The organism is Streptomyces sp. A 4/2 (genome assembly GCF_940670765.1).
Taxonomy (GTDB): Bacteria; Actinomycetota; Actinomycetes; order Streptomycetales; family Streptomycetaceae; genus Streptomyces.
Window position 1 is genome coordinate 1 of sequence record NZ_CALNVW010000035.1, and the last position, 110,565, is coordinate 110,565.

Below are 110,565 nucleotides of genomic sequence, written 5' to 3' on the forward strand. Positions count from 1 at the left end.
GGTCGTGTCCGGCCTGCCTACGGGCCTACGCGCCCACGGGCCTGCCGGGCCACGGACCTACGGGCGGAAGCGGATCACGCTCGGGTCGTGGTCGCTGTTCTGGTCCGCGAACTCCGCGTTGATGTGGACGATGTCCAGGTTGTAGTCCTTGACCGCCGGGCTCACCAGGATCTGGTCGAGTATCTGCGAGTTGCCCTGGTAGACGTACGAGTAGCGCTCGTTCTTCGGCAGTGAGTACGCCGTCGCCGACAGGACCTTGCCGTCGGTGAGGATCTTCGCGGTGTCGGAGAACTCGAAGTCGTTCAGGTCGCCGAGCACGACGACCTCCGCGTTCTTCTGGACCGAACGGATCTTCTTCACAAAGGAGTTCACGGCCTTGGCCTGCTCGTGGCGGGCCGTCTCGGAGCTGCGCGTGGGCGGCTGGTACTGGGAGTCCAGCGCCTGGTCGCCGCCCTTCGACCCGAAGTGGTTCGCGACCAGGAAGACCTGCTTGCCACGGAAGGTGAACTCCCCGGCGAGCGGCTTGCGGCTGTTGTTCCAGGCCGGGTCGGCCGGGTCGATGCGGCCGGGGGAGTACGTCAGTGCCGGCTTGCCGCTCTTCGACACGACATCGGTCGCGTTGGTCGCGGTGCCGCCCGCGCGGTCGGTGAAGCCGACCCGGTCCGGGTTGTAGAGGAAGCCCTGACGGATGTTGCCGCCGGGCTCACCGCCGTCGGCGAGGTCCACCGGGTCGATGGAGCGCCATGCGTACCGGGGGCCGCCCGCCGCGACGATCGCGTCGATGAACTTGCCGACGGTCACATCGGCGGCGACCACACCGTCGTTCTTGGCGCCGTCGTTGTCCTGGACCTCCTCGATCGCCACGATGTCGGGCGACGCCAGGTGGTCGACGATGCCGGCCGCGAGCTTGTCGAACTTGCTCTGCGGGTCCGTCGGGTCCAGGTTCTCCACGTTGTACGTGGCGACCGCCAGCTCGTCCTTCTTCTGCTTGCGCGTGACCTCGGGCTCGGTGCGGCCCGCCTTGACGGTGCCCAGTTGGCGGGCGGCGACCGTGTACGTGCCCGCGTACTGGTTGTAGTCCAGCGGACCCTCGGTCGTCCCGGTCAGCGAGTCCCCGACGTTCGCCACCGGGAAGGCCCCGGCGGCGGCCGGGGCCAGCGACTGGATCATCAGACGCCCGGTGTTCTGCGAGGTGTACGAGTTGTAGAGGGTGCCGCCGCGCGGAGTGGGGCGCTCGTTCGGCTTCACGGTGACCCACAGCTCGTGGTACGCGTCGGTGGCGCCGGTCACGCGCGAGGTGCCGATGCGGACGTTCATGCCCTCCAGCGACTCGTAGAGGTCGAGGGCGTACTTCTTCGGCCGCAGGGTCAGGCCGTTGATGCTGCCGCCGGCCGCCTTGTCACCGGCCGGGGCGAAGGCGCCGGGGACCGAGCGGGAGTCGATCACCACGGCCGCCGGTACCGCGTTGCCGTGCGAGACGACGGTCACGGTCGGCTTGCCGAGCTCGGTGACCGACTGGTTCCCGGAGGAGGCTCCGCCGGGAACGTACTCGTCGACCGTGGCGGAGACCGTCACCGCGTCGCCCACGGCGACGGTCGGCGCGGAACTGGTGAAGACGAAGACGCCCTCGCTGGTCGCGGGGTCGGCGTCGGGGTGCGGGTCCTGGAACCAGAAGCCCTTGGAGCCGGACGTACGGACACCCGTCACGATGCCGGGCACATCGGCCACCGCCTGCCCGGCCAGCGGGGAGACGCGGGTGGTGCCCTGGATGTCGTGGATCCGGACCCCGGCGGCGCCGGCCGACGCGGAGGTGGTGACGAGCAGACCGGCGGCGAGAGCGGCCGTGACCACGGCCGCCACGGCCGTCGATCTGTTGACGGAGAACGAGGGAACAGCAGGCATGACGGAACTCCGGGGGTGAGGGTCGAACGGAGGCGCAGAGCGAGGTTCTACGCGCGTCAATCTCTTGCGTGCGCAGGGGAGTTGTCAAGGGTCGGCAGGTGGACGAAACCTGACGAGTACATGAACCGGGCTGCATGGGTCGAAATGCGTCTACGCTGGGGCGCGCCCGAACCGAATGCAGTAACCGAATGCCCGAAGACCGTGCCCGCAGCGCCGGTCGGCCTCAGTCCCGAGGAGAACCACCGATGTCCGGAGACCGCCCCACCCTGCCGCCGGTGCGGCTGAACTCCGACGCGGAGCTCGCCCGTGACGCGCTGGCGTCCCCGCTCTTCGCGCGCGCCGTCCGGCTCGCCCGCTGGGCCGGACCTGCCACCCGCGTCGGCGCCGGCGGCGAGCTCGTCGACGAGCAACTGCCCGCGGCTGCCAGGGAGCTCGGCCTGGAGGCGGACGACGACGGCGCAGCCTGGGCGAGCGAGGCCTGGCGCCTGGCCGTCGACACCGGCCTCGTCGAGATCGAGGAGCCCGAGGAGGCAGAGGGGGAGGAGGACGGTGAGGGAACCGCCGCTCCCGGCGAGAACCTGGAACTGATCACTTCCGGGAGCCCCCAGGAGATCCTCGCGCTCTGGCTGGACGGTCTGGAGACCGTGCACGCCGACGCGATCGCCCCGCAGTTCGACGACTTCGCCGATCTGGTGGGCGAGGACGGCGAGATCGACTTCGACAAACTGGAGTGGGACCCGGAGGAGGAGGCCGACTTCCTCGACGGTGTCCTGGGGAATCTCTATCTGCTCACCGTGGCGGAGAGCGGCCCGGCGGACACCCCCGTGCCGCTGCCCGCGCTCGCCGCCTCGATGATCGTTCCCGATGACATGGGCGAGCCGACGGACGGTGTGCTGGAGCAGGTGTCCGAGGCGATGATGCGCCTCGACGACCAGTTCCGGCTGCTGGAGCCGATCGGGCTCGTCGAGTACCAGCCGGTCGACGAAGCGCTGATGGCGGAGGAGCCCGAGGATCCGGCGGAACCGGAGGCCGTGGACCCCGCGCTCGACGAGGAGGACGTCTCCCGGTACGGAATGGTCCGGCTCACCCCGCTCGGTCTGTACGGGATCCGTGCCCGGATGCTGGATGCCGGTGTCGACGCGCCCGCGGTCGGGGAACTGGCGGACAAGGACGCGGGCGCGCTGCTCGACGCCGTCGGGCACTTCCCGGAGACGGCGGCCCGTGCCGAGACCGTCCTGTGGCTGAACGGCCGCGAACCGGCCACCGCGGCACGGGAGTTGCTGGTCGCGGCGCGGGGCGTCGACCAGGGTGCGCCGCTGCGGCGGCTGCACTGTCAGCAGGCGCTCTCGCTGGTGGCCGACGAGGCCGCGGAGCACGAGGTGCGTGCGGTGCTCGACGACGCGGAACTGGGCGGGCTGGCCCGGGTCTGGCTCGCGGAGCGCGGCTCGGTGGACGTGCCGGCGCCGCCGGAGTCGATGATCTTCTGGCTGGCGATCGACACGCTCGCCGCACAGCTGGACGCGGACGGTGAGGTCGAGGAGCTACAGGGGCTCGTCGAGGGACTGACCGGGCAGCACAGCGGGTTCTTCGATGCCGCCTGGCGGGTGGACCACCCGGCGACGGCCGAGGTGCTGGAGGCGATGGGCAGGCTGCACCCGGACAAGAAGGCGGCGAAGGACGCCCGCAAGGCGGCCTTCAAGGCGCGGTCGCGGGCCTGAGAGCCGCGGGAGCCGTCCCGCCGGTGGCGCGGGACGGCTCCATGACGTGTCATGGCAGGGGAGGGCCGTCGGTGAGGACCGGGCGGCCGTCGTGGGGACGTCGGGAATCCCACGGGCCGAATGCCATGGGCTCCATCCCACGAGCCCGGTCCCGCGGGCCGAATCCCACGGACCCGGTCCCACGGGCCGAATCCACGGGCCCGGTCCCACGGGCCGAATCCCATGGGGCGTACGCCTTCCGCGCCGTACGCGGATATCCGGACACCCGCCGTCCCGTTCGCGATCAACGGCTCCCGGTGCCGCCGGAACCGTTGGTCCTGCCGCCGTGATCCGGTGTCCGGAGGCCGGCCGGCGGGACAGACATGGCGTGAGAGGGGCTCGCGGGCGCATACTGAGAGCAATGACTAAGTCAGCCGGATCCCGGCGCCACCTGCCCTCCAGTCCCTTCAACCGCCCGGCCCAAGCTGCCGCACCGATCGAGATCTTCGACGTGGGAGACCGGGTTTCGCATGATCAGTTCGGGCTCGGAAGAGTCATCGGAATCGAGGGCGACAACGACGCAGTGCTCATCGACTTCTCCGGGCGTCAGGGGAGGATTCTCAGCCCTTACGCCAAGCTGACCAAGCTCTGAGCCCCGCGAGGACCGGTCAGTTACGGGCCGGGCGCCTGCCCTTGATCATGAGGGCGGCGACCGGGACCGTACACACAGTGATCAATGCTCCCGCGAGGAAGGCGCTGGTCGCGCCCTCGGCGAGCACGGTGTGAGGTGACCCGGTGGCATGCCGGGTCGCCGTTCCGTACACCGTCACCAGGACGGACAGCCCGCGTGTGCCGCCGCTCAGCCACCGCAGGGTCCGGAGCAGTCCGGCGGCCGACCCTGCCTCGCGTGGCTGGATTCCGGTGAGGGTCGTCGCGTTCAGCGGCATGAGGCCCAGACCTACCCCGAGTCCCCGCAGCAACATCGGCCCCAGTAGCCCGGCGGCGTACCCTCCGGCCGGGCTCGGCCGGGACAGCCGGCACTCACTGCCCGCGGACAAGCAGGGGATTCCTCCGTTCGACGCTCGGTACGATGCGGGGGACGTCCCGGTTCGCGAGGAGCAGCTGATGCCGAAGCCGATGCGGGCCGATGCGCGCCGCAATTACGAACGCCTTCTGAAGGAGGCGGCCCGCGCTTTCGCGGAGCGGGGAGCCGATGCGTCCCTGGACGACATCGCGAAGCGTGCGGGGGTCGGATCGGGCACGCTCTACCGGCATTTCCCCACCCGGCAGGACCTGCTCGAAGGGGTCTATGTCGAGAGCATCGACGAACTTGCCGACCAGGCCGTCGAGTTCGGCGCGTCGGCGAGGGCGCCGGGTGACGCGCTGGCCGACTGGCTGCAGAAGCTGGCCGAGCAGATGATTCATCTCCGCGGTCTCAAGGCGCTGTTGGGCGCGGCGATGACCGACGGCACCTCACCGGTGATCTCGGACTGCGGTGGCCGCCTCAAGGAGACTGCGGGCGACCTCCTCGCCGCGGCGCAGCGGGCCGGCGCGGTGCGCGCGGATCTGAGGACCACGGAGATGCTGCGGCTCACGCATGCGGTGGCCACGGCGACGGAACTCGGTACGGGAGAGCCGGGTGAGGTCCGCCGCTATCTGGCGCTGATGACGGAGGGGATCAACGCGGGACCGCGTGACGTGGCATGAGCGAGGAAGAGCCGGAGCCGCTGCCCGAAACCGTGCAGGAGGGCCGCCGCCCGGTGCTCTGCCGGATGTGCGGCAGGGCGCTGACGGGCCGCGCCTCGCGGCGCACCGGACTGGGCCCGGCCTGTGACGCGAAACTGCATCCCGCGCGGCCGGAGATCCGGTCCCGCCGCCACGAGGTGGACCAGGACCCGCTGCCCGGCGTCGAGTGAGCCGGGCAGGGATCCGGGGAGCGCTCGGGGATTCCCGCCCCGCTCAGGCCGCGGGCTCGATCCCGCCCTGTATGGCGGCGGCCCACTCCACGAGCAGGATCTCGTAGTCCTCCGACGGCCACTCGCCGTCCGCCGGCTGGGCGTCGACGAGCCTGCGGATGGCGTCGTTGGCCTCGGAGGCGGAAGAAGTGGTGGGCATGCGAACAAGGCTACGGCCTGCCACTGACAGTGAACCCTCATTTGCGCGTGGTGTCGGTCACGTGTTCCGCGAAGGGGCGTGGTATCGGTCACGTGTGCCGGGTGTCACGTCGCCTGCCAGGGCTAACACCTCTCTGTGGAGACCGAGTTCGAGCCTGTGGGGTTGCCTGCGGGCGGTGCGATCCAGCTCACTCCGGGCCGGTTCCGAGCGGCGGTCGCGCGGGCTGGAGCGTGTCCAGCCGGACGCGTCCGTCGCGTACCGCGTCGGTCAGCGAGAGCCCGCCCCCGCTGATCGCGATGCAGGTGTCGGCGTCGAGGGTGAGCCGGGCGTCGGGGCGGTCGGCGGGGCCGTCGCCGTAGAGGGGTTCGCCGCCGTCGGTGCGCACATGGAACACCCCTTCGTCCAGGTGGACTTCGACCACCCCGGCGCCCAGGCCGTCCAGGTGCCGCACCAGCGGGACGGCGAACCAGTGCGCGCGCAGCGCGTCGGTCGGCCGCCGTTCGGTCAGCGCGGGGGTGCCCCAGTCGGCCAGTGCGGTGAGCACCGGCAGCAACTCGCGCCCCCGTGCGGTGAGTTCGTACACGGTCGCGGCGCCGGGCGGCGGCAGTCGGCGGCGGGTCGCCAGCTCCTCGCGCTCCATGTCCTTCAGCCGTGAGGCGAGTACGTCCGTACTGACGCCCGGCAGATCGGCGTGGAGGTCGGTGTAGCGGCGGGGGCCCGCCAGGAGTTCGCGGACGATCAGCAGGGTCCACCGGTCCCCGACGGCGTCGAGAGCACGGGCGGCGGCGCAGTACTGGTCGTAACTTCGGCGTGGCATGCGACGCAGTCTAGACAAGAAGTTGGACTTTCCAAGCTGTGACTTGGTAAAACCAAGTGAAGCAAGTGAGACCTGGGAGGGTCACGGCATGGAGTTCCGCCAGTCGAACAAATTGAGTGAGGTCTGCTACGAGATCCGGGGCCCGGTGATCGAACACGCCAACGCGCTGGAGGAGGCAGGCCACAGCGTGCTGCGCCTGAACACCGGTAACCCCGCGCTCTTCGGCTTCGAGGCGCCGGAGGGGATCGTCCAGGACATGATCAGGATGCTGCCCCAGGCCCACGGGTACACCGACTCCAGGGGGATCCTCTCCGCCCGCCGCGCCGTCGCCCAGCGCTACCAGGCGCTCGGGCTCGCCGAGGTCTCCGTCGACGACATCTTCCTCGGCAACGGGGTCTCCGAACTCATCTCGATGGCGGTCCAGGCGCTGCTGGAGGACGGGGACGAAGTCCTCATCCCCGCACCCGACTTCCCGCTCTGGACGGCCGTCACCACGCTGGCCGGCGGCAAGGCCGTGCACTACATGTGCGACGAGTCCGCGGACTGGTACCCGGACCTCGACGACATGGCGTCGAAGATCACCGACCGCACGAAGGCCCTGGTGATCATCAACCCCAACAACCCCACCGGGGCGGTCTATCCGCGGGAGATCATCGAGGGCATGCTCGATCTCGCCCGCCGCCACGGGCTGATGGTCTTCGCCGACGAGATCTACGACCAGATCGTCTACGACGACGCCGTCCACCACAGCGCGGCGGCCCTCGCGCCCGATCTGGTCGTCCTGACCTTCAGCGGTCTGTCGAAGTCCTACCGCGTCGCGGGCTTCCGCTCCGGCTGGCTGGTCGTCACCGGGCCGAAGCAGCACGCGAAGAGCTACCTGGAGGGGCTGACGATGCTCGCCTCCATGCGGCTGTGCCCCAACGCTCCCGCGCAGTACGCCATTCAGGCCGCGCTGGGCGGCCGTCAGTCCATCCGTGACCTGACGGTCCCGGGGGGCAGGCTGTACGAACAGCGCGACACGGCGTGGGAGAAGCTCAACGAGATCCCGGGCGTGTCCTGTGTGAAGCCGAAGGGCGCGCTGTACGCGTTCCCGCGCCTCGACCCGAAGGTCCACAAGATCCACGACGACGAGAAGTTCGTACTGGACCTGCTGCTCCGGGAGAAGATCCAGGTCGTCCAGGGCACCGGCTTCAACTGGCCGCGCCCCGACCACTTCCGGATCCTGACCCTCCCGTACGCCGACGACCTCGACGCGGCGATCAGCCGCATCGGCCGCTTCCTGAACGGGTACCGGCAGTGATCCCGTGCGGCGCGGAAGCGGGGGCCGGAGCGGCGCGGCCCCGGCCTCCGCGGCGCTCCGCCCGGTCCTACAGTGCCTGAGCTGCCGGTTTGACCATCCCGCGGACCGTGCGGGACTTCACGAAGTCGCCCACCGCGGTCATCTCCCACTCCCCGGAGAACTGCCTGATCAGCTTGGCCATCAGCACGCCCGTCTGCGGCTCGGTGCCGGTCAGGTCGAAGCGGACCAGTTCCTCGTCGGTCTGCGCGTCGATCAGGCGGCAGTAGGCCTTGGCCACCTCGGTGAACTTCTGGCCGGTGAAGGAGTTGACCGTGAAGAACAAGGCCGTCGCCTCTGCGGGGATCTTGCCGAGGTCGACCACGATCACCTCGTCGTCGCCCGCGCCCTCGCCCGTGAGGTTGTCGCCGGAGTGCTTGACCGCGCCGTCGAGGATCGAGAGCTTGCCGAAGTAGCAGCTGTCCAGGTGGTTGCGCTGCGGACCGAAGGCCATGACCGAGGCGTCGAGGTCGATGTCCTTGCCACGGAACGCGGGCTCCCAGCCGAGGCCCATCTTGACCTTCGACAGGAGCGGCTTGCCGGCCTTGACCAGCGACACCGTCTGGTTCTTCTGGAGACTGACCCGGCCCTTGTCGAGGTTGATCCGGCCGGTGGCCGCGGGTGCGGCCGGAGGCGGCGCGGGGGCGGCCACCGGGGCCGCGGCGATCCTCGGGTCCACCGGCGGGACCGGCGGTGCGGGCGGCATCTGTGGTGCGGGCGGAGCAGCCACCGCCGGGGCGGGGGCTGCCTCGGGCTCCTCGACCGATACGCCGAAGTCCGTGGCGATGCCCGCCAGCCCGTCGGCATACCCCTGCCCGACCGCGCGCACCTTCCACGCGCCGTTGCGCAGGTAGATCTCCACGATGACCAGAGCGGTCTCCGTGCCCAGCCGGGGCGGGGTGAAGGAGGCCAGCGTGCTGCCGTCGTCCGCCCCGCGGACGGTGGCCGTGGGCTCGATGCCCTGGAAGGTTTGGCCCGCCGCGTCGGGGCTCGCGGTGACGATGATCTTCTCGATGCTCGCGGGAACGGCGTCCGTGTCCACCACGATCGCGTCCGGCGCCGAACCACCGCCCGAGCGGTGGCTCACCCCCGGGCCGGACGGCTGGTTGTAGAAGATGAAGTCGCCGTCGGAGCGGACCTTGCCGTCGGCGGTGAGCAGCAGGCCCGACACGTCGAGCCGCACCGGAGCGGTCACGTCCACCGCGATACGGGAGGCCGTGAGCGGGATGTTCGAGCCAGGGGTCATTGCGGTCATGTCCGGAGGAACGAGCGACGGGGCTTTACAGTTCCTTGAACCTTTTTCGCTACCGGTCAGCGTCCGGGCAGTACGACGATCTTCCGGCCCAGTCCCGCCCTGAACCGGTCCAGCGCCGCCGGGTAGCTCGCCAGCGGCAGCCGGTCGCTGATGAAGACCTCCGGGTCCAGCACCCCCGCGGCGAACAGCTCGGCCGCCCGCTCGTAACTGTGCAGCACCGCCATCGAACCGGTGATGGTGATCTCCTGGTTGTAGATCCGGTACGGGTCGATGGTGGCCCGTGCCGCGTAGTCGGCGACGCCGAACTGCAGATACGTACCGGCCTTCGCCACCCGCCCCAGACCGTCCTGGATCGCCGCGGCGTTCCCCGTGGCATCGATGACGACGTCCCAGCCCTGCGGTGCCCGGTCCAGTTCGTCCGCGCCCCCGGCCGCCGCCGAGCAGCCCAGCTTCCGGGCGGTGGTGAGCCGCTCCGCGTTGATGTCGACGATGTCCACGCTCGCCGCACCCGTCCGCTTGGCCAGCTCCAGCATCATCAGCCCCATGGTCCCCGAGCCGTAGATCAGCACATGGGAGCCGAGCCTGCTGTTCAGTACGTCGTAGCCGCGCACCGCGCAGGACAGCGGTTCGACGAGCGCCGCGTCCTCGGTACGCACATGGTCGGGCAGCCTGACGCAGTTGGCTGCGGGCGCCACCGCGTACTCGGCCGCGCCGCCCGCCGTGGTCACCCCGATCGCCGCCCACTTCTCGCACATGTTGTTGTGGCCGAGACGGCAGTAGCGGCACTCGAAGCAGTACAGGGAAGGGTCGACGGCCACCCGGTCACCGGCCGCCGGCGACGTGACCTCGGCGCCGACGGCCACGACCGTGCCGGCGAACTCGTGGCCGGGCACCACCGGCAGCGTGGGCGCGAACTCGCCCTGCAGGATGTGCAGATCGGTACCGCACAGCCCGCAGGCGGCCACCTCCACCACCACGTCGCGCGGTCCCGGAGTGGGGTCCGGCACCTCCCCGTACCCGACCTTGCCGACGGATTCGATGATGGCGGCCTTCATTTCACGGCTCCCAGTGAGAGGCCCTGGACCAGCTTGTCCTGGGCGGCGAACCCCGCGGCGAGCACCGGCAGGGAGACGACGAGCGACGCGGCGCACACCTTCGCCAGGAACAGTCCCTGGCTGGTGATGAACCCGGTCAGGAACACGGGCGCGGTCTGGGCGACCACGCCGGTGAGCACCCGGGCGAAGAGCAGTTCGTTCCAGCTGAAGATGAAGCAGATCAGCGCGGTGGCCGCGATACCGGGCGCGGAGATCGGGGCGACGATCCGGGTGAGGATCACCGGCAGCCGGGCGCCGTCGACCCGTGCGGCCTCGATGACGGCGACCGGTACCTCTGCGAGGAAGGACTGCATCATCCACACCGCGATCGGCAGATTCATCGAGGTGTAGAGGATGACCAGCATCCAGATGTTGTCGAGCATCCCGGTGTTCTTCGCGAACAGGTAGATCGGCAGCAGACCGGCCACCACCGGCAGCATCTTCGTGGAGAGGAAGAAGAACAGCACGTCCGTCCACTTCTTCACCGGCCGGATGGACAGCGCGTACGCCGCGGGCATCGCGAGCAGCAGCACGCACAGCGTCGAAACCACCGATGCCACGGCCGAGTTGGTCAGTGCGGGCCAGGGGGTCGCGCCGCCGCCCGCGCCGAAGAAGTCGCGGTAGCCGTCGAGGGTGAGGGAGGCGGCGAGCGACGGTGGGTTGGTGGCCGCGTCCGCCTCGGAGTGGAAGGAGGTCAGCGCCATCCAGGCGACCGGGAGGAAGAAGAGGATCCCGGCCAGCCAGGCCAGCAGCCCCAGCGCGGCGCCTCCGGTGCGGGCGGCGCCCTTCGGCCCTGTGGAGTGCGGGGACTTCATGCTCGGGATGCCTCCTCGTTGAAGAGGGACGAGACCACGCGGAGCGCGAAGGTCGCGACGATGATCGTGCCGATGACGACCAGCACACCGGCGGCGGACGCGAGTCCGTTCTCGTGTGCCTGGTAGAAGGCCTGGTAGACGGTGTAGGGCAGGTTCGCGGTGCCCAGCCCGCCCGAGGTGATCGTGAAGACGGCGTCGAAGTTCTGCACGATGTAGATCGAGCCGAGCAGCGCGCCCAGTTCGAGGTACCGCCGCAGGTGGGGCAGTGTCAGATGACGGAAGATCTGCCAGCTGCCCGCCCCGTCGATCCGGGCCGCCTCGATCAGCTCCGGGGAGCGGCTCTGCAGTCCGGCCAGCAGGATCAGCATCATGAACGGCGTCCACTGCCAGACCAGCGCCGCCTCGACCGCGAGCAGCGGGGTGCGGGAGATCCAGTCGGGCTGGGGTGCTCCACCGCCGCCCACCCAGTGCAGCAGCCCGTTGAAGAGCCCGTACTCCGGGTTGTAGAGCACGTGCTTCCACAGCAGCGCCGCCGCCACCGGGACCAGCAGGAACGGTGTGATCAGCAGCGTACGGACCAGGCCCCGGCCCTTGAAGCTGCGGTCCAGCAGCAGCGCCAGGACGAGCCCGAGCACCAGGCTGACGAGCACCACCGCCGCCGTCAGCAGCACCGTGGTGAGGACCGACCTGCGCAGATCCGGGTCGGTGAGCACATCGGAGTAGTTGGCGAAGCCGGTGAAGTGTCTGGCCTCGGGGTAGAGGGCGTTCCAGTTGAAGAAGGAGATCACCACCGTGGCCACGAAGGGCAGTTGGGTGACCACGACCATGAAGATCAGCGCCGGGAGCAGCGGGGCGCGGGTGGCCCAGGCGCGGAGCCGGCCGCCGGACGGGGGTAACAGGCGGGGCGCGGGGGGAGCGGCTGTCGCGGTCATCGTCCCTCGTACTCCTTCGCGATCTTCTCGGCCAGCCGCTGGGACGCGGCGAGGGCCGAACCGACGGACCGGCGTCCGGCGATGGCCGCACTGATCTCCTGGGAGACCTTGGTGCCGAGATCGGTGAACTCCGGGATCCCCACGAACTGGATGCCGGGCGCGGGCCTCGGCTGCACCCCCGGGTCGTTCGGCCTGGCGCTCCGGATGGCGGCGAGGGTGACGTCCCCGAAGGCGGCGGACGCCTTGCGGTAGGCGGGGTCGGCATAGGTCGACGCGCGCTTCCCGGCCGGGGCGTCGGACCAGCCGCTCTCCTTGCCGACCAGTTCCTCGTACCCCTTGCCGGAGGCCCAGGAGATGAACTTCCAGGCGTTGTCGGGGTGGTGGGCCGTCTTCTGGATGCCCCAGGCCCAGGTGTAGAGCCAGCCGGAACTGTCCGTCTTCTCGACCGGCGCGGGCACGTATCCGATCTTGCCCTTGACCGGGGACGACGCCGACTCCAGCGAACCGGCGGCCGATGTCGCGTCGTACCACATCGCGGTCCTGGACTGGGTGAGGTCGTTGAGGCACTCCGCGAACCCGGACTGCGCCGCCCCCGACTCACCGTGCTCGCGTACCAGCCGGACATAGAACTCGACGGCCTGCTCGAACGCGGGGGAGTCGAGGCGCGCCTTCCAGTCCTTGTCGAACCAGGTGCCGCCGAAGGTGTTGACGACCGTGGTCAGCGGGGCGATCAGTTCGCCCCAGCCGGGCAGTCCGCGCAGGCAGATGCCCTTCATCCCCGGCTGCGCCCCGTCGGCCCGCGCCGCCAGATCGGCGACCTGGGTCCAGGTGGGGTGGGGCGGCATGGTCAGCCCCTTCTTCGCGAAGACGTCCTTGCGGTACATGAGGAAGGAGGACTCGCCGTAGAAGGGTTCGCCGTAGAGCTTCTTGTCGTCGCCGGTGAGGGACTGGCGCAGCGCGGGGAGGATGTCCTGCTGGTCGAACGTCCGGTCCGCGGACGCGTACGGTCCCAGGTCGTGCAGCCACCCGTTCCTCGCGTAGATCGGGATCTCGTAGTTGCTCAGGGTCGCGACGTCGTACTGGCCGGCCTGGTTGGCGAAGTCCTGGCTGATCTTGTCGCGTACGTCGTTCTCGGGCAGGACCGTGAAGTTGACCCGGATGCCGGTCTCGCGGGTGAAGTGCGTGGCGGTGAGCTTCTGCAACTCGGTCATCTGCGGGTTGTTGACCATCAGTACGTTGATGGCGCCGTTGGCGCCGTTGGCGCCGGACCCGGCTCCTCCCGCGCCGGTCCAGCAACCGGGGACCAGGCTGATGAGCAGCGTCCCCGCGGCGGCCCGCGCGAGCAGCGTGCGTGACCTCCGTCGGCTCTGGCTTCGCATGGATTGCTCCTCGGGTGGATCGTCAGACGCGGATGACCTGCGGCCCCAGCAGGGAGTAGCGATGGGCCTCCGACGTGGGCAGCAGCGTGCTCGTGACGATGGCCTCGAAGTCGGTGATCTCGGCGAACCGGCAGAAGCCGGCGGCGCCGAACTTGGTGTGGTTCCCGACGAACACCCGGCGTCTGGCGGCCCTGACCGCCTGTGCCTTGACCTCGCCGACCGCCGGGTCGGGTGTCGTCAGGCCGTGTTCGCGGGAGATTCCGTTGGCGCCGATGAAGGCCAGATCGATGACGAATCCGGCCAGCATCCGGGTCGCCCAGTGGTCGACGGTGGCCAGGGTGCCCGACCGCAGCCGTCCGCCGAGCAGCAGCACGGTCGTCTGCTCGGCGTGCGCCAGCGCACCCGCCGTGACCAGGGACGCGGTGACCACCGTCAGCGGGCGGTCGTGCGGCAGCGCCTCGGCGATCAGCTGCGGGGTGAATCCCTCGTCGATGAAGACCGTTTCGGCGTCGCCGAGCAGCTGGGCCGCCGCGGTGGCGATCCGCCGTTTCTCCGGTACGTGCATCGTCGTGCGGAAGTCGAGCGTGGTCTCGAACCCCGCGCTCTCCACGGGGTAGGCGCCGCCGTGCGTGCGCCGGACCAGGCCGTGGTTCTCCAGGGCGTGCAGATCACGGCGGATGGTCTCCTTGGCGACCCGCAGCCGCACGGACAGTTCGGTGACATCGACCGACCCCGACTGCCGGGCGGCCAGGACGATCTCCCGCTGCCGCTGCTCCGCACTCATGACCACAGGACCTCCTCGGCGCTCTCGCTGGCTGTGAGGAGAGTTGTACAGCCGCCCGGCTGACGTGAATAGGGCAGGAACGGGCTCGATGGTGCCCGTTCCTGCCCGTTTCGGCGTCCGGTGCGCGGGCCCGACCTGGGTGGTCGGGCCCGTCCGGGCATGGCAGAGGCCCGCCCGGGTGCCGGGCGGGCCCGTTTGCTGCCCGGATCCGGACGAAGGTGGTCAGTGCGGCCAGATCGGCGGGTCGGTGAGGAACGGGCCGCCGAGGTGGCAGTGCGCCGGGTTCTCCGGGTCCAGCTCGCCCTGCTCGGCGATGAGCTTCGCCGCGTACGGCTCGGAGTCGTCCCGCGGTTCGTACCCGAGGGCCCGCGCCGACGAGAGGTCCCACCAGATACGGGTGTTGGCGGAGGAGCCGTAGACCACCGAGTGTCCGACCTCCCCGGCCGTCAGCGCGGCGTGGAAGAGCCGGGCGCCGTCGTCCGGGCTCATCCAGACCGAGAGCATGCGTACCGAGGTCGGCTCCGCGAAGCAGGAGCCGATCCGTACGGAGACGGTTTCCTGGCCGAACTTGTCCCAGTACAGCTGGGCCAGGTCCTCGCCGAAGCACTTGGAGAGCCCGTAGTAGGTGTCGGGCCTGCGCGGGGTGTCGATCGGGATCAACGCGCCGGGATCGAGGGGCACTTCGCCCTCGGGGCTCGGCGTCCAGCCCACCGCGTGATTGGAGGAGGCGAAGACGATCCGTCCGACGCCCTCGGCGCGGGCCGCCTCGTAGAGGTTGTAGGTGCCCTCGATGTTGGCCCGGAGGATCTTGTCGAAGGAGGCTTCCAGGGAGATCCCGGCGAGATGGATGATCGCGTCGACGCCCCGCACGGCCTCGCGCAGCGCTTCCTTGTCGGCCAGGTCCGCGGTGATCGCCGTCGGCTCACCCTCGACCGGGACGGCATCGAAGAGGCGCAGCTCATAGCCGTACGCGGGCAGCAGGCCCCGCATCAGGGTGCCGAGGCCTCCGGCGGCTCCGGTGAGCAGGATGGTGCGGGGAGCGGGCATGAGCGGGTCTCTCCTCGATGGATCGGCTGAGTCCATGGACGGCATTCACATGCATGGACAAACTAAGGAGCCCCGCCGAGCCTCGTCAAGTGTGGCGTGGAGCGCCGGATTCCGCGCCTGTCTTGCTGTTTCCTGTCTCGACCGCCCTGTTTCCCGTCTTGACCGCCCCGGCCCCGCTGGCTTAGCGTAGCAATGTTCAGAAATATAGACACTGATCAGAACTGTGCACGACTGGATGACCCAGGGAGCGCCCGTGTCCTCAGCCCCGCTCGCCGGCCGACTTGACGGTCTGCTGTTCTTCCCCGTGACCGCCTACGGGGAAGACGGCGCCGTCGATCTCGATGCCTTCCGCGCGCATGTGCGCAGCGGTATCGACGCCGGCGCGGCCGCGGTCTTCGCCTGCTGCGGCACGGGCGAGTTCCACGCCCTCGGCCCGGAGGAGTTCGGCGCCGTCGTCGCCGCCGCTGTCGAGGCCGCGGCGGGCCGGGTGCCCGTGATCGCCGGGGCCGGATACGGGACGGCCCTCGCGGTCCGGTTCGCGAAGATCGCCGAGGAGGCCGGTGCGGACGGACTGCTCGCCATGCCGCCCTACCTGGTGCTCGCCGGCCAGGAAGGACTGCTGCGGCACTACTCGGCGCTCGCCGCGGCCACTTCGCTCGACATCATCGTCTACCAGCGCGACAACGCGGTGTTCACCCCCGAGACCGTCGTGGCCCTCGCACAGGTCGACGGAATCATCGGCCTCAAGGACGGGCACGGCGACCTCGACCTGATGCAGCGCATCATCAGCGCGGTACGCAGCGATCTCCCCGGCCGGGACTTCCTCTACTTCAACGGCCTGCCCACCGCCGAACTCACCGCCCTCGCCTACCGGGCCATCGGTGTGACGCTCTACTCGTCGGCCGTCTTCTGCTTCGCCCCCGACATCGCGCTCACCTTCTACCGCGCGCTGCGCGGCGGCGACGACGCCACCGCCAACCGGTTGCTGGACGCCTTCTACCGGCCGCTCGTCGAACTGCGCAACCAGGGCCGCGGATACGCCGTCTCCCTGATCAAGGCAGGGGTGCGGCTCGGCGGTCTGGACGTCGGCGAGGTCCGCCCGCCGCTCGGTGAACCCACCGCCGAGCACCTGGAGCAGCTGACCGCGATCGTCGCACGGGGCCGCGCCGTGGTGGCGGACGTGGCGGGCCGGGCCGCTGCCGGAACGGAGGACGCCGCGTGAAGACCTCCGTCTTCGTCTACCCCTGGGACATCGTCGGCGACCCGGACGCCGCCGACCGGATCGCCGGTCTCGGCGTCCAGCAGGTCACCCTCGCCTCCGCCTACCACTCGACGCGCGCCCTGACCCCGCGCCACCCGGACCACCGCATCGTGACGGCCGCCCACGCGTCCGTCCTCTACCCGGCCGCGGAGGAAGTCTGGGCCGGGCGGGCGCTGCGCCCGTACGCCGCCGGGGACTGGGCCCCCACCGCGGACCCGTACGGAGAGGCCGCCGCCGCGCTGGCCGGTGCCGGTCTGGAGGTGCACACCTGGGTGGTCCTCGCCCACAACTCCCGCCTGGGCACCGAGAATCCGGACATCGCGGTGGTCAACGCGTACGGCGACCGCTACTCCTGGGCCCCCTGCATCGCCCAGCCCGCCACCCGCGACTACCTCGTCACCCTGGCCGCCGAGGCCGCGGTGCGCCCCGGCGCGCGCGGCACCGAACTGGAGTCGCTCGGCTGGTACGGGCTCTCCCACCTGCACGCGCACGACAAGATCGCGGGGGTGGAACTCGGCGACGCCGGCCAGTACCTGATGTCGCTCTGCTTCTGCCCGGCCTGCGCCGACGGCTACCGCGGACTCGGCGTCGACGCCGAGGAGCTGAGGACAGCGGTCCGCCGCGCGCTGGAGCCGGTCTGGGCCACCGGCTCCTCGGCGGCCGGGCGGTCCGCGATCGAGAAGCTGCTCGGCGCCGATCTCGCCGCCGCCACTCTCGACTGGCGTACGCGCACCGCCCGCACGCTCCAGGAGCGGACCGTCGCCGCCGTACGCGCCGCCGCCGCTCCCGGCTTCCAGGTGCTGCTGCACGCCGATCCGGTCGCCCACCACTGCGGGGCGAACGTGGGCGTCGACCCCGAACACATCCTGGGCATCGCCGACGGGGTGGTGGTGCCCTGCACCGCCGGCCCCACGCTGCTCGCCCCGTTCGCCGTGCACCGTACGGAGCGGACGGTGCTGGCGGCCAACCTCACCGTGGTCTCCGGCATGGGTGGCAACCCGGCCGCGCTGGCCGAGGACGCCGCCCGCGCCGCCGGGCTCGGCGCGAACGAACTGCGGCTCTACCACGCCGGGTTGGCCTCCGAAACGGATCTCACACGCGTACGGGCCGCGCTGTCCTGACCCCCGTACGGGCCAGCGCGAGGGCCACCGCGAGACCGCTGACGGAGGCCACCGCCAGCAGTACGCGGACGTCCACCACGGCGACCAGCCCCGCGCCGAGTGCGAGGGCCACCGCGTTCGGAACGAACATCAGGCTGTTGGCGGTGGCCGCCGTACGCCCCAGTACGGCGGCCGGGGTCTCGCTCTGCACCGCGGTCAGCGCCGCGACCAGGACGCACGGCAGCCCGAAGCCAACCGCCGCACTGCTCACCAGGGCCGTCGTGTCGTACGGCAGTGCGCGCGCCCCGACCGCCGCCGCGAACACGGCGATCCCGGCGGCGGCGAAGACGCGGGGCGGGAGCCGGCGCATCAGCGGACCCGACAGAACGCCGATGGCGATGGAGCCGACCCCCTGCACCGAGTACAGCAGCCCGGCGTAGCCGGGGGAGTGGCCCAGCAGCCGGTCGACGACCGCGTAGATCATCGAGCCGTTGAGCCCGGCGACCAGCATCGTCGCCGAACCCGCGAGGACCAGCGGACGCAGCGTGGGGGAGCCGCGCAGGAAGCGGGCGCCCTCGATCGTGTCCCGCAGCCAGTGCGCGCCGGCGGGGCGCACCGGCTCGGCCTCCCGTACCCGGATCAGTGTGAAGATCACGGCCGCGAGGGCGAAGGTGACCGCGTCGAGCAGCGCCACGGCGGCTCCGCCGAACTGCACGAAGAGCCCGGCGCCCACCAGGGGCGAGACCAGTTTCATGCCCTCGGTGACGGTCATCCGCAGTCCGTTGAAGTCGCCGAGGAGATCCTTGTCGACGGCGGCGGCGACCAGCGCGGACTCGGCCGCGCCGCCCACCACGGTGTGCACGCCGTAGATCACCAGCACGGTGAAGAGGATCCAGATCCGGCCCGGCGAGTCCAGTGCGAGAAGCACCGGCATCAGCGCCGCCATCCCGAGATTCGTCACCACCAGCAGCGGCTTGCGGCGCACCCGGTCGGCGACCGTACCGATCAACGGCCCCACCAGGGACGGCGCCCACATGGCGAAGACGGCCAGCGCGGCGAGACTGTCCGACCCGGTCAGGGCCTTGACCCAGATGCCGGAGGCCAGCCACATGGCACTCGTGCCGAAGGCGTCGACGACCGCACCTGCCAGGTAGAGCCCCGCGTTACGGTCCCGCAGGACGCGTCCTATTGACCATTTCACCAGGTCAGCGTGGCAGCTGAGGGGGGTGCCCGAGATCGGGCGGCTGCCTTAGACCGACCGGCAATTGGGGGGCGGCGTCGCGTGGTCCGGCACGCACGCTCGCCGCGTTGTCGTCAATCACCATGGCTCCGCCATGCCTCAATCCTCCGCCTTGCGACCGCACGCACCGGACCCCGCTCCTTCACCCACCCCCCAATTGCCGGTCGGTCTTAGCCATGCACCCGGAAACGCCTTACGGCGAGGGGGGAGATGTACGGAGTCGTGGTCGTGAGGGCGGCGAAGCCGAGGCGCTGGAGGATCGGGCGGCTGTCGTCGGACGCGTCGACCTGGAGGAAGCGGTAGCCGCGTCCGGCCGCGAGCCGGGCGCGGTGCGCGACCAGGGCCCGGTAGATGCCCCGGCCGCGCCAGGCCGGGTCGGTGCCGCCGCCCCAGAGGCTCGCGAAGTCGGTGCCCGGATGGAATTCGACCCGGGCCGCGCAGACCGGTACGTCACCGGCCGTCGCCACCACCGCGGCGACCGACTCCGGGGCGTCCGTCACCTGGGCCAGTACCTGGTGCATGATCCGTGAGCCGTCCGTGCCGAAGGCCGCCCGGTGGGCGCGCGCCATGAGTTCCACGCCCGCGGCGTCGGTCACCGGGCGCAGGACGACGCCCTCGGGCAGCCGCACCTCGGTCGGCAGGTCCTTGACGTCGGCGACCATCAGGGTCTCCGGGGGCTCGGGCGTGAACCCGGCCGCCCGGAGCCGGTCCGCGAGATCGGCGGGGCGGTCGTGGGCGTACAGCTTCCACTCGAACTCGCGCTCCAGCGCGCCGAAGTGGCGCACCTGCCCGGCGATGGCCGCGTCCACCGTGTCCTCGTCCAGGTCCGACCAGACGACTGCGTTCCAGTCGGCGGCGTCCGCACCGGTCCGGCGCACCACACCGCCGACCCGCTCGGTCCGGCCCCCGGGGCCGTCCGGTGGCGCGTCCTGTCGCATCTGCCGGTCGAAGGCGGCCAGTACCGCACGGAGATCCATCCGCCCACTTCAGCAGGGTCACCCCGGCCCGGCAAACAGATTTCCCCGGCGACGGGACTCCCGGCAGCAGATTTCTCCGGCAACGGATGCGCAAAGAGTCTTGTGCAGCGGATGTGATGCGCGTAGACAACCAGTGACCTGCTGTTCGTCCGTCACACATCAGAACCGGAGTTACCCGCGCATGCCCTCCAGACTCACCAGGATTTCCGTGTGTACCGTCGCGCTCGCCGCCGCCGGGAGCGCCTTCTACGGCGTCGGCGCCGCCACCGCCGACAACTCGGTCCCGAGGACCGACAAGGAAATCCCGAACATCACCAAGGTCGAAGACAGCATCAACGCCTTCTACGGCGGCAAGGCCGACGCCTCGGGTGCCTACCAGGCGTCGCCCACCAGCAACTACGCCAAGCAGGTCAAGGGCATCGAGACCAAGGCGAAGCGGCAGATCGCCGATGCCGCCCGCCACACCGCGCACGGCCGCAAGCCCGCCATCGTGCTCGACGTGGACGACACGACCCTGCTGACCTACGACTACGAGAAGAAGAACGGCTTCGCCTACAACGCGAAGGCCTTCGACGACTACGTCCAGAGCGCCCAGTCGGTCGCCGTCTTCGGGATGCCGGACGTCGTCAACTACGCCGCGAAGAAGGGCGTCACGGTCTTCTTCCTGACCGGCCGCGCCGAGACCCAGCGCACCGCGTCGGCGGTGAACCTCACCAAGGCCGGGTACGGCGTACCGGTCGACAAGGCGCACTTCTACCTGCAGGACAAGACCTCCACGCCGTCCTACCTGAGCTGCGCCTCGCCGACCTGGAGCTGCACCACGGTCCAGTTCAAGTCGGGCACCAGGAAGCACATCGAATCGCTCGGCTACACCATCGTGGCCAACTTCGGGGACCAGTACTCCGACCTCAGCGGCGGGTTCGCCGACAAGACGTACAAGCTCCCGAACCCGATGTACTTCCTGCCCTGACGCAGCACACCGGTCCCGGCGTCAGCCTGTCGGCGCCGGGACCGGCCGCGCCGCGCCCGCCTTCTCGTACCGCAGCGCCAGCCCCGTCACGACCGCGCCGGTCCCTTCCCACAGGCCCACGCCCAGGAAGCCGGCCGGGGCGCGGCCGGTGACGACCGCGGTGGTGAAGACCGCGAAGGTCAGCAGCCGGAACGGGACCGTCCAGCGGAAGAACGCCTTCCAGTCGGCGAGCGCGGCCAGCACGTAGTACACGCCCATGTTGACCGCCGCCATCGACGAGGCCGTGATGAAGGTCCGGGTGTAGTCCGAGCCGGGGCGGCGGGACACCGGTACGGAGTGGAAGCCCAGCATCTTCAACAGCGCGTCGGGCGAGACCAGTCCGGCCACGCCGAGTACCGCGGCGAGCACGCCGAAGACCGCCATGGTCCAGCCGGACGGGGAACGGGGCAGTCGTATGGCCATGGCGGCACCCTATGCGTGACGCCCGCGCGGTGATCACCGAACGGAAACTTCCGCTGTGATCAACGACCGGCAGTTGCCGCGGTGATCGCCGACCGGCCACTGCCGCGCGGTGATCACGGACCGGCCACTGCCGCCGTGATCACCGAGCAGCCAGTTCTCCGGCAGTTACCGAGCAGCCACTTCTCCAGCGGTCACCGCGTGGCTACCTCTTCAGCGCCGCCGCCATCATCTTCTGTGCGACCGGCGCCGCCAGACCGTTGCCGCTGATCTCGGCGCGCGTCGCGTTCGAATCCTCTACGAGCACCGCCACCGCCACCTCCTTGCCGGTCGCCTTGTCCTTCGCGTACGACGTGAACCAGGCGTACGGGGCCTGGCTGTTGTTCTCGCCGTGCTGCGCCGTGCCCGTCTTGCCGCCCACCTCGGCGCCGCCGACCTTGGCGTTGGAGCCCGTTCCGTCCTCGACGACGGTCACCATCGCGCTGCGCAACTGCGCGGCGGTGGACTGGGAGACGATCCGACGGGACGCCGGCTTACCGTACGACTGAAGGGTGTTGCCGTCCCCGTCCGTCACCTTCGAGACCATGTGCGGGGTGGTCAGCACCCCGCCGTTGGCCAGGGTCGACGACACCATCGCCATCTGGAGCGGCGTGGCGGTCACATCGAACTGGCCGATGCCGGTGAGCGCCGTCTGCGCCTGGTCCATGCCGGACGGGTAGATGCTCGGCCACGCCCGCACCGGCACGTCCTGCTTGGTGTCGTTGAAGCCGAACTTCTCCGCCATCGCCTTCAGCTTGGCCTGACCCAGATCGTCGGCCAGCTTCCCGAAGACGTTGTTGCAGGAGTACTGGAGCGCGGTGCGGAGCGTCGCGTTCTCACAGGGGGCCGACGCGCTCTCGTTCTTCAGATCCGTGGTCGTACCCGGCAGGCGGTACGGGTTCGGGCTGTCCGTCTTCTCGTCGACCGACGAGAACAGCCCGTTCTCCAGCGCCGCCGACGCGACCACCAGTTTGAAGGTGGAGCCGGGCGGCAGCGGCTGGCGCAGCGCCCGGTTGAGCATCGGCTGGCTCTTGTCGCCGGTCAGCTGCTTCCAGGCGGCGCCGTCCGTCGTCCCGCTGATCTTCGACGGGTCGTACGAGGGCGTGGAGACCATCCCGAGGATCTCGCCCGACTTCGGATCGATGGCGACGGCCGCGCCCTTCTTGTCGCCGAGCGCCCGGTACCCCGCCTTCTGCACCGCGGGATCGATCGTGGTCAGCACGTCACCGGGGGCCGTCTGCTTGCCGGTGAGTGCCTGCACCGGGTTCTTCAGCCGGTCGTCGGTGCCGTCGAGCACGCTGCTGTAGAGGCTTTCGAGCTGCGTCGACCCGTAGGCCTGCGAGCTGTATCCGGTGACGGCCGCATAGAGGTCGCCGTCGGTGTACGTGCGTTTGTAGGCGAGGTCATCGCTGTCCGTCCGCTTCGATCCGGTGACCGCGGAACCGCCCACGACGATGTCGCCGAGCGGCTGCGCGTACTGCGCGATCGTGGTCCGCCGGTTGTGCTTGTTGTCCGCGAGCGCCTGGGTCTCGAACGCCTGCAGCCAGGTCGCCCGCGCCAGCAGCGCGAGGACGAGGAGCAGGCAGAAGACCGAGGTGCGCCTGATTGTCTTGTTCATCCCGTGTGGAGACGAACGGAGCCGGGTGTGCCGTTCCCGGGCCTCGATTTTTTCAGCCGGCTCTCATCTGCGGGGGCCGCCTCCGGTCCGCCCGGTCCGTCCCCACCGCCCGGTCCGTCCGGTCCGGGCGGCGGGGACGGGTCTCGTCCCGGCAGGTCTCATCCCGGCAGGGTGAACAGCAGCTCGTCGGTCTCCGCCCCGCGGGAGTGCGCGAAGTCCCGGTTCCGGCCGGTGACGACGAAACCGCACTTCTCCAGCACCCGGGCCGAGCCCGGGTTGTCGGCGGCGGCGCGGGCGTACAGGGGCCGCTCGGGGACCAGGGCGAGCAGCGCGCGCAGCGCGGCGGTCGCGAGGCCCCTGCCCCAGTGGGCCCGCCCGATCGTGTAGGTGACCGAGCGCTCCTCGGGCGGCCCGTACACCGCGGTGTGGCCGACGACCGCACCGTCGGCGAGCACGGTACGCAGGACGGCGTCCGAGGCGCGGATCCGCTTCCAGTGCGCGTCGAAGTACGCCCGGTCCGTGGGGTCCTCGCAGGTGAAGGCCGCCATATGGTTCGAGACGGGGTCGCTCATGTGCGCGAAGATCACCGGCAGGTCCGCGTCCTCGACCGCGCGCAGGACGATGTCCATCAGAGCCTCCGGGTGGCGAGGGTCAGCCGGTCGCGGGCGTCGAAGAGTGCGTCCTTGACCATCTGCTCGTGCGCCGGGGTGAGCCGGGCGACCGGTACCGAGCAGCTGATCGCGTCGCGCGCCGGGGTGCGGTACGGGATCGCGACGCCGAAGCAGCGCAGCCCCAGGGTGTTCTCCTCGCGGTCGACCGCGTACCCCTGCTCGCGGATGAGGTGCAGTTCCTCGATGAGCTTCTCGCGGTCGGTGATCGTGTGCTCGGTCAGCTGCGCCATGGTCTCCGGCAGCATCTTGCGGACCTGCTCGTCGCTGTGGGTGGCGAGCAGCGCCTTGCCCAGCGACGTCGAGTGGGCGGGCAGTCGGCGGCCGACGCGGGTGAACGGGCGCAGATAGTGCTGCGACTGGCGGGTGGCGAGGTAGACGACGTTCGTGCCGTCGAGGCGGGCGAGGTGGATGGTCTCCGTGGTGTCGTCGGAGAGCCGGTCCAGGGTGGCGCGGGCCGCCGCCACGACCTCGTCGCCGTCGATGTACGACGTGCCGACGAGCAGGGCGCGTACGCCGATGCCGTACCGCGTGCCGGTCGCGTCGGTCTCCACCCAGCCCAGCTCCACCAGGGTGCGCAGCAGCATGTAGAGGCTGGATTTGGGGTAGCCGACCGCCTCCTGGACGGCCGCCAGGGAGTGCATGCCGGGCCGCCCGGCGAAGTACTCCAGCAACTCGACCGTCCGCACCGCGGACTTGACCTGCGCCCCACCTGCTGTCTCGGCAGTCGACATTCGACCCTGCCCCTCTTGTCAATGCTGAACGCGCGTTATTAGAGTTCCAGGAGAGTTCATGATCTGGAACTGTGTTCAGAATACCGAACAACTTTACCGAACAAGTCATGCTGTGCGGCAGTGGATCTGGAAGGACGTTCGCGGTGGCAGCAACACCAGTCTGGAGTGTCGACCCCCGAACCGGGAAGCAGCGCGAACAGGTCGCGCTGGAGGCCACGGCGGGTGAGGTGGACCAGGCGGTCCGCGCCGCCCACGCCGTGCGTGCGACGCTCGCCGACCGTAGGGTACGGGCCGCGCTGCTGCGCACCGCCGCCGACCTGCTCGACGAAGCGGCGCCGCAGGTCATCGAGGCGGCCGACGCGGAGAGCGCGCTCGGCCCCGGCCGGCTCACGGGCGAACTCGCCCGCACCACGGCCCAGTTCAGGGCCTTCGCCGACGTCATCGACGAAGGCTTCTTCCTCGACATCCGCATCGACCACCCGGACCCCGGCGCCATACCGCCCCGGCCCGACCTGCGCCGGTACAAGCTGCCGCTGGGAGTCGTCGCGGTCTACGCGGCGAGCAACTTCCCGCTGGCCTTCTCGGTACCCGGCGGGGACACCGCGAGCGCGCTCGCGGCCGGCTGCCCGGTCGTGGTCAAGGCCCACCCGGACCACCCCGCCACCTCCGAACTGTGCGTCGCCGTGCTGCACCGGGCCGCCGAGCAGGTCGGACTGCCCGCCGCGGTGATCTCCGTGGTGCACGGCTTCGACGCCGGTGTCGCGCTGGTCAAGCACCCGCTGGTCGCCGCCGCCGGCTTCACCGGCTCGGTACGGGGCGGCCGGGCCCTCTTCGACGCGGCAGCCGCCAGGCCCGTGCCGATCCCCTTCCACGGCGAGCTCGGCTCGCTCAACCCGGTCGTGGTGACCGAGGCCGCGGCTGCCGAGCGCGCCGAGGAGATCGGCGCCGGCCTCGCGGGCTCCGTCACCCAGGGCGTCGGCCAGTTCTGCGTGAAGCCCGGCTTCGTCCTCGTCCCCGGCGGAGCGGCCGGTGACACCCTCGTGAAGGCGCTGACCGACGCGGTCAGCGACAGCGAAGCCGGAGTCCTCCTCGACCACCGGATGCGCGACAACTTCCTCGCGGGGGTACGCGAACGGGCCGCGCTCACCGGGGTCGACGCACCGGTCACCCCCGGCGCGGGCAGCGACCACACCGTGAGCGCGGGCTTCCTGACGCTGCCCGCCGCGCTGCTCGCCGCGGACGGCGAGCACGACCTGCTCCTCGAAGAGTGCTTCGGCCCGGTGACGGTCGTCGCCCGCTACGAATCGGCCGACGAGATCGCCGCGGTGCTCTCCCGGCTCCCCGGCAACCTGACGGCGACCCTCCAGGTGTCCGCCGCCGAGGCCGCCGGCGAAGGCGGCGCCGCCGCGCTGCTCGCCGAACTCACCCCGCTCGCCGGGCGTGTCCTGGTCAACGGCTGGCCGACCGGCGTCGCGGTCGCCCCCGCACAGCACCACGGCGGCCCCTACCCGGCCTCCACCTCCACCTCCACCTCGGTCGGCGGCACCGCGATCGAGCGCTGGCTGCGCCCGGTCGTGTACCAGACGACGCCGGAGGCGCTGCTCCCGCCGGAACTGCGCGAGGCCAACCCGCTGGGCCTGCCGCGGCGCATCAACGGGCTGCCGGAATGAACCGGCTCCCGGAACTGCCCTTCCCGCTGAGCCCGTACGGCCCGCAGGCCCCCTGGTCGTACGGCTCAGGGGTGCTCTCGGTCCGTGCGGGAGCGCGCCAGGACCTGTTCGTACCACCGGCGGGCGACTCCCTGGATCCCGCGTCCGACGCGCCCCGGCTGCTCGGCACGCCGCCGCCGGGCGACTTCCAGCTGATCGCCAGAGTGGCGGTCGGTTTCGTCGGCGCGGGCGACGCGGGCGCCCTCTACCTGCACGTGGGCGACCGCGAGTGGGCCAAGCTCTGCCTCGAACTCTCCCCGGACACCCCCACGATCTGCTCGGTCGTGACCCGTGGGTACTCCGACGACGTCAACTCCTCGGTGGTGGAGGGCGACAGTGTCTGGCTGCGGATCAGCCGCACGGGCAGTGCGTTCGCCTTCCACGCGTCGCCGGACGGTGAGCGCTGGACGTTCGTCCGGGTCTTCGCGCTCGGTGACGCCGCAGCCGCCCGGATCGGCTTCCTGGCGCAGTCGCCGGAGGCCGACGGCTGCGCGGTGACCTTCGACTCCGTCGCGTACCGGGCGTACGCGCCCAAGGGGCTGCGCGACGGCAGCTGACGCGCGGGCGGCCGGGCTGCAACTGTGCCCCGGCCGCCCGCGTCCTTCCCCTCATGATCCGAATTGCTGGTCCCGAAGACATCGACACGATCGCCACCTTTCACGCTGCCGCCCGCGCGACGTACTACGAGGGGCACCTCCCGGTGGCCGAGTACGCGGGCCCCGACGTGCTGTCCCAGGTCCGCGAGGGCTGGGTCCGGGCCGTGGCGCGGCAGGACGGCGGTGTGCTCTGCGCGGAGGACGGGGGTGTCGTCTCCGGGGTCGCGGCCTTCCGCGTCATCGACGGGGCCATGACCCTCACCCAGTTCCATGTCGCTCCGGCGCGCTGGGGCAAGGGCATCGGCAGCGCCCTGCACACCGCGGTGGTGACCGCCTGGCAGCAGACCGGAGTGCCCGGGGCGCGGCTCACCGTGTTCGAGCACAATCTGCGCGCCCAGCGCTTCTACACCCGGCACGGCTGGCAGCAGGACGCCACCGTGCTCCGGGGACCCGGCGACGACCACATCACGATGCTGCTGACCGTCCCGGCCGCCGGGAGCGCCGGGGAATGCGCCGGTACCCCGCCACGTTGACCAGGTGCGCGGGGCCTCCCGCGCGTCACGATCCTGGAGAGATGAAGAACATGCGCGTCGAGATCTGGAGCGACATCGCCTGCCCCTGGTGCTACGTGGGCAAGGCGCGGTTCGAGAAGGCGCTGGCCGCCTTCCCGCACCGGGACCAGGTCGAGGTGGTGCACCGTTCCTTCGAGCTCGACCCGGGCCGCGCGAAGGGCGACGCCGCCCCCGTGATCGAGATGCTCGGCAAGAAGTACGGGCTCACCGCGGAGCAGGCCCAGGAGGCCGAGAACAACATCGCCGCCAACGCCGGAGCCGAGGGGCTCGGCTACCGCACCGAGGGCCGTGACCACGGGAACACCTTCGACATGCACCGGCTGCTGCACTTCGCCAAGGAACAGGGCCGCCAGGACGAGCTGATCGGGCTGCTCTACCGGGCGAACTTCGCCGACGAGCAGTCCGTCTTCGGAAGCGACGAGCACCTGGTGGAGCTCGCCGCCGAAGCGGGCCTCGACGCCGGCGCGGCCCGCACGGTGCTGGCCGACCCCACCGCGTACGCCGACGCGGTACGGGACGACGAGCGCGAGGCGGCCGAACTGGGCGCGAACGGCGTGCCGTTCTTCGTACTCGACCGCGCCTTCGGCGTCTCCGGCGCCCAGCCCGCCGAGGTCTTCACCCAGGCGCTCGGCCAGGCCTGGGACGCCAAGCCCCGGCTGACGGCGGTCAGCGGGGACGGCGAGGTCTGCGGGCCGGACGGGTGCGACGTTCCGCAGACCGGCGGCCAGGCATAGGGGTCTTTCGTTTGGATCACCCCGCGAGCCCGGCGTGATCCAAACGAGAGGCTAAGGGCTGTCCCGTAATTCCTGGCGGGCGCACGACGACAGCTACGGCACCTCGCGGCGTTGTCGGAACGCCCGAATACATCCAGTATTCGGGCGCCCCTCCGCCTTGCGATGCACCGCATCTGACGCCGTGCACTGATCCACCAGGAATTACGGGACAGCCCTTAGGCGTCCCTTCGCGGTACCCGGCGGCTCTTCGCGATGGACGGAGAGCCGCCGGGGCCGCAGAGTGGTGCCCATGGAGACCTCGGCAGAGACCTTGGCAGGCGTGGAATTCGCGCCTCGGACGACCTATCTGAACACCGCGAGCACCGGGCTGCTCCCGGCCCGTACCGTCGCCGCGATGCACGCGGCGGTGACGGCGGCCTCCGTGGGCAGCCCGCCCGACATGTTCGCCGATGTGGAGGCCTCCCGCGCCTCCTTCGCCCGGCTCGCCGGAGTCCCGGTGTCCCGGGTGGCGGCCGGGGCTTCCGTCGCCGTCTACGCGGGACTGATCGCCGCCTCGCTCTCCGAGGGGGCCGAAGTCCTGGTCGCCGAGGGGGAGTTCAGCTCGCTGGTGAACCCCTTCGTCGTACGGGGCGACCTCAAGGTGCGCAGTGTGCCGCTGGAGTCGCTGGCGGACGCGGTACGCCCGGAAACCGCGCTCGTCGCGGTCAGCGCCGTGCAGTCGGCCGACGGGCGGCTCGCCGATCTCGCCGCGGTCCGGGCCGCCGCCCGCGCCCACGGCGCCCGTACCCTCGTGGACGCCTCGCAGTCGGCGGGCTGGCTGCCGCTCACCGCCGCCGAGGACGACTACACGGTGGCCGTCGCCTTCAAATGGCTGACCTGCCCGCGCGGAGTCACCTTCCTGGTGGTCCCCGAGGACCTGGGTGGGCTGACCCCGGTCTTCGCGGGCTGGGTCGCGGGGGAGGAGCCCTGGGACAGCTGTTACGGGCCGGTGGCCGAACTCGCCCACTCCGCACGGCGGTTCGACGAGAGCCCGGCCCTTTTCTCGTACACCGGGGCGCGGCACTCCCTCGCGTTGATCGAGGAGATCGGCCCCGCCGTGATCGGGCGTCACGACGTCGCGCTCGCCGACCGGTTCCGGGCGGGCCTCGACCGCACGGGGCAGCAGTTCGTCGCCGCCCCCGGCTCGGCGATCGTCTCGGTGCCGGGGCTCGGCCACCGCCAGGAGGAGCTCGGCCGGGCGGGCGTCGCGCTCTCCGACCGCGCGGGCAATCTGCGCGCCGCCTTCCACCTCTACAACACGGCAGCCGACGTCGACCGGCTGCTGGACGTCCTCGCCGGCTGACCGCCGGGGCGCCCGGAGCGGTACGGGATCAGTGCTGCCGCGGCTGCACGGACCATCCCGCGCTCGGCGGCTGACGCAGGAGAGGGGGACGGCACCCGGTGCCGTCCCCCTCTTCATGCACGTCGGCTCACTTCACCGGCGTGAAGTCCCGTGCCCCGATGAACTCCGGGCGCCGGACAGGAGCCGCGAACGGCTCCACCGCCGCGTTCTCCACGCTGTTGAAGACGATGAAGACGTTGCTGCGCGCGTACGGCGTGATGTTGTCGCCCGAGCCGTGCATGCAGTTGCAGTCGAACCAGGTCGCTGAACCGGCCCGGCCCGTGAAGAGCCTGATGCCGTGGGCGTCCGCCATCCGCGTCAGTGCCGCGTCCGACGGGGTGCCCGCGTCCTGCATCTGGAGCGACTTCTTGTAGTTGTCCTTCGGCGTCGCGCCCGCGCACCCCAGGAAGTGCTGGTGCGAACCCGGCATGATCATCAAGCCGCCGTTGGTGTCGAAGTTCTCGGTCAGCGCGATCGAGACCGACACGGCCCGCATGTTGGCCAGACCGTCCTCGGCGTGCCAGGTCTCGAAGTCCGAGTGCCAGTAGAAGCCACTGGCGCCGAATCCCGGCTTGACGTTGATCCGGGACTGGTGGACGTAGACGTCCGAGCCGAGGATCTGCCGGGCCCGGCCCACCAGCCGTTCGTCCCGCACCAGCCGGGCGAAGACCTCGCTCAGCTTGTGCACCTCGAAGACCGACCGGACGTCCTGCGACTGCGGCTCGATGATGGACCGCTCGTCCGCGCGGACGTCCGGATCGGCGATCAGCCGGTCCAGTTCGGCGCGGTAGAGCGGCACTTCGTCGTCCCTGAGCAGCTGGTCGACGGTGAGGAACCCGTCCCGCTCGAAGCCCTGGAGCTCGGGCCCGGTGACCGGCCCCGCGGCTCCGGGCCGCGACCAGACCACCGGGTCCTGGCGGGGTGTGGTCACTTCACTCGTACCACGGGTCGGATAGAGATCCGCCCGGATATTGGTCAGTACGTCGGTCATGGCGGTCAGGCCTCCTCGGTCAGCAGCGGGTAGACGCCGTTCTCATCGTGGTCCTCCCGTCCGGTGACGGGCGGGTTGAACACGCAGACACAGTGGAAGTCGGTCCTCGGACGCAGGGTGTGCTTCTCGTGCCCGTTGAGCAGATACATGGTGCCGGGCTCGATCCAGTGGACCTCGCCGGTGTCGTCGTTGGTGAGCTCGGCCTCGCCCTTGGTGCAGAGCACGGCCTCGATGTGGTTCGCGTACCACATCGACGTCTCGGTCCCCGCGTACAGGATGGTCTCGTGGAGCGAGAAGCCGACCTGCTCCTTGGCGAGCACGATGCGCTTGCTCTCCCAGGTCCCGGACTTGGACCTGATGTGCCGGTCGGTTCCCTCGACATCCTTGAACGATCGGACAATCACGGTGAGTTGAACCTTTCTGTGCTACGGGTGCTGTCGTGTCAGGCGGTCTCGCGGACGGAGCGGGCCAGCGTGCTCAGACCCTCGTCCAGTTCTTCGGCGGAGATGGTCAGCGGCGGCAGCAGCTTCACCACCTCGCTCTCGGGACCCGAGGTCTCCAGGAGCAGACCGAGCTCGAAGGCGCGGCGGCAGACGGCGGTCGCGCGCGCCTTCTCCTGGAACTCGATGCCCCAGACCAGCCCGCGTCCGCGGAAGCTCACCCCGGCTCTGTCGTTCTCCTCGACGAGGGCGAGCAGCGCGCGCTCGACCTGCTCGCCGCGGGCGAGGGTCTGCCGCTCCATCTGGCCGTCGGCCCAGTACGTGTCGAGTGTGGCGGTGGCGGTGACGAACGCGGGGTTGTTGCCGCGGAAGGTGCCGTTGTGCTCGCCCGGCTCCCACACGTCCAGCTCGCCCTTGAACAGGCAGAGCGACATGGGCAGCCCGTAGCCGCTGATGGACTTCGACAGCGTGACGATGTCCGGGGTGATCCCGGCCTCCTCGAAGGAGAAGAAGCTGCCGGTACGGCCGCAGCCCATCTGGATGTCGTCGACGATCAGCAGCATGTCCTGGCGGCGGCAGAGCTCCTGGAGCTCCCGCAGCCACTCGGCGCGGGCGACATTGATGCCGCCCTCGCCCTGGACGGTCTCGACGATCACCGCGGCGGGCTTGTTCAGACCGGAGCCCTGGTCGTCGAGCAGCCGCTCGAACCACAGGAAGTCCGGGACCTGGCCCTCGAAGTAGTTGTCGAACGGCATCGGCGTGCCGTGGACCAGCGGGATACCGGCGCCGGCCCGCTTGAAGGCGTTGCCGGTGACGGCGAGCGAGCCCAGCGACATGCCGTGGAAGGCGTTGGTGAACGAGACGACGGACTCGCGGCCCTTCACCTTGCGGGCCAGCTTCAGCGCCGACTCGACTGCGTTGGTGCCCGTCGGGCCGGGGAACATCACCTTGTACGGCAGGTCACGCGGGCGCAGGATCACGTTCTGGAAGGTCTCCAGGAACGCGCGTTTGGCCGTGGTGGCCATGTCCAGGCCGTGGGTGATGCCGTCGCGCTCGATGTAGTCGATCAGCGCGCGCTTCAGTACCGGGTTGTTGTGGCCGTAGTTGAGCGCTCCGGCACCGGCGAAGAAGTCGAGGTAGGTGTGGCCGTCCTCGTCGTGGAGGTAGCTGCCCTGCGCGTGGTCGAACACGGCGGGCCAGCTGCGGCAGTAACTGCGCACTTCCGACTCAAGGGTCTCGAAGACACTGAGGGCAGGCGGGGTGATGGTCACAGCAGATCTCCTGGGATGAGGGATGTCAGTCAGGCCGAGACGGGGCTGATGCGGTACAGCACTTCCGGCTGGTGCGTCCCTTCGGGAAACAGTCCGCCGTCGAAGAGCACTTCACGTTCCAGGGATGCTCCGTGCCGCTCCGCGTACGAGCGGAAGAGCCGGTCGGAGGCGGAGTTGTCCGGGGCGACGGTGGTCTCTATCTCCCGGACCCGGCCGTCGGCGGTGACCTTGGCGGTCAACGCGTCCAGCATCAGTCCGGCGAGGCCGTGGCCACGGTGGGCCCGGTCGACGGCCACCTGCCAGACCACCAGGGCCTCGGGGCGGCTGGGACGCGCGTAGCCGGTGACGAAGCCGATGGGCTCGCCCGCGGAGTCGCGCGCCACCACGGAGGTCGCTGCGAAGTCACGACACCACAGCAGGTAGCTGTACGAGGAGTTGAGGTCGAGAACCTCGGAGTCGCGGGCAATACGCCAGATCGCGGCCCCGTCCTCCACTCGTGGAGTGTCTATCTCGTGGAATTCGCTACGGGCACGTACAAGGTCTTCTTGCGCGGCGGTCATGTCTGCAAAATTTACCCAGCAAATTCAAAAAATGCATTCGGGCGCAGGGTTGGCCAAATGCCCTGACCGGTGTTATCGCGCGGGCGCGGGTCTGGGCCGCTCCGGTCGCGAATATGGGTGATTTGTGGTGGAATAATTGGTCAAAGTGACCCCATTGTGGGGTCGGTCACATGTGTGTAACTGTCGCGAGACGTGTCTGAATTACGCTAGTCGAACTTGTTGAAAATACAGTGTTTAGGGTCCCGGAAAGCGGGCAGAAGAAAACGGGAAGCTGTACTGATAAACGTTAGAATTACGTATTGTTCAATTCTCGGCCAATAGAATTCCGTTAAAGGCGCGCCCAAGCCACGCCCAAGCCGCGCCCCGGGCGTGACCCGGGGCACGGACCGGACGGGTCTCAGGCGCTCTGCCAGGCCGCGGAGACCGCGCTGCGGGCCGCCTCCAGATCGACGGTCGCCCCCGTGCCGCCCAGTGCGGCACCCAGTGCGGCGAGCGAGGAGTGCACCACTCCCTGGGTGGCGTCCGGGCCGTAGTGATTGATTCGGATCATCTCCTTCGCCAGCGCCCCGCCGCCCGCGATCAGCGGCAGCGTCGGATCGGCGGCCAGCGCCTTCGCGACCAGTTCCGAGGCGTCGACCCCGGCCGGCGTGCGCAGTGTGGTGGCGACCGGGGCCGCGTCCCGGGCCTCGTGGACGTACGGCGCGAGACCGCCGCCCAGGGCGAGCGCACCGGCCCGGGTGGCCGAGGCCGCCCGCGCGTGCCGGTCCATCACCGAGGCCGGGCCCTCCGACTCGATCCGCTCCAGGCACGCCTGCAGCGCCAGCATCTCCAGCTGCGCCGGAGCGTGCGGCAGCGCCTTGCGGCCACTGTCGATCCAGCGCTCCTTCCAGTCCAGGAGCGAGAGGTACGAGCGGCGCGGGGCCTGCGGGTTCTCCGCGAACCGCTGCCAGGCACGCCCGCTCACCGCCACCGCCGAGACCCCGGCGGGGCCGCCCATGCCCTTCTGGGCGCCGATCACGCAGAGATCCACGCCCCAGGCGTCGGGCAGCAACGGCTCCGCACCCACCGAGGCGACCGCGTCGAGCATGAAGAGCGCTCCGTGGGCCCTGACGACCTCACCGATCTCCGCGACCGGGTTGGTGTTGCCGGTCGCCGCCTCGGCGTGTACGAGCGAGACGAAGTCGATCTCCGGCCGGGCCGCGAGGGCTTCGCGCACCTGCTCCGCGGTGACCGCGCTGTGGAAGGGCACGGCCAGATCGACCACGGTCACCCCGCAGTCGCGCAGCCAGTTGCCGAAGGTCTGGCCGTACGGACCTGTGATCACGTTCAGCGCGGTCGAGCCGGGCCGGGCTCCGGAACGGATGCAGCCCTCCAGGGGGAGCAGCGCCTCGCCCTGCATGATCACGACATCCTGCCGGGTGTCGAGCAGCGCGCCGACCTGCCGCTCGATCGCCGCGAACCGGGCGGGGGTGAGCGGGGCGAGGTCCAGGAAAGGATGGGTCACGGTGGTGCTCTCTTCGCGAGTACGTTCGGGCTGCCGGTCCGATGGTACTGAGGGGGGTCCGGGCGGATACCGGGCCGGATCGGCGAGCGCGCCGGGTGGGAGGCGGGCGGCGGCGCCGACCGGCGTCGTCCTAGGCTCGGCGCATGAGCGATCACGCGGTGCTGCATGTGAAGGGGCGGGTGCTCGTCGGGCCGGAGGAGGTCCGGGACGAGTTGTGGGTGGTCGGCGGCCGGATCACGTATGTGCGCCCGGCCGCCGAAGCGGTCACCGTGGAGGGGTGGGTGCTGCCCGGTCTGGTCGACGCCCACTGCCACGTCGGGCTCGGCCCGCACGGCGCGGTCGACGAGGCGACCACCGAGAAGCAGGCGCTGACCGAGCGGGAGGCCGGGGCGCTGCTGCTGCGCGACGCGGGCTCGCCGTCCGACACCCACTGGATCGACGACCGCGACGACCTCCCGAAGATCATCCGCGCGGGCCGGCACATCGCGCGCACCCGTCGCTACATCCGGGGCTTCGCCCATGAGATCGAGCCGGGGGACCTGGTCGAGTACGTCGGCAGGGAGGCGCGCGCGGGCGACGGCTGGGTCAAACTCGTCGGGGACTGGATCGACCGGGAGACCGGTGACCTGTCGGCCTGTTGGCCGCGCGGCGAGGTGGAGGCGGCGATCGCGGAGGCGCACCGGCTCGGCGCCCGGGTCACCGCGCACTGCTTCGCCGAGGACTCGCTGCGGGATCTCGTGGAGGCCGGGATCGACTGTATCGAGCACGCCACCGGGCTGACCGAGGAGACGATCCCGCTGTTCGCCGAACGGGGCGTCGCGATCGTCCCGACACTGGTCAACATCGCCACCTTCCCGCAGCTCGCCGCGGGCGGCGACGCCAAGTACCCGCGCTGGTCGGCGCACATGAGGCGGCTGCACGAGCGCCGTTACGACACGGTGCGCGCCGCGTTCGACGCGGGCGTCCCGGTGTATGTCGGTACGGACGCGGGCGGCTCCCTGCCGCACGGTCTGGTCGCGGCAGAGGCGGCGGAGCTGGCGAAGGCGGGCCTTCCGGTGGCCGATGTGCTCTCCGCGGCGGCCTGGGGGGCGCGGGAGTGGCTGGGGCGGCCGGGGCTCGTCGAAGGGGCGCCCGCCGACCTCGTGGTGTACGGCGAGGATCCGCGCGAGGACGTGCGGGTGCTGGCGGCGCCGCGACGGGTGGTGCTCGACGGGCGGGTGCGCGCCTGACGGGCGGGGTGCGCGCCTGAGGGCCGGGGCTCGAACGGTCAGGGCCCGGCGTCAGGTTGACCAGGGCGTGACGCGATGCGCGCGCCTCTCGTTGTACCGCTTCAGGCATGTGTCCCCGCACCGGCCGGTGCGTCACTCCGGGGTGTGACAGAAGGGGCAGACAGGAACGCCCGTGCCTCCAGATTCGAATACGAGCGCGGAAACGCCACTTTGGAGTGAACTCACGTCGGGTTGCTGCCCGTTCACCCTCAGTGCGTAAAGATTCCCCTGTCTCGGTCGCCGGCGCACTCACGAAGTCCCCGTGAGGTGCGCCCCCGGCGACGTCATGTCTCTTGTGGGGGTTCCACCGCCTTGAACAGCAATACCTTCCGTATGCCCGCACGCCGCACGGCCGCCGCCTTCGTCGTGGCCGCGCTGACCGCAGGATCCGCGGCGCTCCTCGCCGCGGCCCCGGCGCAGGCGACCACCGGCAGTGACGGAAAGGCGAGCGCTGTCGTGCTCCGTACCGGGCTCGACGTCTCGCTGCTCAACAAGACCGTCGACCTGCCGCTCGCGCTCTCGCTCAACGAGGTGCGGGCCCCGGCGACTGCCGAAAAGACCGCGCTGACCGCGAAGTTGGACGGAGTCGACCAGGGCCGCCCCTTCAGCCTGCTGCGCGCCGACGTCGCCACGGCCAGAGCCACCGCCGACAAGCACCGTGCCGAGGGGTACGCCAACATCGCCCGCGCGTCCGTCCATGTCCCCGGGCTGCCGCTGCTCTCGCTGATCGAGGTCGAGCAGGTCACGTCGAAGGCCGTCTGCGAGACGGGCAAGCGGCCGAAGGCCGAGTCGAACGTCCTCGGCCATGTGACGGTGCTCGGCAAGCGGATCACGCTCTCCGCCGGTGGCACGACCGAGGTCCATGTGCCCGCCGTCGGCGACGTGACCCTCGACCTCTCGAAGACCGCCACCACCTCCCGTACGGCCGCGGCCACCGCGCTGCGGCTGAAGGTGTCGGTGAACCCGCTGAAGCTGAACGTCGCAGACGTCCAGGGCGAGATCACTCTCGCGCAGGCGACCTGCACGTCGCCGAAGGCCGCACCGGCCCCGACCCCGCACCCCACCGGACACCGGGCCGAGCCCGTCCCCGGGGTGACGGCCCAGAACGCGGCCGACCCGAAGCCGGCGACCGAGCCGGCCAAGCAGAACCTCGCGGAGACCGGCGGCAGTTCCATGACGCCGTACATCGCGGGCGGCGCCGCGGTCCTGGTGCTGGCAGGCGGGGGCGCGCTCGTGATGGCGCGCGGACGCAGCCGTAACAAGGCCTGACATGGCCTACATGGCCTACATGGCCTGACACGACCGGGCGGGGGCTGTACGGGACGCGTGGGGGATCCGGCCCGTACGGCCCCCGCCAGGGGGGGTGCTGTCAGCCGACGGAGGTCAGCGCCTGGTCGAGCGCCTGGAGGAACCGGTTGGTGGTGGCCCGGTCGCGCACGGCCAGGCGCAGCCACCGGGGTCCGAGCCCCGGGAAGGTGTCACCCCGGCGAGCCGCGAAGCCGAGGCCGCGCAGCCGCTCCCGGACCTCGTCGGCCCGCTCCATCCGGACCAGCACGAAGGGGCCCTCGGCCGCCTCCACCGCCCGCACCTCGTCGAACTCCGCCAGCCCGGCCAGCAGATGAGCACGGTCCGCGGCGATCGCGTGCGCCGCGAGCGCGGCCTCGGCGAGCGCCGGGGCCGCGCTGCACGCCTCGGCGGCGGCGAGCGCCGGAGCCGAGACCGGCCACAACGGCTGGGCCCGTGCGAGCAGTTCGACGGTCTCCGGCTCGGCCAGCACGTAGCCGATCCGCAGCCCCGCCAGGCCCCAGGTCTTGGTGAGGCTGCGCAGCACGATCAGCCCCGGCACGTCCGTACGTCCCGCCAGCGACTCCCGTTCGTCGGGCACCGCGTCCATGAACGCCTCGTCCACCACCAGGGTCCGCCCGGGGGCGGCCAGCGAGGCGAGCGTCGCCGCCGGGTGCAGTACGGACGTGGGGTTGGTCGGATTTCCGGCCACCACCAGATCCGCGGCCTCCGGAACGGCCGCCGGATCGAGCCGGAAACCGTCCGCCTCGCGCAGCAGCACCCGCTCCACCCGGTGCCCGGCGGCGCGCAGCGCCGCCTCGGGTTCGGTGAACTGCGGGTGGACGACCACGGGTCTGGTCGCGGGCAGGGCGCGGGCGATCAGGACGAACGCCTCGGCGGCCCCCGCCGTCAGCAGGACCCGCTCCACCGGCAGCCCGTGCCGGGCGGCCACCGCCGCTCTGGCGGCCCGGCCGTCCGGGTAGGAGGCGAGGCCGGAGAGTGATCCGGCGATGTGTTCTCTGAGCCAGTCCGGGGGAGTGCCCGCCCTGACATTGACCGCGAGGTCGGTGAGGCCCCCGGGGCCCCCGGGACCACAGTCCCGGACCTCGGCGTCCCCGTGGTGCCGCAGATCGTGTGCGTCAGTGTGTGTGCGCATGACTGCCATGGTGGTGATGGTCGTGCCCCTCGTCATCAGGGTGGAAGTGGGGCTGTTGTGGAAGTCCTACCTTGTCCTCGAATCCGGGCAGGGCGATCCGGTAGACGCAGGAGTCGCAGTTCATCCGCAGATCGCCTCCGACGGCCTCCCGGTACCGCTCCATGACCAGGTCCATCAGCTCCTCGGTGGGACCGATGACGGCCGCCGACCGCACCTCGGTGGCCGGGTGCGCGGCGTCCCACTCGCCGGTCTGCGCCAGCACCCGGTCCGGGAGTATCCCGGTGAAGAGGAAGTACGGCAGCACCACGACCTTCGCCGCCCCGAGCCGCACACAGCGGTCGAGACCCGAGGGCACGTCGGGCGCCGCGAGCGAGACGAAAGCGGTCTCCACCCCGGCGTACCCGCGTCCCTCCCACAGCAGCCGCGCCGCCTTGTGCACCTCGGCGTTGGCGTCCGGGTCGGTGGAGCCGCGGCCCACCAGCAGGACCGTCACGTCCGACCGTTCCCAGTCGCCGCGCGCCTCGTCGATGCGCCGCTCCAGCACCGACAGCAGACCGGGGTGCGGGCCCAGCGGGCGTCCGTAGGTGTACGAGATGCCGGGGTGGCGTTCCTTCTCGCGGGCGAGCGCGGCGGGGATGTCGCCCTTGGCGTGCCCGGCCGACACCAGCATCAGCGGGACGGCGGCGAAGCGCTTCACTCCTCGCTCGACGAGCTCCGTCACGGCGTCGCCGAGCGGCGGCGGCGACAGCTCGATGAACCCGCCGCCGACGACGAGTTCGGGGTGGCGCGCGCCCAGTTCCCTGACGAAGTCGCGGAAGGCATCGGCCCCCGCCTCGTCCCTGGTGCCGTGGCCGGCGATGAGCAGTGCGGGTGCGGGGGTGGTCACGCGATCTCCTTGTAGAGCAGGGCGTTGAGGGCGGCTGCCGCGACCGCGGACCCGCCCTTCTCGGAAACATTGCTGACGGCGGGCAGTCCACTGGCGCGCAGCGCGGCCTTGGACTCGGTGGCGCCGACGAAGCCGACGGGCAGACCGATCACGAGCGCCGGCGCCGCGTCGATGAGCAGCAGCTCTTCGAGTGCGGTGGGCGCGCAGCCGATCACCCAGATCGCCCCCGGGCCCACCTGTTCGTACGCGAGACGTACGGCGTGCGCGGAACGGGTCAGCCCCGGACCGGACACGGCCTCCTTCAGCCGGCACACGGTCTCGCGCTTCGTGATGCCCGCGGCGACCATCTGGACGTCGGCGACGACCGGGGCGCCCGCGTGCAGCGCGCGGTGGGCGGCAGCCAGGGACGCCTCGTCGCAGACCAGGTCGGTGGCGTACGCCAGGTCGGCCGCCGAGTGGATCACCCGCTCCACGACGGCCCGGGTGAACGGCCCGAGGTGCGAGGTGTCGAGGCGGGCCCGGAGCCTGCGGAACGACTCCTGCTCGATCGGATGGACGGACCGGGTCACCGTGCTGCCTCCGTCTGCCAGCGGTAACCCCTCGGGGTCACCATGCGGCCCGCGATCTCGCGCGCCGCGGTGTTGCCGACGACCACGACCGTCATCATGTCGACGGTCGCCGGGTCCAGTTCGGCCAGCGTCGTCAGCCTGCTGCTCCCGTCGGGGCGCGAGGCGTTCCGTACGACACCCACCGGCGTCGTCGGCGCGCGGTGCCCGGCGAGCACCGCCAGAGCCTTCGGGAGCTGCCAGTCGCGGCCCCTGCTGCGCGGGTTGTAGAAGGTGACGACGAGGTCGGCCTCGGCCGCCGCCCGCACCCGCCGCTCGATGACCTCCCACGGCGTGTGCAGGTCCGAGAGGCTGATCGAGACGTGGTCGTGCCCGAGCGGCGCGCCCAGGATCGCGGCGGCGGCGAGCGCCGCCGTGACCCCCGGCACCCCGACCACGTCGATGTCGTCGCTCGCCTCGGCCAGCGCGGGCGAGGCCATCGCGTACACTCCCGCGTCGCCGCTGCCGATCAGCGCGACGGCATGCCCGGCGCGCGCCTCGGCGACGGCCGTGCGGGCCCGCTCCTCCTCGGCGCCCAGCCCGGACTCCAGGACCCTGGTGCCCGGCCTGAGCAGATCGCGGATCTGGTCGACGTACTGGTCGAGCCCGACCAGCACCGAGGCCCGCCGCAGCTCGTCGCGGGCGCGTGGCGTCAGCAGGTCACGGGCGCCGGGACCGAGCCCGACGACGGCGAGCCGCCCGCGCGGCGCCCTGCGCGCCACCGCGCAGGTGGCCATCGCGGCCCGGCCCCCGGGCGCCGACTTCCGCTTGGGTACGAGCAGTTCGCCCCCACCGGCGAGCGCGGCGGCCTCGGCGACCGACGGCGTCCCGACGGCGGCCAGCGGCGCGCCCGACGGGTTGGGCACCTCGATCCCGGCGAGCACGTCCGCGGGGTGGGTACGGAGCGGCACACCCAGCCGCTCGGCCGCTCCGAGGATCCCGGGCTCGTCGGCCTTGGCGTCCACGGTCGCCAGCTCGGCGACGCTGAGCGGCGACAGACCGGCCTCCCGCAGGGTGTCCTCGATCAGCCCGAGCACCTCGCCGACGGACGCGCCCCTGGACGCACCGACGCCCACCACGAGCGAGGCGGGCCGCAACACCGCGTCGGCCGGGCCGAGTTCGACCGTCCGGTCGGTGACCAGGAGCGAGGCAGCATCCGGGCCGTCGGTCGTCGCAGCCGACACGTTCGACGGCAGCGCGGGCAGCGGCCACACCGCGTCCGCCCGCAGCGACACCGGCGAACCGTCCAGCACGGCGCGCGTCACCGCGGCCACCGCGCCCTCCACCGGGAGGCCCAGCGTGTCCAGCCCGGGTACGTCCGTGGCGTCCGTCGCCGTCGTCACCACCGGGGCGGCGCCCAGCACATCGGCGACCTCGGCCGCCAGCGCGTTCGCACCGCCCTCGTGCCCGCCCAGCAGGGACACCGCGAACCGCGAGCCCTCGTCGACGCAGACCACCCCGGGGTCGGTGGTCTTGTCCGCGAGCAGCGGGGCCACCAGACGGACGACAGCGCCCGTGGCGAGGAAGCACACCAGCTGCTCGCACTCGCCGAAGGCGCGCCGCACGGCCTCCCGCACCGGTCCCTGGTAGACCCGGGTGCGGCCGGGCCAGGCCGAGGCCAGCCGGTCACGCGCGACAGCGCCCGCCGCCGTGGCCGAGATGAGGCCGATCACTGAGTTGCTCCTTCGGTCGCCGATTCCGTGGGACGGTCGCCCCACAGCAGGAAGACGGGGTTGGTGGACGCCAGGCGGGTCACGTCGCCGGGCAGCGGCGCCAGCCGCGAGGAGTGCAGGAGTACGCCGTCGGGCGCGTACCCGGCGGCGGTCAGTGCCTCCCGCACGGCGGGCACCCGGTCCAGCGCGGCCAGCGCCACCACCACGGTGCGGCGCGCACGCCGGGCGCACGCCGTCACGACCGCGGGCAGATCACGGCCCCCGCCGCCGATGAACACACTGTCGGGGTCCGGGAGTCGGGACAGCACCGTCGGCGCGACCCCGTGCACCGCCCGCACGTCCACCTCGTGCAGGGCCGCGTTGGCCCGGATGCGCTGGATCCCGTCGAGGGTCTTCTCGACGGCGACCACCGCGGATCCCAGCCGCGCGCACTCCACGGCCACCGACCCCGACCCAGCTCCGATGTCCCACACCAGATCACCCGGGCGCGGACCCAGCCTGGCCAGCGCCAGCGCCCGCACCTCGAACTTGGTGATCATCGAGTCGCGGTGCACGAAGTCGCCCTCGTCCAGGGCCCAGCGGGTGGGCGCCGCCCGGCCACCGGACACCGTCAGCTGCCGGGGCGGGAGCGCCCGTGCCCGGTCCACGCAGAGCACCACGCTCACCGCGTCCGGCCAGTCCCTGGCGGCGGCCTCCTCGGGCGACAGCCACGCGACGGACTCGGCAGCCGGGTCACCGAGCGCGGAGGCCACCACGAGCGTGCGCGGGACGCCGGTCCGGGCCAGCGCGGCCCCGATCTCGGCGGGCCCGGCCCCCGGACCGGTCAGCACGGCCGTCTTCGGGTGCGCCAGACACACGTTCACCGCGGTCCGAAGCTCACGGCCGTGCGCGCTGACCACCACCGCGTCGTCCCAGGGCAGCCCGATCCGCGCGAAGGCGACCGCGACGGACGGGGCGCCAGGGCGCACATCAAGACATTTCGACCCGAAGCGCTCCGCCAGCACCCGCACGATCCCGAAGAAACCGGGGTCGCCGGAGGCCAGCACCACCACCCGGGCCGCGGGATCCGTACGGTGCTCCGCCACCTGGTCCAGCGCGGGCGCGAGCGGCCCCAGCACCACCGACTCCACCCCGGGCGGCAGCCCGGCCGCGGCCAGATGGCGCCGGGCGCCGACGACGAGCGTGGCACCGGCCAGCGCCTCCCCGGTGCCGGGGCCCGGGGGTGCGCCGGTGCCCGTACCGATCACGGTGATCACGGCGTGGCACCCTGCGCGCGGAGAGACCTGCGCGCCGCCGGATCGGCCTTGCGGAAGCCGTGGAAGTGCCCCGGGTGGTAGAGGTGCGAGCGGGTGCCCGACGCGGAGAGGGCCGGGCCCACCAGGAACAGCGTGTGCTTCCAGAGCTTGTGCTCCTTGACCGTGGCCTCCAGCGTCTCGATGGTGCAGCGCAGCACCAGCTCCTCCGGCCACGTCGCCTGGTAGGCGATGACGACCGGCGTCGACGTCGGATACCCGCCCTCCAGCAGCTCGGCGGTCAGCTGCCCGGAACGCGCCGCGGACAGGAAGACGGCCATCGTCGTGCCGTGCCGGGCGAACTCCCGCACCTCCTCGCCCGCGGGCATCGGCGTCTTGCCGCCGCCCAGCCGGGTGAGGATCACCGACTGCGCGACCTCCGGGATCGTCAGCTCGCGCTGTACCAGCGCGGCGACGGCGGAGAAGGCGGAGACCCCGGGCACGATCTCGACGTCGAGCCCCAGGGCCGTGCACCGGTCGAGCTGCTCCTGGGTGCCGCCCCACAGGGCCGGGTCGCCGGAGTGGATACGGGCGACCTTCAGACCGTCCCGCACCGCCCGCTCGTACACCGCGACGACGTCCTCCAGCGACATCGTCGCCGAGTCCAGGATCTCCGCGCCCGCGCGGGCGTGTTCCAGGACCTCGGCCTGCACCAGGCTCGCCGCCCAGATCACCACGTCGGCGTCGGCGATGGCCCGAGCGGCACGGAAGGTCAGCAGATCGGCGGCGCCGGGTCCGGCGCCGACGAAGGTCACCTTGCCGGGGGTGGCAGGGGCCATGGGATGGGGTCCTCTCGGATACGGGGTCACGGGATCACGCGTTGCCGCGCGGGATGGGGGTGCCATGGGCTAGCAAGGGCCCATGGCGGTCTTCGTTGCGTTCGGAGCGTTCCTGATGACGCTGGTCGGCGGCTGGACCGCGCAGCGCGTCACCGACCGGCGCCATCTCGTGCTGGGCCTGGCCGGTGGGCTGATGCTCGGCGTGGTCGGGCTCGACCTGCTGCCCGAGGCGCTGCACGCGGCGGGCGGGGAGATCTTCGGGGTGCCCGCGGCGCTGCTGCTGTTCGTCGCGGGGTTCCTCGTCGCCCACCTGGTGGAGCGGCTGCTCGCGGTGCGCCAGGCCGCGCACGGGGCGGGCGAGGAGCGGGTGCCCCAGGTGGGACTCACGGCCGCGTCGGCGATGGTCGGGCACAGCCTGATGGACGGCGTCGCCATCGGCGCGGCCTTCCAGGTGGGCGACGGCATGGGCGCGGCCGTGGCGATCGCCGTGGTCACCCACGACTTCGCCGACGGCTTCAACACGTACACCCTGACGAGCCTGTACGGGAACGCGCGCCGCAAGGCGGTCGCCATGCTCGTCGCGGACGCGCTGGCCCCCGTCGTGGGCGCCGCCTCCACCCTGCTGTTCACCCTTCCGGAGCAACCGCTCGGCTGCTATCTCGGCTTCTTCGGCGGCGTACTGCTCTATCTCGCCGCCGCCGAGATCCTCCCCGAGGCGCACCACGACCACCCGGCCCGCTCCACGCTGCTGTTCACCGTCGCGGGAGTGGCCTTCATCTGGCTGGTGGTGGGCGTCGCCGGCTGAGCCCGGACGGGGTGTCACAGCTTGCCGCCCCGCACACCGTCACGCCGGGCGGGCGCGATGAGGGTGGAGAGGTACGGCAGGGCGTCCCCGGCGCCGAGTTCGCTCGCGGGCCGGATCGATTCCCCGGGCAGCCCGAGCGCCGAACCCCACACCGCGTCCTCGGTCCGTCCGGACTCCCGCAGCGCGGTCGCCACCTCGGCTGCCAGCCGCCCGAACTTGTACGCCACGACCGTCCCCGGTCCCTCCAGCGCCTCCTTGAGCACAGCGGCCCCGGCGGTCACCGGGACCAGCGTCAGCGGCTCCGTGCCCTCGGTGAGGACGGCCCCGCTGCGCGCGGCCAGATCCTGCATGGCGGTGATCCCGGGCACCGTCTCGACGACCAGCCCCGGCACGGCGACGGTCTGCGCGAGGTAGGTGAACGTCGAGTACACATTGGGGTCGCCGATCGTCGCGAAGGCGACCGTCCCGTGCGCGGCGAGCAGCTCGGCGACCCGCTGCCCCGCGGCGTCCCAGGCGGCCTCGCGGCGCCCCCGGTCGGTGCGCTCGTTGAGCGCGAACACGACCCGTACGACCTTGTCCGCGCCGACGTAGTGCAGCACGGTGGCCTCGGCGCGGCCCCGCTCACCCGTGTCCATCACCGGGACGACGACGACATCGGCCTCCCGCAGGGCGCGGACTCCCTTGACGGTCACCAGTTCCGGATCGCCGGGTCCGACCCCGACCCCGATCAGCTTGCTCATTCCGTGCACCTCTCCGTGAATCTCCGGGCGATGGTGGGCTGCGCCGCCCAGTGCGTGTGCAGATAGCTCGCGTGCACACCCCGCTGTACGAACCCCTCGACGCGGCGCTCCGGCTGGTGCACACCCCAGGCGGGCGAAGCACCGGCGCCCGGCTCCAGCACCGTGCGGTGGAACTCGTGGCCGCGCAGCCGGGTCCCGGCCCGCGCGAGCGAACTGTCCGAGACGGCCACCGCGTCGCGGTAGCCGAGCGTGAGCTTCTCCGACATACGCGCCTCCGCGTCCAGCACCCCGCACATCGGCCGTCCGTCCAGAGAGCGCGCGAGATACAGCAGCCCGGCGCACTCGGCGGCCACGGGCGCGCCGGAGCGCGCCAGCTCGGACACGGCCCTGCGGAGCGGCTCGTTGGCGGACAGCTCGGGGGCGTACACCTCGGGGAAGCCCCCGCCGATGACCAGCCCGCGGGTGCCCTCCGGGAGCCGCTCGTCGTGCAGCGGGTCGAAGGGGACGACCTCCGCGCCCGCCGCGGTGAGGAGCTCCGCGTGCTCGGCGTACGAGAACGTGAAGGCGGACCCACCGGCGACGGCGACCACCGGGCGGGCCCGGCCCACGGGCCCGGCCGACGCCCGCGGCTCCCCGAGGGCGCCCACCGGGTCCCACGCGTCCGCGACCGGCGACGGCGCACTGCGCGCCAGCGCCAGCAGCGCCTCCAGGTCGCACCCCGCACGCACCTGCGCGGCCAGCGCGGCGACCGCGGCCACCGCATCGGGCCGCCGCTCCGCGACCGGGACCAGCCCCAGGTGGCGGGACGGCGTCTCCACCTGCCCGGCGCGCCGCAGGGCACCGAGCACCGGTACCCCCGACTCGTCCAGCGCCTCCCGCAGCATCGCCTCGTGCCGCGCCGAGCCCACCTTGTTGAGGATCACCCCGCCGATGCGCACCTCCGGGTCCCAGGAGGCGAAGCCGTGCACCAGCGCGGCCACCGACCGCGACTGCGACGACGCGTCCACGACCAGCACCACCGGTGCCCGCAGCACCTTCGCGACCTGGGCCGTCGACGCCAGTTCACCCTGCCCGGCGGCGCCGTCGTACAGCCCCATCACGCCTTCGACCACGGCGAGATCCGCGCCCGCCGCGCCGTGCGCGAAGAGCGGCGCGATCAGCTCCGTACCGCAGAGGTACGCGTCGAGATTGCGGCCCGGACGCCCGGTGGCGAGCGCGTGGTACCCCGGGTCGATGTAGTCCGGCCCGGCCTTGTGCGGCGACACCACGAGCCCACGCTCCGCGAACGCGGCCATCAGCCCCGTGGCGACCGTGGTCTTGCCGCTGCCCGAAGCGGGCGCCGCGATGACGATTCTTGCTACCACTCGATGCCCCGCTGGCCCTTCTGCCCCGCGTCCATCGGATGCTTGACCTTGGACATGTCGGTGACCAGATCGGCGAACCCGACCAGTGCTTCGGGGGCGTTGCGCCCGGTGATCACGACGTGCTGGGTCCCCGGCCGGTCACGCAGCACGGAGACCACCTCGTCGGTGTCCACCCAGCCCCAGTGCATGGGGTACGCGAACTCGTCCAGCACGTACAGCTGGTACGTCTCCGCGGCCAGATCGCGCTTGACCTGCTCCCAGCCCTCCCGGGCCGCTTCCTCGCTGTCCTCGATGGACCGCTGGACCCAGGACCAGCCCTCGCCCATCTTGTGCCAGGCGACCGTCCCGCCCTCGCCGCTGGCACCGAGCACCCGCAGCGCGCGCTCCTCGCCGACCTTCCACTTCGCCGACTTCACGAACTGGAAGACCCCGATCGGCCAGCCCTGATTCCAGCCGCGCAGCGCGAGCCCGAAGGCCGCGGTCGACTTCCCCTTGCCCACACCCGTGTGCACCACGGTCAGCGGCCGGTTGCGCCGCTGCCGGGTGGTGAGCCCGTCGTCGGGCACCGTGGTCGGCTGTCCCTGCGGCATTACGCGGCACTCCTCGAACTGGTCTGTACGTCCTTCACGAGCCCGGCGATGCTCTCGGCCCGCAACTCGTCCAACGTCACGGCGCTGCCGCCGAGATGACGTGCGAGATCCCCGGCGAGCCCCAGCCGTACCGGACCCGACTCGCAGTCCACGACGACGGACGCGATACCCGTCGCCTCGTGCAGCCGTGCGGCACGGGCGGCCAGCGCCACCGGCTCGGGTCCGCCGGTGGCGCGCCCGTCCGTGACGACCACCAGCAGCGGCCGGCGCGAGGGATCCCGCATCCGCTCCACCCGCAGGACGTCATGGGCCTTGAGCAGCCCGGCGGCCACCGGGGTCCGGCCCCCGGTCGGCAGCGTCTCCAGGCGGGCCGCCGCCGCGTCCACGGACGACGTGGGCGGCAGCGCGACGTCGGCCTCCTTGCCGCGGAAGGTCACCAGCCCCACCTTGTCCCGCCGCTGGTAGGCGTCGAGCAGCAGCGAGAGCACCGCGCCCTTCACCGCGCTCATCCGCTGCCGGGCGGCCATCGACCCGGAGGCGTCCACCACGAACAGCACGAGGTTCCCCTCCCGCCCCTCCCGCGTGGCCTGCCGCAGATCGTCCCGGCGCAGCACCAGCCCGCGGCCGGACCGCCCACGGGCCCGCTGGTGCGGCGCGGCGGCCTGCACCGTCGCCGCCAGGTGCAGCTTGGTGAGCGCCCCTTGAGGCCGCCGGGCCCCGGTCGTCCTGCCGTGCTCGGTCCGCGCCCGGGACCGGCGCCCGGCCGCGCCCTCGCCCAGTCCGGGCACGCTCAGCATCTTCGTACGGAACGGCTCGGCGGCGCCCACGGGCTGCTGCTCACCGCCACCGGAGGACTGCGCCCGTCCCGGTTCCTGCTCCCGGTCCTGCCCCTGTCCCTGCTCGGGCACGGACGGTGCGGACGTGTCGCCCGACTCGCCCTCCGGCTGCGGCGGCGTGCCGGGCCCGTCGCCCTGCGGGGGCCGGCCGCCGCCACCGGGGCCGTCCGGGTCCGGATCGCCGTCCTCGCCGCTGTTCTGCTCCAGCGTGTCGTCGAGCTTGTCCTCGTCCAGCCCCGGCGCGTCGAAGGGATTGCGCCGCCGCCGGTGGGGGAGCGCGAGCAGGGCGGCCTGCCGTACGTCCTCGGCCAGGACATCCGTCCGGCCCGCCCAGGCGGCCAGCGCGGTGGCCGTCCGCGCCATCACGATGTCCGCGCGCATCCCGTCGACCTCGAACGCCGCACAGGTGGCCGCGATCTGCCGCAACGCCCCGTCCCCGAGGCGCACTTCGGGCAGCAGCGCACGCGCGGCCGTGATCCGAGCCCGCAACGCGCCCTCCTCGTCGGCCCACCGGGCGGCGAACCCGGCCGGGTCGTCGTCGTACGCGAGCCGCCGTCGCACCACCTCGACCCGCAGATCGGTCTCACGGGAGGCCGCGACCTCCACGGTCAGCCCGAACCGGTCGAGCAACTGAGGCCGCAGTTCGCCCTCTTCGGGGTTCATCGTCCCGACGAGCAGGAACCGCGCGGCATGCCGTACGGACACTCCCTCGCGCTCGACGTACGAGGCGCCCATCGCGGCGGCGTCCAGCAGGAGGTCGACCAGGTGGTCGTGGAGGAGATTGACCTCGTCCACGTACAGGATCCCGCGGTGCGCGTCGGCGAGCAGCCCCGGCTCGAAGGCCTTCACGCCCTCGGCGAGCGCCCGCTCGATGTCGAGGGCGCCGACGAGCCGGTCCTCGGACGCGCCGACGGGCAGCTCCACGGTCCGCGCGGCCCGCGACACGCCGGGCCCGGTCTCGTGCGGGCCGTCCGGGCACGCCGGATCGGGCGACGCCGGGTCGCAGGAGAACCGGCACCCGGGGACGACGGACACCTCCGGCACGAGCGCGGCCAGCGCGCGCACGGCGGTGGACTTCGCGGTGCCCTTCTCGCCGCGCACCAGCACCCCGCCGACGGCGGGGGAGACGGCGTTGAGCAACAGCCCGAGCCGCAGATCGTCCTGTCCGACGATGGCGGTGAAGGGGTACGGCGTACTCACAAGACCTCCTTGACGAGGGAGCAACCAAGCCCCTCCGGCGATTGAGGAGCGGGGTCCGGGGCGGAGCCCCGGTTCAGGGAAGGGGCGGGCCGGGGGAGAACGCCCGCCGCGGGCGCCACGCGACGCCCGCTCACTCGTCCCCCTCCAGATCGCCTTCGAGCTCCAGGTACGTCGCCCGCAGCCGCTCCAGCGTCCCGGCGTCCGGCTCCGCCCACAGCCCGCGCTCGGCCGCCTCCAGCAACCGCTCCGAAATCCCGCGCAGCGCCCAGGGGTTGGACTTCTGCATGAACTCCCGGTTCTCCGGGTCGAACACGTACTCGGCCGACAGCTTCTCGTACATCCAGTCGTCGACGACCCCCGCCGTGGCGTCGTACCCGAAGAGGTAGTCCACGGTCGCGGCCATCTCGAAGGCGCCCTTGTAGCCGTGCCGCCGCATGGCCGCCATCCAGCGCGGGTTCACCACCCGCGCGCGGAAGACCCGGTGCGTCTCCTCGCCGAGGGTCCGCGTCTTCACCTGGTCCGGCGTGGCGCTGTCGCCGACGTACGCCTCGGGGCTCTCGCCGGTCAGATGCCGGACCATGGCCACCATGCCGCCGTGGTACTGGAAGTAGTCGTCGGCGTCCATCAGGTCGTGCTCACGGGTGTCGACATTTTTCGCCGCCACCGCGATCCGCCGGAACGCCGTCTCCATGTCCCCGCGCGCCGCCCGCCCGTCGAGCCCGCGCCCGTACGCGTAACCGCCCCAGACCGCGTACACCTCGGCCAGGTCCGCGTCGGACCGCCAGTTGCGGGCGTCGATCAGCGGCAGCAGCCCCGCTCCGTACGCGCCCGGCTTCGAGCCGAAGATGCGGGCCGTGGCCCGCCGCCGGTCGCCGTGTTCGGCGGTGTCCTCGTCCGCGTGCGCCCGTACGTAGTTGGCCCCGGCCGGTTCGTCCAGCTCCGCCACCGCGCGTACCGCGTCGTCGATCAGCCCCACCACATGGGGGAACGCGTCCCGGAAGAACCCGGAGATCCGGACCGTGACATCGATCCGGGGCCGCCCCAGCTCCTCGGCGGGCACGATCTCGAACCCGGTCACCCGGCGCGACGCGTCGTCCCAGACCGGGCGGCAGCCCAGCAGCGCCAGGATCTCGGCGATGTCGTCGCCCTGGGTGCGCATCGCCGACGTGCCCCAGACCGTCAGGCCCACCGACTTCGGGTAGTCGCCGGTGTCCTGGAGGTAGCGGGCGATCAGCGAGTCCGCCAGCGCCTGCCCGACGTCCCAGGACAGCCTGGACGGGATCGCCTTCGGGTCGACGGAGTAGAAGTTGCGGCCGGTCGGCAGCACGTTGACCAGACCGCGGGTCGGCGATCCGGACGGACCGGCCGGGACGAAGCCGCCGTTCAGGGCCAGCAGGATGTTGCCGATCTCGTCGGTCGTCCGCGCCAGCCGGGGCACCACCTCGTCGCAGGCGAACGCCAGCACGGCCACGGCCGACGGGAGTCCGGTGCCCAGCACCTCGCCGACCAGGGCCGGGACGGCCGCCGGGTCCCAGCCGCGCGCCTCCATGCCCTCGGCGAGCCGTCGGCACACCTGCTCCAGCAGGTCGATCGCGTCGGCCCCGGTCCTGGCCGGACCCTCCACCAGCGCGGTCAGCTCGGCGGGCACCTTCACCGCGGCGCCCGGCTCGCCCAGCAGCTCCTTCTCCGCCAGCCCGAAGTGCTCGGCGAGCGCCGCCCGCAGACCCGGCAGCGCGTGCGCCGTACCGCCCCAGACCTGTGACGCCCGCAGGACCGCCAGCACCAGATTGACCCGGGCCTCGGACTCGGGACCGCCACCCAGGATGTGCAGACCGTCGCGGATCTGCACATCCTTGATCTCGCAGAGATAGCCGTCGACATGCATCACGAACGAGTCGAAGTCGTCGTCGTCCGGCTGCTCGTCGAGATGCAGGTCGTGGTGGAGCTCGGCCGCCTTCACCAGCGTCCAGATCTGCGCCCGCACGGTCGGCGCCTTCGCCGGGTCGAGATCGCTGACCATCGCGTACTCGTCGAGCAGCTGCTCCAGCTTGGCCAGGTCCCCGTAGGTGTCGGCGCGCGCCATCGGCGGCACCAGATGGTCCACCACCGTCGCATGGCCCCGCCGCTTGGCCTGGGTGCCCTCGCCCGGGTCGTTGACGATGAACGGGTAGATCAGCGGCAGTTCGCCGAGCACCGCGTCGGGGCCGCACTCCGCGGAGAGCCCGAGGCCCTTGCCGGGCAGCCACTCCATGGTGCCGTGCTTGCCCATGTGGACGATCGCGTCCGCGCCGAAGCCGCCCTCCGAAGCGGCGGTCTCCAGCCAGCGGTACGCCGCCATGTAGTGGTGCGACGGCGGCATGTCCGGGTCGTGGTAGATCGCGATCGGGTTCTCGCCGAAGCCGCGCGGCGGCTGGATCATCACCACCACGTTGCCGAACTGCAGGGACGCCAGCACGATGTCGTCCCCGTCGACGTACAGCTCGCCCGGCGGCTCGCCCCAGTGCTCCAGCATGCTGTCGCGGATGCCTGGCTCCAGCTTGTCGAACCACCGCCGGTAGTCGGCGAGCGGCACCCGCGCGGGCGCCGCTGCCAGCTGCTCCTCGGTGAGCCATTCCACGTCGTGGCCACCGGCGTTGATGAGGCGGTGGATCAGCTCGTCGCCGTTGTCCGGGTGGCCGTCGACCGCGTACCCGGCGTCGCGCAGCGCGTCGAGCACCCGGATCGCCGAGGCGGGGGTGTCCAGGCCCACCGCGTTGCCGACCCGTGAGTGCTTCGTCGGGTACGCGGTGAAGACGACGGCGAGCTTCTTGTCCGGGTTCGGCTTGTGCTTCAACTGCGCGTGCCGTACGGCGATTCCGGCGACCCGCGCGGCCCGCTCGGGGTCGGCGACGTACACCGGCACATCGCCCTCGCCCTGCTCCTTGAAGGAGAACGGGACCGTGATCAGCCGGCCGTCGAACTCCGGGATCGCCACCTGCATCGCCGCGTCCATGGGGGAGACGGCGGCGTCCGACGCCTCCCAGACGGCGCGCGACGACGTCAGGCACAGTCCCTGGAGGACCGGCACGTTCAGATCGGCCAGCGCCCCGATGTCCCAGGCCTCGTCGTCCCCGCCCGCCGACGCGTCGGACGCACGGGTACCGCCTGCGGCGAGCACGGTCGCGACCAGCGCGTCGGCCCGGCCGAGCAGCTCGTACAGCCCGGCGTCGGCGCTCCGTAGCGAACCGCAGTACACCGGGAGGGCGTTGGCGCCCCGCTCCTCGATCCGGTCGCACAGCACGTCCACGAAGGAGGTGTTGCCCGACAGCTCGTGCGCCCGGTAGAAGAGCACCCCGACGGACGGCCTGCCGTCCACCCACGCGCGGTCGCCGTGCAGCCCCCACTCCGGCATCTTCCGGGGTTCGGCGCTGCGCCTGGCCCGCTCCTCCCCGGCGCGGACGCTGGCCGCGGGCAGCACGTCCTCGGTCAGGAACGTGGCCAGCTCCGTGAGGTTCCCCGGCCCGCCCTCGACGAGGTACTGGAGCGCCTCGGCCACGGCGCCCGCGTGCAGGGTGGACTCGGCCATCAGCTCCGCGTCCGGCACGGACTCGCCGCCGAGCAGCACGGTGGGTATCCCCGAAGCGCGCAGCACATCGAGACCGTCCTCCCAGGCGCGTCTGCCGCCCAGCAGCCGTACGACGGCCACCGAGGCGCCGTCGATCAGCGCGGGCAGCTCGGTGGCGGCGTCGACCCGGGTCGGATTCCCGGTCCGGTACGGCGCGTCGGAGGCTCGGGCCGCCAGCAGGTCCGTATCGGCGGTGGACAGCAACAGCACGGTGCTCATGGCGCTCCAGGTGCGATGAAGGGAAGTCCTGACGGTGCGCCCGATTCGATGAGCGCGAGAAGCCGGTCGGTGTCCGCGTGTTCTTCGATGAGGTCGCCGAGCCGGTCGAGCTGCTCCTCCCGGAGCATGCCGAAGCTGGTGTCGGGCGCCGGGACGAAGCGGCGGCCCGCCGCGCTCGCGACCTCGCGCAGGAACGCGCGGCGGAAGCCGTCGCTCTCCAGCGAGCCGTGCCAGTGGGTGCCCCAGACGGAGCCGACCCGGCAGCCGTCCAGGAAGGGGACGCCGTCGGTCACGTCGGCGACGCCGTGATGGATCTCGTACCCCTCGACGCGCTCGCCGAGGGCCTCGCCGACGGGCCGCGCCAGGGTCTTCTCGGCGGCGAACCGTACGCGCACGGGCAGCAGCCCGAGCCCGTCCACCGACCCGGCGCGCGATTCGATCTCGTCCTCGATGTGCTCGCCGAGCAGCTGGAAACCGCCGCAGATGCCCAGCACGGGACGGCCTTCCGCCGCCCGCCGGGCCAGCGCCGCCGCGAGCCCGCGCTCGCGCAGCCACTCCAGCGCCCGCACGGTGCCACGGGTGCCCGGCACGATCACCAGGTCCGCGTCGACGAGCTCCTCGGCCCGGTCCACGAACCGCACGACGACCCCGGGCTCGGCGGCCAGCGCGTCGACATCGGTGAAGTTGGACATCAGCGGTACGGCGCACACGGCGACCCGCAGGACGTCCGGTCCGTACGGCTCGGCGACGGCCGACTCCCGTACGGCGCCCCGCATCGAGACGTGCAGCCCGTCCTCCTCGTCGATGCCGAGGCCGTGCGCGAACGGGAGCACCCCGTACGTACGCCGCCCGGTGAGCCCCTGCAGCATGTCGATGCCGGGGCGCAGGAGGGACACGTCGCCGCGGAACTTGTTGACGATGTACCCGGCTATCAGCTCCTGGTCCTCGGCGCTGAGCAGCGCGGTCGTGCCGAAGAAGGAGGCGAAGACGCCACCGCGGTCGATGTCGCCCACCACCACCACCGGGAACCGCGCGGCCCGCGCGATGCCCATGTTGACGATGTCCGTCCGGCGCAGATTGATCTCGGCAGGACTGCCGGCCCCCTCACAGATCACCGCGTCATACGTGCCCCGAAGTTGTGCCAGACAGTCCGTGACGGTGCCCAGCAGGGCTTCCCGCCCCCCGCCGTACGCGGATTTCCCGCCGGACGCGTCGCCGAAGAACCCGCGGGCGCTCATCTCGCCCACCGGTCTGCCCAGCAGCACGACCTGGCTCGACCGGTCGCTCCCCGGCTTGAGGAGCACCGGGTTCATCAGCGCGGTGGGTTCCACCCGCGCCGCCTGCGCCTGCATCGCCTGCGCCCGGCCGATCTCCGCGCCCTCGCGGGTGACGAACGAATTCAGCGACATGTTCTGCGCCTTGAAGGGCGCGACCTTCACCCCCCGGCGCACCAGCCACCGGCAGATCCCGGCCGTGACCACGCTCTTCCCGGCATCCGACGTGGTTCCGGCGACCAGCAGTCCGCCACTCATCCGCGCACCTTCCTCACCAGGAGAGCCGTCGCGAGCGCCAGTACGGAGACCCGCCGGGACAGCCGTACCGCGCGCTCGATGTCGTCCACGCCGACGGGCCGGCCGCCGCCGTTGAGCACGGCCCGGTGCTCGACCCGGCCGCCGTACGAGAGGGTGCCGCCGAGCCGTACGCCCAGCGCCCCCGCGAACGAGGCCTCCACCGGACCGGCGTTGGGGCTGGGGTGTTTCGCCGCGTCGGCGCGCCAGGCCCGCACGGCACCGCGCGGGTCCGGGCCGGCCAGCGTCGCGAGGACAGCGGTCAGCAGGGCTCCCGGCCGGCCCGCCACGTCGTCGAGCCGGGCCGAGGCCCAGCCGTACCGCAGATACCGGGGCGAGCGGTGGCCGACCATTGCGTCCAGGGTGTTCACCGCCCGGAACCCGGCCAGACCGGGCACCCCGGCCAGCGCCCCCCACACCAGCGCGCCCACCACGGCGTCGGAGGTGTTCTCGGCGACGGACTCGACGACCGCGCGGGCCATCTGCTGTCCGTCGAGCGCCTGCGGATCACGCCCGCACAGATGCGGCAGCCGCTCCCTGGCCGCTTCGAGGTCGCCCGAGGCCAGCGCGTCGCCGACCGCCCGCGCCTCCCGGCCCAGCGAGGTACCGCCGACGACGGCCCAGGTGGTGACGGCGGTCAGGGCGATGCCCGCGGCGGCCCGGCCGCGCACGGCACGCCGGGCCAGCAGGGCGGCGCCCACCACGCCTCCGGCGCACACCACGGTGTGCAGCGCCCCGCGTCCGCGGTGGTCGCGCCACAGCCGGCGCTCCACGGCAGCCGCGGCCCGTCCGAAGGCGGCCACCGGGTGTCCGCGCCGCGGATCGCCGACGATCAGGTCTGCTACGAGGCCGGTGGTGGCGCCGTACACGAATACACGCTCGGCACGCATCGGGTCAGCAGGCCGATACGCCTCGGAAAACCTTCGTACCGGTAGTACTCACAGCATCGGGCAGCAGGCAGCCGCGCATGGCGATATGTCCTCACTCAGGGTGTCCGCGCCCTGGTTCGACGTGATCGGCGGTGAGAGTTCCTGGCTCCCGGGGGGTGACCCCCGATGACAGTGGCGGGACCGCGCCGGATTCGCACCGGGCTTCCTCTTTTGCCGCCGTATTGGCTCCGGCAGTCCACCACGCCCCGCGAACACCCGTCAACTCCCCCTTGACCTGCAAGGAGGCAGTGTGCTGAGCCCCACACGAACCGCCCCCCGGCGGGCCGTGGAAGGCCGGTCGGAGGGCGGTTCGGGTGGAACGGGGAGTGGAGCCGGGGGACGGGGGTGCGGGGCGGTCAGGCGACGATCAGATAGATCCCGTACGCCACTGCCGCCGCGCAGAGAGCGAAGCAGGCGTACGCGCCGGTGCGCGCGGCGAGCGCCGGGCCCCGGCCGGTGGAGCCCGTCTCCTGCGCGGGCTTCCCGGCGAGGCCCACGATGCCGAGGGTGAACAGGCCCACGAGTCCGACGGTCGCCACGAGGCTGACGCCGAAGACGGTGCCGAGAGCTGCCCAGTCGATGTTCATGCTGCGGTGTCCTTCTGCTTCAGACCGTGGCCGGTCGGCTGGGCTCCGGTGCGGCGCCCCCCGGTGCGGGGATGGTGGCCCTGAGTTCGTCGGCGGACAGTCCGGCCGGGGGAGGGGCGACGGCCGCGATGGCGGTGGTCACCACACCCGCGGGCTCGTCGGGGGTGACGCTGTGCTGGTCGACCGGCTGGCGGCGGGAGAGCGACCAGATGACACCCGAGCCCGCGATCAGCAGGGCGGCCACGGCGGCGACGCCCCAGGGGCCGTTGCGGGTCAGGTACTCGGCGCCCGCGCCGACCACGGCCGCCGCGGGAAGCGTCAGGCACCAGGCGACGGCCATCCGGGTCGCGGTGGACCAGCGGACCACCCCGCCCTTGCGGCCGACGCCCGCGCCCAGCACGGCGCCCGAGCAGACCTGGGTGGTGGAGAGGGAGAAACCGAGGTGCGAGGAGGCCAGGATCACGGTCGCGGCGCCGGTCTGGGCGGCGAAGCCCTGCTGCGGCCTGAGTTCGGTGAGCCCCTTGCCCATGGTGCGGATGATGCGCCAGCCGCCGAGGTACGTACCGAGTGCGATGGCCGTGCCCGCGGAGACGATGACCCACAGCGGAGGGTTCGAGCCCGGGGCGATGACGTTGCCGGTGACCAGGGCGAGGGTGATGACACCCATGGTCTTCTGCGCGTCGTTGGTGCCGTGGGCGAGGGAGACCAGTCCGGCGGAGGCGATCTGGCCGGCCCGGTAGCCCTTGGCGGTGGCCTTCTCGTCCGTACGGCGGCCGATCCGGTACGTCAGCTTGGTGGCGAGCACCGAGGCGATGCCGGCGACGACGGGTGCGGCGACCGCGGGCAGCAGCACCTTGGTGACGACGACATCGCCGTTGACACCGGAGGAGCCGACCGACATCAGCGTGGCGCCGATGAGTCCGCCGAAGAGCGCGTGGGAGGAGCTGGACGGCAGGCCGAGCAGCCAGGTCAGCAGATTCCAGAGGATGGCGCCGACGAGCGCCGCGAAGATCACCTCTGTGGTGATGCCCTGTTCGTTGATGATCCCGCCGGAGATCGTCTTGGCGACCTCCACGGACAGGAATGCTCCGACGAGGTTGAGTACGGCGGACATGGCCACCGCGGTCTTCGGCCGGAGAGCGCCGGTCGAGATGGTCGTCGCCATCGCGTTGGCCGTGTCGTGGAAACCGTTCGTGAAGTCGAACACGAGAGCGGTAATGATCACGATCCCAAGGAGCAGGGTCAAGTGTTCCATTTACCTGGGCAATCGTTCGAGGTCATTGACGAGACGAACGTAGGCAACCTGGATGAACGGAAGGTGAACTGGGGCAGGCGCTGTGGTGACTCCGAACGGGCGCTCTCCTTCCGCTTGCCGCCGCTCCTACCGCCGTCCGCGGGCGGCTGGCATCATCGCCGGATGACCGACCCGACGGCAGGCCCCCCATCGCAGGAGAACGACCCGGTCGCCCGCGCCTGGCACGACGTCGTGGCCACCGCCCGCAGAACGGCGGCGGAAGGCCTGGTCGTCGGCACCTCGGGCAACGTCTCGGTCCGCTGCGGCGACCTGGTCCTCGTCACCCCCAGCGGGGTTCCGTACGACCGGCTCGGCCCCGAGGACACGGTTGCCGTGGACCTGGAGGGCCGCCAGGTCCTGGGCGAGCTGAAACCGACCAGCGAACTGCCCCTGCACCTCGCGATCCACCGCGGCACCGGAGCCACCGCCGTGGTCCACACCCACGCCGTCCACGCGACGGCCGTCTCCACCCTGGTGACCGAACTGCCGGTGATCCACTACATGGCCGCGGCGCTGGGCGGCCCGGTGCGGGTCGCCCCGTACGCGCTGTACGGATCGGACGAACTGGCCGGGAACATGCTCGTCGCGCTCACCGACCGCACCGGCTGCCTGCTGCAGAACCACGGCACGGTCACCTACGGGACCTCCCTCGACCAGGCCTACGACCGCACCGCCCAGCTGGAGTGGATGTGCCGGCTCTGGCTCACCGCGTCCGCACTGCCCGGCCGCACCCCCACCCTGCTGTCGCCCGCCGAACTCTCCGCCGTGAGCGAGAAGCTCCGCGGTTACGGCCAGCAATGACGGGCCGGGGCCGCCCCGCCACCGTTGGGTCCGGCCCCGTTTGCTCCCGCCCGCTGGCAGCCCGGCCCACCGAGCCGGACACTTGAGGCGTGCGCCCGGCTACCGCGACGGCAACGGCCGTCACCACCCTGATCGGCGTCGGCGCGGCTGCGGTCGCAGCCGGCCGGCTCGCCGGCGACGCCGCCCTCAAGGCGCGCCGGGGCCGCCCACTGCCCGACGAACCCCGGCTCTCCGTGCACGCCACGGCGCCCGGCCAGGTCACCCTGACCCGGTGCCTGGCCTCGCTGCGCCCCGGTATGTACGGCCTGGCGGGCCCGGACGTCCAGGCGGTCGTCGGTCCCGTCCTGGACCGGGCGCCGCACACCGCCGACACCGTCGTCCGCCGCCTGGAGCGGATCGGTCACGGCTCGCTCGCCCCCGGAACCAAGGTGCGGCTCACCCCGCAGGTGTACGCCGGGGACCCCCGCTCCGCCCTCGGCATCGACTGCACCGACGTGGAGATCCCCGGCGAACTCGGCGCCTCACCCGCCTGGTTCGTGCCGGGCCCCCGCCCCACCTGGGTGATCACCGTGCACGGCCTCGGGGCCACCAGGGAACACCCCATGAACGTGCTGGGCTTCCTGCACCACCTGCAGTTCCCGGTCCTCGACATCTCCTACCGGGGCGACCCCGGCGCACCCGCCTCCCCGGACGGACTCGGGCACCTCGGCGAGACGGAGTGGCGCGACCTCGACGCGGCCATCCGGTACGCCGTCGGCCACGGAGCCAGGCACGTCATCCTGCACGGCTGGTCCACCGGCGCCTCCATGGCCCTGCACGCGGCGGCCCGCTCGGCCCTGCGCGACCGCATCAGCGGACTGGTGCTCGACTCCCCGGTCCTCGACTGGGAGGCCACGCTGCGCGCGCTGGCCTCGGCCCGGCGCACCCCGGCCGCCCTGCTGCCGCTCGCGGTACGGGCCGCCCAGGGGCGCACCGGCCTGGACGGCGACCGGCTCCGGTCCGCCGCCGACCCCCGGGCCCTGCACGTGCCCACACTGATCTTCCACGGCCCCGACGACCGGCTGGCGTCCTGGCAGCGCTCCCGCGAACTCGCCGCGATGCGGCCCGATCTGGTCGAGATGCGCACCGTCGCCGACGCCCCGCACGGGGCCATGTGGAATGCGGACCCGGCCGGATACGAGGAAGCCCTGCGGCGCTTCCTGACCCCGCTGATGTAGCGGCGGGAGACCGGCGTACGCCCTCCGTCAACCTGTAACGAGGGGTTCCGTTTGGGCTTTCGGCCCGTCAGAGGCAAGACTGCTCCCCGTGACGTCCCGTAACCCGCGCGACTCCAGACTCCGACTCGTCCGCCCCCGGCCTCTGGTCACGGCCCGCCGTGTCGTGAGCAACCGGCCAATCCGCCCCACCCCGCGCCCGCCGGAGGGGACTCCCGCCCCGGCGGAGCTGGCCCGCCAGGCCAGGGCACTGCTCGCCGACGCCGTACGGATCGCCCGCTGGGCCGGGGCCGTCCTTCCCCACGCCCTCGGTTCCGACCGGCCGGGGGAGCCCCCGTTCGTACAGGCCGGTGCCCTCTCCGCGCCGGCTGCCGAACAGGCCGTACGCACACTGGCACTGACGCCTGAAGAGGTACGTGCGGGCTGGGACCGCGCCCGGCTCGCCGGACTCGTCGAACTGCACGGGGACACCGCACGCCCCGGCTGGCGGCTACGCGCCTGGGACGGCGACGACATCGCGGTGCTGCGCGGCTGGGTGGCGCTCTTCGACGCCTGGTCGATCGTCCACCCGGCCGCCGCGGACGTCGCGCCGACCGCCGTGGCCGAGGTCGTCGAGGCCATACCGCAGGTGCTGTCACTGCTCCAGCTCTCCGCCGGCCCGGTGACCGTGCCCGCCCTGCTCGACCTGCTCCAGCAGCGGGTCGCCGAGCTCCACGACGAACGCTGCGAGGTGCCCTACGGCCCGCAGCAGCAGCCCGCGACGCCGTCCTCGGCCGCACTGCTCCCCGCTCTCCTCGACTGGGCCCTCCAGGGCCTGGCCGCCGTGGGCGCACTGACCCTGGCACCCGGCCAGGCGACGCTCACCCCGCTGGGCAACTGGGCGGTCTGGGTCAAGCTGGAACAGATCTGCGTCGCGGCGCAGAGCCCGGCGGGCAACATCGAACAGCCCGCCGACGACATGCTGCGTGGCTGCGCCCAGCTGACCCCGGGCCCGGCCCGCGCCGAGTACCGCGCCTGGCTGGCCGCCCGCACCGTCGGCAGCGCCGTCACCGAACTGCTCGGCGTCGCCCGTGGCGAGGACGCGCTGCTGCGCGGTCTCGCCTTCGAGGCGCTGCGCGTCGTCGGCGCCCCCGCGGAGGCGGCGGTACGCGGAGCGGCCGGGGAGACCTCGCTCCGCCCGTACGCCGTGCTCTGGCTGGCCGAGTACGAGGGAGCGGACCCCGAGGACGCCCACGACGCGCTCACCCGTGAGGAAGCGACCTGGTTGTGGGTGGACACCGCGGCGGCCGTGGCCGACCACGGCGAGAGCCCCCTGCTGGTCCGGCACCTCGAATCGGCCGTGCAGGGCACCGTCCCCGCGCTGCTCGAAGAGGTACGGGCGGTGGGCCATCCGCGGACCGTGCAGGTGCTGGTGGCCCTGGCCGCCGCGCACCCCGACCCCGCGCTGGCCAAGGCCGTGCGCAGGGCCGCGTTCCAGGTGCACACCGGCGGCGTCTGAGCCCGGCGGCCCGGTGCGCGGCAGTACGCGCACCGGGCCGCCCCCCATGTACCGGCTGGTCTAAACCGGCCGCGGCGACAGAGTGGTTGCACGGCACCGTTAGACTGGGCCACATGGCATTTCTCCTTGTGCATTAGCCGGCGTCGAAGGAACCCCTCCGCCTGCCCTTCCGCCGTCCATACCGCCCTGGAGTTTTTCCGTGATCACCGCTTCCGGCATCGAGCTGCGCGCCGGCGCCCGAGTCCTCATCGAGTCCGCCTCCTTCCGTGTCGCCAAGGGCGACCGCATCGGCCTCGTCGGCCGCAACGGCGCCGGCAAGACCACCCTCACCAAGTGCCTCGCGGGCGAGGGCATCCCCGCCGGGGGCACCATCACCCGCTCCGGTGAGGTCGGCTACCTCCCGCAGGACCCGCGCACCGGCGACCTCGACGTACTCGCCAAGGACCGCATCCTCTCCGCCCGTGACCTCGACTCCGTGCTGCGCAAGATGCGCGAGAACGAGGAGCGCATGGCCAACGGCCAGGGCGCGACCCGCGAGAAGGCGATGAAGAAGTACGAGCGCCTGGAGACGGAGTTCCTCACCAAGGGCGGGTACGCCGCCGAGGCCGAGGCCGCCACCATCGCCGCCGCGCTCGGACTGCCCGACCGGGTGCTCGGCCAGCCGCTCCACACGCTCTCGGGCGGTCAGCGCCGCCGGGTCGAGCTCGCCCGGATCCTCTTCTCGGACGCCGACACCCTCCTCCTCGACGAGCCGACGAACCACCTCGACGCGGACTCCATCGTCTGGCTGCGTGACTACCTCAAGAACTACCGCGGCGGCTTCATCGTGATCTCCCACGACGCCGAGCTCGTCGAGACGGTCGTCAACAAGGTCTTCTACCTGGACGCCAACCGCACCCAGATCGACGTCTACAACATGGGCTGGAAGCTCTACCAGCAGCAGCGCGAGGCCGACGAGAAGCGCCGCAAGCGCGAGCGCCAGAACGCCGAGAAGAAGGCCGCTTCCCTCAACTCGCAGGCCGACAAGATGCGCGCCAAGGCGACCAAGACCGTCGCCGCGCAGAACATGGCCAAGCGCGCCGACCGGCTGCTCGCGGGTCTCGAAGCGGTACGGGTCTCCGACAAGGTGGCCAAGCTGCGCTTCCCCGACCCCGCCCCGTGCGGCAAGACCCCGCTCATGGCGGAGGGCCTGTCCAAGTCGTACGGCTCGCTCGAAATCTTCACCGACGTGGACCTCGCGATCGACAAGGGCTCACGCGTCGTCATCCTCGGCCTCAACGGCGCGGGCAAGACCACGCTGCTGAAGCTGCTCGCAGGCGTCGAGAAGCCCGACACCGGCGAGGTCATCGAGGGTCACGGGCTGAAGATGGGCTACTACGCCCAGGAGCACGAGACCCTGGACCCGGACCGTTCGGTCCTGGAGAACATGCGCTCGTCGGCGCCCGACCTCGACCTGGTCCAGGTCCGCAAGACGCTGGGCTCGTTCCTCTTCTCCGGCGACGACGTCGACAAGCCGGCGGGCGTGCTCTCCGGTGGTGAGAAGACCCGGCTGGCCCTGGCCACCCTCGTCGTCTCCTCGGCCAATGTGCTGCTCCTCGACGAGCCCACCAACAACCTCGACCTGGCCAGCCGCGAGGAGATCCTCGGCGCGCTGCGCACCTACAAGGGCGCGGTCATCCTCGTCACCCACGACGAGGGCGCGGTGCAGGCGCTGGAGCCCGAGCGGATCATCCTGCTGCCGGACGGTGTCGAGGACCTGTGGGGTCCGGACTACGCGGACCTCATCGCACTGGCCTGATCCCGTCCCCGCCGGTTCCGGCCGTTCCTGGCCGGTTCCGCAGGGTCGTGCTGCGACCTGATCCACTCCGGATGGATCATTCGGCCTACCCGTGATCCTTCATCTGGGTGAGACGCTCTCGTACCACGGCGTGTCCCACGCCTGGCCGCCCGCTCCCGGAGCGGCGCACGGGTCCGTACCGCCCTCTTGCCAACCGACCCCCGCTGACCAGCCATTTCGCGCCCAGCGGGGGTTTGGCGTATCCCCGGCCGTCGGCGGAATGACGAAATCCGGCCGGGACAGTGAGGCGTGCCACAGAAATCCGTGTCCCACAGACCTTGCCGAATGGGTGGCCAGGAAGCCGTGTAGGGGTGATCATGAGAGTCCAGAGCGCACTTCCTTGAGGAGGCACGGGTGGCCGAGACTCTGAAGAAGGGCAGCCGGGTAACCGGCGCCGCGCGCGACAAGCTCGCGGCAGACCTGAAGAAGAAATATGACTCCGGTGCGAGCATCCGGGCGCTGGCCGAAGAGACCGGCCGCTCCTACGGATTCGTCCACCGGATGCTCAGCGAGTCCGGAGTGACGCTGCGAGGACGCGGCGGAGCAACGCGAGGCAAGAAGGCCGCTACGGCCTGACAGGCCCGCGGTCCGGGGTTCGCCGGCTCGAAGGTGACCACCCGCCCGGTCGAAAGGCCGACATGGTGGTTACTGTGCAGTCACTTAACTGTCTGCACCCGAACCGGAGATCCCATGACCTCGCTCGACAACGTGCTCGACAAGGACGGCGTACGGCTCACCGTCGAGGACGCGGTCGCCACGGTGACCCTGACCAATCCCGCGAAGCGCAACGCCCAGTCTCCCGCTCTGTGGCGGGCGTTGACAGAAGCGGGACGGTCGCTGCCGGGCACTGTCCGCGTCGTGGTGCTGCGTGGTGAGGGCAAGTCCTTCTCCGCCGGCCTGGACCGTCAGGCGTTCACGCCTGAGGGCTTCGACGGCGAGCCGTCCTTCCTCGATCTGGCACGTGGCGATGACGCCGCGCTCGACGCTGCCATCGCCGAGTACCAGGAGGCGTTCACCTGGTGGCGCCGCACCGACCTGATCACGATCGCCGCCGTACAGGGCCATGCGATCGGCGCCGGGTTCCAGCTCGCCCTCGCCTGTGACCTGCGGGTCGTCGCCGAGGACGTGCAGTTCGCTATGCGCGAGACCAGCCTCGGACTCGTCCCCGACCTCACCGGCACACACCCGCTGGTGGGGCTCGTCGGCTATGCCCGCGCGCTGGAGATCTGCGCCACCGGCCGTTTCGTCCACGCGGAAGAGGCCGTCCGCACGGGCCTCGCCAACATCGCCGTCCCCGCCGACGAGCTGGAGAGCGCGGTCCAGGACCTGACCGCGGCGCTGCTCGCCGCCCCCCGGGACGCGGTGATCGAGACGAAGGCGCTGCTGTTCGGCGCCTCGGACCGTACGTACGAGGAGCAGCGCACCGCCGAGCGCGCCGCTCAGGGCCGCAGGCTGCGTGACCTGGCGGGCCTGTCCGACTGACCGCGCGCCGCTCCTCCGCCACGGAGGATGGAAAGGCGGAGGAGCGCCCTCAGGCCACCCGCTGCGCGCGGTGCTTCGCCGCGCGCAGCCGGACCTCGGCCGGCAGCTCCGCCAGGCCCGCCGATGCGCGGGCGTGCTCCAGCGCCTCGGTGGTGAGGCGCGACAGGGCGGCCGTCGGCTGGGCGTGCGCCGTGAGGACGAGACCCACCCGGGCCTCCGGCGCGGTCCGCCGGCCCGTCAGCCGGACGGTCGCCCGGTCGACGCCGCGCAGTGACTCGGCCTCACTGGACAGGACGTTCTCCAGGGCCCGGCCCCTGAGCCGCGCCCCGTTGCCGTCACCGCTGGCCACGAGCACCTCGGAGAGCCGCGCACGGCGCAGCTGGGCGAGCAGCCACCAGAGTGCGAGCAGGACGATGACGGCGAGCGCCGCGATGACCACCGGCCACCACCAGCCGTCCTTGCGCCACTTGTCCCGGTCGGCCACGCTGAGCAGCACGTCGTGGGGCCCGTCGAAGGGCCACCAGGACGGCACGGAGAAGTTGAGCCCCGCCGCGAGCACCGCGCCGCCGAGCGCGAGCAGCACCAGTCCGGCGAGACAGAGCAGTACCCGGTTGACCGGCCTCAGCATCGCCGTCACCCCTTCCTGGCAGGACGGCCGACACGCACGGAGAGTCCGGGCGACGAGGCGAGCCCCAGCTCCGTGATCCCCGCGTCCAGCGCGGCGTCCAAGTCGGCCCGTACATCGTCGAGTTCACGGAAGTGCGAGCGCGCACGCGCCTTGACCCTGGAGCGCTTCACACGAATGTGTACGGACTGCACACCCGCCACCTCCATCGCCCGGTCGCGCAGTACCAGCGCCGCCGCGTCCCGCTCAAGACCGCCCTTGACCTGTGGGCTGTCGCGGCGCATCGACAGCAGCGAGCGCAGTCCGGGGGTGAGGGCGAGCACGATCAGCCACAGGCCGATCGCCATCGCGACGCCCGCGCCGACCTTGATCCAGATGTTGTCGAGGGGGCGCGTCGCCAGATCGTTCGCCACCACACGGCGCCAGTGCATCGCGGGGCGTCCCGCCCGTACCGCCGACACGTCGTAGAGCAGCACACCGGCCGCGGCGAGCAGGAGAAGTGCCAGCAGTCCGGCCGGGATCCGGCGCCGTGACCAGAAACGGCCCGCCCGGCCGCCCGAACCGGGGGGCCGGTAGGCCGTTGCGGACGACAACGGCTCCAGATCCGCCGAAGGCGACTTCTCGACGGCGGGAAGCCGCTGGGTGCTGTTGTCGGGTTCGCTCATCGGGCCCTCCCCCGATCGGCGCCACGGGTCTGTTCCGAGTGCAGCCGCTCGATCTGTACCGCCACCTCGGGTACTTCCATGCCCGCCAGTGTCTCGACCCGCTGCTTGACCCGGCGGCGCACCTCACCGCACTGGGCGCCGATGTCTGATGGGTAGGCCAGCTCCAGACTGACCCGTACCCGCGCACGGGCCTCGTGCACCGTGACCGCGGCGTTCGGGGCGGCGCCGCCCTCGGGTACCTCGCCGATCGCCTCCCGGGCCGCCTGCGCGGCGATCTTCGACACGACCCGGTCGGCGATCCGTGTCGAACCGCGCTCCGCGGGCGCGACCTGAGTGGTCATCGCCGCCCGTCACCGTGGTCGCGTCCGCGGAAGAAGTCGCCTGCTTCCAGGTCACCGTCGAGGAACTTGCCCGCGACGAATCCGACCGCGCCGAGCGCGGCAACCAGAAGGAAGGCTCCGAAGCCGCCGAAGTAGCCGGCGAAGCCAAGTGCCATACCGACCAACAGGCCGACCACAGCCATACTCATCCTGCACTCCTTAGACCGACCGGGGTTGGGCCCTACTGAAGGCGGGACTCCGGCTCTTCGTCGTCCTCCTCGTCGGGCAGCTTCACATCGCTCACCGCGATGTTGACCTCCACCACCTCCAGGCCCGTCATCCGTTCGACGGCCGAGATGACGTACTCGCGTACCTCGCGTGCGACCTCCGCGATCGAGACGCCGTAGTCGACGACGATCTCCAGATCGAGAGCCGTCTGGACCTCACCGACCTCGGCCTTCACCCCCCGGGACACGGACTTGGTACCGCCCGGGACCCGGTCGCGCATGGCACCGAAGGTGCGCGAGAGACCGCTGCCCATCGCGTGGACACCGGAGACGTCACGGGCCGCGAGGCCCGCGATCTTCTCCACCACACCGTCGGCGATGGTGGTGCGCCCGCGCGAAGCGGGGCTGCCGCCACCACGTTTCGTCACGTCGGTCCTGCGGGGCTCCTGGCCGGCCTGCCCCCTCCCGGGGGTCTCGGACTGGTTCTGCTGTGCGGTGTCGCTCATCGCCGTACGTCCCTTTCCGAGCGGTAGCGGATTCCGGTGCCCACGTTATGTGCGCTTGCCCGGTTCCGCGCCGGGAATGCGGCAGGGTGGAGACATGACGGGTGACGGAGACGACGGTTGGACAGCGGCGGTACGCAGTCGGCTCGCCCTCGGCAGGCTGCTGCCGCTGGGCGGTGCCCACGACGGGGCGTGGATCGCCGAACAGGCCGCTGCCGCCGTGCTGCGGCGGGCCGCGGACGGTGTGTCAGGGATGGCGCTCGGCAAGCTGCGGATCGCCCTGGCCGACCCCGGGCCGGACACGGTGCCGCAGGTCCCGCCGCCGCCGAGCGCCCTGCCGCCGGGTCCGCTGCGGATCGAGGCGGAGGCCGAGGGGACGACCGGGGGAGAGTCGCTGCCCGCCGCGGTCGACGGTCTGCGTGACGCGCTGTTCGCCGCCGCCGCGGACCTGCTCGGCCTCGCTGTCACCGAGGTGGACGTGCGGGTGACCGGCCTGCTCGACGCTCCGCGGGATCCGTCGGCCCGGGTTGGGCCGGACAGGCGATCCGCAGCGGTACGCGGTCCTGTGGCGGAGGCCGCGGCGGCCGTCCCCGGGGTCGCCCACCTCACCGGGGCGCTGGGGGCGGCCGTGCACAGCGGGGACGGCCACGTACGGGTCGAGATCGCCGTGGCGCCGGGTCACCGGGCGCTGGACGTCGCCGCGGCCGTCCGGGCCGCCGCCGCCCGCGCCGCCGACGGCGGGCCCTCCGTGACGGTACTGGTCACCGCGGTGGAACTGCCCTGAACGCGGCCTGTTCCGGCGGGTGTTCAGAAACCGTGCCGGGCGCCTCCGTCGACCGGCAGCATCACGCCGGTGAGATAGGAGGCCCCCGGCGACAGCAGGAACGCGGCCGTCCTGCCGAACTCCCCGGGCTTCCCGTACCGCCGTAGCGGAATCCCCGCCTCACCGCGCGTCCGGGCCGCCTCCGCGTCGCCGCCGAGGGCGTCCAGCTGCCGGACCCGGTCCGTGTCGATCCGGCCGGGCAGCAGCCCGACCACCCGGATGCCGCGCGGGCCCAGTTCGTCCGCGAGCGACTTCGCGAAGCCCGCCAGGCCGGGGCGCAGGCCGTTGGAGATCGTCAGCCCGCCGATCGGCTCGTGCACCGAGGCGGAGAGCACGAAGCCGATGACTCCGCCTTCGGAGAGCTCGGCCGCCGCCGTACGGGCCAGCCGCACCGCGCCCAGGAAGACCGTCTCGAACGCGGTACGCCACTGCTCGTCGGTGTTGTCGGCCGCCGAGCCGGGGGCCGGACCGCCGACGCTGATCAGGATTCCGTCGAAGCGGCCGAAGTGCTCGCGCGCCGTGGCGATCAGCCGCGCGGCGGCAGCGGGGTCGCTGTTGTCCGCGGCCACTCCGAGCGCGTTCGGGCCCAGCTCGGCCGCCGCGGCCTCCGCGGACTCCGCCTCCCGTCCCGTGACGATCACCTTCGCGCCGTCGGCCGCCAGTTCCCGGGCGGAGGCGAACCCCAGTCCCCTGGTGGCGCCGGTGACGATGTAGACGCGGTCCTTCAGTCCAAGATCCATGCACCTATCCTGCATCCTCCTCGGGCGCCCCCTGCGCGCGGGCCAGCGCCAGAGCGGTGTTCACCAGACCGATGTGGCTGAACGCCTGCGGGAAGTTCCCGAGCTGCCGGCCCGCCGCCGGGTCGTACTCCTCGGCGAGCAGGCCCACGTCGTTGCGCAGTGCCAGCAGCTTCTCGAAGAGACACTCGGCCTCGGCGACCCGGCCGGTCAGCCGGAGCGCGTCGGCCAGCCAGAACGAGCAGACCAGGAAGGTGCCTTCGCTGCCGGGCAGTCCGTCGACCGCAGGGCCCCCGGTGCTGTAGCGGCGCACCAGACCGTCGTGGCTCAGCTCCTCGCGCACGGCGTCGACCGTGCCGATGACCCGCGGGTCGTCCGGCGGCAGGAAGCCGACCTGGGGGATGAGCAGCGTCGCCGCGTCCAGCTCCTTGGAACCGTACGACTGGGTGAAGGTGTTGCGCACCGGATCGAAGCCCTTGTCGCACACCTCCTGGTGCACCTCGTCGCGCATCCGCCGCCACCGCTCCACGTCGCCGCGCGCCCGCGGCTCGTCCTCCAGGGTGCGTACGGCGCGGTCGGCGGCCACCCACGCCATCACCTTGGAGTGCACGAAGTGACGGCGCGGTCCGCGTACTTCCCAGAGCCCTTCGTCGGGCTCGCGCCAGCGGGTCTCCAGGAAGCCGAGGAGGCTCAGCTGGACGTTCCAGGCGTGCGGCTTGTTGACGAGACCGGAGGTGCGGGCCAGGTGCAGCGAGTCGATGACCTCCCCGTACACATCGAGCTGGACCTGGTCGACCGCGCCGTTCCCGGTCCGTACCGGTGCGGAACCCCGGTGGCCGCGCAGCCAGCCCAGCTCGGTCTCGGGCAGCCGCCGCTCGCCCGAGAGGCCGTACATGATCTGCAGATCGCCGGGGCTGCCCGCGACCGCGCGCAGCAGCCAGTCCCGCCAGTCGGCCGCCTCGTCGAGATAGCCGCAGGCGAGCAGCGCGCCCAGGGTGAGGGTGGAGTCGCGCAGCCAGCAGAACCGGTAGTCCCAGTTGCGCACGCCCCCGATCTCCTCCGGGAGCGAAGTGGTCGGAGCGGCGACGATCCCGCCGGTCGGGCCGAAAGTGAGCGCCTTGAGCGTGATCAGCGAGCGGATGACGGCCTCGCGGTACGGCCCCCGGTACCGGCAGCGCGCCGACCACTCCTCCCAGTCGGCCAGGGAGCTCTCCAGCGCCTCGTGCGGGTCGGTGAGCGCCGGCCGGGGGTCGTGCGAGGGGTGCCAGGTGAGCACGAACGCCACCTTCTCGCCCTCGGCGACAGTGAACGACGAGCAGGTGGAGAAGTGGTGGCCCCAGGTCTTCACCTCGGGCTCGCTGCGCAGCCACACGGAGTCGGGGCCCGCCACCGCGACCCGGTGTCCGTCCGCCCGGCGCATCCAGGGCACGACCGACCCGTAGTCGAAGCGCAGCCGCAGCGTCCCGGACATGGCCACCTCGCCGGAGACACCCTCGATGATCCGCATGATGTCGGGTGCGGTGTCGCGCTGCGGCATGAAGTCAGTGATCTTGACGGTGCCGGTCGGTGTCTCCCAGACCGATTCCAGCACGAGGGAGTCCCCCACGTAGCTCCGCCGTGTGCAGTTGCCCGCGCCCGTCGGGGCGATGCGCCAGTGGCCGTTCTCGTCGTCCCCGAGCAGGGAGGCGAAACAGGCACCGGAGTCGAAGCGCGGCAGGCACAGCCAGTCGATGGAGCCGTCCCTGCCGACCAGGGCCGCCGTCTGCAGATCGCCGATGAGGGCGTAGTCCTCGATACATTGGGTCACGCTCTCGCGTGTTCCCTGGAGCGGGCCGGGCTAAGCGGCTGCCGGTACCGGTTCCGGCGCGCTCTTCGCCCCGGCAGCGGTCCGGTCGCGCTTTTCACGCCGTACGAGAACCACCCATCCGATGGGCACTCCGGCGGTGAACAGCCACCACTGGACGGCGTACGCCATGTGCGGACCGATGTCCGAGTGTTCGGGCGTCGGGATCAGCTCGGGGGAGTCGCCCCTGGGCTCGGGCGCGGTCTGCTCGATGTACCCGCCGAGGACCGGTCTGCCCAGCGCCTTCGCCTGCTGGGCGCTGCTGATCAGCATCACCTGGCGTGGCGGGAGCCCCTTGACGTTCCTGATCCCGCTGGCCGCGGTCGTCTGATCGGCCATCAGCCGCCCGGTCACCGTCAGGTCGCCCTTGGGAGCGGCGGGGATCTTGGGGAGGGTCATCTGGCTGCCGTTGTCGGGGATCCAGCCGCGGTTGATCAGCACCGTCTTGCCGTTCGTCAGGACGAACGGGGTCAGGACGTGGTAGCCGACGGTGCCGTCGGACGAGGTCCTGCGCCGTACGACGACCTCGTCCGCGGTGTCGAAGTGACCGGTCGCGGTCACCTGGCGCCAGTACTCGTCGTGCGGGACGGTGTGCCCCGGAGCGGTGAGGTCCTCGACGGGTACGGGGGTCGCCTTGAGGTTCTCGCCGATGAGGGCGTTCTGTGCGACCTTGTGCTGGTGGCGGTGCAGCTGCCAGAAGCCCAACTTGATCATCGTCGGCATGAGGACGAGGGCGACAAGGGTGAGGATCACCCACTGCCGGGTCAACAGGAAGCGGTACACGCCTTTGAAGGTACCCCTCAGGTGAAGGCCCCCGGACGGGGGGTCCCGCCGGGGGCCGAACCGGACCTCAGACCTTGTCGACGATCCCCACCTTCCCCTCCGCGCGGGCGCAGTGCCCGCCGCAGTACCACTGGCCGTCGACCTCCACGCCCTGGCCGATGACCCGGACGCGGCAGTGTTCACAGATGGGCGCCATGCGGTGAATGGCGCAGGAGAAGCAGTCGAAGACGTGAATCGCGCCCTGCGCGTGCACCTCGAACGACATGCCGTAGTCGTTTCCGCATACCTCGCAACGTGCCATGCGCCACAGGGTGGGACGGCGGAGCGGCGGCGGGCGAGCGGACGGCGGGCGAGTCGCCCGTCAATCACCCGTCTGCCGGGGCCGGTGTGACATCGCGCAGCAGTTGCGTGAACGCGGCCTCGTCCACGACCGGGGTGCCGAACGACTTCGCCTTGACCGTCTTCGACGTGGCGGAATCCGGGTCGTTGGTGACGAGCAGGCTGGTCAGCCGGGACAGGCTCGTCGCCACGTGCAGCCCGGCCTCGGCCGCCCGGTCCTCCAGCAGCTCGCGGTCGACCGAGGTGTCGCCGGAGAACGCCACCCGCATGCCCTGCAACAGCGGTTTCCCCGGCTCGTACCGGCCCGGATTCGGATAGGGACAGACCGGACGCTTCCGGGAGGGGCGCCAGTTGCCCTGCCGGTACGAGGCCTGGTACCCGACGCGCGGCGCCGGCGGGGCGTCCGACCACTCGGTGAGCGGCAGGCACTCCAGGAGCGGCAGCCGCACCCCGTCCCGGGCCGCCGCGTGCAGACTCGGACGGAAGGCCTCGGCGAGCACCCGGGCGTCGTCGAGGGCGTGGTGCGCGTGTTCCTGTACGACGCCGAAGTGCGCGGCGAGCGACTCCAGCTTGTGGTTGGGCAGCGGGAGCGCCAGCTCCTTGGAGAGCGCGATGGTGCACAGCCGCTGGCGGACCGGGGCGGTGCGCTGCGCGCGTGCGTACTCCCTGGCGATCATCTGCCAGTCGAAGATGGCGTTGTGCGCCACCAGGACCCGGCCGTCGAGCCGTTCGGCGAACTCGGCCGCGATCTCCGGGAAGAGGGGGGCGCTCTCCAGGACGTCACTGGTCAGACCGTGGATCCAGACGGGCCCGGGGTCCCGCTCCGGATTGACCAGCGTGTACCAGTGGTCCTCGACGTTTCCGCGGGCGTCGAGCCGGTAGACGGCAGCGGAGATTATCCGGTCGTCGCGGGCGAGGCCGGTGGTCTCCACGTCGACGACCGCGTATCCCTGCGGGTAAGCGGTCGGCCATGCTGTCGCTGTTGTCTGGCGGTCGTCGAGCATGGTCACAGAGAATACGGGCCCCGACCGACAACCTGGGAATCCCGGGGTCCCCGGCCGCCGCTCAGGGCGCGAACAGGCTCTGCACCAGGGCAGTGACCGAGAGGGTGAAGAGGTGTTCGGGGTCGGCCGGTCCGGCCAGCGCGCGCGCCAGGGCCGGGTCGTGCTCCGCGGCCGGAGTGTCCCAGAGCTCCTCCTCGCCGGGGTGCTGGGCGGGTGAGCGCTCGCGGTTGCGCTCGACCAGTACGAAACCGACGGTCTGGAACTGCACGGCCCGTACCGCGTCGGCGGCGCGCGCCCCGCGCAGCCCGGCCGCGTGCACCTCATGCACGAGCGCCTGCTGTGCGGGGAGGAACATCCGTTCCGTCAGGCCGCGTTCATGGACCATCGCGATCAGGTGCGGGCGTCCGCGCAGCTCCTTGCGGAGCGTTCTCGCCACCGACACGACCCGGTCCGCGGGTGTGCTGCCGTGCGGGGTTATCTCGCCGAGTTCCCGCACGGTGCGTTCGACGAGGGCGTCCAGCAGCGACTCGCGATTGCCGATGTGCCAGTAGATCGAGGTGACCGCGGTGCCGAGTTCGGCGGCGAGTTTGCGCATGGACAGGGCGCGCGGTCCCTGCTCCTTCACCAGCTCCGCCGCAGCGGTCAGGATCTCCTCGCGGGTCAGCGAAGGTCGTGGCACGGGACTCTCGACTTCCTTTCCTGCATGGCTCTTTACCCTTCACGGGCTCTGCTGTAACTGTGTTACAGGCTACCTGCGAAAGGTGACGACATGGCACGCGTACGGTACGGCGCGCGCACCGGCGAAGAGATCTCGGCCGCCCGCGCAGCGAGTTCCAGGCTTCCCGACATCTGGTCCACCGGGGTGGTGGCGGTCTGGGAGAGCGACCCCGACGCGGTGGCAGCGGTGCTGCCGCCGCCGCTCGGCCCGGCCGGACGGCCGCTCGTCCGGGCCAACATCAGCAAGGTCGATCTGCCGGGTTATCCGCTCGGTGCGGGCTCGGTGGCGGTCGCCGCCGTCCACGAGGGGGTGGAGGGCTGGTATCCGCTCGTCATGCCGATGACCCATGAGCGCGCCCTGACCGGCGGGCGCGAGGTCTTCGGCGAGCCGAAGAAACTGGGTGAGGTCACCGTCGAGCGGGACGGCGCGACCGTGCGCGCGGTGCTCGCCCGGCACGGCGTCGCCTTCGTGGAGGTGCGGGGCGAGGTGACAGGCCCCCTCCCGCTGCCCGGACCGCGCGAGAAGGTCGACTTCTACTTCAAGTTCCTTCCCGCGGTGGACGGTCAGGGCTTCGACACGGAACCCGTGCTCGTCCACTGCACGCGCCACGAGAAGGTCCGCAGGCTGGAGGAGATCTCCGGCGAGGTGCTGCTGCGCGAGTCGGCGTACGACCCGGTCGCGGACCTCCCCGTACGCCGTGTCGTCGAACTCACCATCGGTGAGAAGACCACCGACCAGCGGGGCCGGGTCGTCGGGCCGGTGGACGCGCAGGCCCTGCTGCCGTACATCCACCAGCGTTACGACGATCCCCAGCAGATCCTCGACGGCCCGCCGGAAGGGAGCGTCTGATGCGGTTGGAACCGGGCCGGGTGGCCGTCGTCACGGGCGCCGCGAGCGGCATCGGCCTCGCCATGGCACGGAAGTTCGCCGCCGGTGGGCTGAAGGTCGTACTCGCCGATGTGGAGGCGGCGGCGCTGGACAGCGCCGCGGAGGAACTGCGCGCCGAGGGCGCACAGGTACTGGCCCGCGTCGTCGATGTCGGTGAGCGTGACGAGGTACTGGCGCTCGCCGACGCGGTGTACGGGACCTTCGGCGCCGTCCATGTGCTGTGCAACAACGCGGGTGTCGGCTCCGGTGCGGAGGGCCGCATGTGGGAGCACGATCCCAACGACTGGAAGTGGGCCTTCGCCGTCAACGTGTGGGGCGTCTTCCACGGCATCCAGGCCTTCGTCCCGAAGATGATCGCCTCCGGCGAACCCGGCCATGTCGTCAACACCTCGTCGGGCGACGGCGGTATCGCCCCGCTGCCGACCGCCTCCGTGTACGCCGTCACCAAGTCGGCGGTGGTCACGATGACCGAATCGCTGTACGCACACCTCAGGGCGGAGGGCGTGCGGGTCGGAGCGTCCGTGCTCTTCCCCGGGCCGCACATGCTCCGTACCGGGCTGTGGGAGTCGCACCGCAACCGGCCCGAGCGGTACGCGAAGGAGCGGCCCCGCAGGACCCCCTACCGCAGTCTCGACCAGTGGGAGTCCGCGATGAAGGACTCCGGGCAGGAGGTGCGGTTCACCCCGGTCGAGGAGGTTGCCGAGCTGGTCGCCGAGGGGATCGAGGCCGAGCGGTTCTGGCTGCTGCCGGAGAGCGAGCACAGCGACCTGCAGATCAGGAGGCGCGCGCAGTCGATGCTCGACCGGGCCGCCCCGTCGTACCTGGAGAACTTCGTACTCGACTGACCCGTCCCCGGCCGACCCGCACCGGCTGATCCGTCCCTGGCCGAGCCGCGCCGACTGATCCGTCCCCGGCCGACCCGCACCGGCTGATCCGTCCCTGGCCGAGCCGCACCGGCTGATCCGTCCCTGGCCGAGCCGCGCCGACTGATCCGTCCCTGGCCGAGCCGCACCGGCTGATCCGTCCCTGGCCGAGCCGCGCCGACTGATCCGTCCCCGGCCGACCCGCGCCGATTGCTCCGCGCCGATTGCTCCGCGCCGACTGATCCCTTCCGTACCCGACCGAGGAGCCAGCGATGACAGACCCGTACCTGATCATCTCCTCCGACTGCCACGCCGGTCTGCCGACCGAGCAGTACCGGCCGTATCTGGACCCGCGCTTCCACCGTGCCTTCGACGGCTTCCTCGGCGAGCGCGACGCCCGCCGCGCGGAGATGACCCGGCTGGGGGTGCGCAACGAGGCCTTCGCCGCCCAGTGGTTCACGGACAACGAGGAGGGACTGAAAGGCGGTTGGGACACCGGCCGGCGCCTCAAGGAGCTCGACGGCGACGGAGTGGCGGCCGAGGTCGTCTTCCCCGACGCGGACGCCGTGGACAGCCGGACCGCGGCACCCTTCGGGGTCGGCCTCGGGCTCTCCGGGGACCAGGACCCCGACCTCGGGATGGCCGGTGCGCAGGCGCACAACCGCTGGCTGGCCGAGTTCGTCGGAGAGCACCCCGAACGGCACTGCGGGGTCGCGCTCCTGCCCATCACGGGCGAGGTGGACCGGGTCGTCGCCGAGGTGTACCGGGCGAAGGAATCCGGGCTCGGCGCGCTGATGATCCCCGCCATGTGGGTGGACAAGGCGCCCTACCACGACCGGCGTTACGACCCCGTGTGGGCAGCCGCCGCCGAGACGGGCATGCCGGTCGTCACCCACTCGGGCGCCGCGCCGCGCCATGAGTACGGTGACCACCTGGGCATCTACGTGAGCGAGGTGACCTGGTGGCCGTCCCGCCCGCTCTGGTTCCTGCTCTGGTCAGGTGTGTTCGAGCGCCACCCCGGGCTGAAGTTCGGCATCGCCGAGTCCGGTTGCTGGTGGCTGCCCAATCAGCTCTGGTTCATGGACCGCCTCTACCTGGGCGCGCACGGCGGGAAGAAGCTCTCCCCGTTCGCCGAGCTGCAGCGCCCGCCGAGCGAATACCTGGACCGTCAGGTCTTCATCTGTGCCACCAACACCAAACGCCGCGAGCTCGCCCTGCGTTACGAGATCGGCGTCGACAACATCCTCTGGGGCAGCGACTTCCCGCACCCCGAGGGCACCTGGCCGCGGACCCGTGAGTGGCTGCGGAACACCTTCCACGACATTCCGGTCGACGAGACCCGGCGCATGCTGGGCCTGGCGGCAGCCGATGTCTTCGGCTTCGACACGAAGGCGCTGGAGCCGATCGCCCGGCGGATCGGCCCCACCCCGGACGAGCTGGGCCAGCCGGCCGACCAGACGGCCGTCGAGGCCGCCTGGGCGAAGTCCCGTGAGGTGGGCCGCCACTGGCTCACCGGCCATGAATTCCCGCAGACGGGGGTCCTGTGATGTCCCCGGTGGACCGCTACACCGTCATCTCGGCCGACTGCCACGCCGGCGCCGACCTGCTGGACTACAAGCCGTACCTGGAGAAGCGCCACCACGAGGACTTCGACGCCTGGGCGGCCACGTACGTCAATCCGTACGAGGACCTCGTCGCCGACACCGCCGACCGCAACTGGAACTCCGCCCGCCGGCTCGCCGAACTCGAAGCGGACGGCATCGTGGCGGAGGTCGTCTTCCCCAACACCATTCCGCCGTTCTTCCCGAGCGCCTCGCTGATGGCCCCGGCGCCGTCGAAGGAGGAGTACGCGCAGCGCTGGGCCGGGCTGCGCGCCCACAACCGCTGGCTCGCCGACTTCTGCGCGCAGGCGCCGGGGCGGCGGGCGGGCGTCGCCCAGATCCTCCTCAACGATGTCGGGGAGGCCGTACGGGAGGTGCGTCGCACCCGGGCGGCGGGCCTCACCGGCGGGATCCTGCTGCCCGGCGCCCCGCCGGGCTCCGGGGTGCCCGAGCTGTACTCGCAGACGTACGACCCGCTCTGGGCGGTCTGCGAGGAGCTGGGAGTCCCGGTCAACCACCACGGCGGCTCGGCCTCCCCGCCGCTGGGCGACGAACCCGCCGCGCGGGCCGTCTTCATGGTCGAGACCACCTGGTTCTCGCACCGCGCCCTCTGGCATCTGATCTTCGGCGGGGCCTTCCGGCGGCACCCCGGCCTCCGGCTCGTACTCACCGAACAGGGCTCCGGCTGGATCCCGCGGGTCCTCGACATGCTGGACTACTACCACGGCCGACTGGTCTCGGCGGCCTCGAAGGCGGCCACCGCCGAGTCCAAGTTCGGTGCGGGGCTCGCTACTTCGATGGGCGGCGGGCCCAGCGAGGTCTGGCGCGACAACTGCTTCGTCGGTGCGAGCTTCATGCGTCCGCACGAGGTGCCGCTGCGGGAGCAGATCGGCCTGGACAAGATCATGTGGGGCAGCGACTACCCGCACGACGAAGGCACTCATCCCTACACCCGCGAGGGTCTGCGGATCGCCTACGCGGGGCTCCCGCGCGAGGAGGTGGCCGCCATGGTGGGCGGCAACGCCGCCCGGGTGTACGGCTTCGACCTCTCCCTGCTCGATCCCGTCGCCGCGAAGACGGGGCCGACCGTGGCCGAGGTCGCCGAGCCGCTGACGGAGGTCCCGGCGGACGCCACGAGCCCGGCCTTCGCCCGCGGAGGGTCGGTCCGGGTGTGGTGAGACGCGGGGTCCGAGCGGGTCGGTGCGGATCCCCGGCGGGAGCGGGTGAGACCCTCCCTGGGTGACTGATCAGACCCACGACGAGGCCCACGGCGGCGGCATCGGGGCCCGCCTCAACTGGCTCCGGGCCGCCGTGCTCGGCGCCAACGACGGTGTCGTCTCCACCGCGGGCATCGTCGTCGGCGTCGCCGGTGCCACCGACTCGCGCGCCGCGCTGCTCACCGCCGGACTCTCCGGACTGCTCGCCGGATCGATGTCGATGGCGGCGGGGGAGTACGTCTCGGTCTCCACCCAGCGCGACTCCGAGAAGGCCGCCCTGGCCCAGGAGAGGCGCGAGCTGCGCGAGACTCCGGAGGCCGAACTCGCCGAGCTGGCCGGGCTGTTGGAGGGCAAGGGGCTCTCCGCCGAACTGGCCCGCGAAGCCGCCGAGCAGCTGACCGAGCGGGACGCCCTGCGCGCCCACGCCGAGGTGGAACTGGGCATCGACCCCGACGACCTCACCAGCCCCTGGCAGGCGGGGGGAGCCAGTTTCCTCGCCTTCACGGTGGGCGCGCTGCTCCCGCTGCTGGCGATCGTCCTGCCGCCCGCGTCCCTGCGGCTGTACGTCACGGTGCTCTCGGTCCTGGCGGCGCTGATCCTGACCGGGTGGTGGAGCGCCCGCTCGGGGGCGGCTCCGGTGCGTGCGGCGGTGGTGCGGAACGTCGCCGGGGGAGCGCTGGCCATGGCGGTGACCTACGCGGCCGGTGCGCTGCTGGGGGCGGCCGGGGTCTGAGCCCCGGCGGCCGGGGCGCTCCGGAGGGCGCGTCGGCGCCCCTACCGGCAGCGGTATCAGCAGTGGTATCGGCAGCCGTATCGGCAGTGGCATTGGCGGAAGTCACCAAAACTCGCTGACAGATCGTCTCGCATACTTGTCAGTAACAACATCTAGCCGCAGCCGATCGCCCGGCCGTACCGTGCTGGCATGCCGAACCTGCCTGATGTCGTGCTGTGGTCCGTACCGGCCTTCGTCCTGCTCACCGTCGTGGAGATGGTGAGTTACCGGTTCCACCCGGACGAGGAGGCCGCCGGGTACGAGACCAAGGACGCCGCCACCAGCGTCGGCATGGGTCTCGGCAGTCTGGTCTTCGACGCCCTCTGGAAGATCCCGATCGTCGCCGTCTACACCGCGGTGTACGAACTGACCCCGCTGCGCATCCCGGTGCTGTGGTGGACGGTCCTCCTGATGCTGCTCGGGCAGGACTTCTTCTACTACTGGTCGCACCGCGGCCACCACGTCGTCCGCATCCTGTGGGCCTGCCACGTGGTCCACCACTCCAGCCGCAAGTTCAACTTCACGACCGCGCTGCGCCAGCCCTGGACCACGCTGACCGTCTGGCCGTTCTACGTCCCGCTGATCGCCCTCGGCGTGCATCCCGCGGCCCTCGCGTTCTGCTCCTCCGTCAACCTCGTCTACCAGTTCTGGGTACACACCGAACGGGTCGGCACGCTGCCGCGCCCCTTCGAGTACGTGCTCAACACGCCCTCTCACCACCGGGTGCACCATGCCTCCCAGGGCGGGTACCTGGACCGTAACTTCGGCGGCATCCTGATCGTCTGGGACCGGCTGTTCCGGTCCTTCACGGGCGAGGGCGAGCGGCCCGTCTTCGGGCTGACCAAGAACATCGCGACGTACAACCCGCTGCGTGTCGCGACCCACGAGTACGCGGCGATCGCCCGGGACGTCCGGGCGGCCGACAGCTGGCACGAGCGCGCCGGGCGGATCTTCGGCGGGCCCGGCTGGCAGCCGGCGGGACGCTCCCCCGCACCCGGCGCCGGGACCGTTCACGAGGCGACGGCAGCCGAGCGGATCGCGTGACGACGGATCCGGCGGTGCCGAAGCCGGTGACACCGGAACGGGAGATGCCTGAACAGGTGGTGCCGGGTCAGGTGCCGGAGCCGGTGGCGCAGAGCAGGGCGGCCCGGCTGCTGCTGCTCGTCTTCGTGCTCGTGGCGCTCGTCGACCTCGTGGCCGTTCTCGCCCACTGGCCCACCGCTCACACCGTCGCCAAGCCGCTGCTGATGCCGCTCCTCGCGGCCCATGCGTACGCCCGCGGCGCCCCCCGTCCGCTGCTCGCCGCGCTGCTCTTCGGCTGGGGCGGCGACACCCTGCTCCTCATCGACGCGGACCCCGCCTTTCTCGCCGGAATGGCGTCCTTCGCGGCGGGACACCTCTGCTACCTGGTGCTCTTCGGGCGCCGTCGTACGCCTCCGGGCCGGGGGAGTGCCAGGCGTACCGGGCCGGCCGTGGCGTACGCCGTCGCGCTCGGCTGCGCGATCGCCGTTCTCTGGCCCGGCCTGCCCGCCGGGCTGCGCGTCCCGGTGGCGGGATACTCGCTGCTGCTCACCGCGATGGCGTACCGCGCGGGCGGGCTCGGCCGGTACGCCGCGCTCGGCGGGGCGCTCTTCCTGGTCTCGGACACCCTGATCGCCACCGGTATCGCCTCCCTTCCGCAGCTGCCCGCGCCGGACTTCTGGGTCATGGCCACCTATCTGGCGGCCCAGTGCCTGCTGGTCACGGGGGTACTCCGGTGCGGGGCCACGCCGCCGTCGGCGTACCGTGACAGTCGTACATCTGTCTGACCAGCAAGGATTTCCCCATGCGCGCCACCGTCATCCACGCCCCTCACGACATCCGGGTGGAGGAGGTGCCGGACCCCGAGATCCAGCAGCCCGGCGACGCGGTCGTCCGCGTGCTGCGCGCCTGCATCTGCGGCAGCGACCTGTGGGCGTACCGCGGTGTCGCCGCCCGGGAGCCCGGTCAGAGGATCGGCCACGAGTTCCTCGGCATCGTCGAGGAAGCGGGCTCCGGGGTCAGCGGCTTCGCGGCCGGGGACCTCGTCGTCGCCCCCTTCGTCTGGTCCGACGGCATGTGCGAGTACTGCGCCGAAGGGCTCACCACCTCCTGCACGCAGGGTGGCTTCTGGGGTTCGGTCGGCTCCGACGGCGGTCAGGGCGAAGCCGTCAGGGTGCCCTTCGCCGACGCCACACTCGTCAAGCTCCCGGCCGACGCCGCCTCCGACGACCACCTGCTGACCGCGCTGCTCGCACTCTCCGACGTCATGGGCACCGGCCACCACGCGGCCCTCGGAGCGGGCGTGCGCCCCGGCAGCACGGTCGCCGTCGTCGGTGACGGGGCCGTCGGGCTCTGCGGCGTGCTGGCCGCCAAGCGGCTCGGCGCCGAGCGGATCATCGCGCTGGGGCGGCACCAGGTCCGCACCGACATCGCCAGGACGTTCGGCGCCACGGACGTGGTCGCGGCGCGCGGTGACGAGGCCGTCGCCGCGGTACGTGACATGACGCGCGGGCAGGGCGCCCACGCCGTGATCGAGGCCGTCGGCACCGAGCAGTCGATGCGCACGGCCGTCGCCATCGCCCGCGACGGCGGCGCCGTCGGCTACGTCGGCGTACCGCACGGCAGCGGTACCGGCCTGGACCTCAGCGACATGTTCGACCGCAACATCGCGCTGCGCGGCGGCGTCGCGCCCGTCCGCACCTACATACCCGAACTGCTCCCCGACGTACTGGACGGCACGATCGACCCCTCGCCGGTCTTCGACCTGACCGTCGGCCTGGACGGTGTTCCGGACGGCTACCGGGCGATGGACGAGCGCACCGCGCTCAAGGTGCTCGTCAAGTAGGCCCGGCGGGCCTCGACCGGTCCGCCGGGCCGTCGGTGGGGGCGGCCGGCCGCCCCCACCGGAGGTGCTACCAGGTCACCGCGTTCAGGGCGTTGACCAGGCCGGACCCGTAGAAGCCGTTGTGACCCCGACCGCCCTGGCAGACCGCGTCGACGGTGCCGTCACCGTCGATGTCGTACGACGCGGGGCAGGCCAGCTTGTCCGCCTCGGCGGACAGCAGCGCCTTGACCAGCTGCGGCGAGGCGTGCGGGTGCGTGGACTTGATCAGCGCCGCGACACCCGCGACGTGCGGGGACGCCATGGACGTACCGGCCATGTAGGCCCAGCCGCCGCCGGGGACCGGGCCCAGGATCAGGCCGTTGTTCGCCGGCGCGTCGGGGGCCTGGTAGGCGGTGGAGTCACCACCGGGGGCCGCGACGTCGATGATTCCCCGGCCGTAGTTGGAGAACGACGACTTCAGGTTCTTGGCGCCCGTCGCGGCGACCGTGACGACCCCCGGCAACTCGGTGGGTATGTCGAGGCACTTGGACGGGTCCACCGTCCGGTCCCCCGGGGTGCCGTCGTTCGGGCTCGACGGGTCGGTTATCGAGTGCGAGGCGAGGTCGTAGCTCTCGTTGCCCGCGGCTGCGACATTGACCGTGCCCTTCTTCTCCGCGTACTGCGAGGCGCGGGTGACCGCGTCGACCAGGGCCCGCTGGTCCGGGTCGTCCTTGCAGTTGAAGTACCACGGGTCGGTGTAATAGCTGTTGTTGGTCACGTCGACCCCGTGGTCCGCGGCCCACATGAAGCCGCACACGACGGCCTCCGTGTAGAAGGACCCGCCCGTCGTGCCCACCTTGATGCCCGACACCTTCACCCCGGGGGCGACCCCGGTGATGCCGACGCCGTTCTTCGCGCCCGCGATCTCACCTGCCACATGGGTGCCGTGCGGGCTCTCCTCGGCGGTCGGCCGCCAGGCACCGTCCGTGGTGTCGGGCTTGCCCGTCACACAGTTGACGGAGGCCTTGCGGTCGAAGTTCGGTGCGATGTCCGGGTGGGTGTCGTCGACGCCCGTGTCGATCACCGCGACCGTCACCTTGGAACTGCCGAGAGTCTTCTCGTGCGCCTTGTCGGCCTTGATCGCCTTCAGGTCCCACTGCAACGGCTCCAGCGGGTCCTCCCCGGAGGCCGCCTTCGCCGACAGCGACTTCAGCTGCTTCGCCGTGAGCTTCAGCGGGGTACCGACGTCCGTCGTCGACTCGGCGGGCAGCGGCGCGGTGCGGGTGGCACCGGCCGAAGAGACGCCCTTGACCGCGCGGACGTTCTTCGCGAAGTCCGGGTCGGCCGAGTGCGCGACGATCACGCCGATCTTGTCGTACGTCATCACCACCGAACCGCCGGCCCGGGAGATCGCCTGTCTCACCGAGTCCAGCGTGCGGTGGTCGGTTCTGGTGTTCACCACGTACGAGAGTGCAGGGCCCGTGGCGTGCGCCGAGCCACCCCCCGACTCCGCGGTGGCCGTGCCCGGCAGGAAGCCGAGCGAAGCGACGAGTGCCAGTCCGGCGGGCAGCGCGACCGCGCGCCACCGCCCGGATGCCAGATGAGCCATGGGTTCTCCACATCATCCGTATCAGCCGCCCTGCTGCGGGACGCAGTTGGGCGGTACATGACCAGCGAAACTATCGCTGATCATCGGCGGACAGCAATCAATCGGTCAAGAATCAACCAGCGTTGAACCGGGCCGCCGCGCGCTCCGTGCCGTTGTCGGGGGGACCCGCACCACCCGCCTCCCGACAGCCCAGCCGCTCCGGCCCCACCCACACCGCGTCGCGAGGAGAATCCGTGGCTACCGATGCACCGCAGCGCCCGGACGGAACGGGCCCCGGCCCGGCCCGGACCACGGCAGAGAAGTACGTCGAGGTGCAGGAGGGCGCGGAATTCGGCGAACTGCGCCGCGCCCACCGCTCCTTCGCCTTTCCGCTGACCATCGGCTTCATCGCCTGGTACCTGCTGTACGTCCTGCTGTCGAGCTACGCCGGCGGCTTCATGGGCACCACGCTCCTCGGCCACATCAATGTGGCCCTGGTCCTCGGTCTCGCCCAGTTCCTCACCACGTTCCTCATCGCCTGGCTCTACTCGCGGCACGCCGCGACGAAGCTCGACCCGAAGGGCGCCGCGATCAAGTCCCGTATGGAGGCCGACGCATGAGCCCCGCAGTCCAGCTCGCCGCCTCGGCCACCACCGAGCACCGGCCGCTGATCATCACGCTCTTCGCGGTCTTCGTCGTCGCGACCCTGGTCATCACCGTCTGGGCCGGACGCCAGACCCGCAGCGCCGCGGACTTCTACGCGGGCGGCAGGCAGTTCTCCGCCTTCCAGAACGGACTCGCCGTCTCCGGCGACTACATGTCGGCCGCCTCGTTCCTCGGCATCGCGGGCGCCATCGCACTCTTCGGCTACGACGGCTTCCTCTACTCGATCGGCTTCCTGGTCGCCTGGCTCGTCGCCCTGCTGCTGGTCGCCGAACCGCTGCGCAACTCGGGCCGCTACACGATGGGCGACGTCCTCGCGTACCGGATGCGCCAACGCCCCGTGCGTACCGCGGCGGGCGCCTCCACCATCGTCGTCTCGATCTTCTATCTGCTGGCTCAGATGGCGGGCGCCGGAGTGCTCGTCTCCCTGCTGCTCGGCATCACCAGCGACGCGGGCAAGATCGCCATCGTCGCGCTGGTCGGCGTCCTGATGATCGTGTACGTCACCATCGGTGGCATGAAGGGCACCACCTGGGTGCAGATGGTCAAGGCCGTCCTGCTGATCGCGGGCACCATCCTCATCACCTTCCTGATCCTGCTGAAGTTCCACTTCAACGTCTCCGACCTGCTCGGCTCCGCGGCCTCGAACAGTGGCAAGGGGAAGGCCTTCCTGGAACCCGGCCTGAAGTACGGCACCTCGGGCACCACCAAGCTGGACTTCATCTCGCTCGGCATCGCGCTGGTGCTCGGCACCGCGGGCCTGCCGCACATCCTGATCCGCTTCTACACCGTGCCGACGGCCAAGGCCGCCCGCAAGTCGGTGAACTGGGCGATCGGCATCATCGGCGCCTTCTACCTGATGACGATCGTGCTCGGGTTCGGCGCCGCCGCCCTCCTCAAGCCCGCCGACATCATCGCCTCCAACCCGGCGGGCAACACCGCGGCACCGCTGGCCGCCCTGGAGATCGGCGGCGGCGCCGACTCCACCGGAGGGTCCATCCTGCTCGCGGTGATCTCGGCGGTCGCCTTCGCCACCATCCTCGCGGTGGTCGCCGGACTGACCCTGGCCTCCTCGTCGTCGTTCGCGCACGACATCTACGCCAACGTCATCCGCAAGGGCAGGGCGACCGAGAAGGAGGAGATGCGCGCGGCCCGCTGGGCCACCGTCGCGATCGGCGCCGTCGCCATCGTCCTCGGTGCCTTCGCCCGTGATCTGAACGTGGCGGGCCTGGTCGCCCTCGCCTTCGCGGTCGCCGCCTCCGCCAATCTGCCCACTCTCCTCTACAGCCTGTTCTGGAAGAGGTTCACCACCGGCGGCGCCCTCTGGTCGATCTACGGAGGGCTCGTCTCCTCCGTGGTGCTGGTGCTCTTCTCGCCGGTCGTCTCCGGAAAGCCCACCTCGATGTTCAAGGGCGTGGACTTCCACTGGTTCCCGCTGGAGAACCCGGGCCTCATCTCGATCCCGCTGGGATTCCTGCTCGGCTGGCTGGGCTCGCTGCTCTCGAAGGAGGAGCCCGACAAGGGCAAGTACGCGGAACTGGAGGTCAAGTCCCTCACCGGGTTCGGAGCGCACTGAGCCGGTCGCCGGAGCACGGCGGAGACGGTACGGACCGGGGCCGCGTCGTAGATCTCTACGACGCGGCCCCGCCGTACCTCGTGGCAATCGGCCCTGTTGCTGTCACAGGGGTCGCGTACGCTCGGTTGCATACAGTTCTTCAGCAGGGATTCCTCGTGGGAAGGGGGCCGCAGTGCTTATCGACACCTTTGGCCGCGTAGCCACTGACCTGCGCGTTTCACTCACCGACCGCTGCAATCTGCGGTGCACGTACTGCATGCCCGAAGAGGGGCTGCAGTGGCTGGCGAAGCCGGATCTGCTCACCGACGACGAGATCGTCCGGCTGATCCGTATCGCCGTGACCGGCCTCGGGATCACCGAAGTCCGGTTCACCGGCGGCGAACCGCTGCTGCGCCCCGGGCTGGTGGGCATCGTCGAGCGGTGCGCGGCCCTGGAGCCCCGCCCCCGGATGTCGCTGACCACCAACGGCATCGGCCTCAAGCGCACCGCCCGAGCCCTCGCGGCAGCGGGCCTGGACCGGGTCAACGTCTCGCTCGACACCCTGCGCCCCGACGTCTTCAAGACCCTCACCCGTCGGGACCGGCACCGCGATGTGCTGGACGGCCTGGAGGCCGCCGGCGCCGCGGGGCTCACCCCGGTGAAGGTCAACGCCGTACTGATGCCCGGACTCAACGACGACGAGGCTCCCGAACTCCTCGCCTGGGCCGTGCGGAACGACTACGAGCTGCGCTTCATCGAGCAGATGCCGCTCGACGCCCAGCACGGCTGGAAGCGGGACGGAATGATCACAGCGGGTGACATCCTGGAGTCGCTGCGCACCCGCTTCCTGCTCACCGAGGAGGCCGCGGACGCACGCGGTTCGGCCCCCGCCGAACGCTGGGTGGTGGACGGCGGACCGCACCGCGTGGGGGTCATCGCCTCCGTCACGCGGCCGTTCTGCGGAGCCTGCGACCGCACCAGACTCACTGCCGACGGTCAGGTGCGCACCTGCCTCTTCGCCCGGGAGGAATCGGACTTGCGGGGCGCGCTGCGCTCCGGGGCGTCCGACGAGGAGATCGCCCGTCGCTGGAAGCTGGCGATGTGGGGAAAGAAGGCCGGATCCGGTCTGGACGACCCGTCCTTCCTCCAGCCCGCCCGGCCGATGTCGGCGATCGGCGGCTAGGCCGTGTTTTGAAAGTAGCGTCGTCCGCCCGAAGGGCGGGCGCCGCGGCGCAGGCGGGACTTTCAAAACACGGCCTAGGCCCTGGACGGGCCGGGGCCGTCGGCGGAGTCCTGTTCCCACTCGTTCAGGGCCACCACGTCCTTCAGGAAGCCCCGCACCCCGAGGAACTGGGAGAGATGCTCCCGGTGTTCCTCGCACGCGAGCCAGGTCTTGCGGCGCTCGGGGGTGTGCAGCTTCGGGTTGTTCCAGGCCAGTACCCAGACGGCGTCGGTACGACAGCCCTTGGCGGAACAGACAGGGGCGGAACCGGCGGTTTCGGGGGAGTTCACCCGCCCAACCCTAGGCCAAAGCATGGCTCGTACGAGAGCCGGTACGGACTTCGTCACTCCGCGAATCCGCGTAACAGGCCCCGGAAATGGCGACGCCGAGCAGCCACGGGGGGAGCTGCCCGGCGTCGGTCCGTCGCTCCGACGGGGGATGCGGAGCGCTTTCGAAGTATGTCACGGGCCACTGGGCATGCGGCACCGGAACTTCATGATTGATCTGAGCTTTTCTTGAGCTTTGCGGCCCGCGCGGATCCCGCCCCGTTTCAGCTCTGTTCAGGCGCCGGACGCTCACTCTCCGTGGCGGACGGATCGGCCGCGGCCTCCGCCCCCGGGACCACGGACGAGGGCTCCAGCGCCGGCCGGTAGGGCGCCGGGACGAACGTCGTGGGCAGCCCCGGGGCGTTCTCCCGGCCCGCGTTCGCGATCACCACGGCGACGTACGGAAGGAACGCGCCGAGCACCAGGGTCACGATCGCGACCGGCCGCTCCACGTTCCAGAGGGCCGCGGTCAGGATGACCGCGACGGTACGCACGGACATCGAGATGATGTAGCGCCGTTGCCGGCCGCGGACGTCCTCCGCGAGTCCCTGCCGCGCTCCCGTGATCCGGAAGACCTGACCGCTGCTCTGCTTCCGCATCGCGTCCCACCACCCGATTCCTGCGCCGGACTCTCCCCGGACCGGACGGCACAACGTTACGCCGCGGCCGGGCCGCCATCGAGACCGGGGCGCGCCGCCACGGGCAGGTGGCGGCACGCGCGGCACGGATGGCGCCGCCCGACATGCGCCGTATGGCCGAAGCGCCGATGCTGGGCGTCATGCGTACACAGCTGCCGCACCAGGAGGCGACATGAGTTGGTTGTGGGCCGTCATCGTGGGGCTGGTGCTCGGCCTGATCGCCAAGGCGATCATCCCGGGCAAGCAGCAGATCCCGCTGTGGCTGACCGTGGTGTGCGGCATCCTGGGCAGTGTGCTGGGCAACTGGGCGGCCACCGGACTCGGCGTCAACGACACCAACGGCATCGACTGGATCAGGCATCTGCTCCAGCTGATCGGGGCCGTGATCGTCGTCGGTGCCGGGGACAAGCTCTGGGCCGCGGTCCGGGGCAACAGGAAACAGCCGAGCTGAACGAACGCGGGAGGGGCGGCCGGTACGCACCGGCCGCCCCTCCCGCGTATGTCCGGGGGTCCAGGACCTTTTCTAGGACCTGACCTCGACCGCAGCCAGGTTCTTCTTGCCCCGGCGCAGCACCAGCCAGCGCCCGTGCAGCAGATCCTCCGCGGCGGGTACGGCGTCCTCGCCCGCCACCTTCACGTTGTTCACGTACGCCCCGCCCTCCTTCACGGCACGCCGTGCGGCGGACTTGCTCGGGACCAGGCCGGTCTCGGCGAGCAGGTCCACCACCGGGACCAGCGCGTCCACCTGGACGTGCGGCAGCTCGGAGAGCGCGGCACCCAGCGTCCGCTCGTCGAGCCCGGCGAGGTCGCCCTGGCCGAAGAGCGCCTTCGACGCGGCGACGACCGCCGCGCACTGCTCGGCGCCGTGCACCAGCGTCGTCAGCTCCTCGGCCAGCGAACGCTGGGCCGCGCGTGCCTGCGGACGCTCCTCGGTGAGCTGCTCCAGCTCCTCCAGCTCCGCGCGGCTCTTGAAGCTGAGAATGCGGTTGTACGTGGAGACGTCACGGTCGTCCACGTTCAGCCAGAACTGGTAGAAGGCGTACGGCGTCGTCATCTCCGCGTCGAGCCAGACGGCCCCGCTCTCGGACTTGCCGAACTTGGTGCCGTCCGCCTTCACCATCAGCGGGGTGCCCAGCGCGTGCACCGACGCGGCCGGCTCCAGGCGGTGGATCAGGTCGATACCCGCGGTGAGGTTGCCCCACTGGTCGCTGCCGCCCTGCTGGAGGGTGCAGCCGTACCGCCGGTACAGCTCCAGGAAGTCCATGCCCTGGAGCAACTGGTAGCTGAACTCGGTGTAGCTGATGCCCTGTTCGGACTCCAGGCGGCGGGCGACCGACTCCTTGGTGAGCATCTTGTTCACCCGGAAGTGCTTGCCGATGTCCCGCAGGAACTCGATCGCGGACAGCCCGGCCGTCCAGTCCAGGTTGTTGACCATCACGGCCGCGTTCTCCCCCTCGAAGGAGAGGAACGGCTCGATCTGGGCGCGCAGCCGCCCGACCCAGTTGGCGACGGTCTCCGGGTCGTTCAGCGTGCGTTCGGCGGTCGGCCGGGGATCGCCGATCTGGCCGGTCGCCCCGCCCACCAGCGCCAGCGGCCGGTGTCCGGCCAGCTGGAGCCGGCGGACGGTGAGGACCTGCACGAGATGGCCCACGTGCAGGCTGGCCGCCGTCGGGTCGAAGCCGCAATAGAACGTGACGGGACCGTCCGCGAGCGTCTTGCGCAATGCGTCCTCGTCAGTGGAGAGGGCGAAGAGCCCTCGCCACTTCAGCTCGTCGACGATGTCCGTCACGGGTCTCGCGTCTCCTTCGGTGTGGCTGGAAGTACGTCCAGAGGTTATACGCCCTGGCTGACGGAACTCATATTGAAATCCGGGATGCGCAGCGCGGGCATCGCGGCGCGGGTGAACCAGTCACCCCACTCACGGGGCAGCGTCCGCTCCGTACGCCCGGCCTCGGTGGCCCTGGACAGCAGATCCACCGGCGACTCGTTGAAGCGGAAGTTGTTCACCTCACCCACGACCTCGCCGTTCTCCACGAGGTAGACACCGTCCCTGGTCAGACCGGTCAGCAGCAGCGAGGCCGGGTCGACCTCCCGGATGTACCAGAGGCAGGTCAGCAGCAGGGCGGGCCCCTGGTGCCCGGACGCCGCCACCATCTCGTCCAGCGACCGCTCACCGCCGCCCTCCAGGATCAGATTGCTGATCGCGGGAGCCACCGGCAGACCGGTCAGGTCCGCGCTGTGCCGGGTGGTGACCAGGCGCTCCAGCCGCCCGTCCCGCACCCAGTCCGTGCGGGAGAGCGGCAGCCCGTTGTCGAAGACCGACGAGTCGTCCCCCGAGGCATGCGCCAGGACGAAGGGCGCCGACTCCAGACCGGGCTCGGCCGGATCGCTGCGCAGGGTCAGCGGCAGCGGGGAGAGCCTGTCCCCCAGCCGGGTACCGCCGCCGGGACGCGAGAAGACCGTACGGCCCTCGACGGCGTCCCGCGCGGCCGACGACCACAGCTGGTAGATCAGCAGGTCGGCGACGGCGGTCGGCGGCAGCAGCGTCTCGTACCGTCCGGCGGGCAGCTCGATACGGCGCTCCGCCCAGCCCAGCCGCTGCGCCAGCTCGGCGTCCATGGCGGTGGGGTCGACGTCCTTGAAGTCGCGGGTGGCACGGCCCGCCCAGGCGGAGCGGGTCCGGTCGGGGGACTTGGCGTTCAGCTCCAGGGTGCCGTTGGGCTGGTCGTGGCGGAGCCGCAGCCCCGTGGAGGTACCGAGATAGCTGGAACTCATCTCGTGGTGGGCGAAGCCGTAGAGCTCACGGCCGCCCTCCCGGGCACGGGCGAAGGACTCACCGAGCGCGGGCGCGAAGTCGGCGAAGACCGCCGAGGTCGTCTCGGCGGGCGCGTCGGTGAAGTCGGGCGACGCGGGGACGCCGGAGACCAGCGGCTGCGCGTCCTCGGCGGGCGCCCCGCCCCGGGCAGCGGCCTCCGCGGCCCGGACCAGCGGTTCGAGATCGTCCGCGGTGACCGCCGAGCGGGAGACCACACCGGAGGCGGTGCCCTCCTTCCCGTCGACGGTGGCGATGACGGTCAGGGTCCTGCCACGGGTCACGCCGTTGGTGGTCAGCGCGTTGCCCGCCCACCGCAGGTTGGCACCGGACTGCTCGTCGGCGATGACCACGCAGCCGTCCGCGGTGGACAGCGCGAGGGCGCGTTCGACGATCTCGTGCGGTGTGACGGTGCGCTTCGACGAGGTCATCGTCCGGCCTCCTGCGTGGTGTTCAGGATGTTGACGCCCCGGAAGAGGGCGGAGGGGCAGCCGTGCGAGACGGCGGCGATCTGTCCCGGCTGGGCCTTGCCGCAGTTGAACGCGCCGCCGAGCACATAGGTCTGCGGGCCGCCGACCTTCTCCATCGAGCCCCAGAAGTCGGTGGTGGTCGCCTGGTAGGCGACGTCACGCAGCTGCCCCGCCAGCTGCCCGTTCTCGATGCGGTAGAAGCGCTGACCGGTGAACTGGAAGTTGTAGCGCTGCATGTCGATCGACCACGAGCGGTCGCCCACGACATAGATCCCGCGCTCGACGCCCCCGATCAGATCCTCCGTCGAGAGCCCGCCCGGATCCGGCTGGAGCGACACATTGGCCATGCGCTGCACGGGCACATGGCCCGGGGAGTCCGCGTACGCACAGCCGTTGGAGCGCCCGAGCCCCGTCAGCTTCGCGATCCGCCGGTCCAGCTGGTACCCGACCAGCGTGCCGTCCTTGATGAGGTCCCAGGACTGCGCGGCCACCCCCTCGTCGTCGAAACCGACGGTGGCGAGGCCGTGTTCGGCGGTGCGGTCGCCCGTCACGTTCAGCACGGGGGAGCCGTACGCCAGCTTCCCGAGCTGGTCGAACGTGGCGAAGGAGGTTCCGGCGTACGCCGCTTCGTACCCCAGCGCCCGGTCCAGTTCGGTCGCGTGCCCGATCGACTCGTGGATGGTCAGCCAGAGGTTCGACGGGTCGACGACCAGGTCGTACGTCCCCGCCTCGACACCGGGCGCGCGCATCTTCTCGGCGAGCAGTACCGGGAGTTGCTCCAGTTCGGAGTCCCAGTCCCAGCCGGTCCCGGTGAGGTACTCCCACCCTCGGCCGGCCGGTGGGGCGATCGTCCGCATCGAGTCGAACTCACCGCTGGCACCGTTCACGGCGACCGCGGTGAGCTGCGGATGCACCCGCACCCGCTGCTGGGTGGTGACGGTGCCCGCCGTGTCCGCGTAGAACTTGTTCTCGTGGACGGTCATCAGCGAGGCGTCCGCATGTGCCACTCCGTCCGCCCTCAGCAGCCGGGACGACCAGTCGGCCAGCAGGGCGGTCTTCTCGTCGGCGGGTACGGAGAAGGGGTCGATCTCGTACGTGGAGATCCAGGTCTGCTCGGAGTGCACCGGCTCGTCCGCCAGTTCCACCAGCTCGTCCGATCCAGCCGCCTTGATGACCTTGGCGGAGAGCTTCGCCATCGCGACCGCCTGCGAGGCGACCTTCGCCGCGGCGTCCATGGTCAGGTCCACCCCGGAGGCGAACCCCCACGCGCCGCCGTGCACCACCCGCACCGCGTATCCGAGATCGGTGGTGTCCGACGACCCGGCCGGCCTCGCGTCCCGCAGCCGCCAGGCCGCGCTGCGCACGCGCTCGAAGCGGAAGTCGGCATGGTCGGCGCCGAGTGCGCGCGCACGGGCGAGGGCCGCGTCGGCCAGGGGGCGCAGCGGCAGCGCCGTGAAGGCTGCGTCGATGGAATGTGGCACGGAGGTCTCCTGTCGTCACGACCGGTCGCTCGCATCATGTCGCGCGAAGGGGGCCGCCTGCCAGATCGTTCTTCTGCAGGGACCCGACCGCGTTCTTCTGTAGGGACCCGACAGGCGCCGCCGTGCGGTGCTGTCGGAGGCGGATTCCCCTTAAGTGGGACAGAGCCGATAGTTTGCGTGGGTACCAAACAGCTATCGAAAGGGTGATCCGTTGAGCCGCTCGGTTCTCGTCACCGGAGGAAACCGGGGCATCGGCCTCGCCATCGCCCGCGCTTTCGCCGACGCAGGCGACAAGGTCGCGATCACGTACCGCTCGGGCGAACCTCCCGAGGGCTTCCTGGCCGTCAAGTGCGACATCACCGACACCGAGCAGGTGGATCTGGCCTACAAGGAGATCGAGGAGAAGCACGGTCCGGTGGAGGTCCTGGTCGCCAACGCCGGTGTCACCAAGGACCAGTTGCTGATGCGGATGTCCGAGGAGGACTTCACGTCCGTACTCGACACCAACCTCACCGGTGCCTTCCGGGTCGTCAAGCGGGCCAACCGGGCCATGCTGCGCGCCAAGAAGGGCCGGGTCGTCCTCATCTCGTCGGTGGTCGGGCTGCTCGGCGGGGCGGGTCAGGCGAACTACGCCGCCTCCAAGGCGGGCCTGGTCGGTTTCGCGCGTTCCCTCGCTCGTGAACTCGGCTCGCGCAACATCACTTTCAACGTCGTCGCACCCGGTTTCGTCGACACCGACATGACCAGGGTGCTCACCGACGAGCAGCGCGCGGGCATCGTCTCGCAGGTGCCGCTCGGCCGGTATGCGAAGCCGGAGGAGATCGCCGCGACGGTGCGGTTCCTCGCCTCCGACGACGCGTCGTACATCACTGGAGCCGTCATCCCCGTTGACGGCGGATTGGGCATGGGGCACTGATCACATGAGCGGAATTCTTGACGGCAAGCGCATCCTCATCACGGGTGTGCTGATGGAGTCCTCCATCGCCTTCCACACCGCCAAGGTGGCCCAGGAACAGGGTGCCGAGGTCATTCTGACCGCGTTCCCGCGGCCCACCCTCACCGAGCGCATCGCCAAGAAGCTGCCCAAGCCTGCCAAGGTCATCGAGCTGGACGTCACCAGCACCGAGCACCTGGACCGGCTCGCGGACCTGGTCCGTGACGAACTCGGCTCGCTCGACGGTGTCGTGCACTCCATCGGCTTCGCGCCGCAGGACGCGCTCGGCGGCAACTTCCTCAACACCCCGTTCGAGTCGGTCTCCACGGCGATGCACGTCTCGGCGTTCTCGCTGAAGTCGCTCACCATGGCCTGCCTGCCGCTGATGAGCGAGGGCGGCGCGGTGGTCGGACTGACCTTCGACGCCCAGTACGCCTGGCCGCAGTACGACTGGATGGGCCCGGCCAAGGCCGCGCTGGAGGCCACCTCCCGCTACCTCGCCCGCGACCTCGGCAAGCAGAACGTCCGCTGCAACCTGATCTCCGCCGGACCGATCGGCTCGATGGCCGCGAAGTCCATCCCGGGCTTCTCGGAGCTGGCGGACGTCTGGAACCACCGCTCCCCGCTCGCCTGGGACATGTCCGACCCGGAGCCGGCCGGCCGCGGTGTCGTCGCACTGCTCTCGGACTTCTTCCCGAAGACCACCGGCGAGATCGTCCACGTCGACGGCGGCGTGCACATGATGGGTGCCTGACCGCTCCCGAGCTCTTCGCTCACGAGGCCGCGTGCCGTCCAGGAGACGGCGCGCGGCCTCGGTGCGTTCCGGAGCACCCAGGATCTGCCCCCTGTCGTGATCGACTCGAATATCCGGTCGAACCACCGCAGACTGCTCCTGTCGGAGCTGCCCTCCGGCTCGCCTGGGGAGGAGACACGCGTATGCGTCATCTGCTCTGCCGAACGGCAGTCCTGCTCGTGGCCTCGGCCGGAATGGCGGGGTTCACCGGCCCGACGGGCGCGTATGCGCGGGAGGTCCCCTTCGGGGCCGGGTGCCGCATCGCGGTCAAGGGTTCCCATGTGGCCGCCACCTGCCACAACTCGTACGTCGACAGCGACCGGGTGGCCCTGCACATCGAGTGCGCCCGCTGGTGGGACATCGACATGGACAGCGCCCCGGTCGAGGTCGGGCCCGCGCGGACCGTGCGGCTCACCGGCCGCTGCTGGAAAGAGATCGGCTCGGTCCGGATGACGCACGAACGGGTCGGCTGAGCCCTCCGGCCCTGGTCACACCTGGGCTTCCAGGCAGTTGATGAAGGCATGGCTGGCGGCCTCCGAGGCCGCCAGATCCGCGTCGCCCGCCAGGATCGCCCCGATCAGCCTGCTGTGGTCCACGTATCCCTCGGGCCGCAGCTCGTGCCCCACGCCGCCGCGCAGCCACTCGCGGAGCAGATCGCCCAGATCGGCGTAGAGCTCGGTCAGTACGTCGTTGTGCGAGGCATTGACGATCGCCAGGTGCAGCGTCGCGTCGGCGGCGACGAAGGCCTCCGCGTCGCCCGCCGCCCAGGTGCTCTCCCGGTGGGCGAGGAGCGCGGTCAGCTGCTTCGCGTCCCGCTCGGTGTGCCGTACGGCGGCCAGCCGGGCGGCCGACGATTCGAGCGTGGCACGCACCTCCGCGACGTCACGGGGGTCGGCAGCCGCGAAGCGGTGATGCATCACCCCGGCCAGTTCGCTGGTGGCGACCACGTACGTGCCCGAGCCCTGGCGGATGTCGAGCAGCCCGTTGTGCGCGAGCGCGCGCACCGCCTCCCGGACGGTGTTGCGGGCCACCCCCAGCTGCTCCACCAGTACCGGCTCTGTCGGGATGCGCGATCCCACCGGCCACTCGCCCGAGGTGATCTGATTCCGCAGTTCCGTGATCACCTGGTCGGCGAGTGCGGAACGCCGGGGAGAGTTCAGCGCCATCGTGCTCCTCGTTCGTGAAACCGCCGGGGCCGGACAGCCTGATTCCGGCGGGTGGGCCGGACAGGTGAACAGCCAATCATCCCATGATTCTATGATGGCCTCATGCCTGATGACGAGACCAAGATCCTCAGCCCGGTGGCCGAGCCGGGAACCCCCGTGGATTCCACACCTCCGCAGCTCGCCGCGTGGACCGTGAAACTGGTGATCGCCGGGATCGTCCTCGCCGCAGTCAACCTCCGTCCGGCCATCACCAGCCTCGGCGCGCTCCTCGAAGAGGTACGCGACGGTCTCGGCATGAGCGGCAGCGTGGCGGGCGTCCTCACCTCCGTACCGCCGCTGTGCTTCGCCGTGTTCGGCGTCATGGCGCCGCGACTGGCCCGCCGGTTCGGACCGGGCGCGGTCGTCTGCGCAGGGATGGCCGCGATCACCGCGGGCCTGGTGATCCGCCCGCTCATGGGCGGTACGGCCGGCTTCCTCGCGGCCAGCGCACTCGCGCTGATGGGCATAGCCGTCAGCAACGTACTCATGCCGGTCATGGTGAAGCGGTACTTCCCCGACCGCGTCGGCTCCATGACAGGGCTCTACTCGATGGCCCTCGCCCTGGGCACCGCACTCGCCGCCGCCGTCACCGTGCCGCTGACCGACAGCCTCGGCGGCAGCTGGCGGATGGGACTCGGCGTGTGGGCGGTGCTGGCCGCCGTCGCCGTACTGCCCTGGATCGGGCTGATCCGGGACCGCAGCGCCGCCGCCGCGGACGCCACCGGGACCCCCGGATCCGATGTCCCGGCCCTGCGGATCGCCCGCAGCCGCACCGCCTGGGCGCTCGCCTGCTTCTTCGGTCTCCAGGCCACCGCCGCCTACGTCACCATGGGCTGGATGCCGCAGATCTTCCGGGACGCCGGAGTCTCCGCCGGCACCGCCGGACTGCTGCTCGCCGTGACGATGGTGATGGGTGTGCCGCTGGCCTTCGTCATCCCGCGACTGGCCGGCCGGATGAAGCACCAGGGCCCCATCGTCGTCGCCCTGGGCGTCTGCGGACTCGTCGGCTACGCGGGGCTCTACCTCGCCCCGTCCGGCGGCGCCTGGGCCTGGGCGCTGCTGCTCGGCATCTCCAACTGCTCGTTCCCGCTGGCCCTCACCATGATCGGGATGCGCTCCAGGAGCGGCGCCGGCGTGGTCAGGCTCTCCGCCTTCGCCCAGTCCACCGGCTATCTGATCTCGATCCCCGGGCCGCTGCTCGTCGGCGTCCTCTACCAGCACAGCGGCGGCTGGGGGCTGCCCATCGCCCTGATGGCCGGGCTGATGGTGCCGCAGATCGGGGCGGGGATCCTCGCGGGACGGGACCGGACGATCGAGGACGAATCCTGAGATGCGAGACTGACGTCATGCCAGTGCTCGAACCGAATCCCCAGAACGGTCAGAAGAAGCTCCTGCTCGTGCTCGGCGCGATGCTCGCCGTCACGGTGATCGTCGCGATCGTCGCGACGTTGGCCTCGCCCTGACACCCCGCGGTGGTGGGGCTGGCCCCACCACCCCCTAGGGGGCCAGGGTCAGGGTGAAGTGGGTGGGTCACCGGATGGGACCGGCCGCCCGCACTCCGTAAGTTCGAGGTACTTCAACAACCGCGAACTCGACGGAGGCGGCCATGTCGGCCCGTACGCACACCAGGTCCCACGCACCGGCCTCGGGCAGCGTCGATGTCCGGCTGCCGTGGTGGGCGATCGCCCTGCCCGCCGTCGCCTTCGCCGCCCTGCTCCTGCTCATCAGCGCGCCCGGCCAGGCGCACGCCGAGGCCGGCGGCGCCAACATCACCCATGTCCTGGAGCTCATCCAGCGGAACCTGCCGCTCTAGGTGTACGGCCCGGCCGGTCTTCGCCGGGCCCTCGGACCCGCCCGGCGTACGGCGCCCGGCCACCGTGGCCGAACACCGTTCACTCGTGCTGGGGAGCCTCCCCACACCCTCTGCCCGATGGTCCGATCCGTGCGAAGCTGGATTGTATGAGCGCCGTTGTGTCATCCGGGGGGACAGCCCCCGGAACCCCCGAGTCCCGCAGGATCGCCCTTCTCCGGCATGCGAAGGCCGACTGGCCCGAGGTGTCCGACCACGACAGGCCGCTCGCCGACCGCGGCCGGATGGATGCCTCCGCCGCGGGCCAGTGGCTCGGCTCGCACGACCTCCACATCGATCTGGCCCTCTGCTCGACAGCGGTCAGAACGCGTGAGACCTGGAAGCTGGCCGTGCAGGAGATGCCGAGCCGGCCCAGGACCGTGTACGAGGAGCGGCTGTACGACGCCTCGCTCGGCGAGTTGCTCGCGCTGCTCAACGAGACCCCGGACGACGTGGACGACCTCCTGGTCATCGGCCACAACCCCGGGATGCACGCACTCGCCGACGCCCTGGCGGGCCGCTCCGAGGGCTCCGTGCTGAGCAGGATGAACCGCAGCGGATTCCCGACGGCAGGGGTCGCCCTCATCGAGTTCACCGGACCCTGGAAATCCGTCGAGCACGGCGTGGGCAAACTCGCCGACTTCTGGGCGCCGCACGAGTAGGCCCCCGGACATGCGTGCGGGCCCCGGTGCGCGTACCGGGGCCCCGCGGCTCTACCAGGAGCTAGACCTCGTCGTCGACGAGCCCGTCCGCCGCCTCGACCTCTTCGCGGGTGATGCCGAGCAGATAGAGCACGGTGTCCAGGAAGGGCACGTTCACCGCGGTGTCGGCGGCCTTGCGGACCACCGGCTTGGCATTGAACGCGACGCCGAGTCCGGCCGCGTTGAGCATGTCCAGGTCGTTCGCCCCGTCGCCGATCGCGACCGTCTGGGCGAGCGGTACGCCCGCCTCCGCGGCGAACCGCCGCAGCAGCCGCGCCTTGCCCGCGCGGTCCACGATCTCCCCGACGACCCGGCCGGTGAGCCTGCCGTCGACGATCTCCAGGGTGTTCGCGGAGGCGAAATCGAGGCCGAGACGCTCCTTGAGGTCATCGGTGACCTGGGTGAAACCACCCGAGACGACGCCCACTTGGTAGCCGAGCCGCTTGAGCGTACGGATCAGGGTGCGGGCACCGGGGGTGAGCCGCACCTCGGCCCGTACCTTGTCGACGACCGAGGCGTCGAGCCCCGCCAGCAGCGCCACCCGCGCGTGCAGCGACTGCTCGAAGTCCAGCTCGCCGCGCATCGCACGGGCGGTGACCTCGGCGACCTCCTGCTCGCACCCCGCGTGCGCGGCGAAGAGCTCGATCACCTCGTCCTGGATGACGGTCGAGTCCACGTCCATCACGACGAGCCGCTGGGCCCGGCGGTGCAGACCGGCGGAGATCACGGCCACGTCCACACCGAGCGCCGATGCCTCGGTGGCCAGCACGGTGCGCAGCGCTTCGGTCTCCACACCGGACACCGCGAATTCCACGGCGGTCACCGGATACTTCGCCAGCCGGAAAATGCGGTCGATGTTGCCGCCGGCGCCGGTGATACCGGCCGCTATGGCAGCGGTCGACTCCGCGGTGAGCGGATTGCCGAGGACCGTCACATGGGAGCGTCCGCTGCCCCGGGGCCGGTTGTCGCCGGTGCCGGAGATGATCTCCGCCTCCAGCTTGAGCGATTCGGCCCAGCTGTGCACGGTCGCCCGCAGCTCTCCCTGGGCAATGCCGTCGGGGCCCGGTGCGGTGATCAGGACACACAGGACGATGCGGCCCCGCGTGACGACCTGCTCGATGTCGACGACGTCGACGGCGTAGGCGGCGAGGGTGTCGAAGAGCCCGGCGGTGATCCCGGGGCGGTCCTTCCCGAAGATCTTGACGAGAAGAGTGGGGAAATCGGCGGGGACTGGGGGCTGCGATGCGCTCATGGTGATCCCACCGTATAGGGCACCGCGGACCCCCCGGCAGTCCGTCCCGAGGACCGGACGCCCGTACCTCCGGTGGCCCATCGCGGCAATGAACGGCGGAAGGGGGAAATACTGAGTGATTCATGAGAAGGCAGGCGAAAAGGGAGAGGAGTCCGTCCGGTCACGTCCGCAGATGCCCCGGGGAACCCATTGGTACATGGTCGTCACACGGCCCGGGTTCCCGATACGTCACTGCGCCTGAAATAGTTCCCCACGATGTTCGCCATCCCTAGACTCCCTGCAATGGGGGTACCTCGGGGGACAATAAGTGGGGCTGGAGTGCAGGAACTCGTACTGGAATTGAATGGCAGGACCTGGACGCTCGATCCGTCCAGGTCGTACACCCTTGGCCGTGATCCGCAGGGAGACCTGGCGATCGACGACGCGAGGGTCTCGTGGCGGCACGCCACGATCAGCTGGGGGGGCCGTAGTTGGGTCATCGAGGACCACGGCTCCACCAACGGCACGTTCGTGCACGGGCAGCAGGTCCAGCAGGTGGAGATCGGTCCCGGCTCGGAGGTGTACCTCGGCAACGCGACCGACGGTCCGCGGCTGAGCCTCTCCGGCGCGGCGGCCCGGACACCGGAGCCGATGCAGGCGCAGGCCGTTGCCCAGGCACCCGTACAGCCGCAGGCGCCGATGCAGGCGCAGCCGTACGCCCCGGCCCAGTACCAGGGCGGTGACCCCGGCTGGGGCGCCGCTCAGCAACAGGCCCCGGCCCAGCAACAGGCCCCGGCCCAGCAGGGCTGGCAGCCGCAGCAGGCCCAACTGCCCCAGCAGGGCGGCCCGGTGGGCGGGGGCGCGGGGGCCTCGACCCCGTACGGGGACCGCAGCCCGACCACTTTCCACCAGCTGGCTCTCGGCCGGGTGATGCGCATCGGCCGTGCGCTGGAGAACGAACTGGTCGTCTCCGACCTCCAGGTCTCGCGTATCCACGCCGAGTTCGTGGCCACGCCCGACGGCCGCTTCGAGATCCGTGACCTCGGTTCCCACAACGGCACCTACGTCAACGGTCTGCCGATGGCCAAGTCCGGAACGGCCCTGATCGGCCCGAACGACATCGTCGGCGTCGGCCACTCGACCTTCCGCCTCGTCGGCGACCGGCTCGAGGAGTTCGTCGACACCGGTGAGGTCTCCTTCTCCGCCCGCCACCTCACGGTGACGGTCGACGGCGGCAAGGACATCCTCAAGGACGTCTCCTTCGGCGTCCCCGAGAAGTCGCTCGTCGCGGTCATCGGCCCCTCGGGTTCGGGCAAGTCCACCCTGCTCAAGGCGCTCACCGGCTACCGGCCCGCCAACCGGGGCGATGTCCTCTACGACAACCGGAATCTCTACAAGCAGTTCGCCGAGCTGCGCCAGCGCATCGGTCTCGTCCCGCAGGACGACATCCTGCACAAGGAACTCTCGGTCCGTAAGGCCCTGAAGTACGCGGCCAAGCTGCGCTTCCCCGCGGACACCACCGAGGCCGAGCGCGAGTCCCGTATCGACGAGGTGCTGCGCGAGCTGAAGCTGGACATCCACAAGGAGAAGAAGGTCACCTCTCTCTCCGGCGGCCAGCGCAAGCGGGTCTCGGTCGCACTGGAGCTGCTGACCAAACCGTCCCTGATCTTCCTGGACGAGCCGACCTCCGGCCTCGACCCGGGGATGGACCGCGATGTCATGCAGCTGCTGCGCGGCCTCGCCGACGACGGTCGTACGGTGCTCGTCGTCACCCACTCCGTCGCCGAACTCGCCATCTGCGACAAGCTTCTGGTGATGGCACCGGGCGGCGCGGTCGCGTACTTCGGGCCGCCGGAGGAGGCGCTCAACTTCTTCGGCTACTCCAGCTGGGCCGATGTCTTCTCCGCCTTCGAGAACTACCGCGACTACGACTGGGCGGGCCGCTGGCGCGGCTCGCAGCACTACCAGATGTACGCGGCGGACATCGACGCGGTCGCCGTGCAGTCGGTCCAGATGCCGCCCGCCCAGGCGATGAGGGTCCCCAAGCCCCAGGGCTGGGGCTCGCAGCTGGTCACCCTGATGCGCCGCTACGTGTCGGTCATCGTCTCCGACCGCGGATTCATGGCGCTCTCGGTCCTGCTCCCCGCTGTCCTCGGCGCGGTCGGTGCGCTGATCCCCGCGGACTACGGACTCGGCTTCGGCCCGGTCAGAGGACACGGCAGCAACGGCGACGGCGCCGTGATCCTGCTGATCCTGGCGGTGGGCGCCTGTTTCGCGGGCGCGGCCAACTCCGTACGCGAACTGATCAAGGAACGGGTGATCTACGAACGGGAGCGGGCCACCGGCCTGTCGCGTTCCGCCTATCTGATGTCCAAGGTGATCGTGCTCGGTCTGATCACCGTGGTGCAGGGCGCGATCATCGGGGGCATCGGCTTCGGACTGAAGAAGGCGCCCGAGGAGGGGCTGGTCTTCTCCGCCTCCACCCGGATCGAACTCACCCTGCCGATCATGGCTCTCGGCTTCACCTCGATGATGATCGGCCTGATCATTTCCTCGCTGGTGAAGACCTCCGAGAAGACCATGCCGCTGCTGGTGATGTTCGCGATCACCCAGGTCGTCTTCACCGGTTGCCTCTTCACCCTGAACGGCGCCGCCGGGGTCAACCAGCTGTCGTTCCTGATGCCCGCCCGCTGGGCGGTCGCAGCCGCGGGCGCCACCGCGTCACTCAACATCCTGCTGCCCAACAAGAAGAACCCGACCAGCACGGACCCGCTGTGGGACCACACGCTGGGCACCTGGGTGATGGACATGGGCATCCTGATCGCGATGGGCGTGATCTGCGGAATCGTCGTGGCCCGGCTGCTGCGCCGCCACGAGCCGGAGGTCATGCGCAAGTAGTCGCTCACGGAGCAGCGCCGAAGGGCGGCACCCCGCAAGTGGGGTGCCGCCCTTCGGCGTGTGACCGGTGGCGTGTGACCGGTGCGCCGGATCAGTAGGCGCTGTTGACGTTGTCGATCGATCCGTACCTCGCGGCTGCGTAGTTCGCGGCGGCGGTGAGGTTGGCGACCGGGTCGTAGATGTTCGTGGAGGTGCCGGTCACGTGGTACGCGGAGAACGTCGGCTGGATGACCTGGAGCAGGCCGATCGACGGGGTGCCGTTCTGCGCGTTGATGTCCCAGTTGTTGATGGCCTGCGGGTTACCGGCGGACTCGCGGATGATGTTGCGGTGCAGACCGTCGTACGAGCCGGGGATGCCCTTGGCCTGCATGATCGACAGCGCCTGGCGGATCCAGCCGTCGAGGGTGTTCGGGTAGCTGGCCGCGTTGACGGTCTTCGCCTTGGCGGCGGCCTTGGCCTTCGCGGCGGCCTCGGCCTTGGCCTTGACGGCGGCCTCGGTCTTCGCCTTCGCCTCGGCCTTCGCCTTGGCGGCAGCCTGGGCCTTCTCCTTGGCGACGGCCTTGGCCACGGCCTGCGCCTTGGCCTTCGAGGCGGCGTCGGCCTTGGTCTTCGCCTCGGCCTTCGCCCTGGCGGCATCTGCCTTCGCCTTGACCGCGGCGGCCTTGGCCTTGGCCGCGGCGTCCTTGGCGGCCTGCTCGGCGTGCGCCTGCTGCAGTTCGAGGCCGGTCTTCACGGTTGTGGTCTGCGAGGTGAAGGCCGCCGGGGCGGCGTCGATCGACTGGTGGGTCGTCTCGGCGGACGCGTTTCCGGGAACAAGGGTGAACGCGACGGCGGCGGCGCCGACGGCGGCCACACCACCGATCGAGTACTTGTGGGTCTTGGTCAGACGGCTGCGGCGGTGGCGGGAGGACATGTGGGCGTACCTCTTCGAATAGCGGAAGTCGCGAGCGCCTGGGGCGGCGGTACGCCCTGGTGGCGGCGACGGGAGCCATTCTTAGCGGCAGCAAAATCTTGTGGCAAAGGTGTGACGTACGACCCCGCTTAGTGGCGTGGGGTGCCGCCGGTAAGGCCGGACATCCACCGGTGCCCGGCCCAGGCAGCTCTTGAGGATCAACTAGCCTGCGTCGTAAGTGACGTGCGTCCTGTGTGGGGCGTCACAGCAGGCGGACAGGATTTTCACAGTACGTTGCTCAAGCAATCCGGAGTGTGAGTGTCCTCATCCGGAAGGATGAGGTGGACGTCCCTGAACTCGTGCCTGAGGTAGCGGGCCCGTACTACCTCCGCGTAGCTGCGGGTCAGCGCCCCACACCCGTCACGCCTCCTCCAGCAGAGCGGGCGCCGTGTACCGGCCGCTCGCCGGACGCTCGTCGAGCAACCGCAGGAACGCCGGGACCACACTCGACGGAGCGGGCCGCCCTCCTCCTCCCCGGGCGCGGCTGCCGCGTAGAGATCGGTCTCCATGTCGCCCGGGTCCACCGCCCGGACCCGCAGCCCCAGCGCCAGCTCGTCCAGCGCGCTTCCGCCCCGTGCGCCGTCCGCGAGCCGCAGCGGACCACGGCACTTCGACCTAGTCCCTGACCTAGTCCCCGCGTCCCGGTCAGGGCCGTCCACAGCCCGATACGGTCCGCCGCGCCCGCCGGTACGGTGAGGCCATGTCCCATCGACCCCGGTCCGGCCTCTCCGCGGTGAGTACCGCACTGCTCGCCATGAGCAGGCATCTGGAGGTCCACGACGTCCTCAAGACGATCGTCGCCTCGGCCCGCGAACTGCTGGACGCCGAGTACGCCGCCCTCGGCGTGCCCGACGACCACGGCGGCTTCGCCCAGTTCGTGGTCGACGGCATCAGCGACGCCCAGTGGAAAGCCATCGGCCCGCTCCCGCGCCAGCACGGCATCCTCGCCGCGATGCTGCACGACGAGAAGGCCCAGCGGCTGGACGACGTACGGCAGGACCCCCGCTTCGGCGGCTGGCCGTCCGCCCACCCGGACATGTCGGACTTCCTCGGGCTGCCCGTCCGGGACGGCGACGAGACGATCGCCGCGCTCTTCCTCGCCAACAAGAGGTGCCCCAGACCCACCGGCCGCTGCGGATTCACCGAGGACGACGAGGAACTTCTGACGATCCTCGCCCAGCACGCCGCGATCGCCCTCACCAACGCCCGCCTCTACGAGCGCAGCCGCGAACTCACCATCGTGGAGGAACGCTCCCGGCTGGCGCACGAGCTGCACGACGCCGTCAGCCAGAAGCTCTTCTCCCTGCGGCTGACGGCCCAGGCCGCGGCCACCCTGGTGGACCGGGACCCGGCCCGCGCCAAGGACGAACTGCAGCAGGTGGCCGCCCTCGCCGCGGAGGCAGCGGACGAACTGCGGGCCGCCGTGGTGGAGCTGCGCCCGGCAGCCCTCGACGAGGACGGTCTGGTCAACACCCTCCGTACGCACATCCAGGTCCTCGACCGCGCCCACGCCCCCCGTGTCACCTTCGGGAGCAGCCAGGTGCGGGCACTGCCCGCAGCCCAGGAAGAGGCGCTGCTGCGGGTGGCCCAGGAGGCGCTGCACAACGCGCTGCGCCACGCGGAGGCGGACCAGGTCGACGTCGTACTGAACCGGCGGGGGCAGGGCGCCGTCCTGCGGATCACCGACAACGGCCGCGGATTCGAGCCCAGGACGGTACGGCAGGCCGGCCGGCACCTCGGTCTCGTCTCGATGCGCGACCGGGCGAGCGGGGTCGGCGGCAGGCTCACGGTGGAATCGGCGCCCGGCGAGGGCACCACGATCGAGATGGAGGTGCCCGGTGGCTGACACCGAGCCCAGGCCGAAGCCGGCCATCAGGGTCCTGCTGGTCGACGACCACCAGGTGGTCCGCCGCGGGCTGCGTACCTTCCTGGAGATCCAGGACGACATCGAGGTCGTGGGTGAGGCGGGGGACGGCGCCGAGGGCGTGGCCCTCGCCGAGGAACTGCGCCCCGACGTCGTGCTGATGGACATCAAGATGCCGGGTACGGACGGCATCGAGGCGCTGCGCAAGCTCCGCGAGCTGGCCAACCCGGCCAGGGTGCTGGTGGTGACGAGCTTCACCGAGCAGCGCACCGTCGTCCCCGCCCTGCGCGCGGGCGCCTCGGGCTACGTCTACAAGGACGTCGATCCGGACGCCCTGGCCGGTGCCATCCGCTCCGTCCACGCGGGGCACGTCCTCCTCCAGCCCGAAGTCGCCGGGGTGCTGCTCTCCCAGGAACCGGGCGGCGGCCAGGGGAGGGGGACGACCCTGACGGAGCGCGAGCGGGAGGTGCTCGGCCTGATCGCCGACGGACGTTCCAACCGGGAGATCGCGCGGGCGCTGGTCCTCTCGGAGAAGACCGTCAAGACGCACGTGTCGAACATCCTGATGAAACTGGACCTCGCCGACCGCACCCAGGCGGCGCTCTGGGCCGTACGGCACGGCGCGGCGGGCTGAAGGGCCGTCGGGTCATCCGGGGCCGGACAGCCCGCGAGGCGGTCCGGCCCCGTCAGGCTGCTCCGGTCCCCGTCACTCCGCCCCGCCTCAGTTACGCCGCTCCCGCTCCTCCACGTACGCGTTGTACGCCGCGACCTGCGCCCGCCTGGCCACCCGCTCCACCGGCCGCAGCGCCGCTCCCCGCGCCGCCATCTCCGACGCGCTCACCGCGCCGCCGGGACCGTGTTCGTACCCCATCTCGACCAGCAGCCCGACCCGCTGCGCCAGCGTGAGCACCCGGACCGCGCGCGCCGGATAGCCCGGAGCCAGTACTTCGCCCGGCCCCCGTTCCGCCCGCGCCCGGTAGGCGTCGATGGCCGCCTCGGCAACCGGCCCCGAACCCGCCACGTCGAGACCCGAGAGCACCTTGGTCGCCTCCCGCAGCGCCTCCGCGAGCTCCCGCTCCGCCTCGCCCAAGGAGGGGACGTCGGCGGGCGGCGCGTCCCGCACGGCCAGACAGTGCCAGAGCACCTCCCGGTGCAGATCGCCCTCGGGCCCCGCCTCGTACACCTCGGGCACCAGCCCGAGCGGCACACCGAAGGCGACGACCGCCTCCTCCGCGTCCAGCGCCCGCGCATTGAATTCCGGCGGGCCGCTGAGCCCCAGCGGATGCCCCGGCGTGGGCATCGCCACCCGGAACCCGGTCGCGCCGAGCCCTCTCAGCCTGCCGAGCGCCAGCGTGAGCCCGACCGGCCCCGCCTCCCCGGGCAGCCCGTCGACCCGGTGCACCGCGTCCTCGCCCACGATGGCGAGTGCGGCGTCATCCGGCGAAACAATTCCGGCCAAAAGGGCATTTCCCCATGCGGCCAGCCGTCCTGAGCGTGGTTCCGTGAACATGCGTCCAGCCTAGGGACCGGCCCGAGGTGCCATGCCCCGTCCGGCCGGATTCCCTGGCCCGGGAGATCGACCGAATAGGCCCTAGGCACGGGGACACTTCTCAGGTGGCGTAAGTTTTCCCTGGGAGCTGCGCCCACAGGCGCACGCGCGAACCGAGACTGCATGGGGAGACAACGCGCTCATGAGCGATGTACTGGAGCTGCTGGACGTATCCGTGGTCCGCGACGGACGTGCTCTGGTGGACGACGTCTCCTGGGCGGTGAAGGAGGGGGAGCGCTGGGTCATCCTCGGTCCCAACGGCGCGGGCAAGACCACTCTCCTCAACATCGCGTCCAGCTACCTCTTCCCGACCAGCGGCACCGCGTCGATCCTCGGTGAGCAGCTCGGCAAGCCGGGCACCGACGTCTTCGAACTCCGCCCGCGCATCGGCATGGCCGGCGCGGCCATGGCGGAGAAGATGCCCAAGCGGCAGACCGTGCTCCAGGTGGTGCTCACCGCCGCCTACGGCATGACGGCCACCTGGAACGAGGACTACGAGGAGGTCGACGAGCAGCGCGCCCGCGCCTTCCTCGACCGCCTCGGCATGACCGAGTTCCTGGACCGCAAGTTCGGCACGCTCTCCGAGGGCGAACGCAAGCGCACCCTGATCGCCCGCGCGATGATGACCGACCCCGAACTGCTCCTCCTCGACGAGCCCGCCGCCGGTCTCGACCTCGGTGGCCGCGAGGACCTCGTACGCCGTCTCGGCCGGCTGGCCCAGGACCCGTACGCCCCCTCGATGGTCATGGTGACGCACCACGTCGAGGAGATCGCGCCCGGCTTCACCCACGTCCTGATGATCCGTCAGGGCAAGGTGCTCGCCGCCGGACCGATGGAGACCGAGCTGACGTCCCGCAACCTCTCCCTCTGCTTCGGGCTGCCGCTCGTCGTCGAACAGCGCGGCAACCGCTGGACGGCGCAGGGCCTTCCGCTCGGCTGACCGGTTCCCGCCCTTCTGCGCCCTGTCCCCGGAAGGGGCTGTCCACCTACCATGACCCCGTGGACATCGAGGCGTGGGTGTGGTGGCTGATCGGGGCAGCCGGGCTGGGAATCCCGTTGGTGATCACCGCCATGCCCGAATTCGGGATGCTGGCCGTCGGGGCGATCGCCGCATCGGGCGTCGCCGGCCTCGGCGGTGACCTGGTCGCGCAGGTACTGGTCTTCGTGATCGTCTCCGTCGCGCTCATCGCCGTCGTACGCCCGATCGCGAACCGGCACAGCTCCCAGCGGCCCGAACTGGCCACCGGGATCGATGCGTTGAAGGGCCGTCAGGCCGTCGTCCTGGAACGGGTCGACGGCAGCGGTGGCCGGATCAAGCTCGCCGGTGAGATCTGGTCGGCCCGGTCGCTCGACACCGACACCAGCTACGAACCAGGTCAGCAGGTGGACGTCGTAGAGATCGACGGAGCAACGGCCGTCGTCCTGTGACAGAACCTCACCCACGGCAGGCCGAGGTCTGCGAAACTCGATCATTGCCAACCGCCGGCTATCGAAGGACACGGGGAGCACGATGCCATCCGTCATCATCGTTCTGATCATTCTGGTGGTGCTGGTCTTCATCGCCCTGATCAAAACGATCCAGGTGATCCCACAGGCCAGCGCTGCCATCGTCGAACGGTTCGGCCGTTACACGCGCACGCTCAACGCCGGACTGAACATCGTCGTCCCGTTCATCGACTCGATCCGCAACCGGATCGACCTCCGCGAACAGGTCGTCCCCTTCCCGCCGCAGCCCGTGATCACCCAGGACAACCTGGTGGTCAACATCGACACCGTCATCTATTACCAGGTGACCGACGCCCGCGCCGCGACCTACGAAGTGGCCAGCTACATCCAGGCGATCGAGCAGCTCACCGTCACCACGCTCCGCAACATCATCGGTGGCATGGACCTGGAGCGGACGCTGACCTCCCGTGAGGAGATCAACGCGGCGCTGCGCGGCGTGCTCGACGAGGCGACCGGCAAGTGGGGCATCCGCGTCAACCGCGTCGAGCTCAAGGCGATCGAGCCGCCCACCTCCATCCAGGACTCGATGGAGAAGCAGATGCGCGCCGACCGTGACAAGCGCGCCGCGATCCTCCAGGCCGAAGGTGTCCGGCAGTCGGAGATCCTGCGGGCCGAAGGTGAGAAGCAGTCGGCGATCCTGCGGGCCGAGGGTGAGGCCAAGGCGTCGGCGCTGCGCGCGGAGGGCGAGGCCCAGGCCATCCGTACGGTCTTCGAGTCCATCCACGCGGGTGACGCGGACCAGAAGCTCCTCGCGTACCAGTACCTCCAGATGCTCCCGAAGATCGCCGAGGGCGACGCCAACAAGCTCTGGATCGTGCCCAGCGAGATCGGCGACGCGCTCAAGGGCCTCAGCGGAGCCTTCGGCAACCTCGGTGACAACGTCCCGGGCTTCAACACCGGCAAGGAGCAGGCGGCTCCGCCTGCTGCCCGCAAGCCCTCGGAGTAGCGAAGAGCCCGTCCCCCGGCCGGGGGACGGGCTCAACTGCTGTACGGCTACTGCCCGTACGGGAGCTCGTCTAGGCCGTCCGCGGAAGCCACTCCGGCAGCGCCCGGCGCTCACCGGCACCGAGAGCGAGCAGCATCGCGTCGGCGGGGGTCGGTACGAACGGCCCGCGCAGCAGCGGCATCCCTGCCTGGTCCGGCGTACGGGCCGCTTTGCGGTGGTTGTCCTCGGCGCAGGAGGCAACCGTATTCAGCCAGGTGTCCTGACCGCCCTGGGCACGCGGCACCACGTGGTCGACGGTGGTGGCCCGCCGACCGCAGTACGCGCACCGGTGCTGGTCCCGGATCAGCACCCCCCGTCTCGACCACGGTGCCTGTCTTCGGAACGGCACCCGTACGTAACGGCAGAGCCTGATCACCCGGGGCACCGGAAGCTCGACAGCCGCCGCTCGCACCCGGAGTCCTGGATGGGCCTGCTCCACGACGGCCTTGTCCTGGAGCACGAGCACCACGGCGCGGTTCAGCGTCACCGTCGACAGCGGCTCGAAGCTCGCGTTCAGTACCAGCGTGTCCCGCATGGTGCCCACCTCCATCAGCGGGCCCGCCCCCTGGCGGGCCGGAATCAACTCTGGCCGGGCACGCCACGATGGACAACGCAATAAAAAAGGCCCTGCCCTGATCTCTCCAAGACCGGGGCAGGGCAAACTAACGGCGGACTTCAGCTCTCCGCGGGACCGGTGTACTCGGCGACGAGCTGCGCACGCGCCAGTGTGTGGAACCGCAGATTGAATCCGACGACCGCGGGGGAGGCGTCGGCGTCGATACCCAGCCGCTCGGTGTCCACCGCGTACACGGTGAAGACGTAACGGTGGTTCTCACCGGCCGGCGGCGCGGCGCCCCCGAACTCCTTCGTCCCGTAGTCGTTGCGCGCCTGGACCGCGCCTGCGGGCAGCCCGTCGAACGCACCACTGCCCGCGCCCGCGGGCAACCCGGTCACCGAGGCCGGGATGTCGAACAGCGACCAGTGCCAGAACCCGCTGCCCGTGGGCGCGTCCGGATCGAAGCAGGTCACGGCGAAGCTCCTGGTCTCCGGCGGGAATCCCTCCCACCGCAGCTGCGGCGAGGTGTTCCCCGCCGCGTACACCTGGGCGTCCTTCAATACCGATCCCGGCGCGATGTCCTCGCTCACCACGGTGAACGAGGGCACCGGCGGGTGAAAATCATGGGGAAGCGGCGGCTTGCTGAGCCCGGTCACAACGGCACCTCCTGCATCGGCTGTCCAGTTCCTTCCCCGACCCTAGAGGCTGCCCCGCACCCCTCGGAGCAGGACCCTAGAGCCAGTTGCGCCTGCCGCCGACATCGGCCAGCCACTGGTGCAGGTACCCGGCCCAGTCCGTCTCCCCGAAATCACGAAGCCCCACCTGGAACGCCCGGTAGGAATCGCCGCGCTCGCCGAAGAGGCCCGGCTTCTTGTCCATCTCCAGGATGACGTCCATCTCCCGGTCGTCCGCGACGAAGGTCAGCTCCACCTGATCCAGCCCGCGGTACTCCTCCGGCGGGCAGAACTCGATCTCCTGGTAGAAGGGGAGTTTCTGCCGGGTGCCCCTGATGTGGCCGCGCTCCAGATCCGCGCTCAGGAACCGGAACCCGAGCCGGCCGAAGGCGTCGAGGATCGCCTGCTGGGCGGGGAGCGGATGCACCTGGATGGGGTCCAGGTCACCGGAGTCCACCGCCCGCGCGATCTCCAGCTCGGTGGTCACACCGAGGTGCATGCCGTCCAACGGCCGGCCGCCGATGCTGGAAATCGGTGTCTCCCAGGGGATCTCCAGTCCGAACGGCACCACGTGCACCGCTCCCGCCTCCACCTCCAGTTCCCCACCGAGGCGTAGCTGGGTGAACTCGATGTCCTGCTTGACCTCGTGGTCGCCGCCCTCGATCTCCACCCGGCCCTGGATTCCGACGGAGAGGCCCTCCACCCGCTGGGCCACGGATCCGCCGTGGATGCGTATCTCGCCCTGGACCACCCCGCCGGGCACGACGTTCGCCTCGGCCAGCACGGTCTCGACCGAAGCACCACCGGCCCCCATGCTGGCAAGCAGCCTCTTGAACCCCATACCCACTCCTTCTCGAACCTGGGCCCGCGCCTCCGGGCCCGTACCTCTGGGCCCGTACTTCCGGGTCCGTACTTCCGGGCCATCCGTACGGGCATACGGCCGACAGTGGGGAACCGTTCCCCACTACGCTCGGACGCCATGATCGTCACCCCGGACCGTAATCCGTTGCCGCGAGACTTCTTCGAGCGCCCGGTACTGGAGGTGGCCCCGGATCTCCTGGGACGCACCCTGGTCCGCCGCACGCCGGACGGACCCATGGAACTCCGGCTCACCGAGGTGGAGGCGTACGCAGGGGAGGCGGACCCGGGATCGCACGCCTACCGCGGCCGTACTCCCCGCAACGAAGTCATGTTCGGCCCGCCCGGCCATGTGTACGTCTACTTCACGTACGGGATGTGGCACTGCCTCAATCTGGTGTGCGGCCCCGAGGGGACGGCGAGCGGTGTTCTGCTCCGCGGGGGAGAGGTGACGGTGGGCGCCGAACTGGCCCGCGAACGCCGGATCTCGGCCCGGCACGACAAAGAACTGGCCAAAGGTCCGGCCCGGCTGGCCACCGGACTCGACATCGACCGCTCGCTCAACGGCGCGGACGTCTGCGTCTCCGGGGACGTCCCGCTCTCGATGCTCACCGGCATCCCACCCCACCCCGACCTGGTGCGCAGCGGTCCGCGCACCGGGGTGGGCGGGGACGGGGCCCACCAGCCGTGGCGCTTCTGGATCGACGGCGATCCCACGGTCAGTCCGTACCGGGCGCACGTCCCCAGGAAGAGGCGAACTTGACTCGACCTGTACGGCCGCCTAACGTAGTCCGAGCCGCTTGACACGGGCACTGTTGTCGGAACGGTCCTTCGGACCCGACCTGAGCAGCCCGGAGCGGCCAACCACTACCTACGATCCACCCTCACGGGTTTGATTTTCGGCATGCCGGAAATCGAATCCAAGGCCCGATTATGAGCCTCCGGGGAAATCGGCTAAAGTAGTGAACACGCCG

The 110,565-nt window shown here is 71.2% G+C and carries 110 protein-coding genes, 1 pseudogene and 1 riboswitch; of the genes and pseudogenes, 49 read left to right on the plus strand and 62 right to left on the minus strand.

Annotated features, from left to right (window positions below; translation table 11 throughout):
- Positions 1 to 57: 57 nt before the first annotated feature.
- On the minus strand, positions 58 to 1,902 hold the full coding sequence (locus tag NBY69_RS25795) for an endonuclease/exonuclease/phosphatase family protein (RefSeq protein ID WP_250303887.1): 1,845 nt from the start codon (positions 1,900 to 1,902) through the stop codon (positions 58 to 60).
- A gap of 245 nt (positions 1,903 to 2,147) precedes the next feature.
- Here NBY69_RS25795 and NBY69_RS25800 point away from each other — a divergent pair, with 245 nt between their 5' ends.
- Together NBY69_RS25800 and NBY69_RS25805 are read left to right on the plus strand one after the other, a co-directional pair.
- Positions 2,148 to 3,620, plus strand: a complete 1,473-nt coding sequence (locus NBY69_RS25800; protein WP_250303888.1) for a hypothetical protein — start codon at positions 2,148 to 2,150, stop codon at positions 3,618 to 3,620.
- Positions 3,621 to 4,020: 400 nt separating this feature from the next.
- Complete coding sequence (locus NBY69_RS25805) at positions 4,021 to 4,251, plus strand: CarD family transcriptional regulator (RefSeq protein WP_164267523.1); 231 nt, start codon at positions 4,021 to 4,023, stop codon at positions 4,249 to 4,251.
- Between the two features lie 16 nt (positions 4,252 to 4,267).
- On the opposite strand, the gene NBY69_RS25810 is transcribed toward NBY69_RS25805, so the two are convergent.
- The gene (locus tag NBY69_RS25810; protein ID WP_308409502.1) at positions 4,268 to 4,546 is read right to left on the minus strand and encodes a hypothetical protein; all 279 of its coding nucleotides are present in this window, start codon (positions 4,544 to 4,546) and stop codon (positions 4,268 to 4,270) included.
- A gap of 178 nt (positions 4,547 to 4,724) precedes the next feature.
- Between NBY69_RS25810 and NBY69_RS25815 the strand changes: the two genes are divergently transcribed.
- Both NBY69_RS25815 and NBY69_RS25820 read left to right on the plus strand, forming a co-directional pair.
- Positions 4,725 to 5,306 (plus strand): TetR/AcrR family transcriptional regulator, encoded by a 582-nt coding sequence (locus NBY69_RS25815; protein ID WP_250303889.1) that lies wholly within the window; start codon positions 4,725 to 4,727, stop codon positions 5,304 to 5,306.
- Positions 5,303 to 5,515 (plus strand): DUF6011 domain-containing protein, encoded by a 213-nt coding sequence (locus NBY69_RS25820; RefSeq protein WP_250303890.1) that lies wholly within the window; start codon positions 5,303 to 5,305, stop codon positions 5,513 to 5,515. The genes NBY69_RS25815 and NBY69_RS25820 overlap by 4 nt, the downstream gene beginning before the upstream one ends.
- Positions 5,516 to 5,558: 43 nt before the next feature.
- Here the strand turns inward: NBY69_RS25820 and NBY69_RS25825 are convergent, their stop codons facing one another.
- Both NBY69_RS25825 and NBY69_RS25830 read right to left on the minus strand, forming a co-directional pair.
- Positions 5,559 to 5,714, minus strand: a complete 156-nt coding sequence (locus NBY69_RS25825; protein ID WP_250303891.1) for a hypothetical protein — start codon at positions 5,712 to 5,714, stop codon at positions 5,559 to 5,561.
- Positions 5,715 to 5,901: 187 nt separating this feature from the next.
- On the minus strand, positions 5,902 to 6,531 hold the full coding sequence (locus tag NBY69_RS25830; RefSeq protein ID WP_250303892.1) for a helix-turn-helix domain-containing protein: 630 nt from the start codon (positions 6,529 to 6,531) through the stop codon (positions 5,902 to 5,904).
- A gap of 88 nt (positions 6,532 to 6,619) precedes the next feature.
- Here NBY69_RS25830 and NBY69_RS25835 point away from each other — a divergent pair, with 88 nt between their 5' ends.
- Positions 6,620 to 7,831, plus strand: a complete 1,212-nt coding sequence (locus NBY69_RS25835) for a pyridoxal phosphate-dependent aminotransferase (RefSeq protein WP_250303893.1) — start codon at positions 6,620 to 6,622, stop codon at positions 7,829 to 7,831.
- A gap of 67 nt (positions 7,832 to 7,898) precedes the next feature.
- On the opposite strand, the gene NBY69_RS25840 is transcribed toward NBY69_RS25835, so the two are convergent.
- From NBY69_RS25840 to NBY69_RS25870, 7 genes are all read right to left on the minus strand, one after another.
- On the minus strand, positions 7,899 to 9,122 hold the full coding sequence (locus NBY69_RS25840; RefSeq protein ID WP_250303894.1) for a TerD family protein: 1,224 nt from the start codon (positions 9,120 to 9,122) through the stop codon (positions 7,899 to 7,901).
- A gap of 56 nt (positions 9,123 to 9,178) precedes the next feature.
- Positions 9,179 to 10,177 carry a zinc-dependent alcohol dehydrogenase family protein gene (locus NBY69_RS25845; protein WP_250303895.1) on the minus strand — a complete coding sequence of 333 codons (999 nt, stop codon included), beginning with the start codon at positions 10,175 to 10,177 and terminating at the stop codon, positions 9,179 to 9,181.
- Complete coding sequence (locus NBY69_RS25850; RefSeq protein WP_250303896.1) at positions 10,174 to 11,031, minus strand: carbohydrate ABC transporter permease; 858 nt, start codon at positions 11,029 to 11,031, stop codon at positions 10,174 to 10,176. The genes NBY69_RS25845 and NBY69_RS25850 overlap by 4 nt, the downstream gene beginning before the upstream one ends.
- Entirely contained in the window at positions 11,028 to 11,963 is a 936-nt protein-coding gene (locus tag NBY69_RS25855) for a carbohydrate ABC transporter permease (RefSeq protein WP_250303897.1), read from the minus strand. The genes NBY69_RS25850 and NBY69_RS25855 overlap by 4 nt, the downstream gene beginning before the upstream one ends.
- Positions 11,960 to 13,342, minus strand: a complete 1,383-nt coding sequence (locus tag NBY69_RS25860; protein ID WP_250303898.1) for a sugar ABC transporter substrate-binding protein — start codon at positions 13,340 to 13,342, stop codon at positions 11,960 to 11,962. The genes NBY69_RS25855 and NBY69_RS25860 overlap by 4 nt, the downstream gene beginning before the upstream one ends.
- A gap of 22 nt (positions 13,343 to 13,364) precedes the next feature.
- Positions 13,365 to 14,126 (minus strand): DeoR/GlpR family DNA-binding transcription regulator, encoded by a 762-nt coding sequence (locus NBY69_RS25865; protein WP_250303899.1) that lies wholly within the window; start codon positions 14,124 to 14,126, stop codon positions 13,365 to 13,367.
- Between the two features lie 222 nt (positions 14,127 to 14,348).
- Entirely contained in the window at positions 14,349 to 15,173 is an 825-nt protein-coding gene (locus tag NBY69_RS25870) for an NAD(P)-dependent oxidoreductase (protein ID WP_250303900.1), read from the minus strand.
- 253 nt (positions 15,174 to 15,426) lie between these two features.
- On the opposite strand from NBY69_RS25870, the gene NBY69_RS25875 reads away from it, so the two are divergent.
- Positions 15,427 to 16,395, plus strand: a complete 969-nt coding sequence (locus NBY69_RS25875; RefSeq protein WP_250303901.1) for a 5-dehydro-4-deoxyglucarate dehydratase — start codon at positions 15,427 to 15,429, stop codon at positions 16,393 to 16,395.
- Positions 16,392 to 17,555, plus strand: a complete 1,164-nt coding sequence (locus NBY69_RS25880; RefSeq protein WP_250303902.1) for a hypothetical protein — start codon at positions 16,392 to 16,394, stop codon at positions 17,553 to 17,555. The genes NBY69_RS25875 and NBY69_RS25880 overlap by 4 nt, the downstream gene beginning before the upstream one ends.
- Here the strand turns inward: NBY69_RS25880 and NBY69_RS25885 are convergent.
- Both NBY69_RS25885 and NBY69_RS25890 read right to left on the minus strand, forming a co-directional pair.
- Positions 17,527 to 18,735: an MFS transporter gene (locus NBY69_RS25885; RefSeq protein ID WP_250303903.1), complete on the minus strand. Its 1,209-nt coding sequence runs from the start codon at positions 18,733 to 18,735 to the stop codon at positions 17,527 to 17,529. The genes NBY69_RS25880 and NBY69_RS25885 overlap by 29 nt on opposite strands.
- A gap of 209 nt (positions 18,736 to 18,944) precedes the next feature.
- Positions 18,945 to 19,751: a GNAT family N-acetyltransferase gene (locus NBY69_RS25890; protein ID WP_250303904.1), complete on the minus strand. Its 807-nt coding sequence runs from the start codon at positions 19,749 to 19,751 to the stop codon at positions 18,945 to 18,947.
- A gap of 181 nt (positions 19,752 to 19,932) precedes the next feature.
- On the opposite strand from NBY69_RS25890, the gene NBY69_RS25895 reads away from it, so the two are divergent.
- Complete coding sequence (locus NBY69_RS25895) at positions 19,933 to 20,721, plus strand: HAD family acid phosphatase (protein WP_250303905.1); 789 nt, start codon at positions 19,933 to 19,935, stop codon at positions 20,719 to 20,721.
- A 21-nt stretch (positions 20,722 to 20,742) separates the two neighbouring features.
- On the opposite strand, the gene NBY69_RS25900 is transcribed toward NBY69_RS25895, so the two are convergent.
- The 4 genes from NBY69_RS25900 to NBY69_RS25915 form a co-directional block, all read right to left on the minus strand.
- Complete coding sequence (locus NBY69_RS25900) at positions 20,743 to 21,183, minus strand: hypothetical protein (protein ID WP_250303906.1); 441 nt, start codon at positions 21,181 to 21,183, stop codon at positions 20,743 to 20,745.
- 202 nt (positions 21,184 to 21,385) lie between these two features.
- A complete protein-coding gene (locus tag NBY69_RS25905; protein WP_250303907.1) occupies positions 21,386 to 22,837 on the minus strand; it encodes a penicillin-binding protein 2 in 1,452 nt (483 codons plus the stop codon).
- Positions 22,838 to 22,995: 158 nt separating this feature from the next.
- Complete coding sequence (locus NBY69_RS25910) at positions 22,996 to 23,466, minus strand: GNAT family N-acetyltransferase (RefSeq protein WP_250303908.1); 471 nt, start codon at positions 23,464 to 23,466, stop codon at positions 22,996 to 22,998.
- Positions 23,466 to 24,239 (minus strand): IclR family transcriptional regulator, encoded by a 774-nt coding sequence (locus NBY69_RS25915; RefSeq protein WP_250303909.1) that lies wholly within the window; start codon positions 24,237 to 24,239, stop codon positions 23,466 to 23,468. The genes NBY69_RS25910 and NBY69_RS25915 overlap by 1 nt, the downstream gene beginning before the upstream one ends.
- A gap of 143 nt (positions 24,240 to 24,382) precedes the next feature.
- Between NBY69_RS25915 and NBY69_RS25920 the strand changes: the two genes are divergently transcribed.
- From NBY69_RS25920 to NBY69_RS25940, 5 genes are all read left to right on the plus strand, one after another.
- Positions 24,383 to 25,909, plus strand: a complete 1,527-nt coding sequence (locus NBY69_RS25920; protein ID WP_250303910.1) for an aldehyde dehydrogenase (NADP(+)) — start codon at positions 24,383 to 24,385, stop codon at positions 25,907 to 25,909.
- Entirely contained in the window at positions 25,906 to 26,505 is a 600-nt protein-coding gene (locus NBY69_RS25925; protein ID WP_250303911.1) for a DUF1349 domain-containing protein, read from the plus strand. The genes NBY69_RS25920 and NBY69_RS25925 overlap by 4 nt, the downstream gene beginning before the upstream one ends.
- Before the next feature lie 53 nt (positions 26,506 to 26,558).
- Positions 26,559 to 27,077: a GNAT family N-acetyltransferase gene (locus NBY69_RS25930; protein ID WP_250303912.1), complete on the plus strand. Its 519-nt coding sequence runs from the start codon at positions 26,559 to 26,561 to the stop codon at positions 27,075 to 27,077.
- 50 nt (positions 27,078 to 27,127) lie between these two features.
- Positions 27,128 to 27,850 carry a DsbA family oxidoreductase gene (locus NBY69_RS25935; RefSeq protein WP_250304053.1) on the plus strand — a complete coding sequence of 241 codons (723 nt, stop codon included), beginning with the start codon at positions 27,128 to 27,130 and terminating at the stop codon, positions 27,848 to 27,850.
- A 289-nt stretch (positions 27,851 to 28,139) separates the two neighbouring features.
- Positions 28,140 to 29,192, plus strand: a complete 1,053-nt coding sequence (locus tag NBY69_RS25940; protein ID WP_250303913.1) for an aminotransferase class V-fold PLP-dependent enzyme — start codon at positions 28,140 to 28,142, stop codon at positions 29,190 to 29,192.
- A 127-nt stretch (positions 29,193 to 29,319) separates the two neighbouring features.
- Here NBY69_RS25940 and thpD read toward each other — a convergent pair whose 3' ends face one another.
- The 5 genes from thpD to NBY69_RS25965 form a co-directional block, all read right to left on the minus strand.
- Positions 29,320 to 30,222: an ectoine hydroxylase gene (thpD, locus tag NBY69_RS25945; protein ID WP_250303914.1), complete on the minus strand. Its 903-nt coding sequence runs from the start codon at positions 30,220 to 30,222 to the stop codon at positions 29,320 to 29,322.
- Between the two features lie 5 nt (positions 30,223 to 30,227).
- On the minus strand, positions 30,228 to 30,626 hold the full coding sequence (locus NBY69_RS25950) for an ectoine synthase (protein WP_250303915.1): 399 nt from the start codon (positions 30,624 to 30,626) through the stop codon (positions 30,228 to 30,230).
- Between the two features lie 38 nt (positions 30,627 to 30,664).
- Entirely contained in the window at positions 30,665 to 31,933 is a 1,269-nt protein-coding gene (ectB, locus tag NBY69_RS25955) for a diaminobutyrate--2-oxoglutarate transaminase (RefSeq protein ID WP_250303916.1), read from the minus strand.
- A gap of 29 nt (positions 31,934 to 31,962) precedes the next feature.
- Complete coding sequence (gene ectA, locus NBY69_RS25960; RefSeq protein WP_250303917.1) at positions 31,963 to 32,493, minus strand: diaminobutyrate acetyltransferase; 531 nt, start codon at positions 32,491 to 32,493, stop codon at positions 31,963 to 31,965.
- Positions 32,494 to 32,890: 397 nt separating this feature from the next.
- Entirely contained in the window at positions 32,891 to 33,997 is a 1,107-nt protein-coding gene (locus tag NBY69_RS25965) for an alanine--glyoxylate aminotransferase family protein (protein WP_250303918.1), read from the minus strand.
- A gap of 143 nt (positions 33,998 to 34,140) precedes the next feature.
- Here NBY69_RS25965 and NBY69_RS25970 point away from each other — a divergent pair, with 143 nt between their 5' ends.
- Together NBY69_RS25970 and NBY69_RS25975 are read left to right on the plus strand one after the other, a co-directional pair.
- Positions 34,141 to 35,226, plus strand: coding sequence for an amidohydrolase family protein (locus NBY69_RS25970; RefSeq protein ID WP_250303919.1), 1,086 nt, complete (start codon positions 34,141 to 34,143; stop codon positions 35,224 to 35,226).
- Between the two features lie 351 nt (positions 35,227 to 35,577).
- The gene (locus tag NBY69_RS25975; protein WP_374211340.1) at positions 35,578 to 36,534 is read left to right on the plus strand and encodes an SCO1860 family LAETG-anchored protein; all 957 of its coding nucleotides are present in this window, start codon (positions 35,578 to 35,580) and stop codon (positions 36,532 to 36,534) included.
- A gap of 100 nt (positions 36,535 to 36,634) precedes the next feature.
- On the opposite strand, the gene cobC is transcribed toward NBY69_RS25975, so the two are convergent.
- The 6 genes from cobC to cobM are packed head-to-tail and all read right to left on the minus strand — an operon-like array spanning position 36,635 to position 42,940.
- A complete protein-coding gene (gene cobC / locus NBY69_RS25980; RefSeq protein ID WP_308409503.1) occupies positions 36,635 to 37,705 on the minus strand; it encodes an Rv2231c family pyridoxal phosphate-dependent protein CobC in 1,071 nt (356 codons plus the stop codon).
- Positions 37,689 to 38,591, minus strand: a complete 903-nt coding sequence (locus NBY69_RS25985) for a sirohydrochlorin chelatase (RefSeq protein WP_250303922.1) — start codon at positions 38,589 to 38,591, stop codon at positions 37,689 to 37,691. The genes cobC and NBY69_RS25985 overlap by 17 nt, the downstream gene beginning before the upstream one ends.
- Positions 38,588 to 39,160 carry a precorrin-8X methylmutase gene (locus NBY69_RS25990; protein ID WP_250303923.1) on the minus strand — a complete coding sequence of 191 codons (573 nt, stop codon included), beginning with the start codon at positions 39,158 to 39,160 and terminating at the stop codon, positions 38,588 to 38,590. The genes NBY69_RS25985 and NBY69_RS25990 overlap by 4 nt, the downstream gene beginning before the upstream one ends.
- The gene (cobJ, locus tag NBY69_RS25995) at positions 39,157 to 40,869 is read right to left on the minus strand and encodes a precorrin-3B C(17)-methyltransferase (protein ID WP_250303924.1); all 1,713 of its coding nucleotides are present in this window, start codon (positions 40,867 to 40,869) and stop codon (positions 39,157 to 39,159) included. Before cobJ ends, NBY69_RS25990 begins: the two co-directional genes overlap by 4 nt.
- On the minus strand, positions 40,866 to 42,125 hold the full coding sequence (gene cbiE, locus NBY69_RS26000) for a precorrin-6y C5,15-methyltransferase (decarboxylating) subunit CbiE (protein ID WP_250303925.1): 1,260 nt from the start codon (positions 42,123 to 42,125) through the stop codon (positions 40,866 to 40,868). Before cbiE ends, cobJ begins: the two co-directional genes overlap by 4 nt.
- Positions 42,122 to 42,940: a precorrin-4 C(11)-methyltransferase gene (cobM, locus tag NBY69_RS26005; protein WP_250303926.1), complete on the minus strand. Its 819-nt coding sequence runs from the start codon at positions 42,938 to 42,940 to the stop codon at positions 42,122 to 42,124. Before cobM ends, cbiE begins: the two co-directional genes overlap by 4 nt.
- 82 nt (positions 42,941 to 43,022) lie before the next feature.
- Between cobM and NBY69_RS26010 the strand changes: the two genes are divergently transcribed.
- Complete coding sequence (locus NBY69_RS26010; RefSeq protein ID WP_250303928.1) at positions 43,023 to 43,745, plus strand: ZIP family metal transporter; 723 nt, start codon at positions 43,023 to 43,025, stop codon at positions 43,743 to 43,745.
- Between the two features lie 14 nt (positions 43,746 to 43,759).
- On the opposite strand, the gene cobI is transcribed toward NBY69_RS26010, so the two are convergent.
- The 9 genes from cobI to NBY69_RS26055 form a co-directional block, all read right to left on the minus strand.
- Entirely contained in the window at positions 43,760 to 44,485 is a 726-nt protein-coding gene (gene cobI, locus NBY69_RS26015; protein WP_250303930.1) for a precorrin-2 C(20)-methyltransferase, read from the minus strand.
- The gene (locus NBY69_RS26020; RefSeq protein WP_250303933.1) at positions 44,482 to 45,849 is read right to left on the minus strand and encodes a cobyrinate a,c-diamide synthase; all 1,368 of its coding nucleotides are present in this window, start codon (positions 45,847 to 45,849) and stop codon (positions 44,482 to 44,484) included. The genes cobI and NBY69_RS26020 overlap by 4 nt, the downstream gene beginning before the upstream one ends.
- Positions 45,843 to 46,439, minus strand: coding sequence for a cob(I)yrinic acid a,c-diamide adenosyltransferase (gene cobO, locus NBY69_RS26025; protein ID WP_250303934.1), 597 nt, complete (start codon positions 46,437 to 46,439; stop codon positions 45,843 to 45,845). Before cobO ends, NBY69_RS26020 begins: the two co-directional genes overlap by 7 nt.
- Complete coding sequence (locus tag NBY69_RS26030) at positions 46,439 to 48,475, minus strand: putative cobaltochelatase (RefSeq protein ID WP_250303936.1); 2,037 nt, start codon at positions 48,473 to 48,475, stop codon at positions 46,439 to 46,441. The genes cobO and NBY69_RS26030 overlap by 1 nt, the downstream gene beginning before the upstream one ends.
- 130 nt (positions 48,476 to 48,605) lie before the next feature.
- Positions 48,606 to 52,298: a cobaltochelatase subunit CobN gene (gene cobN, locus NBY69_RS26035; protein ID WP_250303938.1), complete on the minus strand. Its 3,693-nt coding sequence runs from the start codon at positions 52,296 to 52,298 to the stop codon at positions 48,606 to 48,608.
- The gene (locus NBY69_RS26040) at positions 52,295 to 53,830 is read right to left on the minus strand and encodes a cobyric acid synthase (protein WP_250303940.1); all 1,536 of its coding nucleotides are present in this window, start codon (positions 53,828 to 53,830) and stop codon (positions 52,295 to 52,297) included. Before NBY69_RS26040 ends, cobN begins: the two co-directional genes overlap by 4 nt.
- Positions 53,827 to 54,756, minus strand: coding sequence for a cobalamin biosynthesis protein (locus tag NBY69_RS26045; protein WP_250303942.1), 930 nt, complete (start codon positions 54,754 to 54,756; stop codon positions 53,827 to 53,829). Before NBY69_RS26045 ends, NBY69_RS26040 begins: the two co-directional genes overlap by 4 nt.
- A gap of 114 nt (positions 54,757 to 54,870) precedes the next feature.
- Positions 54,871 to 55,012: riboswitch (cobalamin riboswitch) on the minus strand.
- 139 nt (positions 55,013 to 55,151) lie between these two features.
- Positions 55,152 to 55,382 carry a hypothetical protein gene (locus NBY69_RS26050; protein ID WP_250303945.1) on the minus strand — a complete coding sequence of 77 codons (231 nt, stop codon included), beginning with the start codon at positions 55,380 to 55,382 and terminating at the stop codon, positions 55,152 to 55,154.
- Between the two features lie 19 nt (positions 55,383 to 55,401).
- Positions 55,402 to 56,637 carry an inorganic phosphate transporter gene (locus NBY69_RS26055; RefSeq protein ID WP_250303947.1) on the minus strand — a complete coding sequence of 412 codons (1,236 nt, stop codon included), beginning with the start codon at positions 56,635 to 56,637 and terminating at the stop codon, positions 55,402 to 55,404.
- A gap of 162 nt (positions 56,638 to 56,799) precedes the next feature.
- Here NBY69_RS26055 and NBY69_RS26060 point away from each other — a divergent pair, with 162 nt between their 5' ends.
- The 6 genes from NBY69_RS26060 to NBY69_RS26085 all read left to right on the plus strand — a co-directional run bounded on the left by NBY69_RS26060 (position 56,800) and on the right by NBY69_RS26085 (position 63,508).
- Complete coding sequence (locus NBY69_RS26060) at positions 56,800 to 57,477, plus strand: class II aldolase/adducin family protein (protein ID WP_250303948.1); 678 nt, start codon at positions 56,800 to 56,802, stop codon at positions 57,475 to 57,477.
- Positions 57,478 to 57,566: 89 nt separating this feature from the next.
- A complete protein-coding gene (locus NBY69_RS26065; protein WP_250303951.1) occupies positions 57,567 to 58,694 on the plus strand; it encodes a S9 family peptidase in 1,128 nt (375 codons plus the stop codon).
- Positions 58,695 to 58,782: 88 nt separating this feature from the next.
- The gene (locus tag NBY69_RS26070; RefSeq protein WP_250303952.1) at positions 58,783 to 60,189 is read left to right on the plus strand and encodes a hypothetical protein; all 1,407 of its coding nucleotides are present in this window, start codon (positions 58,783 to 58,785) and stop codon (positions 60,187 to 60,189) included.
- Positions 60,190 to 60,388: 199 nt separating this feature from the next.
- Positions 60,389 to 61,987, plus strand: coding sequence for an ABC-F family ATP-binding cassette domain-containing protein (locus NBY69_RS26075; protein ID WP_250303955.1), 1,599 nt, complete (start codon positions 60,389 to 60,391; stop codon positions 61,985 to 61,987).
- A 393-nt stretch (positions 61,988 to 62,380) separates the two neighbouring features.
- Positions 62,381 to 62,602 (plus strand): helix-turn-helix domain-containing protein, encoded by a 222-nt coding sequence (locus tag NBY69_RS26080; RefSeq protein ID WP_018518904.1) that lies wholly within the window; start codon positions 62,381 to 62,383, stop codon positions 62,600 to 62,602.
- 114 nt (positions 62,603 to 62,716) lie between these two features.
- Complete coding sequence (locus tag NBY69_RS26085; RefSeq protein ID WP_250303957.1) at positions 62,717 to 63,508, plus strand: enoyl-CoA hydratase/isomerase family protein; 792 nt, start codon at positions 62,717 to 62,719, stop codon at positions 63,506 to 63,508.
- A gap of 49 nt (positions 63,509 to 63,557) precedes the next feature.
- On the opposite strand, the gene amaP is transcribed toward NBY69_RS26085, so the two are convergent.
- The 5 genes from amaP to NBY69_RS26110 are packed head-to-tail and all read right to left on the minus strand — an operon-like array spanning position 63,558 to position 65,851.
- On the minus strand, positions 63,558 to 64,136 hold the full coding sequence (amaP, locus tag NBY69_RS26090) for an alkaline shock response membrane anchor protein AmaP (protein WP_250303959.1): 579 nt from the start codon (positions 64,134 to 64,136) through the stop codon (positions 63,558 to 63,560).
- 5 nt (positions 64,137 to 64,141) lie between these two features.
- Positions 64,142 to 64,798, minus strand: a complete 657-nt coding sequence (locus tag NBY69_RS26095) for a DUF6286 domain-containing protein (protein ID WP_250303961.1) — start codon at positions 64,796 to 64,798, stop codon at positions 64,142 to 64,144.
- Positions 64,795 to 65,139, minus strand: coding sequence for an Asp23/Gls24 family envelope stress response protein (locus NBY69_RS26100; RefSeq protein ID WP_250303963.1), 345 nt, complete (start codon positions 65,137 to 65,139; stop codon positions 64,795 to 64,797). Before NBY69_RS26100 ends, NBY69_RS26095 begins: the two co-directional genes overlap by 4 nt.
- Positions 65,136 to 65,327 carry a hypothetical protein gene (locus NBY69_RS26105; RefSeq protein WP_250303965.1) on the minus strand — a complete coding sequence of 64 codons (192 nt, stop codon included), beginning with the start codon at positions 65,325 to 65,327 and terminating at the stop codon, positions 65,136 to 65,138. The genes NBY69_RS26100 and NBY69_RS26105 overlap by 4 nt, the downstream gene beginning before the upstream one ends.
- A gap of 32 nt (positions 65,328 to 65,359) precedes the next feature.
- Positions 65,360 to 65,851 carry an Asp23/Gls24 family envelope stress response protein gene (locus NBY69_RS26110; protein ID WP_250303967.1) on the minus strand — a complete coding sequence of 164 codons (492 nt, stop codon included), beginning with the start codon at positions 65,849 to 65,851 and terminating at the stop codon, positions 65,360 to 65,362.
- Between the two features lie 94 nt (positions 65,852 to 65,945).
- Between NBY69_RS26110 and NBY69_RS26115 the strand changes: the two genes are divergently transcribed.
- Positions 65,946 to 66,632 (plus strand): hypothetical protein, encoded by a 687-nt coding sequence (locus NBY69_RS26115; protein ID WP_250303969.1) that lies wholly within the window; start codon positions 65,946 to 65,948, stop codon positions 66,630 to 66,632.
- A gap of 23 nt (positions 66,633 to 66,655) precedes the next feature.
- On the opposite strand, the gene NBY69_RS26120 is transcribed toward NBY69_RS26115, so the two are convergent.
- The 6 genes from NBY69_RS26120 to NBY69_RS26145 form a co-directional block, all read right to left on the minus strand.
- Positions 66,656 to 67,411 (minus strand): SDR family oxidoreductase, encoded by a 756-nt coding sequence (locus NBY69_RS26120; protein WP_250303970.1) that lies wholly within the window; start codon positions 67,409 to 67,411, stop codon positions 66,656 to 66,658.
- Positions 67,412 to 67,415: 4 nt separating this feature from the next.
- Complete coding sequence (locus NBY69_RS26125; protein ID WP_250303972.1) at positions 67,416 to 69,215, minus strand: glycoside hydrolase family 15 protein; 1,800 nt, start codon at positions 69,213 to 69,215, stop codon at positions 67,416 to 67,418.
- 30 nt (positions 69,216 to 69,245) lie between these two features.
- Positions 69,246 to 70,034 (minus strand): SURF1 family protein, encoded by a 789-nt coding sequence (locus tag NBY69_RS26130; protein WP_250303975.1) that lies wholly within the window; start codon positions 70,032 to 70,034, stop codon positions 69,246 to 69,248.
- 67 nt (positions 70,035 to 70,101) lie between these two features.
- On the minus strand, positions 70,102 to 70,335 hold the full coding sequence (locus tag NBY69_RS26135) for a hypothetical protein (RefSeq protein ID WP_250303977.1): 234 nt from the start codon (positions 70,333 to 70,335) through the stop codon (positions 70,102 to 70,104).
- 64 nt (positions 70,336 to 70,399) lie between these two features.
- A complete protein-coding gene (locus tag NBY69_RS26140) occupies positions 70,400 to 71,383 on the minus strand; it encodes a DEDDh family exonuclease (RefSeq protein WP_250303979.1) in 984 nt (327 codons plus the stop codon).
- Positions 71,384 to 71,438: 55 nt separating this feature from the next.
- Positions 71,439 to 72,056 carry a TetR/AcrR family transcriptional regulator gene (locus NBY69_RS26145; protein WP_250303981.1) on the minus strand — a complete coding sequence of 206 codons (618 nt, stop codon included), beginning with the start codon at positions 72,054 to 72,056 and terminating at the stop codon, positions 71,439 to 71,441.
- A 90-nt stretch (positions 72,057 to 72,146) separates the two neighbouring features.
- Here NBY69_RS26145 and NBY69_RS26150 point away from each other — a divergent pair, with 90 nt between their 5' ends.
- The 8 genes from NBY69_RS26150 to NBY69_RS26185 all read left to right on the plus strand — a co-directional run bounded on the left by NBY69_RS26150 (position 72,147) and on the right by NBY69_RS26185 (position 80,302).
- A complete protein-coding gene (locus NBY69_RS26150; RefSeq protein ID WP_250303983.1) occupies positions 72,147 to 72,944 on the plus strand; it encodes an acetoacetate decarboxylase family protein in 798 nt (265 codons plus the stop codon).
- Positions 72,944 to 73,828 (plus strand): SDR family NAD(P)-dependent oxidoreductase, encoded by an 885-nt coding sequence (locus tag NBY69_RS26155; protein ID WP_250303984.1) that lies wholly within the window; start codon positions 72,944 to 72,946, stop codon positions 73,826 to 73,828. The genes NBY69_RS26150 and NBY69_RS26155 overlap by 1 nt, the downstream gene beginning before the upstream one ends.
- Positions 73,829 to 74,118: 290 nt before the next feature.
- A complete protein-coding gene (locus NBY69_RS26160; RefSeq protein WP_250303986.1) occupies positions 74,119 to 75,393 on the plus strand; it encodes an amidohydrolase family protein in 1,275 nt (424 codons plus the stop codon).
- Positions 75,393 to 76,625 carry an amidohydrolase family protein gene (locus NBY69_RS26165; protein WP_250303988.1) on the plus strand — a complete coding sequence of 411 codons (1,233 nt, stop codon included), beginning with the start codon at positions 75,393 to 75,395 and terminating at the stop codon, positions 76,623 to 76,625. Before NBY69_RS26160 ends, NBY69_RS26165 begins: the two co-directional genes overlap by 1 nt.
- Before the next feature lie 61 nt (positions 76,626 to 76,686).
- Positions 76,687 to 77,397: a VIT family protein gene (locus NBY69_RS26170; protein WP_250303989.1), complete on the plus strand. Its 711-nt coding sequence runs from the start codon at positions 76,687 to 76,689 to the stop codon at positions 77,395 to 77,397.
- Between the two features lie 189 nt (positions 77,398 to 77,586).
- Positions 77,587 to 78,480: a sterol desaturase family protein gene (locus NBY69_RS26175; RefSeq protein WP_250303992.1), complete on the plus strand. Its 894-nt coding sequence runs from the start codon at positions 77,587 to 77,589 to the stop codon at positions 78,478 to 78,480.
- A gap of 44 nt (positions 78,481 to 78,524) precedes the next feature.
- Entirely contained in the window at positions 78,525 to 79,244 is a 720-nt protein-coding gene (locus tag NBY69_RS26180; protein WP_250303993.1) for a lysoplasmalogenase, read from the plus strand.
- 17 nt (positions 79,245 to 79,261) lie between these two features.
- On the plus strand, positions 79,262 to 80,302 hold the full coding sequence (locus NBY69_RS26185; RefSeq protein ID WP_250303996.1) for a zinc-dependent alcohol dehydrogenase family protein: 1,041 nt from the start codon (positions 79,262 to 79,264) through the stop codon (positions 80,300 to 80,302).
- Between the two features lie 67 nt (positions 80,303 to 80,369).
- Here the strand turns inward: NBY69_RS26185 and NBY69_RS26190 are convergent, their stop codons facing one another.
- The gene (locus NBY69_RS26190; protein WP_250303999.1) at positions 80,370 to 81,890 is read right to left on the minus strand and encodes a S8 family serine peptidase; all 1,521 of its coding nucleotides are present in this window, start codon (positions 81,888 to 81,890) and stop codon (positions 80,370 to 80,372) included.
- Between the two features lie 233 nt (positions 81,891 to 82,123).
- Here NBY69_RS26190 and NBY69_RS26195 point away from each other — a divergent pair, with 233 nt between their 5' ends.
- The 3 genes from NBY69_RS26195 to moaA all read left to right on the plus strand — a co-directional run bounded on the left by NBY69_RS26195 (position 82,124) and on the right by moaA (position 85,270).
- Complete coding sequence (locus NBY69_RS26195) at positions 82,124 to 82,489, plus strand: DUF485 domain-containing protein (protein ID WP_250304001.1); 366 nt, start codon at positions 82,124 to 82,126, stop codon at positions 82,487 to 82,489.
- Entirely contained in the window at positions 82,486 to 84,108 is a 1,623-nt protein-coding gene (locus NBY69_RS26200; protein ID WP_250304002.1) for a cation acetate symporter, read from the plus strand. Before NBY69_RS26195 ends, NBY69_RS26200 begins: the two co-directional genes overlap by 4 nt.
- A gap of 172 nt (positions 84,109 to 84,280) precedes the next feature.
- Positions 84,281 to 85,270: a GTP 3',8-cyclase MoaA gene (moaA, locus tag NBY69_RS26205; RefSeq protein ID WP_250304004.1), complete on the plus strand. Its 990-nt coding sequence runs from the start codon at positions 84,281 to 84,283 to the stop codon at positions 85,268 to 85,270.
- Between the two features lie 74 nt (positions 85,271 to 85,344).
- On the opposite strand, the gene NBY69_RS26210 is transcribed toward moaA, so the two are convergent.
- Both NBY69_RS26210 and NBY69_RS26215 read right to left on the minus strand, forming a co-directional pair.
- Positions 85,345 to 85,599, minus strand: a complete 255-nt coding sequence (locus NBY69_RS26210; protein ID WP_374211341.1) for a hypothetical protein — start codon at positions 85,597 to 85,599, stop codon at positions 85,345 to 85,347.
- 260 nt (positions 85,600 to 85,859) lie between these two features.
- On the minus strand, positions 85,860 to 86,234 hold the full coding sequence (locus tag NBY69_RS26215; RefSeq protein WP_250304008.1) for a DUF3099 domain-containing protein: 375 nt from the start codon (positions 86,232 to 86,234) through the stop codon (positions 85,860 to 85,862).
- Between the two features lie 211 nt (positions 86,235 to 86,445).
- Here NBY69_RS26215 and NBY69_RS26220 point away from each other — a divergent pair, with 211 nt between their 5' ends.
- Positions 86,446 to 86,724 carry a GlsB/YeaQ/YmgE family stress response membrane protein gene (locus NBY69_RS26220; protein WP_250304010.1) on the plus strand — a complete coding sequence of 93 codons (279 nt, stop codon included), beginning with the start codon at positions 86,446 to 86,448 and terminating at the stop codon, positions 86,722 to 86,724.
- Between the two features lie 72 nt (positions 86,725 to 86,796).
- Here NBY69_RS26220 and tyrS read toward each other — a convergent pair whose 3' ends face one another.
- From tyrS to NBY69_RS26235, 3 genes are read right to left on the minus strand one after another with little or no spacing between them, the layout of a single operon-like run.
- On the minus strand, positions 86,797 to 88,062 hold the full coding sequence (tyrS, locus tag NBY69_RS26225; protein ID WP_250304012.1) for a tyrosine--tRNA ligase: 1,266 nt from the start codon (positions 88,060 to 88,062) through the stop codon (positions 86,797 to 86,799).
- Positions 88,063 to 88,106: 44 nt separating this feature from the next.
- Positions 88,107 to 89,516 (minus strand): metallopeptidase TldD-related protein, encoded by a 1,410-nt coding sequence (locus tag NBY69_RS26230; protein ID WP_250304016.1) that lies wholly within the window; start codon positions 89,514 to 89,516, stop codon positions 88,107 to 88,109.
- Entirely contained in the window at positions 89,513 to 91,036 is a 1,524-nt protein-coding gene (locus NBY69_RS26235; protein WP_250304018.1) for a TldD/PmbA family protein, read from the minus strand. Before NBY69_RS26235 ends, NBY69_RS26230 begins: the two co-directional genes overlap by 4 nt.
- A 211-nt stretch (positions 91,037 to 91,247) precedes the next feature.
- Here NBY69_RS26235 and fabG point away from each other — a divergent pair, with 211 nt between their 5' ends.
- The 3 genes from fabG to NBY69_RS26250 all read left to right on the plus strand — a co-directional run bounded on the left by fabG (position 91,248) and on the right by NBY69_RS26250 (position 93,236).
- Complete coding sequence (gene fabG / locus NBY69_RS26240) at positions 91,248 to 91,952, plus strand: 3-oxoacyl-[acyl-carrier-protein] reductase (RefSeq protein WP_250304019.1); 705 nt, start codon at positions 91,248 to 91,250, stop codon at positions 91,950 to 91,952.
- A 4-nt stretch (positions 91,953 to 91,956) separates the two neighbouring features.
- Entirely contained in the window at positions 91,957 to 92,724 is a 768-nt protein-coding gene (gene fabI, locus NBY69_RS26245) for an enoyl-ACP reductase FabI (protein ID WP_250304021.1), read from the plus strand.
- 233 nt (positions 92,725 to 92,957) lie between these two features.
- A complete protein-coding gene (locus NBY69_RS26250; RefSeq protein WP_250304055.1) occupies positions 92,958 to 93,236 on the plus strand; it encodes a hypothetical protein in 279 nt (92 codons plus the stop codon).
- Between the two features lie 15 nt (positions 93,237 to 93,251).
- Here the strand turns inward: NBY69_RS26250 and NBY69_RS26255 are convergent, their stop codons facing one another.
- Positions 93,252 to 93,929: a FadR/GntR family transcriptional regulator gene (locus NBY69_RS26255; RefSeq protein WP_250304023.1), complete on the minus strand. Its 678-nt coding sequence runs from the start codon at positions 93,927 to 93,929 to the stop codon at positions 93,252 to 93,254.
- 102 nt (positions 93,930 to 94,031) lie between these two features.
- Here NBY69_RS26255 and NBY69_RS26260 point away from each other — a divergent pair, with 102 nt between their 5' ends.
- The 4 genes from NBY69_RS26260 (at position 94,032) to NBY69_RS26270 (ending at position 96,479) form a co-directional block, all read left to right on the plus strand.
- Positions 94,032 to 95,297, plus strand: coding sequence for a CynX/NimT family MFS transporter (locus NBY69_RS26260; RefSeq protein WP_250304025.1), 1,266 nt, complete (start codon positions 94,032 to 94,034; stop codon positions 95,295 to 95,297).
- 17 nt (positions 95,298 to 95,314) lie between these two features.
- Positions 95,315 to 95,431, plus strand: coding sequence for an SGM_5486 family transporter-associated protein (locus tag NBY69_RS37410; protein ID WP_266643777.1), 117 nt, complete (start codon positions 95,315 to 95,317; stop codon positions 95,429 to 95,431).
- Positions 95,432 to 95,574: 143 nt separating this feature from the next.
- Positions 95,575 to 95,781 carry a hypothetical protein gene (locus tag NBY69_RS26265; protein WP_250304028.1) on the plus strand — a complete coding sequence of 69 codons (207 nt, stop codon included), beginning with the start codon at positions 95,575 to 95,577 and terminating at the stop codon, positions 95,779 to 95,781.
- Between the two features lie 146 nt (positions 95,782 to 95,927).
- On the plus strand, positions 95,928 to 96,479 hold the full coding sequence (locus tag NBY69_RS26270) for a histidine phosphatase family protein (protein WP_250304030.1): 552 nt from the start codon (positions 95,928 to 95,930) through the stop codon (positions 96,477 to 96,479).
- A gap of 61 nt (positions 96,480 to 96,540) precedes the next feature.
- On the opposite strand, the gene serB is transcribed toward NBY69_RS26270, so the two are convergent.
- Positions 96,541 to 97,770 (minus strand): phosphoserine phosphatase SerB, encoded by a 1,230-nt coding sequence (gene serB / locus NBY69_RS26275; RefSeq protein ID WP_250304032.1) that lies wholly within the window; start codon positions 97,768 to 97,770, stop codon positions 96,541 to 96,543.
- 318 nt (positions 97,771 to 98,088) lie between these two features.
- On the opposite strand from serB, the gene NBY69_RS26280 reads away from it, so the two are divergent.
- Positions 98,089 to 100,647: an FHA domain-containing protein gene (locus NBY69_RS26280; protein WP_250304035.1), complete on the plus strand. Its 2,559-nt coding sequence runs from the start codon at positions 98,089 to 98,091 to the stop codon at positions 100,645 to 100,647.
- 91 nt (positions 100,648 to 100,738) lie between these two features.
- Here the strand turns inward: NBY69_RS26280 and NBY69_RS26285 are convergent, their stop codons facing one another.
- A complete protein-coding gene (locus NBY69_RS26285) occupies positions 100,739 to 101,560 on the minus strand; it encodes a transglycosylase SLT domain-containing protein (protein WP_250304037.1) in 822 nt (273 codons plus the stop codon).
- A gap of 399 nt (positions 101,561 to 101,959) precedes the next feature.
- Positions 101,960 to 102,153 (minus strand): annotated as a pseudogene (locus NBY69_RS26295) (short-chain dehydrogenase); the annotation flags it as partial.
- Between the two features lie 146 nt (positions 102,154 to 102,299).
- Here NBY69_RS26295 and NBY69_RS26300 point away from each other — a divergent pair.
- Together NBY69_RS26300 and NBY69_RS26305 are read left to right on the plus strand one after the other, a co-directional pair.
- Entirely contained in the window at positions 102,300 to 103,445 is a 1,146-nt protein-coding gene (locus NBY69_RS26300) for a GAF domain-containing sensor histidine kinase (protein ID WP_250304038.1), read from the plus strand.
- The gene (locus tag NBY69_RS26305; protein WP_250304039.1) at positions 103,438 to 104,097 is read left to right on the plus strand and encodes a response regulator transcription factor; all 660 of its coding nucleotides are present in this window, start codon (positions 103,438 to 103,440) and stop codon (positions 104,095 to 104,097) included. The genes NBY69_RS26300 and NBY69_RS26305 overlap by 8 nt, the downstream gene beginning before the upstream one ends.
- Before the next feature lie 87 nt (positions 104,098 to 104,184).
- Here the strand turns inward: NBY69_RS26305 and NBY69_RS26310 are convergent, their stop codons facing one another.
- Positions 104,185 to 104,973, minus strand: coding sequence for a hypothetical protein (locus NBY69_RS26310; RefSeq protein WP_250304040.1), 789 nt, complete (start codon positions 104,971 to 104,973; stop codon positions 104,185 to 104,187).
- 181 nt (positions 104,974 to 105,154) lie between these two features.
- Between NBY69_RS26310 and NBY69_RS26315 the strand changes: the two genes are divergently transcribed.
- The 3 genes from NBY69_RS26315 to NBY69_RS26325 all read left to right on the plus strand — a co-directional run bounded on the left by NBY69_RS26315 (position 105,155) and on the right by NBY69_RS26325 (position 107,464).
- On the plus strand, positions 105,155 to 105,952 hold the full coding sequence (locus NBY69_RS26315; protein ID WP_250304041.1) for an ABC transporter ATP-binding protein: 798 nt from the start codon (positions 105,155 to 105,157) through the stop codon (positions 105,950 to 105,952).
- A 59-nt stretch (positions 105,953 to 106,011) separates the two neighbouring features.
- The gene (locus NBY69_RS26320) at positions 106,012 to 106,440 is read left to right on the plus strand and encodes an NfeD family protein (protein ID WP_250304042.1); all 429 of its coding nucleotides are present in this window, start codon (positions 106,012 to 106,014) and stop codon (positions 106,438 to 106,440) included.
- A gap of 82 nt (positions 106,441 to 106,522) precedes the next feature.
- Complete coding sequence (locus NBY69_RS26325; RefSeq protein WP_250304044.1) at positions 106,523 to 107,464, plus strand: SPFH domain-containing protein; 942 nt, start codon at positions 106,523 to 106,525, stop codon at positions 107,462 to 107,464.
- A gap of 70 nt (positions 107,465 to 107,534) precedes the next feature.
- Here NBY69_RS26325 and NBY69_RS26330 read toward each other — a convergent pair whose 3' ends face one another.
- The 3 genes from NBY69_RS26330 to NBY69_RS26340 form a co-directional block, all read right to left on the minus strand.
- Positions 107,535 to 108,038 carry an HNH endonuclease gene (locus NBY69_RS26330; protein ID WP_250304045.1) on the minus strand — a complete coding sequence of 168 codons (504 nt, stop codon included), beginning with the start codon at positions 108,036 to 108,038 and terminating at the stop codon, positions 107,535 to 107,537.
- 140 nt (positions 108,039 to 108,178) lie between these two features.
- Positions 108,179 to 108,715 carry a YbhB/YbcL family Raf kinase inhibitor-like protein gene (locus NBY69_RS26335; protein ID WP_250304047.1) on the minus strand — a complete coding sequence of 179 codons (537 nt, stop codon included), beginning with the start codon at positions 108,713 to 108,715 and terminating at the stop codon, positions 108,179 to 108,181.
- Between the two features lie 76 nt (positions 108,716 to 108,791).
- On the minus strand, positions 108,792 to 109,574 hold the full coding sequence (locus NBY69_RS26340; protein ID WP_250304050.1) for a sporulation protein: 783 nt from the start codon (positions 109,572 to 109,574) through the stop codon (positions 108,792 to 108,794).
- A gap of 138 nt (positions 109,575 to 109,712) precedes the next feature.
- Between NBY69_RS26340 and NBY69_RS26345 the strand changes: the two genes are divergently transcribed.
- Positions 109,713 to 110,354, plus strand: a complete 642-nt coding sequence (locus tag NBY69_RS26345; protein WP_250304051.1) for a DNA-3-methyladenine glycosylase — start codon at positions 109,713 to 109,715, stop codon at positions 110,352 to 110,354.
- The last annotated feature ends 211 nt before the right edge of the window (positions 110,355 to 110,565 follow it).

Excerpts from the sequence above, each read along its gene's own strand:
- NBY69_RS25795 (WP_250303887.1), bottom strand. The coding sequence starts at position 1,902 with ATGCCTGCTGTTCCCTCGTTCTCCGTCAACAGATCGACGGCCGTGGCG.
- NBY69_RS25800 (WP_250303888.1), top strand. The coding sequence starts at position 2,148 with ATGTCCGGAGACCGCCCCACCCTGCCGCCGGTGCGGCTGAACTCCGAC.
- NBY69_RS25805 (WP_164267523.1), top strand. The coding sequence starts at position 4,021 with ATGACTAAGTCAGCCGGATCCCGGCGCCACCTGCCCTCCAGTCCCTTC.
- NBY69_RS25810 (WP_308409502.1), bottom strand. The coding sequence starts at position 4,546 with ATGCCGCTGAACGCGACGACCCTCACCGGAATCCAGCCACGCGAGGCA.
- NBY69_RS25815 (WP_250303889.1), top strand. The coding sequence starts at position 4,725 with ATGCCGAAGCCGATGCGGGCCGATGCGCGCCGCAATTACGAACGCCTT.
- NBY69_RS25820 (WP_250303890.1), top strand. The coding sequence starts at position 5,303 with ATGAGCGAGGAAGAGCCGGAGCCGCTGCCCGAAACCGTGCAGGAGGGC.
- NBY69_RS25825 (WP_250303891.1), bottom strand. The coding sequence starts at position 5,714 with ATGCCCACCACTTCTTCCGCCTCCGAGGCCAACGACGCCATCCGCAGG.
- NBY69_RS25830 (WP_250303892.1), bottom strand. The coding sequence starts at position 6,531 with ATGCCACGCCGAAGTTACGACCAGTACTGCGCCGCCGCCCGTGCTCTC.
- NBY69_RS25835 (WP_250303893.1), top strand. The coding sequence starts at position 6,620 with ATGGAGTTCCGCCAGTCGAACAAATTGAGTGAGGTCTGCTACGAGATC.
- NBY69_RS25840 (WP_250303894.1), bottom strand. The coding sequence starts at position 9,122 with ATGACCGCAATGACCCCTGGCTCGAACATCCCGCTCACGGCCTCCCGT.
- NBY69_RS25845 (WP_250303895.1), bottom strand. The coding sequence starts at position 10,177 with ATGAAGGCCGCCATCATCGAATCCGTCGGCAAGGTCGGGTACGGGGAG.
- NBY69_RS25850 (WP_250303896.1), bottom strand. The coding sequence starts at position 11,031 with ATGAAGTCCCCGCACTCCACAGGGCCGAAGGGCGCCGCCCGCACCGGA.
- NBY69_RS25855 (WP_250303897.1), bottom strand. The coding sequence starts at position 11,963 with ATGACCGCGACAGCCGCTCCCCCCGCGCCCCGCCTGTTACCCCCGTCC.
- NBY69_RS25860 (WP_250303898.1), bottom strand. The coding sequence starts at position 13,342 with ATGCGAAGCCAGAGCCGACGGAGGTCACGCACGCTGCTCGCGCGGGCC.
- NBY69_RS25865 (WP_250303899.1), bottom strand. The coding sequence starts at position 14,126 with ATGAGTGCGGAGCAGCGGCAGCGGGAGATCGTCCTGGCCGCCCGGCAG.
- NBY69_RS25870 (WP_250303900.1), bottom strand. The coding sequence starts at position 15,173 with ATGCCCGCTCCCCGCACCATCCTGCTCACCGGAGCCGCCGGAGGCCTC.
- NBY69_RS25890 (WP_250303904.1), bottom strand. The coding sequence starts at position 19,751 with ATGGATCTCCGTGCGGTACTGGCCGCCTTCGACCGGCAGATGCGACAG.
- NBY69_RS25895 (WP_250303905.1), top strand. The coding sequence starts at position 19,933 with ATGCCCTCCAGACTCACCAGGATTTCCGTGTGTACCGTCGCGCTCGCC.
- NBY69_RS25900 (WP_250303906.1), bottom strand. The coding sequence starts at position 21,183 with ATGGCCATACGACTGCCCCGTTCCCCGTCCGGCTGGACCATGGCGGTC.
- NBY69_RS25905 (WP_250303907.1), bottom strand. The coding sequence starts at position 22,837 with ATGAACAAGACAATCAGGCGCACCTCGGTCTTCTGCCTGCTCCTCGTC.
- NBY69_RS25910 (WP_250303908.1), bottom strand. The coding sequence starts at position 23,466 with ATGGACATCGTCCTGCGCGCGGTCGAGGACGCGGACCTGCCGGTGATC.
- NBY69_RS25915 (WP_250303909.1), bottom strand. The coding sequence starts at position 24,239 with ATGTCGACTGCCGAGACAGCAGGTGGGGCGCAGGTCAAGTCCGCGGTG.
- NBY69_RS25925 (WP_250303911.1), top strand. The coding sequence starts at position 25,906 with ATGAACCGGCTCCCGGAACTGCCCTTCCCGCTGAGCCCGTACGGCCCG.
- NBY69_RS25930 (WP_250303912.1), top strand. The coding sequence starts at position 26,559 with ATGATCCGAATTGCTGGTCCCGAAGACATCGACACGATCGCCACCTTT.
- NBY69_RS25935 (WP_250304053.1), top strand. The coding sequence starts at position 27,128 with ATGCGCGTCGAGATCTGGAGCGACATCGCCTGCCCCTGGTGCTACGTG.
- NBY69_RS25940 (WP_250303913.1), top strand. The coding sequence starts at position 28,140 with ATGGAGACCTCGGCAGAGACCTTGGCAGGCGTGGAATTCGCGCCTCGG.
- thpD (WP_250303914.1), bottom strand. The coding sequence starts at position 30,222 with ATGACCGACGTACTGACCAATATCCGGGCGGATCTCTATCCGACCCGT.
- ectA (WP_250303917.1), bottom strand. The coding sequence starts at position 32,493 with ATGACCGCCGCGCAAGAAGACCTTGTACGTGCCCGTAGCGAATTCCAC.
- NBY69_RS25970 (WP_250303919.1), top strand. The coding sequence starts at position 34,141 with ATGAGCGATCACGCGGTGCTGCATGTGAAGGGGCGGGTGCTCGTCGGG.
- cobC (WP_308409503.1), bottom strand. The coding sequence starts at position 37,705 with ATGCGCACACACACTGACGCACACGATCTGCGGCACCACGGGGACGCC.
- cobM (WP_250303926.1), bottom strand. The coding sequence starts at position 42,940 with ATGGCCCCTGCCACCCCCGGCAAGGTGACCTTCGTCGGCGCCGGACCC.
- NBY69_RS26010 (WP_250303928.1), top strand. The coding sequence starts at position 43,023 with ATGGCGGTCTTCGTTGCGTTCGGAGCGTTCCTGATGACGCTGGTCGGC.
- cobI (WP_250303930.1), bottom strand. The coding sequence starts at position 44,485 with ATGAGCAAGCTGATCGGGGTCGGGGTCGGACCCGGCGATCCGGAACTG.
- cobO (WP_250303934.1), bottom strand. The coding sequence starts at position 46,439 with ATGCCGCAGGGACAGCCGACCACGGTGCCCGACGACGGGCTCACCACC.
- cobN (WP_250303938.1), bottom strand. The coding sequence starts at position 52,298 with ATGAGCACCGTGCTGTTGCTGTCCACCGCCGATACGGACCTGCTGGCG.
- NBY69_RS26040 (WP_250303940.1), bottom strand. The coding sequence starts at position 53,830 with ATGAGTGGCGGACTGCTGGTCGCCGGAACCACGTCGGATGCCGGGAAG.
- NBY69_RS26045 (WP_250303942.1), bottom strand. The coding sequence starts at position 54,756 with ATGCGTGCCGAGCGTGTATTCGTGTACGGCGCCACCACCGGCCTCGTA.
- NBY69_RS26050 (WP_250303945.1), bottom strand. The coding sequence starts at position 55,382 with ATGAACATCGACTGGGCAGCTCTCGGCACCGTCTTCGGCGTCAGCCTC.
- NBY69_RS26055 (WP_250303947.1), bottom strand. The coding sequence starts at position 56,637 with ATGGAACACTTGACCCTGCTCCTTGGGATCGTGATCATTACCGCTCTC.
- NBY69_RS26060 (WP_250303948.1), top strand. The coding sequence starts at position 56,800 with ATGACCGACCCGACGGCAGGCCCCCCATCGCAGGAGAACGACCCGGTC.
- NBY69_RS26085 (WP_250303957.1), top strand. The coding sequence starts at position 62,717 with ATGACCTCGCTCGACAACGTGCTCGACAAGGACGGCGTACGGCTCACC.
- amaP (WP_250303959.1), bottom strand. The coding sequence starts at position 64,136 with ATGCTGAGGCCGGTCAACCGGGTACTGCTCTGTCTCGCCGGACTGGTG.
- NBY69_RS26095 (WP_250303961.1), bottom strand. The coding sequence starts at position 64,798 with ATGAGCGAACCCGACAACAGCACCCAGCGGCTTCCCGCCGTCGAGAAG.
- NBY69_RS26100 (WP_250303963.1), bottom strand. The coding sequence starts at position 65,139 with ATGACCACTCAGGTCGCGCCCGCGGAGCGCGGTTCGACACGGATCGCC.
- NBY69_RS26105 (WP_250303965.1), bottom strand. The coding sequence starts at position 65,327 with ATGAGTATGGCTGTGGTCGGCCTGTTGGTCGGTATGGCACTTGGCTTC.
- NBY69_RS26110 (WP_250303967.1), bottom strand. The coding sequence starts at position 65,851 with ATGAGCGACACCGCACAGCAGAACCAGTCCGAGACCCCCGGGAGGGGG.
- NBY69_RS26115 (WP_250303969.1), top strand. The coding sequence starts at position 65,946 with ATGACGGGTGACGGAGACGACGGTTGGACAGCGGCGGTACGCAGTCGG.
- NBY69_RS26120 (WP_250303970.1), bottom strand. The coding sequence starts at position 67,411 with ATGGATCTTGGACTGAAGGACCGCGTCTACATCGTCACCGGCGCCACC.
- NBY69_RS26135 (WP_250303977.1), bottom strand. The coding sequence starts at position 70,335 with ATGGCACGTTGCGAGGTATGCGGAAACGACTACGGCATGTCGTTCGAG.
- NBY69_RS26150 (WP_250303983.1), top strand. The coding sequence starts at position 72,147 with ATGGCACGCGTACGGTACGGCGCGCGCACCGGCGAAGAGATCTCGGCC.
- NBY69_RS26155 (WP_250303984.1), top strand. The coding sequence starts at position 72,944 with ATGCGGTTGGAACCGGGCCGGGTGGCCGTCGTCACGGGCGCCGCGAGC.
- NBY69_RS26160 (WP_250303986.1), top strand. The coding sequence starts at position 74,119 with ATGACAGACCCGTACCTGATCATCTCCTCCGACTGCCACGCCGGTCTG.
- NBY69_RS26165 (WP_250303988.1), top strand. The coding sequence starts at position 75,393 with ATGTCCCCGGTGGACCGCTACACCGTCATCTCGGCCGACTGCCACGCC.
- NBY69_RS26175 (WP_250303992.1), top strand. The coding sequence starts at position 77,587 with ATGCCGAACCTGCCTGATGTCGTGCTGTGGTCCGTACCGGCCTTCGTC.
- NBY69_RS26180 (WP_250303993.1), top strand. The coding sequence starts at position 78,525 with ATGCCTGAACAGGTGGTGCCGGGTCAGGTGCCGGAGCCGGTGGCGCAG.
- NBY69_RS26185 (WP_250303996.1), top strand. The coding sequence starts at position 79,262 with ATGCGCGCCACCGTCATCCACGCCCCTCACGACATCCGGGTGGAGGAG.
- NBY69_RS26190 (WP_250303999.1), bottom strand. The coding sequence starts at position 81,890 with ATGGCTCATCTGGCATCCGGGCGGTGGCGCGCGGTCGCGCTGCCCGCC.
- NBY69_RS26200 (WP_250304002.1), top strand. The coding sequence starts at position 82,486 with ATGAGCCCCGCAGTCCAGCTCGCCGCCTCGGCCACCACCGAGCACCGG.
- NBY69_RS26215 (WP_250304008.1), bottom strand. The coding sequence starts at position 86,234 with ATGCGGAAGCAGAGCAGCGGTCAGGTCTTCCGGATCACGGGAGCGCGG.
- NBY69_RS26220 (WP_250304010.1), top strand. The coding sequence starts at position 86,446 with ATGAGTTGGTTGTGGGCCGTCATCGTGGGGCTGGTGCTCGGCCTGATC.
- NBY69_RS26230 (WP_250304016.1), bottom strand. The coding sequence starts at position 89,516 with ATGACCTCGTCGAAGCGCACCGTCACACCGCACGAGATCGTCGAACGC.
- fabI (WP_250304021.1), top strand. The coding sequence starts at position 91,957 with ATGAGCGGAATTCTTGACGGCAAGCGCATCCTCATCACGGGTGTGCTG.
- NBY69_RS26250 (WP_250304055.1), top strand. The coding sequence starts at position 92,958 with ATGGCGGGGTTCACCGGCCCGACGGGCGCGTATGCGCGGGAGGTCCCC.
- NBY69_RS26255 (WP_250304023.1), bottom strand. The coding sequence starts at position 93,929 with ATGGCGCTGAACTCTCCCCGGCGTTCCGCACTCGCCGACCAGGTGATC.
- NBY69_RS26260 (WP_250304025.1), top strand. The coding sequence starts at position 94,032 with ATGCCTGATGACGAGACCAAGATCCTCAGCCCGGTGGCCGAGCCGGGA.
- NBY69_RS37410 (WP_266643777.1), top strand. The coding sequence starts at position 95,315 with ATGCCAGTGCTCGAACCGAATCCCCAGAACGGTCAGAAGAAGCTCCTG.
- NBY69_RS26265 (WP_250304028.1), top strand. The coding sequence starts at position 95,575 with ATGTCGGCCCGTACGCACACCAGGTCCCACGCACCGGCCTCGGGCAGC.
- NBY69_RS26270 (WP_250304030.1), top strand. The coding sequence starts at position 95,928 with ATGAGCGCCGTTGTGTCATCCGGGGGGACAGCCCCCGGAACCCCCGAG.
- serB (WP_250304032.1), bottom strand. The coding sequence starts at position 97,770 with ATGAGCGCATCGCAGCCCCCAGTCCCCGCCGATTTCCCCACTCTTCTC.
- NBY69_RS26285 (WP_250304037.1), bottom strand. The coding sequence starts at position 101,560 with ATGTCCTCCCGCCACCGCCGCAGCCGTCTGACCAAGACCCACAAGTAC.
- NBY69_RS26300 (WP_250304038.1), top strand. The coding sequence starts at position 102,300 with ATGTCCCATCGACCCCGGTCCGGCCTCTCCGCGGTGAGTACCGCACTG.
- NBY69_RS26310 (WP_250304040.1), bottom strand. The coding sequence starts at position 104,973 with ATGTTCACGGAACCACGCTCAGGACGGCTGGCCGCATGGGGAAATGCC.
- NBY69_RS26315 (WP_250304041.1), top strand. The coding sequence starts at position 105,155 with ATGAGCGATGTACTGGAGCTGCTGGACGTATCCGTGGTCCGCGACGGA.
- NBY69_RS26325 (WP_250304044.1), top strand. The coding sequence starts at position 106,523 with ATGCCATCCGTCATCATCGTTCTGATCATTCTGGTGGTGCTGGTCTTC.
- NBY69_RS26330 (WP_250304045.1), bottom strand. The coding sequence starts at position 108,038 with ATGCGGGACACGCTGGTACTGAACGCGAGCTTCGAGCCGCTGTCGACG.
- NBY69_RS26340 (WP_250304050.1), bottom strand. The coding sequence starts at position 109,574 with ATGGGGTTCAAGAGGCTGCTTGCCAGCATGGGGGCCGGTGGTGCTTCG.
- NBY69_RS26345 (WP_250304051.1), top strand. The coding sequence starts at position 109,713 with ATGATCGTCACCCCGGACCGTAATCCGTTGCCGCGAGACTTCTTCGAG.